Source organism: Gluconacetobacter tumulisoli (assembly GCF_014174155.1).
Classification (GTDB): Bacteria; Pseudomonadota; Alphaproteobacteria; order Acetobacterales; family Acetobacteraceae; genus Gluconacetobacter; species Gluconacetobacter tumulisoli.
Window position 1 is genome coordinate 284,575 of record NZ_JABEQM010000002.1, and the last position, 113,201, is coordinate 397,775.

General features: G+C 66.8%; 107 protein-coding genes and 4 pseudogenes (1 of these 111 running past the window's edge). 43 read left to right on the plus strand and 68 right to left on the minus strand.

Annotated features, from left to right (window positions below; all coding sequences use genetic code 11):
• The 3 genes from HLH28_RS03655 to araD all read right to left on the minus strand — a co-directional run.
• Positions 1-935: the 5' portion of a CoA-acylating methylmalonate-semialdehyde dehydrogenase gene (locus HLH28_RS03655; RefSeq protein WP_182954583.1), read on the minus strand. It extends 559 nt beyond the left edge of the window; the window shows 935 of its 1,494 coding nt (coding positions 1-935); it begins with the start codon at positions 933-935; its stop codon lies beyond the left edge, outside the window.
• Positions 936-985: 50 nt separating this feature from the next.
• Positions 986-1,810, minus strand: coding sequence for an HpcH/HpaI aldolase family protein (locus HLH28_RS03660; protein ID WP_182954585.1), 825 nt, complete (start codon positions 1,808-1,810; stop codon positions 986-988).
• A gap of 80 nt (positions 1,811-1,890) precedes the next feature.
• Complete coding sequence (gene araD / locus HLH28_RS03665) at positions 1,891-3,672, minus strand: L-arabinonate dehydratase (RefSeq protein ID WP_182954588.1); 1,782 nt, start codon at positions 3,670-3,672, stop codon at positions 1,891-1,893.
• A 132-nt stretch (positions 3,673-3,804) separates the two neighbouring features.
• On the opposite strand from araD, the gene HLH28_RS03670 reads away from it, so the two are divergent.
• From HLH28_RS03670 to HLH28_RS03690, 5 genes are all read left to right on the plus strand, one after another.
• Positions 3,805-4,713: a LysR family transcriptional regulator gene (locus tag HLH28_RS03670; RefSeq protein WP_182954590.1), complete on the plus strand. Its 909-nt coding sequence runs from the start codon at positions 3,805-3,807 to the stop codon at positions 4,711-4,713.
• A 154-nt stretch (positions 4,714-4,867) separates the two neighbouring features.
• Entirely contained in the window at positions 4,868-6,235 is a 1,368-nt protein-coding gene (locus HLH28_RS03675; RefSeq protein ID WP_182954594.1) for a D-galactonate transporter, read from the plus strand.
• Positions 6,236-6,431: 196 nt separating this feature from the next.
• A complete protein-coding gene (nhaA, locus tag HLH28_RS03680; RefSeq protein WP_182954597.1) occupies positions 6,432-7,640 on the plus strand; it encodes a Na+/H+ antiporter NhaA in 1,209 nt (402 codons plus the stop codon).
• Positions 7,641-7,753: 113 nt separating this feature from the next.
• Positions 7,754-8,023 carry an antitoxin gene (locus tag HLH28_RS03685; RefSeq protein WP_182954600.1) on the plus strand — a complete coding sequence of 90 codons (270 nt, stop codon included), beginning with the start codon at positions 7,754-7,756 and terminating at the stop codon, positions 8,021-8,023.
• Positions 8,020-8,430 (plus strand): PIN domain-containing protein, encoded by a 411-nt coding sequence (locus HLH28_RS03690; protein ID WP_182954604.1) that lies wholly within the window; start codon positions 8,020-8,022, stop codon positions 8,428-8,430. The genes HLH28_RS03685 and HLH28_RS03690 overlap by 4 nt, the downstream gene beginning before the upstream one ends.
• Positions 8,431-8,490: 60 nt before the next feature.
• On the opposite strand, the gene HLH28_RS03695 is transcribed toward HLH28_RS03690, so the two are convergent.
• Positions 8,491-9,248 (minus strand): IS5 family transposase gene (locus HLH28_RS03695; RefSeq protein ID WP_182954607.1). Its coding sequence is split into 2 segments (ribosomal slippage): positions 8,491-8,921 and positions 8,921-9,248, totalling 759 coding nucleotides; the frame shifts between segments, so codons are not numbered across the junction.
• A 267-nt stretch (positions 9,249-9,515) separates the two neighbouring features.
• Between HLH28_RS03695 and HLH28_RS03700 the strand changes: the two genes are divergently transcribed.
• The gene (locus tag HLH28_RS03700; RefSeq protein WP_220789913.1) at positions 9,516-10,310 is read left to right on the plus strand and encodes an aminoglycoside phosphotransferase family protein; all 795 of its coding nucleotides are present in this window, start codon (positions 9,516-9,518) and stop codon (positions 10,308-10,310) included.
• 196 nt (positions 10,311-10,506) lie between these two features.
• Here the strand turns inward: HLH28_RS03700 and HLH28_RS03705 are convergent, their stop codons facing one another.
• On the minus strand, positions 10,507-10,884 hold the full coding sequence (locus HLH28_RS03705) for a hypothetical protein (protein ID WP_182954611.1): 378 nt from the start codon (positions 10,882-10,884) through the stop codon (positions 10,507-10,509).
• A gap of 308 nt (positions 10,885-11,192) precedes the next feature.
• Between HLH28_RS03705 and HLH28_RS03710 the strand changes: the two genes are divergently transcribed.
• A complete protein-coding gene (locus HLH28_RS03710) occupies positions 11,193-11,747 on the plus strand; it encodes a GNAT family N-acetyltransferase (RefSeq protein WP_246395640.1) in 555 nt (184 codons plus the stop codon).
• 294 nt (positions 11,748-12,041) lie between these two features.
• Here the strand turns inward: HLH28_RS03710 and HLH28_RS03715 are convergent, their stop codons facing one another.
• Together HLH28_RS03715 and HLH28_RS03720 are read right to left on the minus strand one after the other, a co-directional pair.
• Positions 12,042-12,845 carry a metallophosphoesterase family protein gene (locus tag HLH28_RS03715; RefSeq protein ID WP_220789914.1) on the minus strand — a complete coding sequence of 268 codons (804 nt, stop codon included), beginning with the start codon at positions 12,843-12,845 and terminating at the stop codon, positions 12,042-12,044.
• Between the two features lie 107 nt (positions 12,846-12,952).
• The gene (locus tag HLH28_RS03720) at positions 12,953-13,783 is read right to left on the minus strand and encodes an oxidoreductase (RefSeq protein ID WP_182954614.1); all 831 of its coding nucleotides are present in this window, start codon (positions 13,781-13,783) and stop codon (positions 12,953-12,955) included.
• A 126-nt stretch (positions 13,784-13,909) separates the two neighbouring features.
• Here HLH28_RS03720 and HLH28_RS03725 point away from each other — a divergent pair, with 126 nt between their 5' ends.
• Positions 13,910-14,818: a LysR family transcriptional regulator gene (locus tag HLH28_RS03725; protein ID WP_182954616.1), complete on the plus strand. Its 909-nt coding sequence runs from the start codon at positions 13,910-13,912 to the stop codon at positions 14,816-14,818.
• Positions 14,819-15,399: 581 nt separating this feature from the next.
• Here HLH28_RS03725 and HLH28_RS03730 read toward each other — a convergent pair.
• The 27 genes from HLH28_RS03730 to HLH28_RS03855 all read right to left on the minus strand — a co-directional run bounded on the left by HLH28_RS03730 (position 15,400) and on the right by HLH28_RS03855 (position 38,713).
• Entirely contained in the window at positions 15,400-16,551 is a 1,152-nt protein-coding gene (locus HLH28_RS03730; RefSeq protein WP_182954618.1) for an aldo/keto reductase, read from the minus strand.
• 220 nt (positions 16,552-16,771) lie between these two features.
• Positions 16,772-17,494, minus strand: a complete 723-nt coding sequence (locus HLH28_RS03735; RefSeq protein ID WP_182954620.1) for a hypothetical protein — start codon at positions 17,492-17,494, stop codon at positions 16,772-16,774.
• Entirely contained in the window at positions 17,494-17,967 is a 474-nt protein-coding gene (locus HLH28_RS03740; RefSeq protein ID WP_182954623.1) for a GNAT family N-acetyltransferase, read from the minus strand. The genes HLH28_RS03735 and HLH28_RS03740 overlap by 1 nt, the downstream gene beginning before the upstream one ends.
• Entirely contained in the window at positions 17,964-18,308 is a 345-nt protein-coding gene (locus tag HLH28_RS03745) for a hypothetical protein (RefSeq protein WP_182954626.1), read from the minus strand. Before HLH28_RS03745 ends, HLH28_RS03740 begins: the two co-directional genes overlap by 4 nt.
• Before the next feature lie 125 nt (positions 18,309-18,433).
• The gene (locus tag HLH28_RS03750; protein ID WP_246395641.1) at positions 18,434-19,252 is read right to left on the minus strand and encodes a discoidin domain-containing protein; all 819 of its coding nucleotides are present in this window, start codon (positions 19,250-19,252) and stop codon (positions 18,434-18,436) included.
• A complete protein-coding gene (locus tag HLH28_RS03755; protein ID WP_182954632.1) occupies positions 19,249-19,707 on the minus strand; it encodes a hypothetical protein in 459 nt (152 codons plus the stop codon). The genes HLH28_RS03750 and HLH28_RS03755 overlap by 4 nt, the downstream gene beginning before the upstream one ends.
• A complete protein-coding gene (locus HLH28_RS03760; RefSeq protein ID WP_182954634.1) occupies positions 19,707-20,336 on the minus strand; it encodes a hypothetical protein in 630 nt (209 codons plus the stop codon). The genes HLH28_RS03755 and HLH28_RS03760 overlap by 1 nt, the downstream gene beginning before the upstream one ends.
• Entirely contained in the window at positions 20,336-22,033 is a 1,698-nt protein-coding gene (locus tag HLH28_RS17960) for a hypothetical protein (protein WP_246395672.1), read from the minus strand. The genes HLH28_RS03760 and HLH28_RS17960 overlap by 1 nt, the downstream gene beginning before the upstream one ends.
• Positions 21,997-23,991 (minus strand): hypothetical protein, encoded by a 1,995-nt coding sequence (locus tag HLH28_RS17965; RefSeq protein ID WP_246395642.1) that lies wholly within the window; start codon positions 23,989-23,991, stop codon positions 21,997-21,999. The genes HLH28_RS17960 and HLH28_RS17965 overlap by 37 nt, the downstream gene beginning before the upstream one ends.
• Before the next feature lie 6 nt (positions 23,992-23,997).
• Positions 23,998-24,972, minus strand: a complete 975-nt coding sequence (locus tag HLH28_RS03770) for a hypothetical protein (protein WP_182954638.1) — start codon at positions 24,970-24,972, stop codon at positions 23,998-24,000.
• Entirely contained in the window at positions 24,969-25,511 is a 543-nt protein-coding gene (locus HLH28_RS03775; protein WP_182954642.1) for a hypothetical protein, read from the minus strand. The genes HLH28_RS03770 and HLH28_RS03775 overlap by 4 nt, the downstream gene beginning before the upstream one ends.
• Positions 25,512-25,570: 59 nt before the next feature.
• Complete coding sequence (locus HLH28_RS03780; protein ID WP_246395643.1) at positions 25,571-25,981, minus strand: hypothetical protein; 411 nt, start codon at positions 25,979-25,981, stop codon at positions 25,571-25,573.
• A gap of 108 nt (positions 25,982-26,089) precedes the next feature.
• Positions 26,090-26,296 carry a hypothetical protein gene (locus HLH28_RS03785; protein ID WP_182954646.1) on the minus strand — a complete coding sequence of 69 codons (207 nt, stop codon included), beginning with the start codon at positions 26,294-26,296 and terminating at the stop codon, positions 26,090-26,092.
• A gap of 87 nt (positions 26,297-26,383) precedes the next feature.
• Positions 26,384-27,292 carry a phage major capsid protein gene (locus HLH28_RS03790; RefSeq protein ID WP_182954649.1) on the minus strand — a complete coding sequence of 303 codons (909 nt, stop codon included), beginning with the start codon at positions 27,290-27,292 and terminating at the stop codon, positions 26,384-26,386.
• 97 nt (positions 27,293-27,389) lie between these two features.
• A complete protein-coding gene (locus HLH28_RS03795) occupies positions 27,390-27,944 on the minus strand; it encodes a hypothetical protein (RefSeq protein WP_246395644.1) in 555 nt (184 codons plus the stop codon).
• Positions 27,945-28,335: 391 nt separating this feature from the next.
• Positions 28,336-28,839, minus strand: a complete 504-nt coding sequence (locus HLH28_RS03800; RefSeq protein WP_246395645.1) for a hypothetical protein — start codon at positions 28,837-28,839, stop codon at positions 28,336-28,338.
• Positions 28,836-29,819 carry a hypothetical protein gene (locus HLH28_RS03805; RefSeq protein WP_182954654.1) on the minus strand — a complete coding sequence of 328 codons (984 nt, stop codon included), beginning with the start codon at positions 29,817-29,819 and terminating at the stop codon, positions 28,836-28,838. The genes HLH28_RS03800 and HLH28_RS03805 overlap by 4 nt, the downstream gene beginning before the upstream one ends.
• Positions 29,819-30,283 carry a co-chaperone GroES gene (locus tag HLH28_RS03810; protein WP_246395646.1) on the minus strand — a complete coding sequence of 155 codons (465 nt, stop codon included), beginning with the start codon at positions 30,281-30,283 and terminating at the stop codon, positions 29,819-29,821. The genes HLH28_RS03805 and HLH28_RS03810 overlap by 1 nt, the downstream gene beginning before the upstream one ends.
• A complete protein-coding gene (locus HLH28_RS03815) occupies positions 30,283-30,465 on the minus strand; it encodes a hypothetical protein (protein ID WP_182954998.1) in 183 nt (60 codons plus the stop codon). Before HLH28_RS03815 ends, HLH28_RS03810 begins: the two co-directional genes overlap by 1 nt.
• Positions 30,434-32,608 carry a co-chaperone GroES gene (locus HLH28_RS03820; protein WP_246395647.1) on the minus strand — a complete coding sequence of 725 codons (2,175 nt, stop codon included), beginning with the start codon at positions 32,606-32,608 and terminating at the stop codon, positions 30,434-30,436. The genes HLH28_RS03815 and HLH28_RS03820 overlap by 32 nt, the downstream gene beginning before the upstream one ends.
• The gene (locus HLH28_RS03825) at positions 32,605-32,850 is read right to left on the minus strand and encodes a hypothetical protein (protein WP_182954658.1); all 246 of its coding nucleotides are present in this window, start codon (positions 32,848-32,850) and stop codon (positions 32,605-32,607) included. Before HLH28_RS03825 ends, HLH28_RS03820 begins: the two co-directional genes overlap by 4 nt.
• Entirely contained in the window at positions 32,850-34,331 is a 1,482-nt protein-coding gene (locus HLH28_RS03830; RefSeq protein ID WP_182954660.1) for a hypothetical protein, read from the minus strand. Before HLH28_RS03830 ends, HLH28_RS03825 begins: the two co-directional genes overlap by 1 nt.
• Positions 34,328-34,522 carry a hypothetical protein gene (locus HLH28_RS03835; RefSeq protein WP_182954663.1) on the minus strand — a complete coding sequence of 65 codons (195 nt, stop codon included), beginning with the start codon at positions 34,520-34,522 and terminating at the stop codon, positions 34,328-34,330. Before HLH28_RS03835 ends, HLH28_RS03830 begins: the two co-directional genes overlap by 4 nt.
• Entirely contained in the window at positions 34,519-34,776 is a 258-nt protein-coding gene (locus HLH28_RS03840; RefSeq protein ID WP_182954665.1) for a hypothetical protein, read from the minus strand. The genes HLH28_RS03835 and HLH28_RS03840 overlap by 4 nt, the downstream gene beginning before the upstream one ends.
• A gap of 45 nt (positions 34,777-34,821) precedes the next feature.
• Positions 34,822-35,364: a terminase small subunit gene (locus tag HLH28_RS03845; RefSeq protein ID WP_220789915.1), complete on the minus strand. Its 543-nt coding sequence runs from the start codon at positions 35,362-35,364 to the stop codon at positions 34,822-34,824.
• A gap of 366 nt (positions 35,365-35,730) precedes the next feature.
• Positions 35,731-38,295: a topoisomerase gene (locus HLH28_RS03850; protein ID WP_182954667.1), complete on the minus strand. Its 2,565-nt coding sequence runs from the start codon at positions 38,293-38,295 to the stop codon at positions 35,731-35,733.
• Between the two features lie 145 nt (positions 38,296-38,440).
• Entirely contained in the window at positions 38,441-38,713 is a 273-nt protein-coding gene (locus HLH28_RS03855) for a hypothetical protein (RefSeq protein ID WP_182954670.1), read from the minus strand.
• Positions 38,714-38,840: 127 nt separating this feature from the next.
• On the opposite strand from HLH28_RS03855, the gene HLH28_RS03860 reads away from it, so the two are divergent.
• The 5 genes from HLH28_RS03860 (at position 38,841) to HLH28_RS03880 (ending at position 42,160) form a co-directional block, all read left to right on the plus strand.
• Positions 38,841-39,563, plus strand: coding sequence for a S24 family peptidase (locus tag HLH28_RS03860; protein ID WP_182954672.1), 723 nt, complete (start codon positions 38,841-38,843; stop codon positions 39,561-39,563).
• Between the two features lie 65 nt (positions 39,564-39,628).
• Complete coding sequence (locus tag HLH28_RS03865; protein WP_182954675.1) at positions 39,629-39,799, plus strand: hypothetical protein; 171 nt, start codon at positions 39,629-39,631, stop codon at positions 39,797-39,799.
• Positions 39,800-40,325: 526 nt separating this feature from the next.
• Positions 40,326-40,538, plus strand: a complete 213-nt coding sequence (locus HLH28_RS03870) for a hypothetical protein (protein WP_182954679.1) — start codon at positions 40,326-40,328, stop codon at positions 40,536-40,538.
• Between the two features lie 104 nt (positions 40,539-40,642).
• Positions 40,643-40,957 carry a hypothetical protein gene (locus tag HLH28_RS03875; RefSeq protein WP_182954684.1) on the plus strand — a complete coding sequence of 105 codons (315 nt, stop codon included), beginning with the start codon at positions 40,643-40,645 and terminating at the stop codon, positions 40,955-40,957.
• Positions 40,958-41,053: 96 nt separating this feature from the next.
• Entirely contained in the window at positions 41,054-42,160 is a 1,107-nt protein-coding gene (locus HLH28_RS03880) for a glycosyltransferase domain-containing protein (protein WP_182954687.1), read from the plus strand.
• Between the two features lie 232 nt (positions 42,161-42,392).
• Here HLH28_RS03880 and HLH28_RS03885 read toward each other — a convergent pair whose 3' ends face one another.
• A complete protein-coding gene (locus HLH28_RS03885) occupies positions 42,393-43,526 on the minus strand; it encodes a glycosyltransferase family 2 protein (RefSeq protein WP_182954690.1) in 1,134 nt (377 codons plus the stop codon).
• Between the two features lie 95 nt (positions 43,527-43,621).
• A complete protein-coding gene (locus HLH28_RS03890) occupies positions 43,622-44,572 on the minus strand; it encodes a DUF4422 domain-containing protein (protein ID WP_182954693.1) in 951 nt (316 codons plus the stop codon).
• A 150-nt stretch (positions 44,573-44,722) separates the two neighbouring features.
• On the opposite strand from HLH28_RS03890, the gene HLH28_RS03895 reads away from it, so the two are divergent.
• Together HLH28_RS03895 and HLH28_RS03900 are read left to right on the plus strand one after the other, a co-directional pair.
• On the plus strand, positions 44,723-45,922 hold the full coding sequence (locus HLH28_RS03895) for a hypothetical protein (protein ID WP_182954696.1): 1,200 nt from the start codon (positions 44,723-44,725) through the stop codon (positions 45,920-45,922).
• Between the two features lie 64 nt (positions 45,923-45,986).
• The gene (locus tag HLH28_RS03900) at positions 45,987-47,387 is read left to right on the plus strand and encodes a hypothetical protein (RefSeq protein WP_182954700.1); all 1,401 of its coding nucleotides are present in this window, start codon (positions 45,987-45,989) and stop codon (positions 47,385-47,387) included.
• A gap of 22 nt (positions 47,388-47,409) precedes the next feature.
• On the opposite strand, the gene HLH28_RS03905 is transcribed toward HLH28_RS03900, so the two are convergent.
• The 5 genes from HLH28_RS03905 to HLH28_RS03925 all read right to left on the minus strand — a co-directional run bounded on the left by HLH28_RS03905 (position 47,410) and on the right by HLH28_RS03925 (position 54,109).
• On the minus strand, positions 47,410-48,819 hold the full coding sequence (locus HLH28_RS03905) for an APC family permease (RefSeq protein ID WP_220789916.1): 1,410 nt from the start codon (positions 48,817-48,819) through the stop codon (positions 47,410-47,412).
• A 63-nt stretch (positions 48,820-48,882) separates the two neighbouring features.
• Positions 48,883-51,399 (minus strand): TonB-dependent receptor, encoded by a 2,517-nt coding sequence (locus tag HLH28_RS03910; RefSeq protein ID WP_246395648.1) that lies wholly within the window; start codon positions 51,397-51,399, stop codon positions 48,883-48,885.
• Between the two features lie 212 nt (positions 51,400-51,611).
• A complete protein-coding gene (locus HLH28_RS03915) occupies positions 51,612-52,010 on the minus strand; it encodes a RidA family protein (RefSeq protein WP_182954703.1) in 399 nt (132 codons plus the stop codon).
• A gap of 66 nt (positions 52,011-52,076) precedes the next feature.
• Positions 52,077-53,351 (minus strand): alanine racemase, encoded by a 1,275-nt coding sequence (locus HLH28_RS03920; protein WP_182954706.1) that lies wholly within the window; start codon positions 53,349-53,351, stop codon positions 52,077-52,079.
• Positions 53,348-54,109: an SDR family NAD(P)-dependent oxidoreductase gene (locus HLH28_RS03925; protein WP_182954712.1), complete on the minus strand. Its 762-nt coding sequence runs from the start codon at positions 54,107-54,109 to the stop codon at positions 53,348-53,350. The genes HLH28_RS03920 and HLH28_RS03925 overlap by 4 nt, the downstream gene beginning before the upstream one ends.
• 247 nt (positions 54,110-54,356) lie before the next feature.
• Here HLH28_RS03925 and HLH28_RS03930 point away from each other — a divergent pair, with 247 nt between their 5' ends.
• Positions 54,357-55,103 carry an IclR family transcriptional regulator gene (locus HLH28_RS03930; RefSeq protein ID WP_182954715.1) on the plus strand — a complete coding sequence of 249 codons (747 nt, stop codon included), beginning with the start codon at positions 54,357-54,359 and terminating at the stop codon, positions 55,101-55,103.
• Between the two features lie 21 nt (positions 55,104-55,124).
• Here the strand turns inward: HLH28_RS03930 and HLH28_RS03935 are convergent, their stop codons facing one another.
• On the minus strand, positions 55,125-56,924 hold the full coding sequence (locus tag HLH28_RS03935; RefSeq protein WP_182954718.1) for a glycosyltransferase family 2 protein: 1,800 nt from the start codon (positions 56,922-56,924) through the stop codon (positions 55,125-55,127).
• A gap of 201 nt (positions 56,925-57,125) precedes the next feature.
• Between HLH28_RS03935 and HLH28_RS03940 the strand changes: the two genes are divergently transcribed.
• Entirely contained in the window at positions 57,126-58,031 is a 906-nt protein-coding gene (locus HLH28_RS03940) for a DMT family transporter (RefSeq protein WP_182954722.1), read from the plus strand.
• Positions 58,032-58,466: 435 nt separating this feature from the next.
• On the opposite strand, the gene HLH28_RS03945 is transcribed toward HLH28_RS03940, so the two are convergent.
• Both HLH28_RS03945 and HLH28_RS03950 read right to left on the minus strand, forming a co-directional pair.
• On the minus strand, positions 58,467-59,837 hold the full coding sequence (locus HLH28_RS03945) for an MATE family efflux transporter (RefSeq protein WP_182954724.1): 1,371 nt from the start codon (positions 59,835-59,837) through the stop codon (positions 58,467-58,469).
• Between the two features lie 106 nt (positions 59,838-59,943).
• Positions 59,944-60,279, minus strand: coding sequence for a GIY-YIG nuclease family protein (locus HLH28_RS03950; protein ID WP_182954727.1), 336 nt, complete (start codon positions 60,277-60,279; stop codon positions 59,944-59,946).
• A gap of 110 nt (positions 60,280-60,389) precedes the next feature.
• Here HLH28_RS03950 and HLH28_RS03955 point away from each other — a divergent pair, with 110 nt between their 5' ends.
• On the plus strand, positions 60,390-61,007 hold the full coding sequence (locus tag HLH28_RS03955) for a DUF2239 family protein (protein ID WP_182954730.1): 618 nt from the start codon (positions 60,390-60,392) through the stop codon (positions 61,005-61,007).
• Between the two features lie 678 nt (positions 61,008-61,685).
• Here the strand turns inward: HLH28_RS03955 and HLH28_RS03960 are convergent.
• On the minus strand, positions 61,686-63,899 hold the full coding sequence (locus HLH28_RS03960; protein WP_182954734.1) for a TonB-dependent siderophore receptor: 2,214 nt from the start codon (positions 63,897-63,899) through the stop codon (positions 61,686-61,688).
• 276 nt (positions 63,900-64,175) lie between these two features.
• Positions 64,176-64,955, minus strand: coding sequence for an AraC family transcriptional regulator (locus tag HLH28_RS03965; RefSeq protein ID WP_182954737.1), 780 nt, complete (start codon positions 64,953-64,955; stop codon positions 64,176-64,178).
• Positions 64,956-65,399: 444 nt separating this feature from the next.
• On the opposite strand from HLH28_RS03965, the gene HLH28_RS18220 reads away from it, so the two are divergent.
• The 10 genes and pseudogenes from HLH28_RS18220 to HLH28_RS04005 all read left to right on the plus strand — a co-directional run bounded on the left by HLH28_RS18220 (position 65,400) and on the right by HLH28_RS04005 (position 75,736).
• Positions 65,400-65,627 carry a transposase gene (locus HLH28_RS18220; RefSeq protein WP_275943705.1) on the plus strand — a complete coding sequence of 76 codons (228 nt, stop codon included), beginning with the start codon at positions 65,400-65,402 and terminating at the stop codon, positions 65,625-65,627.
• Positions 65,628-65,647: 20 nt separating this feature from the next.
• The gene (locus HLH28_RS03970; RefSeq protein WP_275943709.1) at positions 65,648-66,346 is read left to right on the plus strand and encodes an IS5 family transposase; all 699 of its coding nucleotides are present in this window, start codon (positions 65,648-65,650) and stop codon (positions 66,344-66,346) included.
• A 415-nt stretch (positions 66,347-66,761) separates the two neighbouring features.
• Positions 66,762-67,499, plus strand: a complete 738-nt coding sequence (locus HLH28_RS03975) for a hypothetical protein (RefSeq protein WP_182954740.1) — start codon at positions 66,762-66,764, stop codon at positions 67,497-67,499.
• Between the two features lie 110 nt (positions 67,500-67,609).
• Positions 67,610-67,858 carry a type II toxin-antitoxin system Phd/YefM family antitoxin gene (locus HLH28_RS03980; protein ID WP_182954744.1) on the plus strand — a complete coding sequence of 83 codons (249 nt, stop codon included), beginning with the start codon at positions 67,610-67,612 and terminating at the stop codon, positions 67,856-67,858.
• Positions 67,855-68,241, plus strand: a complete 387-nt coding sequence (locus tag HLH28_RS03985) for a PIN domain-containing protein (RefSeq protein ID WP_182954747.1) — start codon at positions 67,855-67,857, stop codon at positions 68,239-68,241. Before HLH28_RS03980 ends, HLH28_RS03985 begins: the two co-directional genes overlap by 4 nt.
• A 112-nt stretch (positions 68,242-68,353) precedes the next feature.
• Positions 68,354-68,630, plus strand: a pseudogene (locus HLH28_RS03990) (transposase); the annotation flags it as partial.
• Positions 68,631-68,750: 120 nt separating this feature from the next.
• The gene (locus HLH28_RS03995; protein ID WP_182954753.1) at positions 68,751-70,316 is read left to right on the plus strand and encodes a D-aminopeptidase; all 1,566 of its coding nucleotides are present in this window, start codon (positions 68,751-68,753) and stop codon (positions 70,314-70,316) included.
• A 206-nt stretch (positions 70,317-70,522) separates the two neighbouring features.
• A pseudogene (locus tag HLH28_RS17970) lies at positions 70,523-70,890 on the plus strand (hypothetical protein); the annotation flags it as partial.
• 424 nt (positions 70,891-71,314) lie between these two features.
• Positions 71,315-73,072: an alpha-glucosidase gene (locus HLH28_RS04000; protein ID WP_220789917.1), complete on the plus strand. Its 1,758-nt coding sequence runs from the start codon at positions 71,315-71,317 to the stop codon at positions 73,070-73,072.
• Positions 73,073-73,159: 87 nt separating this feature from the next.
• The gene (locus tag HLH28_RS04005) at positions 73,160-75,736 is read left to right on the plus strand and encodes a glycoside hydrolase family 31 protein (protein ID WP_220789918.1); all 2,577 of its coding nucleotides are present in this window, start codon (positions 73,160-73,162) and stop codon (positions 75,734-75,736) included.
• A gap of 6 nt (positions 75,737-75,742) precedes the next feature.
• Here the strand turns inward: HLH28_RS04005 and HLH28_RS17975 are convergent, their stop codons facing one another.
• Together HLH28_RS17975 and HLH28_RS18355 are read right to left on the minus strand one after the other, a co-directional pair.
• Complete coding sequence (locus HLH28_RS17975; protein WP_246395649.1) at positions 75,743-75,919, minus strand: hypothetical protein; 177 nt, start codon at positions 75,917-75,919, stop codon at positions 75,743-75,745.
• Between the two features lie 49 nt (positions 75,920-75,968).
• Positions 75,969-76,127: pseudogene (locus tag HLH28_RS18355) on the minus strand (hypothetical protein); the annotation flags it as partial.
• 59 nt (positions 76,128-76,186) lie between these two features.
• Here HLH28_RS18355 and HLH28_RS04015 point away from each other — a divergent pair.
• On the plus strand, positions 76,187-77,128 hold the full coding sequence (locus HLH28_RS04015) for an AEC family transporter (RefSeq protein WP_182954756.1): 942 nt from the start codon (positions 76,187-76,189) through the stop codon (positions 77,126-77,128).
• Between the two features lie 37 nt (positions 77,129-77,165).
• On the opposite strand, the gene HLH28_RS04020 is transcribed toward HLH28_RS04015, so the two are convergent.
• Positions 77,166-78,092 carry a LysR family transcriptional regulator gene (locus HLH28_RS04020; protein WP_182954759.1) on the minus strand — a complete coding sequence of 309 codons (927 nt, stop codon included), beginning with the start codon at positions 78,090-78,092 and terminating at the stop codon, positions 77,166-77,168.
• 100 nt (positions 78,093-78,192) lie between these two features.
• Here HLH28_RS04020 and HLH28_RS04025 point away from each other — a divergent pair, with 100 nt between their 5' ends.
• Entirely contained in the window at positions 78,193-78,954 is a 762-nt protein-coding gene (locus tag HLH28_RS04025) for an SDR family NAD(P)-dependent oxidoreductase (RefSeq protein WP_182954762.1), read from the plus strand.
• 38 nt (positions 78,955-78,992) lie between these two features.
• Here HLH28_RS04025 and HLH28_RS04030 read toward each other — a convergent pair whose 3' ends face one another.
• Positions 78,993-79,889: a LysR substrate-binding domain-containing protein gene (locus HLH28_RS04030; protein WP_182954765.1), complete on the minus strand. Its 897-nt coding sequence runs from the start codon at positions 79,887-79,889 to the stop codon at positions 78,993-78,995.
• Between the two features lie 99 nt (positions 79,890-79,988).
• Here HLH28_RS04030 and HLH28_RS04035 point away from each other — a divergent pair, with 99 nt between their 5' ends.
• Positions 79,989-81,179 carry an MFS transporter gene (locus tag HLH28_RS04035; RefSeq protein WP_182954769.1) on the plus strand — a complete coding sequence of 397 codons (1,191 nt, stop codon included), beginning with the start codon at positions 79,989-79,991 and terminating at the stop codon, positions 81,177-81,179.
• A 66-nt stretch (positions 81,180-81,245) separates the two neighbouring features.
• On the plus strand, positions 81,246-81,677 hold the full coding sequence (locus tag HLH28_RS04040) for a GFA family protein (RefSeq protein WP_182954772.1): 432 nt from the start codon (positions 81,246-81,248) through the stop codon (positions 81,675-81,677).
• Between the two features lie 49 nt (positions 81,678-81,726).
• On the opposite strand, the gene HLH28_RS04045 is transcribed toward HLH28_RS04040, so the two are convergent.
• Entirely contained in the window at positions 81,727-82,632 is a 906-nt protein-coding gene (locus tag HLH28_RS04045) for an AraC family transcriptional regulator (protein ID WP_182954775.1), read from the minus strand.
• Positions 82,633-82,731: 99 nt separating this feature from the next.
• Between HLH28_RS04045 and HLH28_RS04050 the strand changes: the two genes are divergently transcribed.
• On the plus strand, positions 82,732-83,481 hold the full coding sequence (locus HLH28_RS04050) for an SDR family oxidoreductase (RefSeq protein WP_182954777.1): 750 nt from the start codon (positions 82,732-82,734) through the stop codon (positions 83,479-83,481).
• Positions 83,482-83,721: 240 nt separating this feature from the next.
• Here the strand turns inward: HLH28_RS04050 and HLH28_RS04055 are convergent, their stop codons facing one another.
• Entirely contained in the window at positions 83,722-84,627 is a 906-nt protein-coding gene (locus HLH28_RS04055; RefSeq protein WP_182954779.1) for an AraC family transcriptional regulator, read from the minus strand.
• A gap of 95 nt (positions 84,628-84,722) precedes the next feature.
• Between HLH28_RS04055 and HLH28_RS04060 the strand changes: the two genes are divergently transcribed.
• Entirely contained in the window at positions 84,723-85,550 is an 828-nt protein-coding gene (locus HLH28_RS04060) for an oxidoreductase (protein ID WP_182954782.1), read from the plus strand.
• 160 nt (positions 85,551-85,710) lie between these two features.
• On the opposite strand, the gene HLH28_RS04065 is transcribed toward HLH28_RS04060, so the two are convergent.
• Positions 85,711-86,727, minus strand: a complete 1,017-nt coding sequence (locus tag HLH28_RS04065; protein ID WP_338029645.1) for a LysR family transcriptional regulator — start codon at positions 86,725-86,727, stop codon at positions 85,711-85,713.
• Positions 86,728-86,899: 172 nt separating this feature from the next.
• Between HLH28_RS04065 and HLH28_RS04070 the strand changes: the two genes are divergently transcribed.
• Positions 86,900-87,634 (plus strand): SDR family NAD(P)-dependent oxidoreductase, encoded by a 735-nt coding sequence (locus HLH28_RS04070; protein ID WP_182954784.1) that lies wholly within the window; start codon positions 86,900-86,902, stop codon positions 87,632-87,634.
• Between the two features lie 209 nt (positions 87,635-87,843).
• Positions 87,844-88,443, plus strand: a complete 600-nt coding sequence (locus HLH28_RS04075; RefSeq protein WP_182954786.1) for an NADPH-dependent F420 reductase — start codon at positions 87,844-87,846, stop codon at positions 88,441-88,443.
• 128 nt (positions 88,444-88,571) lie between these two features.
• Here HLH28_RS04075 and HLH28_RS04080 read toward each other — a convergent pair whose 3' ends face one another.
• Positions 88,572-89,408, minus strand: a complete 837-nt coding sequence (locus HLH28_RS04080; protein WP_182954789.1) for an alpha/beta fold hydrolase — start codon at positions 89,406-89,408, stop codon at positions 88,572-88,574.
• Positions 89,409-89,540: 132 nt separating this feature from the next.
• Positions 89,541-90,293 (minus strand): SDR family NAD(P)-dependent oxidoreductase, encoded by a 753-nt coding sequence (locus tag HLH28_RS04085; RefSeq protein WP_182954791.1) that lies wholly within the window; start codon positions 90,291-90,293, stop codon positions 89,541-89,543.
• A 113-nt stretch (positions 90,294-90,406) separates the two neighbouring features.
• Between HLH28_RS04085 and HLH28_RS04090 the strand changes: the two genes are divergently transcribed.
• A complete protein-coding gene (locus tag HLH28_RS04090; RefSeq protein WP_182954794.1) occupies positions 90,407-91,300 on the plus strand; it encodes a LysR substrate-binding domain-containing protein in 894 nt (297 codons plus the stop codon).
• A gap of 1,054 nt (positions 91,301-92,354) precedes the next feature.
• On the opposite strand, the gene HLH28_RS04095 is transcribed toward HLH28_RS04090, so the two are convergent.
• From HLH28_RS04095 to HLH28_RS04115, 5 genes are all read right to left on the minus strand, one after another.
• Positions 92,355-93,815 (minus strand): argonaute/piwi family protein, encoded by a 1,461-nt coding sequence (locus tag HLH28_RS04095; RefSeq protein ID WP_182954797.1) that lies wholly within the window; start codon positions 93,813-93,815, stop codon positions 92,355-92,357.
• Positions 93,812-95,146 (minus strand): DUF4365 domain-containing protein, encoded by a 1,335-nt coding sequence (locus tag HLH28_RS04100; RefSeq protein ID WP_182954799.1) that lies wholly within the window; start codon positions 95,144-95,146, stop codon positions 93,812-93,814. Before HLH28_RS04100 ends, HLH28_RS04095 begins: the two co-directional genes overlap by 4 nt.
• Before the next feature lie 68 nt (positions 95,147-95,214).
• Positions 95,215-95,583: a CcdB family protein gene (locus tag HLH28_RS04105; protein ID WP_246395650.1), complete on the minus strand. Its 369-nt coding sequence runs from the start codon at positions 95,581-95,583 to the stop codon at positions 95,215-95,217.
• Positions 95,583-95,732 carry a type II toxin-antitoxin system CcdA family antitoxin gene (locus HLH28_RS18360; protein ID WP_338029649.1) on the minus strand — a complete coding sequence of 50 codons (150 nt, stop codon included), beginning with the start codon at positions 95,730-95,732 and terminating at the stop codon, positions 95,583-95,585. Before HLH28_RS18360 ends, HLH28_RS04105 begins: the two co-directional genes overlap by 1 nt.
• A 349-nt stretch (positions 95,733-96,081) precedes the next feature.
• Positions 96,082-96,705 (minus strand): LysE family translocator, encoded by a 624-nt coding sequence (locus HLH28_RS04115; RefSeq protein WP_246395651.1) that lies wholly within the window; start codon positions 96,703-96,705, stop codon positions 96,082-96,084.
• Between the two features lie 82 nt (positions 96,706-96,787).
• On the opposite strand from HLH28_RS04115, the gene arfB reads away from it, so the two are divergent.
• Complete coding sequence (gene arfB, locus HLH28_RS04120; RefSeq protein WP_182954803.1) at positions 96,788-97,210, plus strand: alternative ribosome rescue aminoacyl-tRNA hydrolase ArfB; 423 nt, start codon at positions 96,788-96,790, stop codon at positions 97,208-97,210.
• A gap of 210 nt (positions 97,211-97,420) precedes the next feature.
• The gene (gene hflX / locus HLH28_RS04125) at positions 97,421-98,782 is read left to right on the plus strand and encodes a GTPase HflX (protein WP_408869813.1); all 1,362 of its coding nucleotides are present in this window, start codon (positions 97,421-97,423) and stop codon (positions 98,780-98,782) included.
• Positions 98,783-99,305: 523 nt separating this feature from the next.
• Here hflX and HLH28_RS04130 read toward each other — a convergent pair.
• Both HLH28_RS04130 and HLH28_RS04135 read right to left on the minus strand, forming a co-directional pair.
• Positions 99,306-99,530 carry a hypothetical protein gene (locus HLH28_RS04130; RefSeq protein WP_182954805.1) on the minus strand — a complete coding sequence of 75 codons (225 nt, stop codon included), beginning with the start codon at positions 99,528-99,530 and terminating at the stop codon, positions 99,306-99,308.
• Entirely contained in the window at positions 99,523-100,659 is a 1,137-nt protein-coding gene (locus HLH28_RS04135; protein WP_338029646.1) for a hypothetical protein, read from the minus strand. The genes HLH28_RS04130 and HLH28_RS04135 overlap by 8 nt, the downstream gene beginning before the upstream one ends.
• A gap of 594 nt (positions 100,660-101,253) precedes the next feature.
• Here HLH28_RS04135 and HLH28_RS04140 point away from each other — a divergent pair.
• On the plus strand, positions 101,254-102,600 hold the full coding sequence (locus tag HLH28_RS04140; RefSeq protein WP_182954807.1) for an amino acid permease: 1,347 nt from the start codon (positions 101,254-101,256) through the stop codon (positions 102,598-102,600).
• A 186-nt stretch (positions 102,601-102,786) separates the two neighbouring features.
• Here the strand turns inward: HLH28_RS04140 and HLH28_RS04145 are convergent, their stop codons facing one another.
• The 3 genes from HLH28_RS04145 to HLH28_RS04155 all read right to left on the minus strand — a co-directional run bounded on the left by HLH28_RS04145 (position 102,787) and on the right by HLH28_RS04155 (position 104,091).
• The gene (locus tag HLH28_RS04145) at positions 102,787-102,999 is read right to left on the minus strand and encodes a hypothetical protein (RefSeq protein ID WP_246395652.1); all 213 of its coding nucleotides are present in this window, start codon (positions 102,997-102,999) and stop codon (positions 102,787-102,789) included.
• A 178-nt stretch (positions 103,000-103,177) separates the two neighbouring features.
• Positions 103,178-103,366, minus strand: a complete 189-nt coding sequence (locus HLH28_RS04150) for a hypothetical protein (protein ID WP_182954809.1) — start codon at positions 103,364-103,366, stop codon at positions 103,178-103,180.
• Between the two features lie 53 nt (positions 103,367-103,419).
• Complete coding sequence (locus HLH28_RS04155) at positions 103,420-104,091, minus strand: hypothetical protein (RefSeq protein WP_182954811.1); 672 nt, start codon at positions 104,089-104,091, stop codon at positions 103,420-103,422.
• A gap of 295 nt (positions 104,092-104,386) precedes the next feature.
• On the opposite strand from HLH28_RS04155, the pseudogene HLH28_RS17980 reads away from it, so the two are divergent.
• Positions 104,387-104,811, plus strand: a pseudogene (locus tag HLH28_RS17980) (IS630 family transposase); the annotation flags it as partial.
• Between the two features lie 62 nt (positions 104,812-104,873).
• Here HLH28_RS17980 and HLH28_RS04160 read toward each other — a convergent pair.
• Complete coding sequence (locus HLH28_RS04160; RefSeq protein ID WP_182954814.1) at positions 104,874-105,644, minus strand: acyltransferase; 771 nt, start codon at positions 105,642-105,644, stop codon at positions 104,874-104,876.
• Positions 105,645-106,201: 557 nt separating this feature from the next.
• Here HLH28_RS04160 and HLH28_RS04165 point away from each other — a divergent pair.
• Positions 106,202-107,173, plus strand: a complete 972-nt coding sequence (locus HLH28_RS04165; RefSeq protein WP_182954817.1) for a hypothetical protein — start codon at positions 106,202-106,204, stop codon at positions 107,171-107,173.
• Positions 107,174-107,243: 70 nt separating this feature from the next.
• Here the strand turns inward: HLH28_RS04165 and HLH28_RS04170 are convergent, their stop codons facing one another.
• Both HLH28_RS04170 and HLH28_RS04175 read right to left on the minus strand, forming a co-directional pair.
• Positions 107,244-107,810, minus strand: coding sequence for a cytochrome b (locus HLH28_RS04170; RefSeq protein ID WP_182954820.1), 567 nt, complete (start codon positions 107,808-107,810; stop codon positions 107,244-107,246).
• A 496-nt stretch (positions 107,811-108,306) separates the two neighbouring features.
• Complete coding sequence (locus tag HLH28_RS04175) at positions 108,307-109,005, minus strand: GntR family transcriptional regulator (RefSeq protein WP_182954823.1); 699 nt, start codon at positions 109,003-109,005, stop codon at positions 108,307-108,309.
• 157 nt (positions 109,006-109,162) lie between these two features.
• Here HLH28_RS04175 and putA point away from each other — a divergent pair, with 157 nt between their 5' ends.
• The gene (gene putA, locus HLH28_RS04180; RefSeq protein WP_182954826.1) at positions 109,163-112,876 is read left to right on the plus strand and encodes a bifunctional proline dehydrogenase/L-glutamate gamma-semialdehyde dehydrogenase PutA; all 3,714 of its coding nucleotides are present in this window, start codon (positions 109,163-109,165) and stop codon (positions 112,874-112,876) included.
• Positions 112,877-113,201 lie beyond the last annotated feature (325 nt).

A 113,201-nucleotide genomic window follows, 5' to 3' on the forward strand; every position in this document is an offset into this window, starting at 1 on the left:
CTGCCGACCTTCAGCGATCGCGTGCGCTCGGCAATCAGCGAGACAAGGCGGTCCGCGACCGGGCCGACGGCGACCGCCACGGAAATCGCCATGCAGCGCTCGCCGGCCGAACCGTAGGCCGCACCAATCAGCGCGTCCACCGTCTTCTCGAGATCGCAATCCGGCATGACAATGGCGTGGTTCTTCGCGCCTCCCAGCGCCTGCACGCGCTTTCCGGCAGCAGTACCGGTCGCATAAACATGCTTCGCGATCGGGGTCGATCCGACGAAGCTGACCGCCTGGATCGCCGGATGTTCCAGGATGGCATTGACCATGTCCTTGTCACCATGGACAACCTGGAACACGCCGTCAGGCAGGCCGGCCTCCTTCAGGATGTCGGCCAGAAGGACCGACGCCGACGGATCTCGTTCGGACGGTTTAAGAATGAAGCAGTTGCCGGTCGCAATCGCCATCGGCGCCATCCACAGCGGCACCATGACGGGGAAATTGAACGGCGTGATGCCCGCGGTGATGCCCAATGGCTGGCGCATCGTCCAGGCGTCGATCCCCCGGCTGACCTGCTCGGTATATTCTCCCTTCAGGATTTCCGGTGCGGCGGTGGCGAATTCCACGACCTCCAGCCCGCGCGTGACCTCGCCCTTCGCATCCGAAAGCACCTTTCCATGCTCGGCGGTGATGATGGCGGCCAGATCGTCCCTGCGCGCCTCGATCAGGTCGCGGGCGCGAAACAGGATACGCGCACGGGTCAATGGCGGCGTCTCGGCCCAGGCGGGGAATGCCTTCCGTGCGGCCGCTATGGCAGCTTCCAGGTCTGCCTGGTCACCCAGAGGCACCTGCCTGGCGACCTCACCGCTCGCGGGATTGAAAACATCCGCCCGGCGGGTACCATGACCTTCCGTATGGCGACCGTCGATAACATGGGGAATAGTCATCATGTCTCTTTTCCAAAACGAATATCGATGTGACGATCCGGACGGGCGTGCGATCAGTAGCCTGAAACAGGAGCACTGCCCGTCATTGCGGGAGCACCGCCCACCAGCTTGCGGAACTCGGCAACGGAATGCTGTGCCCCCTGGGCGAGCAGGCGGACATCATTGGAAACCGTGACCAGGTCGGCACCCCAGGAAACGCCCTTCGCGGCATAGGCTGCGGTGCCGTTATGCAGCCCCAGTCGAATGCCGGCGCCGTGCGCGGCCGCGATCACGCGCTGGATCGCCTCGATCATCTCAGGTTCCTCGCGGTCGAACCCGGTCCGGTACCTGCGCCCGGTCAGGCCGAAGGTCAGGTCGGCCGGTCCGACATAGACGCCATCCAGTCCCGGCGTTCTGACGATCTCGTCGAGATTGGCCATGGCTTCCGCAGTCTCGACCATGGCAAGGCACACCACCTCGTCATCGGCAAAATCGGCATAATCGCTGCCAAGGGCGAAGTTCGCGCGCGTCGGCCCGAAGCTGCGATTGCCCTTCGGCGGGTACCGCACGCAGGAAACGAGCCGTTCCGCCTCCGCACGAGTGTTGATCATGGGGCAGATCACACCCCAGGCGCCGGCATCGAGGATTTTCATGATCGCGCCCGGATCCAGCCAGCTTGCCCGCGCCATCGTCGCAACGCCCGAGGCGCGCATCGCCTGAAGCATTGGAAGCATGCCATTGTAATCGACAGCACCGTGCTGAATGTCGATGGTCACGGAATCATAGCCGGCCGAGGCCATGATCTCGGCCGAAAACGGACTGTCCATGGAAAGCCAGCCATTCAGTACTGCGTGGCCTTCCGCCCAGATACGCCGTATGGGATTTCTGTGGGTCGTCATTGCCCTGTCTCCATCGGTGCGCGTCGCCGGGACCTGCCTGCTCCGGAATATCCCGGGGCCTGCCCCGAACGCATGCGGCCTCAGTAGATCGCCGGTTCGGACACCGGCGCGCCGAAATCTGCCTGCAGGAAATCAAAATCGCAGCCCTTGTCGGCCTGGACGATGTGATGCGCCGCCATCCAGCCATACCCCCGCTCATAGCGCGGCGGGGGCGCCTTCCAGTCGGCGCGGCGTCGCTCCAGCTCCGCCTCGGAAATCTCCATGGAAATCGAGCGCGCCTCCACATCCACCGAGATGACGTCTCCCGTCTTCAGCAGCGCCAGCGGGCCGCCGACATAGGCCTCCGGCGCCACATGGAGGATACACGCGCCGTAGCTGGTGCCGCTCATCCGCGCATCGGAAAGACGCAGCATGTCGCGCACACCCTGCCTGATGAGTTTTTTCGGGATGGGCAGCATCCCCCATTCCGGCATGCCCGGACCGCCCAACGGGCCCGCATTGCGCAGCACGAGGACATGGTTCTCGGTCACGTCCAGGTCCTCGTCCTCGATTGCCCTCTTCATCGACGGGTAATCGTCGAAGACCAGGGCCGGGCCGCTATGCCTGTGGAACTTCGGATCGCAGCAGGCCGGTTTCATCACGCAGCCATCCGGTGCGATATTACCGCGCAGGACGGTCAGCGCGCCGCCGGCTTCGCCGGTAAACACCGGCTTGTCGAGCGGGCGGATCACATCGTCATCATAAACCTTCGCGGCATTGATGTTCTCGCCAACGGTCCTGCCCGTCACCGTGAGGCAGGACAGGTCCAGGAAAGCCGAGATACGATTCATCAGCGCCGCAATGCCGCCCGCGTAATAGAAATCCTCCATCAGATAGGTCGTGCCCGTAGGACGCACGTTGGCGATCACCGGCACCTCGCGGCTGGCCCGGTCGAAATCGTCAAGGCCGATATCGATGCCCGCCCGACGCGCCATGGCGATGACGTGAATGATCGCGTTGGTCGAGCAGCCCATCGCCATCGCCACCGCGATCGCGTTCAGAAATGCCGCACGGGTCGCGATTTTCGATGGCTTCAGATCCTCACGCACCATCTCCACGATCCGGCGTCCGGACGTTTTCGCCATGCGGATATGATTGGAATCGACGGCCGGAATCGAACTGGCGCCCGGCAGCGACAGACCGATCGCCTCGGCAACGGCGGTCATCGTACTGGCCGTGCCCATGGTCATGCACGTGCCGGCGCTGCGGGCGATCCCCGCCTCGACGCCGAGCCAGTCTTCCCGGGTGATCTCGCCTGCCCTCAGCTTGTCCCAGTATTTCCACGAATCCGAACCCGAACCCAGCGTCTTCCCCTGCCAGTTGCCGCGCAGCATCGGGCCGGCAGGTACGTAGATCGCCGGGATATCCATGCTGGTCGCGCCGAGGAGCAGGCCGGGCGTGGTTTTGTCGCAGCCGCCCATCAGCACCGCACCGTCCGCCGGGTAGGAGCGGAGCAGTTCCTCGGATTCCATCGCCAGCATGTTGCGATACAACATCGTTGTGGGCTTCATGAAATTCTCGGAAAGCGAGATCGCCGGAAGCTCCATCGGAAAGCCGCCCGCTTCCAGCACGCCACGCTTCACGTCCTCGACCCGCTGTCGGAAATGCATGTGACACGGGTTGATGTCCGACCAGGTGTTGAGGATCGCGATGACGGGTTTCCCTTCCCAGTCCTTCGGATCGTAACCCATCTGCATCGCACGCGAACGATGCCCGAAACTGCGCAGGTCGGCCGGCCCGAACCAACGCTCGCTCCGCAGCCTGGGCCTGTCGGCTTCGCCTGCGGTCAGGCCTGGGGGGCGGGCTCCGGCGTCTTCAGTCATGCGTCATTCTCCCTGCCCCCACCGCGATGCCTGCTATGACCGCGTGACGGGGGTCTGCCGCCGCAGTTAGGACGCGACAGGTCCAGGGTGTCCAGATTAGATACGGCATGGATTGAGACAGGATTGATATCGATGATTCAGCTCACCCAGGTCCGGTGCTTCGTCACCGTCGCGGAGGAACTTCATTTCGGGCGGGCGGCCGCGCGCCTGAACATGACGCAGCCGCCGTTGAGCCGGCAGATCCAGCTTCTCGAACACGCGCTCGGTGTCGAACTGCTGGAGCGCACCAGTCGCGTGGTGCGCCTGACCCAGGCCGGCTCTGTCTTCCTGCCGGAAGGACGACGGCTCCTGCGCAGCGCCGAGGACGCGGTTCTCGCGGCGCGTCGGGCCGGGCGCGGCGCGCTGGGCCAGATCGCCATCGGTTTCACGCCAAGCTGCAGCTACGATTTTCTGCCGCGCCTGATTTCGGCCCTGCGCGCCGATTATCCCGACGTCGAGCCGATACTTGAAGAGATGGTCACCCGCGATCAGCTTTCCGCCCTTGCCTCGCATCGGCTCGACATCGGCTTCATGCGCCCGCATTTCGATGCGCCGGATATCGAGCGACGCAGGATCGTTACGGAACCCATGCTAGCCGCCATTCCCGAAGATCATCCCATGGCGGCGCTGGAGGTGGTGATGCCCGCAGATCTGGAGGGACAGGAACTCATCATGTATTCCGTTCTGGGCGGCGGATATTTTCACGATCTTGTGCACAGGCTTCTGGTCGGCTCGGGTATCCAGCCGAGACTTGTCCACCATATGACGCAGATCCACGCCCTGCTTTCCCTTGTGAAGACGGGAATGGGCATAGCGCTGATTCCCCGCTCGGCCTCCCGCCTCGGGATCAGCAACGTCGTTTATCGCAGTCTGGGATTCGGCACGGACATATCCGCCGAGCTTTTCATGGCGTATCGCGCCGAGGACCCGAGCCTGGTCCTGGGGAATGTCATGAACGTGATCACACGCCTTGTCGGGGAGAGCGAGCCGCCGCCGGCCTGAGCGATGCCAGCCTTGTATTGATCCATCCACTGATTGATTTTGACGTCCCCGCGCCCGAGGCGTTGTGTTTCGCGCATGATCGCGGGGTCCCGATGTCTCGCCACCCGGAGCCCGCACCGGCGTATCCCGGGCCCCGCATCGAGGGAGACACAGGGTGAATATAATAAAAGGGGCGCCAACGCACCCAGCCGCCGGATTCCCGTCAGATGCCGCACGCAGCCAGCGGCGAACCGTAGTCCGATATTTCGTTCTCGCATTTCTCTTCACCATAACCGCAATCAATTACGGTGATCGCGCGACGCTCGGGATCGCAAGGTCCAGCATCTCTCATGACCTTGGCCTGAACCCGGTTTCCATGGGGTATGTCTTCTCGGCGTTCGGCTGGGCCTATGTGCTGAATCAGGTACCCGGCGGCTGGCTGCTGGACCGTTACGGCTCCATTCGTGTCTATGGGGCCAGCCTCTTCGCATGGTCGCTGTGCACGCTGGCGATCGCCGGTGTCGGCCAGGTCCCGCACAGCCTGGTATTTCCGACGCTGTTCATCCTCTGGGCTGGACTTGGCCTGGTGGAAGCGCCGGCCTTTCCTGCCAACAGCCGCATCACGTCCAGCTGGTTCCCGACGGCCGAAAGAGGTCTGGCGACATCCATATTCAACTCGGCGCAGTATGTCGCCGTCGCTTTTTTCGCACCGTTGATGGGCTGGGTCACGCAGCGCCTCGGGTGGGAATATATTTTTGCCATGATGGGCCTTCTGGGCGTGCTGCTCGCCCTGCTCTGGCTTGCGACAATGCGCGCCCCTGCGAAGCATTCCGCCGTGAATGCCGCGGAACTGGCCTATATCCGCGAGGGAGGCGCGCTCGTCGATATCGACGACAGGAGCAGACGGACGAAACGGAGACTCAACGGCAGACAGATTCGGTTCATGCTGACCGACCGGACCCTTCTGGGCGTCTATGGCGGCCAGTATTGCATCAATGTCATTCTTTATTTCTTCCTGACATGGTTTCCCTCCTACCTGCACCAGGCACGGGGACTCTCGCTCACGGAAACCGGTTTCGCCGCGAGTGTGCCGGCGCTCTGCGGTCTGCTCGGCGCCATCATCGGCGGCGCCGTGTCCGACAGGCTGCTACGCTCCGGACGCTCGGAGAGCTTCGCACGAAAGACGCCCTTCGTTGTCGGGATGGCGCTGGCTTCCACTCTTTGTCTCTGCAATTTCGTCCAGTCTCCCCTGTTCATCATCGCGATCATGTCGCTGGCCTTCTTCGGCAAGGGTGTGGCCGCGATCGGCTGGGCGGTCATCTCCGACATCGCTCCGAAGGAAGTACCCGGTCTGGCCGCCGGCATTTTCAATGGGATCGGCAATATTGCCGGCATCGTGACGCCGATCGCAATCGGTTACATCGTATCGCTGACCGCGTCCTATGACGGCGCATTACTGTTCGTCGCCGCGCATTGTCTGGCGGCGATCCTGCTTTACCTCGTCGTCGCCGGAAAGATCCGGCGCCTCACCCTGCCAGCCTGAGATGACCGGAGAGCCTGTTCAGATCGCGCTGGCGGTCCTGCTCGCTGGAAGAGGCAGAACGTCGGCGGCAGCCTTCGTGCGAGACACCAAATCCGTCAACGGGACTTTCAGGAAGCGAACACCATGGAGACGCGATCACAAAGCGGCGCAAGGCGATCGGCTTGCATGAACGATCCGTCTCATCCAACAAGGAGGGATGACTGACGTCCCCGGCACCCCTGCGGCTCGCATTCGACGTTTCCTGCGCTCCCCTTCGGGCGGGGCATCCGTCCTCCTGCTTGCATCCCTCGCGGGCTTTGCCCTGGCAAATTCGCCATGGGCGTCGGGTTATACCGCCCTGGTAACGACCCCCGTGACACTTTCCGTCCTGGGGGCACGGGGGCCGGAAAACATTGATGCATGGGTCTCCGACGGACTCATGACCCTGTTCTTTCTGGTGATCATTCTCGAAATCAAGAAGGAAATTGTCTCCGGGCACCTCGCGTCGCCACGCCGCGTGGCCCTTCCGCTCATCGGGGCGCTGGGTGGAATGATCGTGCCCGCCCTGACGTATCTGCTGGTGACATGCGCGCATCCGGAAGCGACACGCGGCTGGGCCATTCCTGTTGCGACGGACGCTGCGTTCACGCTGCCGATCATTCTTGCTCTTGGAAGGCATGTCTCGCGCGGAGCCAGGGCCTGGCTGATGGCGCTTGCCATTTTCGACGATGTGCTGGGGATCGTGGTGATCGCCCTGTTCTACGGGGGCGCCCTGTACTGGCCGGCGATGGCAACGGCCGTGATCGTCACGGCAGCGTTGATCGGGGCGAACAGGACCGGGATCGGAACCCTCTGGAGTTACGGGATCGGTTGCGTTCTGCTGTGGGTAGCGCTTCTGGCTTCCGGCCTGCACCCGACCCTTGCCGGGGTTGCAACCGGCCTCTGCCTGCCCGCAACCACGTCCGGACGGCGTGCCGGACAGATTGCTCCCCTCGATCGTGCGGCGTCCGCACTGACGCCTTTCGTCACCTGGGTCGTTCTGCCGCTTTTCGGCTTCATGAACGTGGGCGTGTCACTGGCAGGCGTTCATTCGGACATGATGCTGAAGGCTGTTCCGTTAGGGATCATGCTGGGTCTGCTTGTCGGCAAACCTGTCGGTGTCTTCGGCGCGACACTGCTCTCGACCAGGCTGAAGATCGCAGCACTTCCGGCCGAAACACCAACAGGAATGCTGTTTGGTCTTTCGCTCCTGTGCGGCATTGGATTCACGATCAGCCTGTTCATCGCGAACCTGGCATTTTCCGGATCAGACCTCGTAACCCCCGCCAGGATGGGCATCTTCGCCGGTTCCGTCCTGTCCGCCCTGGCGGGGTGGCTCTGGCTGCGTTTCTCGCCTGGGCACGACCGGTTTCAAGATGTCCCATAGGAAGAAACACCACCCGGAGCCGACATCCGCTCTCCCACCAAAGCAGCCGTGAGATGCTGGTTGAAAGCCGCCGCCGCTCCGTGTATATGCAATGGATATACACGGAGCCTCACATGCCCTCCCGTAGCCAGATGAATGCCTCCCCCCCACGTGAGGCCAAACTCTTTCGGAACAACAAGAGCCAGGCGGTTCGCATTCCGGCCGACTTCGAACTTCCCGGTGAGCGGGTCCTGATTCACCGGGAGGGTTCACGGCTGATCATCGAACCTGTGCCTGGGAAGCGTTTGTCCGCCGTCCTCGCCGAACTGAAGCCCCTACCAGCCGAAGACGCCTTCCCCGATATCGACGGCACACTCCTGCCGACGCGGGAAATTGACCTGTGACGGCGCTCTTCATGCTGGACACCAATATCATCTCTGATCTGGCCCGGAATCCTCAGGGCAGGGCCGCTCGGCATATCGTGTCTGTCGGTGACGACGCGATTTGTGTCAGCGTCATCGCCGCCGCTGAACTTCGTTATGGCTGCGTGAAGAAGGGCTCGCCGAGACTGACGGCGCAGATCGAGGCAATCCTGCAGAGCACCACCGTGCTTGCCCTCGATCTCCCGGCCGACGCTGAATATGGCCGCATCCGGGCGGATCTCGAGGCGGCCGGAAAGCCGATCGGCCCGAACGATCTCTTGATTGCCGCACATGCTTGTGCCGTTGGCGCGGTACTCGTCACCGCCAACACCGGTGAGTTCGCGCGTGTGTGCGGCCTGAAGGTCGAAAACTGGCTCGCCACTGCGTAGCGAGTCCGGAAAAGGAGCAGGTCTTGAGCAAGAATGAAAATACCGTGTTAGGGCCCGGACTCATAACCAGTAGCTGACGGCCGCGACGAGGCAGATGGCGGCGTGGAAGTTAATGGCATTGCGATCGTAACGTGTCGCGATGCGGCGGAAGTCCTTGCGGCGGTTGAACATGCGCTCAATGGCATTTCGCGTCCGATAAAGGACCGGCGAAAAACAGTTCTTCCAGACCCGGTCGGCCCTGGGCGGGATGTTCGGCGCGGCGCCCTTGCCCTCGATCTGTCGACGCACCGCATTGATGTCGTAGCCCTTGTCGCCGTGGATCAGCCGGGCGTTCGAGACCTGCTCCAGCAGCGGAACCGCTGCCGTGCAATCCGCGACGTTGCCGCCGGTCAGCACGAAGGCGACCGGGCGGCAGGCGGCATCCGTCAGCGCGTGGATCCTGGTCGTGCGCCCGCCACGCGATCGGCCGATGGCCTGGTGTCGCTCCCCCTTTTTCCGCCGCAGGCGCAGCGACGGGCCTTCACGGCGGAACTGTCGATCAGAAGTTCGGCAGACGGTCCACCGCTCTGCGCCAGCGCCTCGAACAGGCGCGCCCAGGCGCCTTTCGCAGCCCAGCGCTGAAACCGATTGTAGAGCGTCTTGCGCGGGCCATACGCGGACGGCACATCCTTCCACCGCGCGCCGGACAGCATGATCTGAATGATGCCGCTGATCACGCGTCGATCATCCACGCGCGGCTTGCCACGCGTATCGGTGGGCAGATGCGGCGCAATCCGCGCAAACTGCCGGTCCGAAAACCAGAAAAGGTCAGCGTCCATCGCTCGTCTCCTTTCAGAAACAGCGAATCACACGCCGCTCGCAATGGGAATCCCCTTATGGGTCCGGGCCCTGAGAGCCGACATTCCGATTACCCGCCAAAGCTTCCGGTCTATCATGCGCAAATAGCAGGGCGGCGGAACACGCATTCTTCTCGGTCATCGCGGGCGCTTGAAGCATTCCCGATAGCGGACAGATGGCATGCGCTTTAATATCGCAAAATGCACCGTGCAATAAGCCATACCCCTCTCCATTCAGCAGCGAACGCCTTGCTGTCCCAATGGCATCTGATTGAAGATGGTCAGCCCATTTTGACGGCAAGTTCCCTGCTGATGCCTGTCACCCGTGATGGCTCTCCAGCCATGTTGAAAATTACCTCCGATCCTGATGAACTTCGCGGCAATCATCTCATGGTTCTATGGGATGGCCAGGGTGCCGCCGCAGTTATGGAACATGATCAAGGCGCTCTTCTGCTTGAAAGAGCGGTGAGCAATCGAACCCTCGCCGACTTCGTTTACGCTGATTTAGACGACGAAGCGACACGAAAACTCTGCGAGACAGCAAAGCTTCTGCATTCAGCCTCGCTATTACAACAAACGGATATGCGCTCCTTGGACAGATGGTTCGCCGATTTGCTCGAACTGCCCCCAAACAGCGCCGAATGGATAAAAGACTGCGCCCGTCAAGCCCGCGACTTGCTAAGCGACCCACGAGAGCCGATTACCCTGCATGGAGATCTCCATCACGGCAACATTCTGGACTTCGGAGCGCGAGGTTGGCGCGCGATCGATCCGAAAGGGCTTTACGGAGAACGAGCCGCCGATTTCGCAGCCTTGTTTCTAAACCCCGACCTTGCTGATCCACAGCGCCCCTACGCTGCTTCGCCGAAACGGTTCGAACACAGGGTCAGACAGGTAAGTTCACATGCGATGATTGAGCCTGCCAGACTCCTGCGTTGGATCCACGCTTGGAGCGGCTTGTCAGCGGTTTGGTTTATGGAAGAGGGAATTGTTCCGGAAACTCAGCAGGCCGTGGCGCATCTGGCAATTCAGGCGCTTGCTTAGTCAGGCGAGAAAAGAAAGCTTCCACCTCATCCTCGACGTATCGGCTTTGCTGTCGGTTCCCTGAAATCGGGTGATGCCAACAAGAAAATAACTGTAAATTCCGCAGATCAGCGACAAAATATAGGTTCCACTCATGAAAAAAAGGAACTTGTTTCCAGAAATGCACTAAAGTTCATGAGACAGATCAATCTCGCCATTAACATGTGCGGGCATGAGACCATGCATTTTCACTGATCTGATATTCCTCAAAAAGGGATTGATCGAGGCATTCGCTAAATGCTCGACTGGCGGTGGGTTCACTTTCACCAGCGTAAGCGACCTGCTCTTTCTGTCCCCCGCCAGAAACCGAGCCGATCTTGCCCCCGTGCTGCAGACCGAATGTAGCAGCATAATGCGTATCAAGGCCCACGCCTCCCGTTCCGCTGTCGAGGACGCCGCTGGCCGCATGTCCGTTGACCGTCATCGCAACATGCACCAGGTTGTCGTCCAAGGAAAAGGGCACGATCGTCTGTGCATTCGCAGGGACGCCCTCGACCGTCAAAAACGATATGATGATGCTGGCTATGTAACGCATTCCGTCAATCTTCCTGATGCTCGCCACCGTATCGGTAATCAAGGTATCATGTCTCAGGAATGCAGATTACCTCCCCTAAAATCTTCCTCATCCAACTCAGACTTGTCCACCCGTTACAGACCGTTCGGCCAGCGCGGGATTCGCTTGTACGTACTGCGCTCGATGGCAGATAGCCTCGCTTTCCGCCATTGGGTCCGCCCTACCTGAGTATACGGGCAGACAGGCCGGACGCACCTTCATAAGAGACGCGGTTTCAGGATGTGATAGCTTCGGGAAGCAGACATAATTTGTCTGCCGGAAACGAGGTCATGAGCGATATGAATGAAGTTTATCTTGAACCTCTTCGCCCTGAGGACGCACCTGATATGTTTTCCGGATTATCAGACGACCGCGCCTATCGCTTCATCCCTGATGATCCACCGGCAACTCTCGACGCTCTTCGTGACAGGTATGTTTTTCTGTCCTCGGGTGGCACGCAGGATGGTACCGAGGTCTGGCTGAACTGGGCCGTCAGACGGACTGCGGACCAGCAGCCTGTAGGGTATACGCAGGCCACATTGACGGGGGACAATGCGCTTGTCGCCTATCACGTCTTTCCGGCCTTCTGGCGCCAAGGCGTCGCGACCCGAGCCATGAAGCTGACCTTGGCGGATATCTTTCGCCGCCCTCAAATTAAAGTGGCTCATGCCTTTGTCGATACGAGAAACACGGCGTCTATTGCACTATTGAGGACCCTGTATTTCAATCTCGTCCGAACAGTACCAGACGCAGATTTCTTCAAAGGGGCCACAAGCCACGAATACGAATTTCGTCTTCAGCGTGAAGCTTGGCTTCAAAAATCAATACCTTCCAAAGCGGAATAGCATGTCAGTCCGTCTACGCCCCATGTCGGTTGCCCATCATGATGCAGCCTTTCCTGAAACCAGACGCGCTACATGATTTACCCGAAGCCCGCGACATGTTCGCACAATTCGAACCTATCGAACTGTACTGAAGGGGCAGGCGTCCTCTGACGGCAGGTTCATAGGTATTCTTGTCTCAAAGCGGACGATCCGCAAACCGCCAAAGCCGCCTGCCTGCAAGCACCGAGCAGACAGGCGGCAGACGCCGCATCGTCACGTCCCAGGTCGCACAAAAACCGCCCACTCCCAGCATCGTCAACGAGGCATTCTACCTGTACGCACCCCAAACGCGATTTCAGGCCGCCCGGCCTGCTCCGCTTGCCGCGCAGCCGCCTCGAAATCGTAGGGAATCGCCCGCAGGTCGACGCTCCACCCCAAAGGCGATGGGGCTACCAGAGCATATCGCGCATGTGGACATCCCGCCTCCATGACATGCGCGACCGGGCGATCGTCGTCATAGGCAGGCATCCCGACGCTGCCAGGATTAACGATAAGAACACCATCACTCATGACGACGCGCGGAATATGGGTATGCCCACACAACACGAGCTGCGCATCACCGGCCCCGACCAGGCGGCGACGGATAGCGTCAGGGCGATCGAGCCGCGCTTGCCCTGTCGAGACATCTTCCAGGAAATAATCCAGATCCCCTCCGGCAGGACTGCCATGACAGGCGAACACCCGCCCATCCAGCAACCTCGCTGTGCCGGGAAGCGACCCGAGCCATTTCCAATGGTCTTCCGACAGGCGCGGACGCGCATAGGCGTCGGAGGCACCCGTCCCACCTGTCAGCAGCTGGCGTTCATGATTGCCTGCCACCGTTACGGCCGAGAGCGACATTTGAAGATCCGCACTGCGGGCCGGGTCGAACGGCCCGGAAACCAGATCCCCCAGATTGACGATCAGGTCGGGATTTTCATGCGCAATATCACGCAGCACGGCGTCCAGAGCCAGACTGTTCCCATGGACATCGGCGATCACGGCAATCTTCATGCCGCCAGCATATTCGGCGACGTCGCGGCAGTCCATGCGGCCGGAAGAGTGCACCCCACCGACCACGGCACCCGCCTTCCTTGTCTTTCAGCCGAACATCGCTGTCGGCCAGCCTTCGCCCCCGGGTCCGACATCCGTAACCGCACATCGCGCCCCGCATGCCAAACATGGCGTCACCTGGCGAAATCCGTCGAAACACTGACGGAACGCCAGGCGCGCAGTTCCTCAAGGCGCGCTTCGTCGCATCGTTCGGCCCGCTGATAGGCATCCCGCCCCAGAACCAGCCGCAGCGGCGGCCGCTCCGCGTCGGCCAGCGCAAGCATCGCCTGCGCCGCGCGGGCGGGATCGCCGGGCTGATGACCGTCATAGGCACGCTGCATCGCCGCCGTCCGGCCGACGGTTTCGGCATAGGCCGGGTTGCCGTCTGCAATGCGGGTCGAGGCGCCGGCGAAATCGGTGCGAAACCCGCCGGGCTCGACGATCGTGACCTGCACGCCGAACGGCCGCATTTCATCCGCCAGGACTTCCGAAAACCCCTCGACCCCGAATTTCGCCGCCGAATAGGGTGCCCGACCCATCGCGCCCACCCGCCCCCCGATCGATGAAACCTGAATGAAGCGCCCCCGGCCCTGCGCCCGGAACACCGGTATGGCCGCCTTCGTCACGATGATCGTCCCGAACAGATTCACCTCTATCTGGGCACGAAAGTCCGAAAGGCCCGTGTCTTCGATCGGGGCGACATTGCCATAGCCCGCATTGTTGACGACGATATCCAGCGTCCCGAAGCGGGCCACGGCCATCGCGACCGCGCGATCGGCGGCATCCGGATCTGTGACGTCCAGCGCCGCCGTGATGACACGCTCATCGCCCGATGCGACGAATTCGGCCAGCGACGCCGGGTCGCGCGCGGTCGCCACCAGCCGGTCTCCCCGATCGACAACGGCCTGCGCCAGCGCCCGACCCAGACCGCGGGAACAACCGGTGATCAGCCATGTTTTCGCCATAGCGGAACCTCTCATGCGGACGCGTGAACCATATCCATGCCGCCGCCCTGCGGCATCGCGGCAGCCGGCATACCGGAGATAGGGCGATTGCCGCATGGCGATAAGCGCGATAATCTGCACCGATCCATGGCACTTTCCGCACCAATGGCCGGCGGCCGGCTGATCGAGCTCGAGGCCGCGTCGGCACTCGCCCGGTGCGGCAGCTTCCGGGCGGCCTCGGCATCGGTCGGTCTTTCGCCGACCGCCTTCAGCCGGACGATCGCCAATCTGGAAGAACGTCTCGGCGTTCAGCTCTTCGCCCGCACGACACGAAGCGTCCGGCCGACAGAGGTCGGCGCCCGGTTCCTGGCGCTGGCCGAGGAAGGATTGTGCGGCATCCGCTCAGCGGTGGCGGAGGCCACCGAACTGCATGGCCGGCCGTCAGGCGTCCTGCGCCTGACCTGCGCGACAGGGGCCGCGCGGCGCATTCTGGCGCCGGTCCTGCTGCCGTTTCTCCGCCGCTATCCCCGGATGGAACTCGAACTGGTCACGGATGCCCGGCTGGTCGATCTGGTGGCCGGCGGGTTCGACGCCGGCATACGCGCCGGCCACGCCGTCCCGCGCAGCATGGAGTCCACACCGATCGGCCCGCGCCTGCGCTATGTTCTTGTCGCATCTCCCGATTTCCTGGCCACGCATCCGGCCCCCGAAACCCCGCGCGACCTGCGTCACGTTCCATGCCTTCGGTTCCGGCGGCCCGATGGAGCGATCGAGCCATGGTCGTTCCGACGCGGACGGCAGAGGCTGTCCCTCGACGTCTCCGGACGATTGACCCTCGACGAACCAACCCTGCTGCGCGAGGCCGCCCTGGCGGGGGAAGGCATCGCCTACCTGGCCCGATGGAGCGTCGAGACCGATCTCACCGCCGGCCGGCTCGCCACCCTCCTGGATGATTGGATGCCCGAGGAACCCGGGCTTTGCCTGTACTACCCCCGCCACGCGCATCACCCGGCCGGACTCGACGCCCTGATCGCGATGGTCAAGGCGCAAACATGACAGACCGGTCCGGCTCCCCCGCCGCCGAGAGGACGAAGCCACCGCCGATCGTCAGATTCGACGCCGTATCAGAGACGACCAACCTGTAACACCGACCTGTAACACCGACCTGACGCTGACCTGCATGAGATCGCCGATGCCATCCCGCAGGAAGCCTTCCCCTCCTTCCACTCCAGCCCGAACATCTGAAAGTCCTGATGGGACTTCCCGTGCAACATCGTGATCCCTTCGATCACCTGTTGATAGCGCAGGCCCGGACCGAGCAGGCGATTTTTCTGTCGGAAGACAGCCAAATGGATCGTTATCCCATCAAGAGACTTCATTGCTCATAGTCTCGTCAAAGGCAGCGGACATAACAAACATGGCTGCCGACAGCTATTTTCTCGAAACGGCCCATCGCGGGCCTACACTGCCCGGGAAACGACCGGCCATCCCCGCCATAAGCTGAAATGACGAAGACGCCACCCCGGCAAGCCGGCATGGCATCGGCCTGCGCGCCGCCAGACATCCTCCAACCGACAGCCCTCCACGGCACGTCCCGCAGGGGACGTTCCGCAGGGGACGAAAGCGACCCGCCCCCCCTACACCCCAACCGGCGTCGGCGCATTCGCCGCGATCAGTTTTTCCTGTTTCAGCTCGCTCCAGAAGTCCGGCGGAATCGCGACCTCCATCGACCGGGCGTTGGCCTGCATCTGCGCCGCGTTGCGCGCGCCCGGCACGATGGCGGCGACCGTGGGATGCGCGGCGGCGAACTGCAGGGCGGCGGTGCGCAGGTCGATGCCATGCCGGGCCGCGATCGCGCTGATGCGGGCGCGCTTGCGCGGCATGCCCTCGGGGATGGTCCCGCGATAATCGTAGCGGTCGCGCCCGGCCAGATAGCCCGCGTTCAACGGCGCCCCCACGACGGCCCCGATCCCGCGCTGGGCCAGCGCCGGCAGCGTGTGGTTCAGCGCCTCGTCATGCCGCAGCAGCGAATATTGCGTCGCCAGCAGGAAAATGTCCGGATCGCCGACCTGGATCGCCTTCAGCGCCGGCTGCGGGGTGTTCACCCCGAACCCCCAGGCCTTGATGATCCCTTCCTCGCGCATGCGCGTCAGCGCCGGCATCGCGCCCTTGGCGGCAACGTCGAAATACTCCGTCCAGCGCTTGCCCATGTCGCCGTTATCGGGCGAGATGTCATGGATGTACACGATATCCAGGCGCGAAATGCCCAGGCGCTGCAGGCTGTCCTCGATGGATCGCCGCACGCCGTCCGCCGTGTAGTCGTACCGATAGGCAAAGGGCGACGGATCCTTCCACAGCTTCACCGCCGGCGGATGCGTGGTCGCCGTCAGCAGCCGCCCGACCTTGGTGGACAGGACGAATTCGTCGCGCGGGCGCGTATGCAGGAAATGGCCGAAACGGCGCTCGCTCAGGCCCAGCCCGTACCAGGGCGAAGTATCGAAATAACGGATGCCCGCATCCCACGCGGCCTCCAGCGCCGCCTCGGCATCCACGTCCGTGCCGGGGGCGAAGCCGTTGCCGATCGGCACCCCGCCGATGCCGATCCGCGTGGGCGGACGAAAACGCCGGCCCGGCTCGGGCGCGTTGGCCGGCATGGACGTGCCCGTCACGCGGCCCAGCGTGGGCATGACGTCGCCCGCATGGTCCGCGTCCTGGGCATGCGCCCGCCGCGCCAGCATCGCGGCGGCGCCCACGGCCGAAAGGGCAAGCATATTCCGTCTGGTCGGCATGATCGGTTCCCTGGCTGTGATAAGACAGATCGGTAACGAGCGCGCGGAGGCCCGGTTCGCGACGGCAGCCGGGCCAGGCCGCACCCCCGCATGCGCACGCGCCAGTCTGCCGCGCATGGACGCCATGATCCAGCCGCCGCAGGCCCGTCCCGCCCGCCGGTCACATCACGCCATCGTGCGTCCCATCCCCGCCCGCGCGCCCTGCCACGCCGTCAGGCCCTCATGCCGTCAGGCCCACGCCCACGCCGGCAAACGGGTTCTGGTAGCTGCTGTCCCCGCCCGCCCCGCCCAGCAGCGCGCCCAGGGCCCCCGACGATCCCCCGCCGGCCAGCAGCGCCAGCGCGTTCCCCAGCCCGCCCTGCACCGCGGCCGTCGCGCCCAGCGTGCCCTGCGCTGTCGCGTTCCCCGCCCCCGACAGGGCGCCCAGCACGTCGCCGGCCGCCTGGTTGCCCTGGCTGCCGATCGTCCCGGCCGCCGAACTGCCCAGGCCCGCCAGGCCCGACAGCGCGTTCATGTAGTTCCCGAACTGCGTCCCCGCGTAATTCTGCGCATATTGCTGCAGGGCATTCATCTGCCCGCCCGACAAGGCCAGCCCCCGCGCGGCGGCGGACTGGTCCAGCCCCTGTTCGCCCTGCTGCAACGGGAACTGGTAATAGGGCGTCCGGGTGAACTGGGTATAGGCGTCCAGCGCGCCCGACCCCTGGCCGGACGACCCGCCCGGCAGCCCCATCAGGCTGGCCAGGCTGTACAGCGCATTCGTCCCCGCCCCGACATAGGGCGACAGGTCCTGCACGGTCTGGTCGTAGACCCCCTGCTGGAACTGGTTCGCCGTATTGAATTCGGACGCCCGCTGACGGGCGGCGGTCGACGCCGCGTCCGATCCCATCAGGCCGCTCGCGGCCGCGCCCAGCGCGCCCAGTCCACCCGTGATTGCCGTGACCATCAGCCGATCCACTTCCCGAATTGACGTTCCATTTCCACCCAGCCCAGCCGCTGGAAGATCCGCCCGACATCCAGCGACCGGCCAGAGGGCGCGGCATGGATCTTCGTGCCGGTGATCAGCCGCCGCACCCCGCGCGCCGCCAGCGTGCGCTCCGCCTCGCGGAACAGCCTGATGCCCGCGGTCCATTTCCGGTCGGCGGGCCGGATGTAGTACAGATCGAAAAATGCGTGCGGCGTGCTGCGATGATGCAGATGCGGCCAGACCAGCGCGACCAGGTACCCCACCAGGATGCCGTCGTCGCGCATCGCCACGACATGCAGCGCGCCCGCCGCCTCCAGCGCCGCATAGGCCGGCAGGTCCATGTCCAGCGGCACGCGCGCCTGCTCCACCGCCACCTCGCGGAAATGCGCCGCCCACAGCGGCTGCATGTCCGGCAGCACCGCCGACCAGGGCTCGACCCGACAGGCGATCACGACGTGGTCACCTGCAACCCGCCGGCCGAAATCGTCAGCGCCGCCGCCGCCGTCGCCACGACCGCGATCGCATCCCCCGGGGCCAGCACCTTGCCGACCTCGTTCGGACTGTTCCAGCTCTGCCCGGGCAAAATGGTCTGGTTGAAGCTGGTGACGTTCGCGGGCCCCGCGCTGCCCCCCGACGGCACCAGGTAGATCGTCACCTGCACCGGCACGGCCACGACATTGCAGACGCCCAGGGCATCGATGCGCGTCACGACCCCGCCGGGCGAGGTATAGACCGCCGTCGTCGCCGCCGGGACGGGCTGCGCGGGAATAATGGAAACGGGCTGAACGGACATGGCACCTGCGATCGCATGCGCGTCCCCTGCGGGAACGACGGATGATGGGCGATGCCTGTGCCCCGGACCACCATGTTAGCCCGCGGACCGGGATCGGAACAAGCCGCGAAAACCTGCCGCCCGGCTCACAATGTGGTCGGCAGCGGAATGGTCTTCGTCTGCAGCGCCGACGTGAACGCCCCGATATTGAACGTGCCCAGCTTGCGGAACGTCACGTCGTCGTCGCTGAACCACAGGTCGAACAGCTGCGGGGTCTGGACATACCAGGTGGCATCGTTCCGCGACGTCACGGAAATCTGCGCCGCGCCCACCGGAACCCCGTAATCGAACACGACGAACGGCGGCGGAGAATAATTGTTCGATCCCCAGATCGTTCCATTATTCCCGTCATAGAGATCGGACGGCGGCGCGCCGGAATAACTGTCGGTCGATGTCGACGCGACGGGAATCTGGCTGGCGCCCCCCACCGTCGCGGCAAGATAGCACTCCGCCATCGACGGGGGCTGCGTGCGCGTGGTCGCGATCATGTTGCCGATCGCCCAATAGCGATGCGCGCCCACGGCGCCCCCGCCCCCTTCCGGCGGCGCGGCCCAGGTCCCGTCGGCCCGCAGGAAATGCGCCGTGCCCCCGCCGCTGGCCGGCACGGCGCCCGGCAGGCCGGCGGTGAACGGCTGCACCAGCGCCGTCAGCTGCGCCGGCGTCAGCGCCGCGGCCGGGGCGGTGGCCCCGCTGGCATTGCCCAGCACCGTGCCGTTCGCCAGCGCCGGCACGCCCCCCGTCGTGCCGCAGGAAAACACCCCCGTCGCGGACACGTAGTTCAGATGGTTGCCCCCGCTGTCGGGGCAGGACGGCAGCTCGCCATGCCCGACCGGCCCCACGACCTGCGCGCGGGCGGGCAGCGCCAGCGCCAGCGCGCCGGCCAGGATCAGCAGGATCGTCTTCATTCCGAATACCATTGCGTTGCGTTGTTCTGCCAGAAAACGGCCGCGCCACCGGCCACGATGGCGGCCGGCACGTCCGCCGCCAGCGCATCGATCGCCCCCCCCGAAGGCGGATAGACCAGCAGCGGCGCGGCCCCGCGATTCAGCACCTTCCGCCAGGCGCCCACGCCCCCCGCCGCCAGGACGGCGCCGCTGCCCGCCGCCACGGTGGTGAACAGGTTCACATCCGCCGCCAGCACCAGCGCGCTGCCCTGCGTGGTCCCCGTCGCCGCCAGCGACCCGGCGAAGCTCTGCCCCGGCGGCGCCCAGGCCTGCCACGCCCCGTCCCAGGCATAGACCTGCCCGACATCGGTCGCGTAATAGAACCCCAGGCATCCGGCCGGCAGGCCCGGCGCCACCGGACGGTTCGCAAGGACGCCATAGCCGAAATAATCGGTAATCAGCGTGCTGTTGCCCATCAGACCGGCACTCCAATCGTCTGGCCCGACGGGTCGGTGATCATCCCGACGGGCGAGACATCGCCATTGACCAGCGGCAGCACGCCGCCCGTGCCGCCGCCCCCGGCGACCCAGCCATCCACCGTGCCGGCGCCCGCCCGCTTGGACCACAGCGCCCCCGCCGCACCCCCGTCGCGTTGCAGGTAGACATCGCCGACCCACCCCCCGACCCGCCCCGACGGCGTCCCGAACCCGTCGATCACCCGCGCCCCGTGATGCAGCACCACGACGTCGGCCGGCCCCCGGGGCGGCGGCGGCAGGTCAGGCCGCGCCACCGGCGGCACCTGCGGCGGGGCGGCCAGCATCGCCAGCAGCCGCGCCCCGGCCACGGCATCGCGCAGTCCCGGGGTGGCGTCCGGCGGCGGCGGGAACGCGGCCGGCAGCGTGACCGACACCGGCCCGTCGGCGGGAATGGCCGCCACCGGCACGCCCAGCGCCCGCGCGATTACCTCGACATTGCGCGCCGTCGCCTGCGTGGCCCCGCCCAGGCGCGACAGGAACTGGTACGCCGCCAGGGTCAGCCCCCGGGTGCCGGCATCGACGAACGGACGGTCGCCGATCGGCAGGGTCTGGCGCGGAGACGCGGGCATCAGTCCATCCCCGCGTCGGTGTCCAGATAGAACCCGATCAGGTTGCGCCGCACCGGGTCGGTCACCTGCAGGCGCAGCACCCGCTGCCGCGCCTGGCCCATCTTCAGCCAGCGCAGCCGCGTCAGGTACGCCCCCTGCCGCCCCATCGACCGCCACAGCCGCCGCGCGCTCCAGGTCCGCGCCCCGTCGTCGGACCAGTCCAGCATGATCTTCGGATCGGCCCCCGGCGGCGTGTCGCCACCCCCCGCGATGGCCACGTCACGGCTGCTGCCCGGCGGGTTCGACGACGCGGGCAGGATCGTCCCCGCCAGCGCGAAGGCACCGCCGCCGCCATGGTTGGTCGCGAAATCCGCCACCCCCGCCCCCGGCGACACGGTCAGGAACACCGGCGGCGCCTGGCCCAGCGGCAGGGACCCGTCCGACCCCGCATATTGCGCGCCGACCGCCGCGCTGCGGAACAGCGCCCGGTTCGCCGCCACCGACAGGTCGAACGGCGCCGCCGGCAGCCCGACGAACAGGTCGGCCAGCTGCGCCGCCGCGACCCCCAGCGTGCCGAAGCGCGTGCAGTACTGCGCCCCCGCCGGCAGCGGATAGCTGCCGACGGCCGAGCCGTACATATTGCCGAAGACCAGGATCTCCCCACCCCACGGACAGGCCACGGCATTGCGGTCCGCCCATTGCGCCCCGGCGGGCGGCGTCCCGTACCCCGGCCAGTCGGCGGCCGCGTCATAGGCCGCCCCCGACACCGGCGCGCCCAGCTGCGTCGCCGTCCCGCCGGCATAGGCGAACACCCGCACCGTGTCCCACAGCCCGGCATTGCCCAGATTGTCCCGGCTGTCCGACCGCCCGACCTTCAGGAACGTCACCAGCCACAGGTCCGCCCCCGCGACGGGCGTCAGCGACGGCTGGCCGCCATAGACATCCGTCCCCCCCGGCCGCCCCGTGGAGATGTAGCTGTATTCGTCGGCAAACGGGACCTGCGCGGCCCCGTCCCCATCCACCCAGTTCGCATTGTCGATGCTGTACATCGGCAAGGTGCCGGCAAAGGACGTCGCGGCATTCCCCGCGAAATGCGCGCCCGCCAATGCGTCGTAGCTGACGGCCCCCATCGCGATCTTCACCATCGCGCCGCCGGGGCAGGCCGGCCCGATGACATTCAGCAGCTCGGTATTGGCATTGACGCCCGCGCTGGCGTTCGCCGCCATGTCGCCCCGGCTGAAATACAGGTAATGGTTCGTCCCGCCCTGGCCGTCCGGCAGGAAGAAGCCGACATTGCCGTTATAGCCATACTGGACCAGCAGATTGTTGCCCAGCGACGCCGGATAGCCATATTCGATGACCGGCACCTGGCACGCCGCCCAGCCCGCCAGATTGCCCAGCCCCGGATACAGCCCGCCGAACCCGCCCGATCGCGCCGCGCCCCCGATGATCTGCGCGATGCTGGGATAGACCAGGACGACTTTCGGCGGCCCCGGATAGGCGTTCTGGTAGGACAGGATCGGATCGTCGATCGTCTGGTTCCCCGCCAGGAAGCAGACATTGTCGCCATAGATCGGCCCCGGGCCGCCCACGTCGTTATAGACGAACCCCTGGAACTCCGGCGCGCCGCCCGCGCCGTCGACGGCATAGAGGGCGATCCCGCACCAGTACGCGCCGGCATTCATCCCCACGGCCAGGTACCGGCCCTGCAGCAGCACCGTGCAGCCTTCACGCTGAACGACGACATGGTCACCTGCGGCGCCACGCCCAGGACATCCGCCTGCACCGTGCCCGGCGCCAGCGTCCAGGCGACCGCCCCCGCCGGCGACACGGCGTTGATCGTGCCGCCGGACTGCGAAATCATGTTGCCGCACCGGTCCGGTTGCAGCGACACATTGCTCCACCCGGCGCCGGTCCCCGCCGTATGCCCGCCGAACGCCGGATCCGACACCACGCCCGCCGCCCCGGCCGTCCCGGTGGACGGCCCGATCCACCACGGCCGCGCCGCCGGATTGCCCACCGGCGCGCACGACGCCCAGTTCACCGACGCCGGCACCAGCGCCACCCCGTCCACATACAGCTGCAGCATCCGCGTCGCGGGCGACAGCGACATCTGCACGTTCGTCCACCCGTCCCACCCGGCACAGGCATAGGACGCCGCCACCACCGGGTTGCCCACGACATCCGCCGCCGTCACCACGATCCGCGCCGAGGCCGCCGGGTCGTTCACCAGCAGGATCGAAAATCCCGGCCCCCCGTCGCCCGGCCCCCCGTCGCTCGGCTCCCCGTCGCCCGGCCCCGCATTGCCGATCAGCACCCCGCCCACCGGCCCGCCCCCCGGCAGGCAGGTCCACAGATTCACCAGCAGGTTCGCGATCGAGGCCGGGGTCCCCGCAGGCGCGCCCGCCCGCGCCAGGGCGCCCGGCGTCACCATCAGCGCGCCGGCCGGCTGGTACGGCACCTGCATCGTGCGCGGCCCCGCCGGCAGCCCCACCCCGGTTTCCACGTCCAGCTCGAACCGCCGCATGAACACCCGCCGGCGCGCGTCATGGACCGGCGGCGCGGCCAGCAGCCCGCGCATCGTCGCCCCCAGCTCGGTATAGACCGCGCCGTTCAGCTGCCCGACGGTCCCGGTCAGGCAGTCGCCGACCAGGATGCGATCGTACGCCATGACGGCATTGTTGCCGCGCCAGCGCCCGATCGAACTGTCCGCACCACATCCCGTCCAGGATTCCCGCTCGTGCCACAGGCCGGTGGCGACGTCATAGACCCAGCTCGCCGGCGCGCCGGGAAACAGCAGGGTGACGAATTTATGCCCCCCGAACGTGTAGCTGAAGCACCGCGCATCGCGCATGCGCGGATAGGCCTGCCATGCCCCCTCGGTCGCATGGGTGGAAATCCGCATGGGCTGGAATCCGTTCAGCCGATAGAACATCCCGTCGTCGCCCAGGAAGAAGACGGTATTGTCCTCCTGGCAATGGGCATGCGGCCCGGCGATGCCGCGCTGGATGAACGCCCCGTCGAAGCGCTGGAACGGGAAAGCCGGCGGCGCATTGCCCGCGTCGTACCACACCTCGGTCCGCGCCGCCCCGAACAGCAGAAGCTGCTCATGCGTGTTCACGATCGCCAGCAGCGGGTCGGCCGTCGCCTCCTTGGACGCGAACATCGTCCCGTCGAACGGCACCACCCCCGCCTGCGGCGACAGGAAGAATTCCTGCGTCCCCGACCGGTTGAACACGAAATAGGTATCGAAATACACGACATTGTCGGCCGGATAAAAATTCGGATCGACGATCTGCCGCACGCCGCCGGCCGCCGAATAGAACCAGCCGGATTCCCCATCGACCCAGACCAGCTCGACGCCGTTGGTATCCATCGACACCGGCCCGGTCACGAAGCACGTCCCCAGCTCGACCGACGACCCGTCCGCATCGACCTGGTACAGCGCCTGGCCCGACACCACGTACAGCACCCCGCCCATCATGCACATGCCCTGGACCGGCCCCGCCCCGCATTGCGCGAACGCCACCATCCCCGGACAGCCCCAGGCCGCAACCGGGGATTTCGCATCCGTGGGCGCGCATTCGGCATAGAAATTGACGCAGCGCTGCGCATCCAGCGCCACGGACCGCGCCTGGTACGATTGCGCCGCGAAGGGCACCGCCTGCACCGCCATGGCCCGCTACCCCGACCGCCCGGCCGGGCCCGCGCCCGCGCCGAACAGCACCGACTGCGGCTCGCGGTCCCAGGCCTGCGCCAGCGCCAGCTTTTCCGCCGCCAGCGCCGCGATCATCGCAAAGCGCGGCGCCGGGCAGTCGTATTCCGGCGCCAGTTCCCGCGCCAGGTTGTAGCGCAGCACCGAAATCCACTCCTGCGGCAGGTCGGCGGTATCCGCCTGGCTGGTGAAATCCTGCAACGGACGCTGCGCGGTAAAGGCCAGCGCGCTCCGACTGTCCGACGGCGCCGGCCACACATGCACCACCCCCGCCCCCAGCTGCGGGTCGTAGAAGAACTGCGTCACCGTCCCCGGCGTCGTCTTGTTCGGCACGCTGGCGTAATCCAGCCGCGACATCGGCACGACCGGGATCTCGATCGCCTGCCCGCCGGGCGGCGCGAACTGGTACCGCCGCGCGCCGGGTACCCGCAGCGGCCGCACCAGCGGCGCGGCATACCCCACGCACATCGCCCCCGCGCCCGCCTGCGACGGCAGCGGCGCGGCCAGCGACAGGATTTCGCCCACGACCGCCACCACGGACGTCCAGAAAATCGTGCCCGCGTCCAGCCAGATGCCGATCCGGTCGCCCGCCCCCATCCCGTCCGCCGACGCCGGCACGATCTGCGCCGCGCCGGCCGCCGCCGTCACCGCCAGCGCGCCCCGCACCCAGCCGTCGCCGGTCGTCGCCGCATCGGGCGACCCCGGCCCCAGCCGATAGCGCACCTGCCCCGGCTGCAGGAACAGCATGCAATCCTCCTCCGCCCACACATGGATGCCCGAGGCCTGCCACGTCTTGACCATGCCGTTCAGCGCCTCCAGCGCCTCCTGGTACTCGCCCGCCCCCGGCGTCTCGCCCTGCGCGATGGCCGACAGCAGCCGCAGCGCGCCGTTGATGATGCTGGCGGTGCCGGGATTCCAGCTCGCCGTGCCGCTGGTCGTCATGCCGCCGATCCCCCCGATCCGGGCCCGTTCGATCCGGACGAGTTCGATCCGGGCCAGTTCAGCGCCGGCCCCGGCGCGCTGACATCCAGCACCATGTTCCGCGCGTCCTCGCCCGCCATCCCCGCCGGCGCCGGCAGCGGCGCGGCCAGCGCGATCGTCGTGCCGGCGCGCGATACCACCTGCGTCGTGAAATTCACGCCGCTGTCCAGCATGATCTGCACCCGGTCCCCCACCGCGATCCCGTCGGCGCAGGCAACGACGATCGCCGCCGCCCCCGCCGGCGCCGGCACGGCCACCCACGTGCCCACCATCATGAAACGGACGGCCTGGCGCGGCCGGGCGACATCGACCGTCTGGTCGTCGACCACCCCGCGCACGAAATCCTGCGGCTGCTGCGCTTCCCACCGCCGGCGGTCCACCAGCGCCTGCCCGGTCTGCCCGCCGGGAATGCGCCGCGCCCCCGACCGCCGGATCTTGAACCCCGACAGATCGTCCAGCACGTAATGATCGCCCGGACTGTAGAACCAGCGTTCCGTCACCCGCGTCCCCTCCTGCCCATCAGCCCCCGCCCGGCGCGCACCGTCACGCCCTCACACCGTCACGCCTGCGGCACGCCCTTGACCATCTCCAGCTCCAGGGTGAACGCGCTGCCCGCCGCCGCCCCGATGGTGGTCAGCAGGATCGATCCCGTGGCCCCCGGCGCCTTCGGGTTCGGGATGCCCTGCAACCGCCGGAAATCCAGATGGCCGAACCCCGACAGCGTCGCCAGGTCCACCGGATCCGTCGCCTCCCATTGCAGGCGCACGACCATCCCATGCACGTCATAGGCGATGCGCCGCACCTTCAGATGCACCCCCGGCGCCTGCCCCCCGACCGAAAAGGCGATGGACTGCGCATCCACGATCTTCACCGCCGCCAGCCCGCTCCCGTCGCTGACATCCGTCAGCTTGACGATCAGGTTGCGCGGCCCGTTCGCCATCACCTGCGACGTCACGCTCTCCGCCATCATGTTCCCCCTTCACCGCCCGGCCCGCGTCTTCGACGACCGAAGCGCGCACCCAGGCCCGCACGGAAAACGCGCGCCGGCTCCCCGCCGGCGCGCCCTCCGGAACGGCCCTCAGGCCCGCCGGCCGCCCTTGCGCCCGGCACGCGCCGCCGCCGTCACCTTGGCCGGCGCGTGATAATGGTGATGGTGATGGATCTGCACCCCACCCGCGCGCCCGCCCGTCGCCGCATCCGCAACCGGGGCGGCACGCCGCGCCGCCATCGCGCCGGCCCCCTTGGCGCCGGTCCGGTTCTTCTTCACGCTCATCGTCTGCTCCATCGTTTTTTTCAAATCCTCAGGGCTCCGCCCTGAAACCCGCCAAAGGCGGTCGCCTTTGGAAACCGGTCACGATCGGGGGGCCCGACCTCACACGCCCGGCGTGCCGTACAGCCCGCGCCAGTCCGCCCAGTAGCCCGAATACCGCTCGTAGCAGGCGGCCTTGGCGTTCCGCGTGTCGAAATCGTTGTCCTGGTCGAACGAGATCGGATCGCGCTCGAAATAGGTCAGCGAATTGGGCACGTTGGTCCGGATGAACCACGCCGTCTGGCTGGTGAAGTAATGGTTCAGCTTGATGCCTTCAGGGAACGCGTTCGTCGCGCGCAGCACGTTGACGGCATTGTTCGCCGTGTCGTTCTGCAGCACCGAATTGCAGATCCGGTTGGCCTCGAACCACAGCGCCGACGGCACGTTCAGCGTGCGCGGCAGGGCCGAGATCCGCATCCCCCGGTTGTTCTGGCACTGCATGATCTGCACCGTCAGGTCCTCGACCGCCGCCTCCGACAGATCGGCCGCCGTGGCCAGCAGGTTCGACTGCATGCCCGACAGCGTCGGATGCTGGCCGGACACCAGCGACACCCCGTCCCCCCCCGGCGCCGAGGCCGAGAACGCCATGTTATAGATCCCGGCCAGCACGTTTTCCTTGGTCTGGCGCATGGAAAACGCCAGCTGCGCCGCCCGCCGCTTGGACACGACCTCGTACAGATTGTCGCGCAGCTCCTCGTACGTGACGACATAGCCCAGGGCATACGCCACATGCGTGAAGCGGCTGACCGACCCCTGCGCCTCGACATCGTAATAGATCTGCTGGCCCTGCGGCTTGACCGGCGCCAGGCCGAAGCCGGTAATCTCGACCTCCTCCTCATACGCCTTGTCCGAAGTCTGCCTGTCGAACAGATCCAGATATTCGACGCGATGCTCGTCGTAGCTGCGTCCCCACCACGCCTTGATCCCGGGCCACAGCGCCTTGGGATGCGCGCCAGTCGTAATAACGGCCATTGAAATCGCTCCTCAGCCCGCGCGACGAAATCGCGCGTCCTGCTCGATGTTTTTCACGATCGCGATGCCTCCTGAACCACGCCGGAGGCCCGCCGCCTCAGATCCCGGTCGGGCTGGTGACGGCATGCAGGTTGATCCGCACCAGCCATTTCGCGTTCGCGCCGATCGCATTGTCGATCGACTGGTACGCCCGCAGGATCCGCACCTGCAGCGTCGCCGCGGTGCCCAGGCTGGCCGACTGCAGCTGCCAGCCGGAAAACCCGCTGACCGTCGACCCCGCCCCGGCCACCAGGTCGGCGTTCTTCGACACCGCACCGGCCGCCAGCGCCCCGCCGACCGAATCTTCCTGCACTGCGAACACAAGGTTCGGATCGTCGGCGACATAGACATACGCCGCCTGCCCCGCCGGCAGGTACGGCGCCTGGTTCTGCACCACCGGCAGAACCAGCTCGCCGGCGTTGTTGGCCACGCCCTGCATCGCCCCGGTGATGACGCCCGATCCCCCGGCGGTGGCGATGCCCACTCCCGGCACGCCGTTCGCATCGGCGACACCATCCAGCGCCACCAGCGGATCGCCGATGAACAGCGGCGTGGGATTGCTCGCGGGCACATAATAGACCTGCACGCCGCCATTGTACGGCGCACCGGACATGTAGGATAACGGCCGAAGGCCGCTCGCAATATTCGAATTCATCTGGCAGGACCCCTGCACGAGTGATGGAACGGCGCATGCGCCGCAAGGTCGATGCCTGTGCCTCAGGGCTCCGATGCGAAGGCCAGGGCGTTGCCCTTGACCCATCCCCTTGGAAACCCGGGACGTCACGAAACGAACGGGATGCAAGGGCCGAGGCCCCTGCCGGGTTCGGGCAGCGCCCGATTTTCCTTGTCCCATATAACTTGGTACCTACGGGGCTCCCCCCGAAACCCGCCAAAGGCAATCGCCTATGGATCGGGGTCCAGGGCCTCAGGCCCTGGCGGGTTCGGGCAAAGCCCGAATCCTGTTCATTGCCTGTACCGTACCTGCCCCCCCGATCCCGCCCGCCTCAGCGGCGTTCCTCGCGGATGGTGATCCCGACATCGCGCGGCACGTACTGGGCAGTGCGGTCGGCGCCGGTCGGCCCGCCGGGGACGCGGCCCTGCCTGATCTGGGCCAGCAGTTCCTGCTGCTGGGCCTCCTGCGCGGCCATGTCTTCCCGATACCATTCCATCGGTATTTCCATCAGGTACGCCGTCAGCGCCCCGCCGCCGCGTGCGACGCCGACGGTCATGCTGACGGGCCTGCCGCTGTCGTCGTCGACCTGGGTATAGCCCGCCTCCTGCGCGCGGGCGATGCGGCCGGGCTCGTCGTTGAACCAGTGCCGGTGGTATCCCTCCCTGTCGGGATAGGCCAGTTTCTGCTCGCGCGTGCCGAACGGCTTGCGCACGGCCGCCCCGCGCCGCCCCGCCGGCCCGGCACCGGGTCCCGCGTCCGGCATTCCGGCCGACGCCCCCGCCGCACGCGGCCGCGCGCCCTCGGCCGGCCCGCGCCGGCGCTGCTCGTCGCTCATCCTTCGTTCTCCCAGTAATAGGCCGCCCATTCCTCGCGGGTCAGCGGCTGCCCCTTGCCCGACAGGGCGCGGGCATAGCGGTCGAATTCCCGGCGCACCTCGGCCGGCAGCGCGTCGAACCCGCGCGGGTTGGCCGGCCGCACGGCCTCGGTGCGCGACGGGCTGACGGCGGCGGGTGCGGCGCGACGCGCGTTCTCGAACAGGGCGGGATGCAGCTGCCGCACCTTGCGCCGGGTGATCTCCAGCCGTTCCGACAGCGGCAGGCGCGGATGCTGCCGGTCCACCGCCGCGTGGATCGCGATCGCGTCCTGCCGCGCCTCCTCATGCGTGCCGAACCACGGATTCGCCTGCATGAAGGCCGAGATTTCCGGCGGCACCGCCCCCGCACCCGTCCCGGCGCCGCTTCCACCGCCCGCGCGCGCCGGGGATGGGGATGGGGCCGGCTCCGGCGCGGCCGCCGGCCGGGCGGGCGGCGCGCTCTCGCGCAGGTCCTGCAATTCCTGCTCCGCGACGGCGAAGGCCCGGGTGTCGCCGTCGGCCACCGCCCGCTGCCGGCGGGATTCGATCTCCTTCATCGCCCGGCCCAGGGCACGCTCGTCGGCCCGGCGCGCGCGCTCGGTCAAATCGACCAGCGCCTGCCGCGTCTCGCGCAGTTCCGCCTGCACCGCGCCATAGCGGCTGTCCAGCGTGCGGTAATTCTGTTGCAGCACCGGCAACAGCGTCATGCCCCGCTCCAGGAACTGCTCGGCGGGCCGCCAGTTGGCCGGATCGCCGCGAAACGCCTCGCGCGGCACCCAGCCCATGCGCCGCGCCTGCGCCTCGACATCCAGCGCCAGCGGCGCCGGGGGCACAGGACCGGGCGCGGCAGCCTCGGACGCGGCCTCCCCCGCCGCCCCGGCCCCGCCCTCCATCGCCGCGCCGCCCGCCACGGGCAGCTCGTCCACCGGCGCGGGCCGCGCATCGCCATGCATATCCGACATCAGACCGTTCCTTCCATCATCCCGTCATTTCCCGAATCTGCACCGGCACCGGCACCGGCATCAGCATCGACATCGGCACCGACGCCGATCGCCGCGATGCAGCGCTGCGACATCAGCCGGTACATCCGCCCGTCCTCGCCCTTCAGCAGCTGCCCGGCATAGCGCTCGAAATAGACCCGGTCGCCCGGACGCGGGATGCGCCCCTCCCACTGCCGCGTCCCGTCGTCGTTCCAGCGGAACGCCGCCGGTCCCACGGCGATGACGGTGCCGTGCTCGGCGGCCAGGGTCTGCCGCTCGACATACTCGGCCGGCAGCTGCACCGCCCCGCTGGTGATGTCGGCATGAATGTCCGCCAGCACCAGGATCTTGTCGTCCAGCGGCACGTACCCCGCCCGGTTCACCCCGTCCCAGTCCGAAACGACATATTCCTGCCGGTCGAGTTTCAGAATCCGTCCCTCACGCATCACACATCGTCCCCGCCGTAGAATGTCCGCAGCACGTCCCGGTCCAGCCCGGCGATCTCGCCGGCCAGCAGGCTCCGCCCCCGCGTCTCGTGTTCCTGCGCCAGCACCAGCGTGCCGGCGCGCCAGTGCCCCAGCATCCCCTGCTCCAGGCTATCGCGGTAATCCCCAAGGAACAGCAGCACCGCCCGCGTCACCGGATGGTGCCGCCATGCCTGGAAATCCCCCTCGGTCAGGTCCGCCAGCGCCGCCCGGCGCCGGTCGCGAACCTCCTGCCGGTCCGTCCCTTCCGGTGTCGGCCGATCCGTCATCTCCGAACTCCTCACGCCATGCCTCCAGGTCCGCCAACGCCCCGTCCACCGCCCCCCGGTCGTCCCCGCCCCCCGCATCGGCGCCCGCGCCGGCATCCGCATCGGCCTCCGCCTTGCGCGCCTGCGCCAGCCGCAGGATCGCCCCCGCCAGCGCCTCGATCTCCTGCACCCGCTGGCGGCCCGCGCTCGCCGCCCCCTCGCGCGCCTCGCGCCGGACGCGCAGCGCCAGGTCCTGCGCCCGGCTCACGGCGTCCAGGTCCGGCGCCGGCCGGTCGCGCAGCACGCGCCCCACCTCGCCGATCGCGGCAGCGTCGAAGGCACGGCGGCGGATCTCATGCCCGTCGCACCAGGGGTCGTCCTTGAACGCCAGCAGGAAGTTGGCCCGCGCCAGCTTCTGCATGTCGGTGACGATCTCCGGGTCCGATACCGGCTCCACCCCGCTGCCCTGCTCGTAGTCGGCGCGGGTGACGCGGAAATAATCCGCCCCGACCCGAAACCCCACCTCGTCGGGCAGGTAGATCCGGTTCAGCCGGTACAGCTTCCGGAACTCGGCCCCCAGGCTGCGATGCACGCGCTTGAAGATGGCGCTGAACACCTTCAGCCCCTGCTGGATCACCGCCAGCCCCAGCACCCCCGGCGTGTTGCCGCCCGGCATCGCGCCCGACAGGATGTCCTTCACCGACGCGATCTCCCGCCCCGCATCGACCAGGAAGGTCAGAAGCTGGAACAGCACCGGGTTCGGCCCCGGAAAGGCCAGCGGCACCAGGTTCTCGCGCAGCGCCGCCCCCGGCGCGTTCACCACCTTGTATTCGCCCACCTGGAACCGCACCGACCCCGCATTCAGCGACAGGCCCGACCCGATGAACCCGCCTCCCGCGTTCGCCAGGTGGGCGGCGTCGAACATCTGGTTCAGGCTGGTGTTCACCGCCTCGTTCAGCGGATGCAGCAGGGTGCCGAACCCGATGTCGTAGATCGCCGAGTCCGGCGACGGGATGAACGGAAACTTGGTGTAGTACGGCACCGGGTCGATCCGGCGGATGCGATGGTCGGCCGCGCCGAACATCACCCCCTCCATGTCGTACCCCGCCACGATGCGCGCCAGCCGCCCGGAATCGCGCGCGATCGTCACGATATAGGGCTCGGCATAACCGTCCTCGTCCAGGTCGATGCGCCGATGCTGCTCCAGGAACGTCACCGGCGCGTCGTCGTCGGGCGACGCATCGTGGTTGCACCCGTACTCGTCGTCCAGGAACAGGCCCGCGCGGATGCGCTCCTGCACCTCCCACGGGTACAGGTCGATCTCCTCGGTGATGCGCGGCGCGGTGGCGAACGATTTGGCGTTGTAGTCGATGCACAGCCGCAGCGGATCGACCGTCTCGCTGACATTGCGCTGCAACGCCGGGTCGAAATAGGTCTTGCGGAACATCACGCCGACGATGGACAGTTTCAGCAGCAGCTTGTCGGTCTGCTCCTCCCACTCCTCCATCTCGTCCAGCACCTGCCAGCTCATGTGCCGGCCGATCGCATCCGCCCGCGTCCGCAGCGCCCCCGGCGGCACCAGCCAGACCGGCGCGCCGTCCGGCCCCGCCAGCGGCCGGCCGGGGCACAGCGGGTCCATCGCCGGCACCCCGTCGTCGCGGCCCAGCACCGTGCCCCGCACCACGTCGCGGTCGCGCACGATCGCCGGATAGGCCCGCGCCGCGAACTGCACCGCCGCGATCGTCAGCAGCGGGAAGATGACGTTCGACGCCCCCGGCCAGGGATAGGTCTTGGGCTCGGCCACCTGCTGCGCCAGGTCCAGCCAGCGGCGGTATTTTTCCTTCCACGGGCCACGGCTGGCGTCGTCCATGTCGTATTCCCGCCGCACCCGCTGCGCGATGGCGGCACGCGTCTCCCCGTCCAGCTCCACGGCGATGTTCGGGCTCTCGATCCAGCGCCGCAGACGCCGGGCCTGTTCCATGTCCGGCCCCCCGGCCGCATCCCCGGCCAGGACGTCATCCACCTCCCCCGCGCTCATGCCCGCCCCCCGGCCGCGAACTCGCCGCAGACATGCTCGGGCACCACCGGCGGAAAGGTCGCGAAGGGCTGCGGCGCCAGCTGCCCCACGCGCGGCGCGGGCTGCGGCACCATCACCACCGTCACCTGCGGCGGATAGCGCCGGCAGACGACATCCGGCCCCTCCAGCCCGTGAAACCGGCACTGCCGGCAACTGCGCGCCGCCCCGGGCCGGGCGCCCGCCGGTATGATCAGTCCCGCCATCAATACCCCGTCACGCTCGATCGCGTCCGGTCGTCCGCCGGATGCGCGTTGAAATCCTTGTCCCCGTCCCCCGCGCCGGCCTCGGCAAAGCGCAGCGACGGGCCGAACAGCCGGGTCGCCACGTATTGCAGCGCGTCGGTGACGTGCGACCACCGGTTCTTCTCCGGCCGGTCGGCATGGCGCTCGCCGCCCACCTGCATGCGGCGGTAGCGGTAGCCGCCCATCAGCGCCCGCCGCAGCATCCTGCAGCGCGGATGCAGCAGAAATCCCGGCTGCGCCCCGTCCACCAGCGTCCGCAACGGCCTGCGCACGCTCTCCAGCCGGATCGCCAGCCCCTGCTGCCCCGGCTCGATCGCGATGCCCTTGGCATGCAGGATCTCGAAACACGTCCGCTCGTCGGTCTGCGCCCGTTGCGTGCCCGCCGGGTCGCCCACGTCGATGAAGACGCTGCGCGGGTAATGCCGCGCCGAATGCTGCATCACCTCGTCCGAAAACCGGTCGATGCCCATCGACGACGACACCAGCTCGTCCACCACGATCCACTGCCCCGACGGCAGCACCTGGCTCCACACGCACGCCGGCGTCAGCCCGAAATCCCACCCGCGATAGATCGGCAGGTCCGGCACCGTCCGGCATTCGGCGCAATGGAACCCGTCGGCATATTCCGCGAAGACCGGCCTGCCATCCATGACGAAGCCATAGTCCCCGTCGATATAGACCTTGACCCACTCGTCGCTTTTCCCGACCGCCAGCCTCTGGTAATAGGCCGGCGGCAGGTTCTCCAGGTTCTCGGCCCCGGCACTCAGCCCGCCCGGCTGGCGGAACAGCCGCGCAAAGCCGTCCGCCGTCATCCCCGGCAGGCCCGCGGCCAGCGCCGCGATGGCCGCGCTGTGGTCCTGCTCCTCGAAAAACCGGAACCAGTCCGATTCCGCATCCGGCGGGTTGGTGTCCATGATCAGGCCCGACCACGTCGCGCCCCCGTCGCGCCGCGCCGGATAGCGCCCCACGCGCCCCTGCACCGCCTCGACGATCGCCCACGGCACCTCGCGCGCCTCGTTGATCCACGCCCCCGTCAGCTCCAGCGACAGCAGGTTGCCCACCTGGTCGGGCCGGTCCAATGCCCGGAACAGGAATTCGATCTCGACCGGCGCGTCATCCCCCTCGTTCCGCATCCGGTCGATGACGTAGGAATGATCCGTCGGCTTCCACCGCCCGAACCGCGCCGGCGGAAACCACTGGTGCACCGTCCGGATCGTGGTATCCTCAAGCTGGCGGTAGGAATTTCGGATCACCGCCCACCGGCTGCGCCGCACCCCGTCCGGCCCCGGCGCCTGCCGCAGCCCGCGCAGGATGATCTCCCACACGCAACCCGAACTCTTGCCCGACCCGAACGGCCCCATCAGCCCGCGCACGAAGGCGTCCGACGCCATGAACGCCCGCACCGTCGGCACCGCATCCCGGTTGTACGACAGCGCCGTCATCGCCGCGCCTCGTCCTCCGCCACCCGTTCGGGCGCCACACACCCCGGCATCATCCCCGCCTCCGCCAGCGCATTTCCAAACCGCGCCACATCGAACGCCGGATGATCCCCCGAATCCGCCCGGCCGGGCACATACGCCCCGCCGGCCGCCACATCCGCCGCCGCCTGCGCCGGACGGCGGCCGCCGCTCATCGCGTCCGGCCGTCCCGCCGCCCGGCGCGATGCGGCCCATGGTCGGGCGCGGCCGGCGCCGGCATCCGCCCGCCGCCCCGCGACAGGGGCGGCGCGCACCCCCGCGCGCCATCGTCCAGCACCGCGCCGGTGCGCGCGCGGTCCGGGCTCTCCCGCCCGCCATTCACCCGCGCCAGGGGCTGGATGCCGAAATCCGCCGCCTCGTCGGGAACCCGCCCGGTCTCGGCCATCTGCTTGTGCTGGCGAATCGCCATGCTTCCATCCCCATTCTTGAAAACCGCATGCCGGATCTGGCGCGTTCAGCGCACCAATACGGTATAGGTCGCCGGCGGATCGACCGGCCGCCCGTCCTTGCCCAGATGCTGCCGCACGTCCTTCAGCATCCCCAGATGCCGCGCCAGCAGGTCCAGGCTGGTCGTCTTGGGCGACAGCTTCACCGTGAAATTCCCCGCCTTGTCCCACGACCACCCGACGATCGCCCGCCGCACGTCCTCCGGCAGGCCCGCGATATCCGCCGGTCCCTCCATCGGATGCGCCCCGATCACCCCCGCGTCATAGAACGCCAGGCACGACAGTTCCGAAATCACCCGGTCCTGGCTGGCCTCCGTCCGCGCCGCGCGCGCCGCCTGCCCCGCCGCGATCGCCGCCCGCACCTGGGGCAGCGCCATCAGCCTGGTGACCTGCCGCTCCGCGCTGTGCACGCTGTACCCCGTCCGGATCGCCGCCTGCCGGCCATTGAGGTCGACCAGATATTCCGCGACGAACCGCTGCTGGCTCGGCGTCAGGACCCCGTCCACCTTCCCCTGGTCCACCGCCGCACCCCCTCCGAACTCTCCCGTCAAGGACAGAATATCTCCCGAACATATCAATGGATATCCTTATTCCGTCCCGACGGGACGCGAACGGACGTCCCATGGTGGCTATGGTGGGTCCGGAGGGTCCCCCTCCCCCGGTACCGGAAAAACGTCACCGCCACTTCCCACGTACCGGCCCCGCCCGCCCCACCAGACCCACCGAACCCACCGATGGAGCGCCGCGTCACCCGGGTGTCTGCCTCAGGGCGCTGCCCTGAAACCCGCCAAAGGCCACCGGCCTCTGGAAACCATTTTGTTCATACTATCTTTTGCAAAGAGGACCGCGCGGCCTCCAACGATCGGGGTCCAGGGCCTCAGGCCCTGGCAGGTTCGGGCAGCGCCCGATCTTCTCACTCACGCCATCTCCACCGCCCATTTCTTCACCCCTCCATGCGCCACCCCGCATTCCGCGATGCGCCGCCCGTCGATCACCCGCCCCCGGCGCGCCAGGAACCACCGGCCCAGGCGCTTGGAATTGATCTTCCCCGCCGGCGTGCCGGCAATCCGCACCAGCGCGTCGCGCAGTTCGGGAAAGCGCAGTCCTGTCCGGTATCCGGCGGAATCCTGCGTTTCCAGCGCCGACAATTCGTCGATCTCGCGTACCGTGCGGCCGCAGGGCCGGCCCATGCCGGCGGCCTCGGCCAGCAGGCCCAGGATCTCGCGCAGCTCGCTGCGCTCGGGGTCGTCCTCGCGGGCGGCCTGCATGCTCCGGCACGGATCGGCCTGCCCCAGCCAGACCAGCGCGCTGCGCACCGTCCGGCTCCACACCTCGAACGAGGCCAGGGGCGGCAGATCCACCTGCTCCCCGCTCGCCAGCCACGCCCGCACGATGGTCAGGCACGCCGCGACATGGGTGCCGCGATCGGCCATGATGTCCTCCACCGGATTGCGGGCGAAGACGCGCAGCTCCGGCTGCTCCATCCCGGCCTCCAGCGTGGCCACCAGCGTGCGCCGCGTCATGTCGCCGCGCACCCGCAGGGCGTTGCCGGTGGCGAAGATCACCGCCCGGTTCTCGATCTCGGTGCTTTCCGACGTCCCCAGCGCGCGCAGCCGCACGATCGGCCGCTCGGTCGCCTGGCACAGCAGGTCTCCGCCCAGCTCCTCGTTCACATTGTCCAGCGACATGATCGGATAGCCGGCCAGCAGCAGGCCGGTCAGCCGCTTTTCCATCTCCGCCGTGTCCTCGCCCGCGCTGGTCACCGGGCAGACCCGCCCGGTGGCGATCGCGCTGGCGACGTCGACCAGGAAGCTCTTGCCCGATCCCGGCGTATTGGCGCGAAAGGCGAACAGCGGGCTGACCGGCATCATGCCCCGCACCACGGCGGTCAGGATCCCCGCCAGCGCCACCGACCGGTCGGTCTCGGCGGCGAAGGGAAATTCGGCCAGCAGCCCGCGCAGCCCCGCCAGCGCCCGCTCGGCGGCGGCGCGCGTGGGTTCCGGCAGGCGCAGGTCCAGCAACGGATCGTCGATATGATACAGCCGCGTCGCCCGGTCGTACCCCGGCGTCATCAGCACCGACCCGTCCGGCCGCAGGGTCGGCGTGGTGATCACCCCGGCGATGGCGGGAAACGACCATGTGCCCGCCCGGCTCAGGATCACCTGCGCCGCCGCCGGGGGCGGGTCGATCGGCTTCCACGCCTGACTGCGCCGGTCGAATTTCCGCCATTCCACCGCCTGGCACAGCAGGTCGGTCAACGCCGGCACCCCGATCTCCACCAGGCAGGCGGCATGGGTCATCCGCCCGTCGGCGGCCGCCACCTCCCGCCGGCCCGGCCGCGCCAGGATCGTCCCGCGCTGGTAGACCGGGGCGTTCGCCGCCATCAGCGCGCGCTCGCCCTCGGTCGCGACCAGGTCGATCTCCCCGCCCCGCACCGCGATCGGCTCCAGCCCCGCCGTCCGCCGGGCCGCCGCCGGGGCCCGGGCCGCCGCGCGCTTGACCGTGACCCCGCACAGCACCGGCCCCACCCGCGCGCGCAGCCACGCACCCGGGTCGTCCACCCGCAGGTCCGCCGCATCCTCGCCCGGCTCCATGTCGCGGACATCGACGACGCGCACGGTCTCGGCGACGGCGGCCAGGATCGCGGCGATCTCGGCCGCCGCCTTCTCGCCCGGCCCGTCATGATCGGGCCAGACGATGACATGCCGCCCCGCCAGCCCGGTCCAGTCCGCGCGCCCGACATTGCCGGTGCCGGCGGTCCAGGTGACGCAGGCCAGGCGCGGGAACAGGCGCTGCGCCGCGTCGGCCGCCTTCTCGCCCTCGCAGACCAGCACCGTCCGCGCCCCCGCCACCCGTTCCAGCCCGTACAGCGACCGGGGCGCGTCGGCATGGCGCATCTGCCACCCCACCCGCTCCACGCCCCGCTCGACCAGCCGCCCCCAGGTCAGCGGCATGATCCGCTTGCGCTCCTCCGCGCCGGCGTCGCGCCGCACGACATAGCGCAGCACCCGCCCCGCCGCGTCGCGATAGGCATAGGCATGGTCCCACCCCGACAGGTCCGGCGCGGGCGCATCGGCGGGCGGCACGCCGGGCGTCCACTCCGCCCCGGCGCTCCCGGCGGCCACCACCGCCACATTTCCAGCACCCCCCGCATCCCCCGCCGGCCTGCCGCCCCGCGCGGCCGGCCCGGCCGGCCCCGGCGTCACGGCCAGGTACGCCCCCAGGTCCCGGGCCGCCTGCACGCGGTCGTGGCTGGTATGCAGCGCCGCATACAGGCTGATCGGATCGCCGCCGCGCGGCCCGTCGGCGAAATCGGCCCAGCGCCCGGTCCGCAGGTTGATCGACAGCGACCGGCCGGGATCGTTGGCCAGGCTGCCCACCACCCATTCGTCCCCCCGCCGCCGCCCCGCCGGCAGCCAGCGCGCGACCAGCTCCGGCAGGCACGCCAGCGCCGCGTCATTGATCTGCTCGAAGGGAATCATGTCACGGTCCTCCCGGGCCCCGCCCGAACCCGCAAGGGGCCACATCCCCTCCGACCCCGATCTGTTTCAACGACTGGTTTCCAAGGGCGACCGCCTCTGGCGGGGCGCGGGGCGGCGCCCCGCAGACCGACGCACCGCCGCCGCCTCAACACTCGGCGCGGCAGGTCGGGCACAACCGCAGGAACCGCGACCGGACGCTGAACGCCGCCCCGCAATTCAGGCACGACCGATGGACCACCGGCGACAGGTCGCGGCGCGGCCCGGGCTGCGGCGCCCGCCGGCGATAGCTCAGCCGGTCGCGAAGGGTCTGGGCACGCATGCCCAGCGCCTCGGCGATCCGCACCACCTTCAGGCCGCGCGCCAGCATGGCGTCCACCTTGGGATCGATCGTCGGCCAATCGTATTTCGGGCGCGCCATCAGCCGGCGCGCCCGGCGGGGGAAATCGGGTCACAGGTCATGGCGCCGACCGTAATAGGCAATTTCCTGCCGATCAAGAGGAAAAAACCTATTAGAAATTTCCTATCGTTCCGCCGATACTCCGCCCATGACCGCCTTGACCCCTCCCCGCTACGCCCTGCTCAGGCTGATCGCCGGGGCGGCGACCACCCTGAAGGCCGAATCCCTCGCCCTGGGCCGCAACCACGCCTATCTCCAGCAATATCTGCACAAGGGCACCCCCCAGAAACTGCCCGAGGAGGTCCGCGACGCGCTGGCCCGCCGCTTCGGCGTCAGCCCCGACGTCTTCCGCGACGAAGCCGACCCGAACCATCAGCCGCTGGACGACGTCCCCCCGGCCCCGCCGCCCGTCGCGGCCGCCCCGCCCGTCGCCGACGGCCAGTTCCGCATCCCCGAATACAACGTGGCGCCCCAGGCCGGCGCCGGCGCCATCCCCACCAACGTCGCGGTCGAGGACGGCCCCCGGCCGGTCGACCACTGGTCCCTGCCCCGCCGCTTCCTGGGCGCCTTCACCGAAAGCCCGGAATCCCTGGTGGTCCTGCGCGTCGCCGGCGACAGCATGGAACCCGACTACCAGGCCGGCGAGCGCGTTCTGGTCGACACCGCCCACCGCACCCCGTCCCCGCCGGGGGTCTACGTGCTGTGGGACGGATTCGGGCTGGTGCTGAAACGCCTGGAAATCGTCTATGGCTCCGAGGACCCGGTGACGGTCCAGATCATGAGCATCAATCCCGGCTACCCGACCTATACCCGCACCCTGGACGAGGTCCATATCAATGGCCGTGTGGTCGGCAAATGGGTGTGGAAGTGACCCCCGCGCCCGACCACACAGTCGCCACGATCCTGCCTAGACTCGCTGTCGAAGGGAGAACTCCGATGAATCTGATCCGACCCGCCTGCGCCCTGCTGGCCATGCTCACCCTGGCCGGCTGCGTCTACGAACGCCCGCCCTATCGCGGCTGGCATCGCGGCTATTACGGCGGCCACCATGGCTGGTACGACGAACGCGGCGGATGGCGCGGCGACTACTACCACCACCGCTACTAAGCCCTGCCTGCAAATGCGCGCCGGTGGCGATCCGGCGCGCGTTTCCCGCGCTCCGATGCTCTCGGTCCTCACGGCCGCTCCGCTTCGATGCTCGTAAACCCACGCCGAACGCGGCCCAAGGCGCCGCTCTCGCGCACCAGCCCACATTTGCAGACACGCCCTGACCGGCCGCCGCCGGCAACGATCCGACCCGCGTTCGCCGGCTCCGACGCGGCCACCCACAAGGCCGCTCCGCGTCGGCGCCCGAAACCCCACGCCGGGCACGGCCCAGAACCGCCCCGTCGCCACCGCATATCTTCAACCCGCCTCCAGGCCCTCCCGAAACCGGGCTGCCGGCCATCCGACGCGCATTCCCGCGCACCACGACGCGCGGCCCCGCGCCGCCGCATCCCCGCACCCGCACACAGCGCCGGGCGCACGGCCGGCCGCATCGTCAGCCGCTCCCCGACAGCGTTTTCCACCCCGCCGCACCTTGCGCTCCCTCTCCGCCGACCCACCTCCGAGAGAAGCGATGGAGGCACACGCCATGTCCAGCAGCGGTTACCCCGGCACCGACTATCCCGGCATCGACCTGCCCAGCGGCGACCTGTCCGGCGGCGAGGCGGCCCACACCGGGCCGCGCCGCCCGATGCCCACTCCCACCCCCGGCCCGTTCAACCCCGACGACCCGCCGCCCGACGAGGTCCCGGTCGACGACCCGATCGAACCCGACGAGGAAGACGAAGGCCCGGTCATCTGACCCGCCCCGCCACCGCGCCTATCCGCTTCCTATTTTCCTATTGACGCAATAGGCATAAACCTATCATCCTGCCGCCCACCCAAAGAGGAGGGCAGGAGACAGGAATGCCGTACGACCCGTACGACCACGACCCCCACGACATCCGCCACGGCCATGACGACGAGGTCCTCGCGGCCGCCCGTCTCGTGGCCCTGCGCGCCCTGATCGACCAGGCGATGTCCGCCGCGCGGCGCATCCGCGGCGCCGAGGACGTGCGGGACGCCCTGGACGGCGCGCTGGTCAATCTGGACGACCTGCGCGTCCGCGAAGACGCCGCCTGCGACGCCCGCCGCCGCGCCGCCCACCCGCACGACGAACGCACCACCCGCGCCTGCACCCTCGCCGACCTCCGCCGCGACGAACGCGACCTGCCCCCCTGATCCCCGGCCGCCGTCGCGGCCGCGTGTGGGCATGAACGAAAAATCAACACTCCCCCCGCAGACAGGATGCGTCGCTGGAACGGAGCCCGGACACGCATGCTTCACGTCACCGTCGGCCATCCCAGGACGGCCGCCATGCTGGACCTCGAGGAAAGCGCCCGCCGCGCCGGCCTGGATTTCCACGCCCTGCGCCCGGAGGGCGAGCGCGAACGCATCATCTTCATCGACAAGTACCTGACCCTGGCGCGCGCCCTGGGCCAGCCCTCGGTCCGGCCGCATGACATCGTCCTGTTCACCGACGCCTACGACACCCTGGTCGTCGGCGCCGCGGGCGAAATCCGGCGCGCCTTCGCCGCCGGCGGCAGCGACATCGTCTTCAACGGCGAAACCACCTTCTGGCCGCCGGCCGACGGCCCGGACGACCCCGTCCAGGCCTATTTCGACGGCTACAGCCCCCAGCGCTGCCGCTACCTGAACAGCGGGTGCTACATCGGCTATGCCGGCGCGATCCGGACGATGCTGTCCCACTGCATCGCGCTGTCCCGCGACACCGCCGACCATGACGACCAGCGCCTGGCCGCGCGCTTCATGGCCCAGGCCGCGCCACGGCACGGCCTGCGGGTCACCGTCGATGCCGACAGCACGATCTTCGGCACGCTGGGCGGCTCGCTCGACCTGTACGACTACGCCGGCGGCGCGGTGCGCAACCGCGCGACCGGGGGCTGGCCGCCGGTCATCCACGCCAACGGCAACAAGGGGCCGATCGCCGCCCTGTCGGTCCTGAACATGATCCACCGCCTGGTGCCCGAGGGGCTCGACCTGCTGGCGATCCGCGCGCCCGGGGGCTTCCTGCATGACGGGCCGGACGGCGCGGCCCCGACGCTGCGCGCCCAGCCCGGCCCCGGCCTGTGCGTCGCCGTGCGGGCCGGCCCGTCATCGGCCTTCCTGCTGTCGCGCGACGGCACGTCCATCCGCAGCTTCCGCCCCGACCGCACGATCGCCACGGTGTCCTGGGCGCAGGGATGGGAAGTCCTGGCCCTGCGGCCCGACGGCATCCGCACCAGCCACGACACGCCGCTGACCGATTACGGCATGGGCACGGCCGGCGACACCCTGACCGCCTGCCCCCTGCCCCTGGCCGCCCTGGCCCACTGGACGCCCGACCAGGTGCGCGCCACCCTGACCGCCCTCGCCTCCCTCTGAGAGGTCCCCGCCAAGGGCGTTGCCCTTGACCCACCAAAGGGCGGTCGCCCTTTGAAAACCCGTTCGTTGTCAAACGGTTGGGGTGCAGGGCCTCAGGCCCTGCCGGGTCCAGGGCAGGGCCCTGGCCATACCTTGATCTCCAGGCGGCCTGGCATAAGAGCCTGCTCGGAAATGCGCGCCGCCGGCGATCCGACGCGCGTTTCCCGCCCGACCCGGCGGGCGGGCGCCCGCCCTACTGCCGCCGCACCATCCGCATCTCGTCGCGCAGGCGGCGGATCTGCGTGTCGTCCCGCCAGGGCGGGCGATAGGCGCATTCCCCGTGGATGCGGTGAAAGACCGCCGAATTGTCGTCCACCTCCTGCTGCGAGAAGTTGGAGACCGATTCCATGATCTCGATCCCGCCTTCCAGCAGGTAGAAGATCCGCGACGCGCCGTCTTCCTTGGTATGGCCGCCATAACCCATGCGGATCATGCGCGAGGTATGCTCGACATGCTCATGCCCGTACTGGCCGAATCGCGTATCGATATACCCGACATAGGACAGCGCCTCGCGGCTGAACCCGGAACATTGCGCCGTCAGCACGTCATTATGGAACGGGTCGTGCCAGGACCCGTTGCCGAACGACGCGCGCGGAAACCAGGGCGGCGCGAAATTCACATGGCCATAGCGGACGCAGGCCAGCATCCAGTCGATGTTCCAGCCATAGGCCGTCGGCTGGGCGTCATCCTCCAGCAGCAGGATGACGTCGCATTTCTCGATCTCGTGCAGGTGGAACAGCAGGCGGTTCTTGTTCCACGCGATGCCCGCGTTCGGCGCGTTCAGGACATGAATGCCGGGAATGCGCGCCAGCAGCGGCGCGGTATCGTCGGTCGAACCGTCGTTCGACACCAGGATGACGGGGTCGAACTGCGTCATGTCGCGCACCCGCCGCACCGTCTCCATCACCAGCCCGGCGCGGTTGTAGGTCGGAATCCCGATGCCCAGCCGCAGGTCGCGCAACGGCACGCACGCCAGCTCCCCCGCCGCCGTATCCGTCCCATCGGCCGCCTGCACCGGCAGCACCCGCGCCGGGCCGTCCCCCTCGAAGGACAGGACCATGATCCGGAGCATCGCCAGGGACAATTCCCCGGGAAAGGGAAAGGTGACATGAAAACGCACGGCCCCGTACCGCGCCTCCGACAGGGCCGCGACGTCGGCGCTGGGCTGGCGCCATTCGTCGGGCCGCGCGACATGCAGGGTCGCTCCCCCGCACAGGACCGCCAGCCGGTCGCAGCCGATGCAATCGAGAAACCAGCCGGAGATCGAGACCCGGTTGCCCGTGGTCCGGATATGGTCGATGGAATAGCGGTCGTCCGGAACGTTCATACAGGCTGATATCCATCCAGGCAGAGGCAGGTCGCGTCCATAAGGACGGCGCGACCGTCAACAAAGGGTTTAGACACGCGTCGGGCGACGATGCATCAGGACGGAATCAGGTACGGCACGAACAGGATCCGCAGCATCGGCGATTCCATGCGCTTCTGGAACAGATAGAGCGCGAAGATCCGCTCCGAAAAATAGCCCAGCGACCGGGGCGGGCAGGCGCGGTTCCGGGCGATGAACCCGATGACGTCCCACCAGAATCCCATATATTCGTCGAAGCAGGCACGGGTCATGACGAACATGCTGCGATAGCACGTCATGTCGTTGTCGAAATCGATCAGCATCCGGCGCGTCCGGAAATAGGCGGCATTGCGCACCGCCGCCTCCAGCAGCTTGAACGCGCCGTCGTCCATCTGGTCGCGTACCCGCAGCTTCTGCGGACGCAGCGCGATGATGTCGTATCCGCCGACGAAGGCCGCCAGGCCCTGCGCCTGCGCGTCCGTCATCGCCCGCCGGAACGCCAGGTACCGGTCGAAGGCGAACGGCCCGGTCAGGCATTCCGCGCCGGCATGGCGCATGAAATGCAGCCGCGCCATCGGCAGCGCCTCGTCCGCCGCCCCCATCTCGTCATAGGCCATGAAATCCAGGAAGATCAGGCGCCGATAATGCTCGAACCCGACATAATCGACATCCTCCAGCCGGCTCTTCCAGACATGGTAATGGGCCCGCATCTCGGAATGTTCGTTCAGCCCGGCGATATTGACGCCGCCCAGGTCGCCCAGGTACGACCCGTCCGCCGCATCGTGCTCCCCCAGCATCAGGTCCGAGAACATGCCCCGGTTCATATGCTGCCCGTCCACCTTGTGACAGATCCGGAAGATCCTGACCCGCGGCGCCACTGTCGCCTCTGTCGCCTCTGTCGCCACCATCGCCGCCGCCGTCGCCGCGTGCGCCAGGCGTGCCGCCCCGGCCCCGGTCCCGGTCCCGGTCCCGGCATCGGCCGGAACGTCCCGCGCCGGCCCGATCCGCCTACTCCACATGCCGGTCATCCCTCGCGTGCATCGTGCGGACATCCCTCCCATCGCGGTACGCGGCCGCGACGCCGCCCGTCCGCCATTCCTTAATTCCAGCAAGGTCTTAGGATTATCTTAACGGGATCCGTTTCACGATTCCCCTGTCGCAGCAGGACGAATCACGGATTGCACCAGATACACGCCCCCCGCGCGCCGCTCGTCCTCCTGGGCCTGGCGGTCGCCCTCCTGCCCGCCGCCGCACGGGCCGCCTCCGACGCCGCGCGGTGCGCCGGCCGGCCGGTCACCAGTTTCGTCGGCTCGGTCATCGGCGGGTACCAGCTGTCGCAGCCCTGGCGCTTCCCCAACCTGCTGGCCACCGGCAATATCGGCCTCTACCAGGTCGACGGCACGACCCGCCGGCTGCTGGACTGGCCCGACGGCAACCGGGCCTGGATCAGGCCCCCCGGCTATGACGGCCAGGCCGTCATGAAGGCGATGATCGCCCTGTGGCAGGGCCGGGCCGGCGGCGGCATGTTCGAAGGCGGGAATTCCCCGGCCCTGACCCCCAACGTGCCGCCCTCCCATTACCATGTCTCGGACGACAGCCAGTCCGGCGCCCAGTTCCGCTGGTTCGCCGACGGATGGCATCCGCAGGTCGCGATGCTGAATCTCAGCTACGCCGACACCGCCCCGCCCTTTGGCGGCAGCTATCATAACCCGTCGTCGGAATTCACCGACCGCGACGTCGCCGACACCGCCACCGCCCTGCGCGACGCGCGGATGACGACCGGCGCGGCGCTGGTGCTGCCTTACATCTCCAACGGGTCGCGCGGCCATCTCTCCGACAGTTCGGACACCGACCGCCACGGAAATCCGGGCCTGGGCACCCGGGTGCAGAGCGATTACGCCACCGATCCCTACTACGCCAATTCCCGACGCATCGCGCTGCTGGCCGGCGGATTCGGCATCGACACGCCGGCCAACATCTTTTCGACGGACGCCTATTACGGCCCGGGACACAGCGAGATGTTCCGCCGCCTGATCGCCAGCGAAATCCGCTGGGCCAACCGCCATCACCTGACGACCGCCGTGTTCATGACCATCTTCGACACGCAGCACGGCATGCGCGGCAACGGCCCCGACTTCCGGTTCCTGCGCGGCGTGCAGACCGAAGTCCGCTATCTGGAAAACGCCGACGCCCGCCCGACCTACTGGATCGTCGGGCAATATTCCAACGGCCCGGCCACCACCAACATGCCCGAAACCGACACCACGCCCGAAAGCATCACGCAGGTCGCGAACTGGGTGGCCCGCAACGCCCATACCACCCCGCCCCCCGTTCCGGCCGCCACATGCTCCCCCCCGCCCGCCGGCCCGAACGGCTGAACCAGCCCCGACCGCCCGAACACCCGAACTCTCGAACGCCGCACACCCCTCCGAGGCCCGCCCGATGCAAACCGGATATGTCATTGTCGCCCACACGGGGTCGCTGATCGCCGTGGATCCCGAAGGCATGTTCCATATCATCCCCGGCTTCCTGCACCAGGATGGCCGCCCCCTGCTGCGCTGCGACGCGGCGCTGCGCCCCTGCGTCGCGCGGGACGGCGCGCTGGTCCCGATCGACGGCCTGGCCTGCTCCGACCCCCAATGGACCGACGGCGCCGCGCGGATCGGCCTGCGCCGGGGCGACCGCTACGGATCGGTCCATCCCAACGGCACCGAAATCGAATTCGACCGCGACACGCAGCAGGGATGGGAATATTTCCTGCTGCTGCCCGAGGCCGACCTGCCGGCCATCGCCCGCTTCGCCGAACGCGCCTGGCTGGTCCCCGACGCGGGCCAGGTCGTCACGCCGGCCCGCGCGACCGCGCTGTGCGCGATCCACGCCGGAAAATCCGAGTATCGGATCGACGAGAACATCCAGGCCCTCCGCGCCCTTCCCCCCGACGCGACCGACGTCGTCCTGACCCGCAGGACGTACTGCATCGGGCGGTTCGTCGCCTATCGTCCCCTCGTCTATTACGCCTGCTTCGGCGCGGACGCGCAGTTCGCGCTGCTGCGGGCCAGCCTGGACGCGCTGCTCGCCGTCGGGCGGTACGACGGCGACCTGTGCATCATCACCGACCGCGACGACCTGCGCGACTGGATTCCCGAACGCTTCGCCGGAACGCTGCACATCCTGCGCAAGACCCCGACCCGGCACGAGGAATTCTGGCGGTCGCGCTACGAGATCGCGGACCTGGAGGGCATCGGCGCATACGGCCCGATCCTGTATGTCGACACCGACGTCTGCGCGGTCGCGGACATCTCGATCATCCTCCACCGCATAGCCCTCAGCGGAAAGATCTGCGTCGGGACCGAGGAATATCCGGCCAGCATCACCAATCCCCCGTCCCTGCTGACGGTCGCCGATTCGATGGGCGGCACACTGTTCCGCATGGACGGGCACGACCCGGGCTACCGGTTCGGCTTCAATTCCGGCATCATCGGCTTCGCATCGATGCGGATCGCGCGCGACCCGTTCCGCCGGGTGGCCGGGACGATGGACCGCCTGCTGCGGGCGGGAACATGGATCCCGTTCATGGACCAGGCGGTCGCCAACTACCTGTTCCACAAGCTGGGCATCGTCGATACCGAAACCCTGTCCGGCCATGTGCAGGCCGGCACGCCGACCCGCCTGTATTCGCATGTCCGCCCGGCCGACACCCAGGTCCTGGTCCATTTCTGGGCCACCCCGGGCAAGGACCGCGAAACGATCCTGCGCGCCATGACCGCCACCCGCCTGGCCGAACGCGCCGCCCGCGAGGCCGGCCGCATCCGCCAGCACGTGACGCTGCCGCCATCGCCCTAGCCCGATCCGTCATTCCCCCCCGTCATTCCGCCTCCGGGACGGCCATGTCCCCCAGGCCCGTCCGCCCCCGCGCGGCCAGCGTGCGCCATCCGCCATAGACCACGCCCCAGGCCAGCCAGCTTCCGCCGACGATCAGCGCGGTACGGTTCAGATGCGCCCAGACGAAGGCGCAGATCGCAAATCCCGCCAGCGGCGTCAGCACGAAGCCCGGCGACCGCCGCCGCTGCCGGATCGCATAGGCCGCGAACGCCGCCGCGTTCACGCCCATGAAGGCCACGAACGCCCCGAAATTCAGCGCCTGCGCCCCGATCTCGAACGCATCGCCGCCCAGCCGCCCGGCAAAGGCCTCCATCATCTCGGCGCCGGCCACCGTCACGGCGCCCACGGCCAGGATGTTGTTGCGCGGAATCCGATGCACCGGGTCCAGCGTGCCGAAGAACCGGCGCGGCAACGCCCCCGCCCGCCCCATGCTGTACAGCAGCCGCCCGGCGGCCAGCTGCGACCCCAGGCCCGAACCCACCGTCGCCACCAGCAGCGCCACGTTGATCATCTGGAACAGCGCCACCCCGCCCAGCCGGCCCGCCACCATCGCGAAGGCCGATTCCACGTTGCCCGCCGGAAAGGGCGCGCTGCCCCACACCAGCTGCGCCGCATAGACCTCCAGCCCCGACAGCAGTCCGGTCGTCAGGCAGACCAGCATGATCGCCCGCATGACGGCGCGCCGCGGGTCGCGCGCCTCCTCCGACAGGGTCGAAACCGCGTCGAAACCGATATAGGTCAGCACCGCCACCGACGCCCCCGCCAGGACGCGGTCGGGGCGAAAGCTGGCCGGGTCGTGGAACGGCCGCCAGAAGAACGCCGCGTCATGCCCCGCGCCGGCCACCCGGTGCCAGACGAAGGCCAGGAACACCACCACCACCAGCAGCAGCACGCCGCACATCGCCCCGCTCAGCCGCGCCGACGTCTGCACCCCCCGCAGGTTCAGCAGCGTGAACAGGCCGACGAACGCCGGCACCCAGGCGTAATAGGGCACGCCGGGCACGATATTCGTCATCGCCTTGGCGCAGAACGCCGTGCAGACCAGGGGATTGAGCAGATAATCCAGCAGCAGCGCCCAGCCCACCACGAAGCCCAGCGCCGGGTGGATCTCCTGCCGGACATAGACATAGGCCGACCCCGCGCTGGGATACAGCCGCGCCATGCGGCCGTAGCTGACGGCGGTGAACAGCATGGCCGCCATCGCGATCAGGATCGCGGTCACGACATGCCCGTGCGCGGTATTGCTGATGACCCCGTAGATCCCCATGGGCGCGGTCGGCTGCACGATCACCATGCCGATCAGCACCAGTTGCCACAGGCTCAGGCTGCGGTTCAGCATCGCCCCTCCCTCCCCTGCGCCGGACACCGTGCCCGACATGTGACGATCCGGCATGCTGTCTCCCCTCCCCTGCCCGCGATCCGCGCCGCACCCTGCGGCGCGCGACCGGACGATGCCTCAGAACGCGCTGGACATCGAAACGAACGCCGCGAACGGCGCCCCGGTCAGATAGATCGGCGCGCTCCCCGCCACGACGGCACCGTGCATGCCCACCATCGTATGCGCGTTCCCCGTCGTGCTGCCCGCGGCGGCCAGGTAATGGACGTCGCCGATATTGATCAGGTTCAGCTGGATCTGCGGATGCCTCGCCGGCCCGATCGAGCGGAAACGATAGCCCAGCGTCAGGTCCGACGTCGTATAGGACGGAATGCTCTCGTCATTCATGAAGGTCGTGTACTGGCTGTCCACATACCGCAGGTTGAAATTGCCGAAGACCGTGCCGTTGTCGTACTGCAGCCCGATCGCCCCGGTGAATTTCGGACTCCCGACCGAGATCTTGCCCTTGGTCGGCAGGATGTCCGCGCCGGCATCGAAATTGTTGTCCATCGTCGAATGCAGGTACTGCCCAGACAGGTACGGGCTGAAATGATGCCAGTACCCCAGCCCGAATTCCGCCTGCACGCCGCGCGACGTCTCGCCCCCGGCATTGATCGGCTCCGCCACCGGGCTGGTCGACCCGGGGATGTAGCCCGAGGACGAGATATTGTGGTTCGTCAGGTTCAGGTTGAACAGCGAGATCGAGAAATTATAGAATCCCGTGTGCCGGTATCCGATTTCCTCGCCGATCGAATATTCCGGCTTCAACGAACCCGCCTTGGCGATCTGCCCGGAATTGGGGTCGTAGTCCGGCGTATAGGCCTCGACCGACACGGGCGCGCGGAACGCCGTCGTGCCGTTGATGAACACCTGGTCGTGGCGGTCGATCTGGTAGCTGGCATAGAATTGCGGCAACGGCTCGAAATAGCTGCCGGTCGCCTTCCACGGGCTCGCCCCCGGCAGGTTGTTGGTGCCGCTCCGATACATCATCGCCGCCTTGAACCCGCCGCCGATCTGTAATTTGTCATGCAGAAGCTTGATATTGTCCGAAACGTACAATGCGTTGACCTGCTGCCAGAAATTCAGGTTGTCGCCGCTCAGGATCTGCCCGTTCGACAGCCGCACCGGGTTCAGCCCATAGCCCGTCACCGGGTTTCCCGCATAGTTCACCAGGTCGTACTGGTACCGCTCGGTATGCGCGGCATAGGAATACCACCAGCCGAACGTCAGCGTGTTGTTGCCATGGGTCCAGCGCAGGGTCGAATTCAGGCCGCTGTTCTTCTGGTTCCACGGATCGTTCAGCAGCGCGGTCAGATAGCCGTTGGTCGCATAAGGCTGCGTCAGCGCCCCGTACTGCGACCCGGGGGTGCCATACGTCGCCGCCCCGAAATAGCCGCCCGACACCGGAATGTTCTCGCCGCCCACCTGCGGGCCGTACTCGTGCACGTAATAGGGCGTCAGGTTCAGCTGCAGTTCCTTCGTCAGCGTAAACTGCATCGGCGCCACGATATTGACGACATTCGAATTGACTTGCGAAAACTTGTAGTAATTCACATCCCCCGGCGTATAGGTCGCATCCAGATTGTAATGATCGCCCATCTGACGCCACTGCTGCAGGGTCGGGTTCAACATCGCATTGATGCTCTGCCGGTTGAACCCCAGGATAAAGCGAATGCTGTTGCCCTGCCCCCATTCCTTCACGAACTTCGAATCCACATGATACCGGAACTGATCCCCCGGCCCCCGCCAGTTATTGGCCGAAGTATAGGAAAAGGACACAAACCCCCGCACCCCGCTATTGCCAATATCACCAGTCTCGAAACGCGCGAATTCCTTGTTGCCGCTATGGGTCCCCCCCATCACGTCCACATACCCGCCCATCCGGTGCGACGGATTGATCTCGAAGGTCGAAATCTGTCCTCCCACCGCATTCAGCAACGGCCCGTCCAGGTCCGGCGAACCCTGCGACACAGTCACCGAACCGATATTCTCGTTATCCACCAACGTCGGCGAAAACGTGACGTAACTCAGCGGATCCGCCTCCGGCGCGCCTTCGAACAGAAAACCGATCTGCGACTGCGTCAGGCCGCGCATCGTCATGGTGTCGTTGGGAAACATCCCCAGCGGATCAATCTTGGCCGATACCACGCCCGGCAGGCTGGCCACCAGATTGTCGATCGAGGTCGTGGGCGCCTGCTTGGCGATATAATCCCGCGTCATGCCGCTCTGCGAACGCGGGGCGCGTTCCACGGGCATAAGCCCGCCGCCAGGCGTGGTATTGGTCACGCCATTGCCGCCCGACATCCCACCGGTCACCGACACGGTTTCGGTCTGGCCGGAATCCGGCAGGATGGACATGCCCATCAGTGTGCCCGATGCCGCGGTACCCACCGTCCGCCCGCTACCCACTGCTGCCCCCGTGGGCGGTACGGACGGCGTGGACACCGCCGCGGGGGTAGCCGCCGCACGCACGGCCGCGGCCTGCCCGGCCGCACGCCGATGCGACGTCGACTGCGCCAGGGTCGGCCCGGGCAGGGCCAGCCCGACCGAGATCATGATACTGGTCGCCCGAAAATTATTCCTGAGAGTCATATTCATGTCAGATGCCTTCCGAAAACAACTTTCAAGACAACGGACTTCCCGATCATGCGGTTGGAGCGCATTTCACGTGGTTCAGAACGGTTTCCATATCTTCCCGACAGCCGGATTTACCGGATGTCGAAAATCGATGGCGTTTTTCTTCTTCTATTCAGCTCATTTACCCAGGCACGCGACCTGCGGCATCCGTGTGACATAACGGATCGCACGCGTCACGCCTTCCTGCGGTCCGCGCGAAATGCCACGCAATCGACCTCGACCTTGCAATCCAGCATCATGCTGGACCGAACGCAGGCGCGCGCCGGCGCCGCATCGCCGAATATCTCGCGGAACACCCGGTTGAACAGCCAGAAATCACGCGGGTCGTCCAGCCACACCCCCACCCGCACCACATCGTCCCAGCCATAGCCCGCCGTGGTCAGGATGCGGGCGATATTCGCGAAACATTGTTGGGATTCGGCGACGATTCCACCAGGAACGATCCCGCCATCTGCGGCACCCACTTGTCCGGACACGTGCAGCCACCCGTCGGCCTCCACCGCGTCGGAAAAGGGCAGCGACAGGCTGCCAGCCGGCACGGCGTCGGAGCGGTAACGAATCAGATCACTCATAAACGGTTCTCTCCGATACGACAGGGTTCGTGCCCCGTCGGACTGTGGGCGGATGCGCGGGGCGCTCTACCCGAACTCGGTCTGATAGGCGGCGGTGACCACGCCGTCCGCGTCGAGCGCGAACAGGATTCGCCACCGATCCAGGCAGGTGCATGGATGGGCAATGCCGAATTCCACGCAATCCCCCACCTGCAGACCGTCTGCTGCCGACCCGCACAGGAAGGCGTGCTGGTCGTTCAACTTCGTCACCATGGCATACGACGGATCGAAATCCGCCACCGGCCCGCCATCGCGATATGCCGCCAGCGGGCGCGGTAGCCCGGCGTCGTTTGATGCATCGCGCAACCCGAATCCGCAGATCGCCACACCCTCTTCCGGCCGGGACAGGACTTCTGCCCACAGCCGCAATGCCGGGCGCAGCGCGGCGAGATCGGGAAAGATCTGTCCCGGCAGTTGTGCCTTGCGTGCGGCCACCGCGTGCAAGGCCTGCTCGTACGGTCCGTGGTCCTGGAAGAATGCCGCGCCGCTGCGCAGGATCAGCGTTGCGTTGCCGTCTGCTGCGGCTATGGGGGCGAGTTGGGCCAGTACCTGGTCGTAGTAGACTGATCCGCCGGCTGTCAGCGTGAGGGGAATGTCTGGTTCGGCGCGGCGTATGCGGGTGAACATTTTTGCTGTCAGCGACAGAAGTGTCGTGATGCGTGATATTGTATCCGCCGGTCCGTCGCCGCTGATCGTTCCTTCGTAGGTGCCGACGCCGGCGAGGCGTAGCCATTGTCCCTCGGCCAGGATGGCGGCCATCACGGCGTCGCCCTGGGCCAGCGTGCGGGCGCCGGCCCGGGCGGCGCCCATCTCGACCAGTACCGGCAGATGCCGTCGTCCCGCCATGCGCGCCGCGGCGGCCAGGCTGCGAACGATGGCCGGGGAATCAGCGAAGAACAGGATCTGCGCGTCGGGATACGCGCGCAGCACCCGCGCCAGGTGGCGCGCCGCGGACGGGCCGCCGAGTTCGTTGGCGAAGATCAGCCGGTCGATGCCCGCGCGCAGCATGACCAGCGCCTGCCGCAGGTTGGCGACGGTCATGCCCCATGCGCCCCCGGCCATCAGCATCGCGGCCAGTTCCGGGATCATCGGCGTCTTGGCGTGGGGGGCGATCGCCACGCCGGCCTGGCGCGCGAAGGCCAGCATCGCGGCCGCGTTTCCGGCGAAGGCCGGCAGGTCCAGCGTCAGGACGGGCAGGGTCATGTCGCCGGACGCGGGCCGCCACCCCTGGGCGGGCACGTCCTGCAGCGCGAGGGTGCCGCTGCCCGGCGGGACCCCGCGCACGGTCTCGTCGAGCGTCATGGCTTGGCCTCGCACACGGTCTGGCCGCCGTCGACGACGATGGTCGTGCCGCTGACATAGGCCGCGTCGTCCGATGCCAGGAAGAGGCATGCCCCGGCGATGTCGTCGGGCGTGCCCAGCCGGCCCAGCGGCACCGACCGTTCCATGCCGGCAATGAAGTCCGCCGAGCGCGTGCGCTGCATGGCGTCCGTCAGGATGTTGCCCGGCTCGACCCCGTTGACGGTGATGCCGTAGGGCGCCAGTTCCATGCATGCCCCGCGGATCAGCCCGACGATGCCGGCCTTGCTGGCGCCGTAATGGCCGTGCCCGGCGCTGCTGACCCGCGGCCCCGTCACCGACGACATAAAGATGATGCGCCCGGCCTGCTGGCGCTTCATAATCGGCAGGCACGCCTTCAGCGACAGGAAGCAACCCTTGAGATTGACGGACAGGACCTGGTCCCATTCCTGCTCGGACGTGTCTTCCAGCAATGTCCATGGAAAGATGCCGGCATTCTGGACCAGGATGTCGACACGCCCGAAGCGTTCGACCGTTTCGCGAACCAGCCGTTCGGTCGCCTCGCGGCTGGACACGTCCGTCCGCACGACATGAACGGCCCCGGGCACGCCCAGCCGTGCGGCCAGCGCCTGGGCCGGGGCCTCGTCCCAGTCGCCGATCACCACCGACGCGCCTTCGCGCACGAAGCGCGTCACGATCGCCGCGCCAATTCCCTGCGCACCGCCGATCACGATCGCCGTCTTGCCTGCCAGTCGTCCCATCGCATCCTCACACGCCGCCCGGATACCGCCGCGCCCGTCGCGCGCCGGCTGCCCGGGCGGAGTAACGGCGCGCCACCAGGGCGGCGCGCCGCACTCCAACAAGGGGTTCCGTTGCCCTTGACAATTGTCCTATATACTGGACATATATCCCGTATATCGGACAACCGGATAGTAGGCATACCGTCCAATTCGCTGCAAGAACAAAATCGGGAAGAGAATGATGGGTGGTGGAAATGAAGGTGGGCGCATGCGTGGCGTCGACCGCGTGCTGCAATTGCTGGAGGTGCTGCATACGGCGCGCGAGCCGTTGCGCATCGGGGAGCTGGCGCGGCGGCTGAACGCCCCGCGATCGACCACCTACGACCTGGTCAACACGCTGCTCGCGGCCGGGATCCTGGAAACCTACGAGGAGGAATCACGCGTCTTCTTCGGCCGCACGCTGCATTTCTATGCGTCGGATTACATGAACGGCCATCGCCTCAGCCGCCTTGCCCGCAAGGAGGTGCAGGACCTGTGCGCCGGCACGGGGCAGACCAGCCAGTATTGCGCGCTGACCCGCGACAAGTTCACCGTGCTGCACATGGAAACCGGCAACGCGATGTTCAAGATCAGTTCCGATATCGGCATCGCCCTGCCCCTGCCGTGGACGGCGTCGGGCCGGCTGCTGGTCGACCACATGACCGCCGATGAAATCCTGGCTTTCGTACCCGAGGAGGATTTCATCCTGCCCAATGGCCACCGCATCGACCGCGCGACCTTCTGCGCGGAAGTCGCCGCCGCGCGGCGGGACGATTTTTTCTCGACCAAGGGGCTGGTCGACGATTTCGCCGAATGCCTGGCGGTTCCGGTGCGCGACGCCGCCGGCGTCGCGGTGGGGTGCATGTGCCTGATCACCGTCCGCGACCGCGATCCCGACGAACGCGGCCGCTATCTGGACCAGCTTCATGCCAGCGGCGAACGGCTGAGCCGCGCGCTGTCGATCAAGGCGGGGTGAGCCCCGGGCCCGGCGGGCGGATCAGGCGCCGTAGCGTTCCAGCAGTTCGTCCCAGCCCGCCCTGACATGGGGCGCGTAGGGCGCGTCCCGGACCACGTCGCGGCTTTGCCGGACCAGGTCGCGGATGCGGTCGCGGAACAGGGCGCGGGCATCGGCTTCGGCGGCGCGGATGTCGGGGATGGCGCGCAGGCGCGCCATCTCGGCCTCCAGCGCCGGAAGGAACGGCAGCAGCCGCGTTTCGGGCAACGCCTGGTCGGAATCGAAGAACCGGACGAAGGCGTCCAGGAAGCGCGCGGTGAACTGGCGCGTCGGCCGCGGGTCGCTGTTCCCGCCGCGGGGGCGGCTGCTTTTCCAGACGAATTCCTCGAACGATTTGTAAAAATGATGCGCGATCCAGGCGTTTTCCTCCGACAGCCTGCCGACGGCCACGCTGGGCGATGCCTCGGTATGCAGCAGGGCCCCTGACGCGTCGAGCGTGCGGAACGACCGCTGCGCCGCCCAGTGCGGGTTGTGGGCGTGCGCGAAGGGCGACAGGCGGGTCTGCGTCGCGGATTTCACCAGGGCGTTTTCCGGCGGTTCGCGCCGCTGGAACCGGGCCGTCATCGGGGCGTCGTCGTGATGCAGCAGGCCGCCGGGCGTCATCATCACCCATGAAAACGCCACCGCGTCGGCGCCCCGGGCCTCCTGCAGGTCCAGGAACGGGCCGATATGGGTATAGCGGTCGGGATCGAGCGCCAGCATTTCGTCCAGGTCGATCACCAGCGTCCATCTGTAATCGAGCATCTGCGGCACCGCCGACAGGGCGGCGGCGTAGGCCTTGCGCTGGATCCGCGTGGCGGACTGGGGGTTGGTGTCGATCCAGGTGATCAGGCCGTGGCGCGCCAGGGCCGCCAGCAGCGCGTCGGACCCGTCCACATTGTTGTTCGAGCAGATGAAGATATGGTCGAAGCCGATCATCCGGTGCCAGGCGACCCATTCCAGCAGGTAGATCGCCTCGTCCCGCGCCGTGGCCAGGACGCAGGCGCGCCGGCGCGGCGCGACCAGCCGCCGCGCCTGGCCCAGCAGGGCGAAGCCCAGCGGCGGGGGCCCATGTTCGCCGTAGTCGGCGCGGCCGAGGAAATCGGTGTCGCCATCCAGCCGCCGGTGCGCCAGCGGGCGGCGGTGGGCGCGCCACGACACGAGGTCGGGCAGGACGGCGCGGATCCAGTAATCGTCGGGCACGGCCCGGCGCAGGCGCGCCAGCATCGCGGGTTCGTTCAGGACGATGCCGGCGAAGCGTTCCATTTCGTCGCGCGGCAGCAGGCGCAGGAACGCCACCAGGGCCCTGGCCTGCACGCCGGCCGCCGCCGCGCGGCACCAGCCCCGCAGCGCCATCGCGCCCATCCCGCCGGACACGACCGCGTGGATCGCCGCCGCCAGCGCGGCGTCCGGCCCGGCCGTGCCGGCGGGGGGCGGTTCGATCGCGAACTGTTCCCACCCGCCGAGGCGCGGCCGGTCGCAGCGTGCCGGCGCGTTCTGGTCGGGCGGCAGGGCGCAGACATAATGTTCCCACATCGGATGGCGCAGCCCGACCCGGCCCTGCCCCGCCGGCACCAGGCGGTAGGACAGCAGCGCGCGCGGCAGGGCGTCGTCCGCGTCGCAGGCCAGGGCGGGCGCCGCGCCCGCCGCCATCAGGAACCCCAGGTCCGGCCGTGCCGGATGGCGGACCAGCAGCACCGGCACCATGCCGGGCGCGGTATGAAGCCGCCCGGTCGCGGGATCGGCGGCAAGCAGGCCCCCATGCGCGTCCTTGAGCACATGGACCAGAAGAGTATCGACCATCGGGCATCCCGGGACGTGACAGATGCGGCCCAATGGGGGGGATCTTTATGAAGGTTCGGTTAGAGCCCGCGTGGAAATCGGGCCGGCCGGCGATGCGGGGCGCGTTTCCTGCGCCGCGCGAGGGGCAGTCGCGTTCCGGGCAGGCTGGTGGACGGGGCGGCGATCTGCTACCGGACTGGTTCCATTCGTTGCGGGGTCGCCATGGTTCGCGTTTCGGATCGTGATCGTGAGCGTGATCGTCGGCATGGCGTCGCCCTTGTCGCCCTGTCCGCCGTGCTGTGGAGCACGGCCGGGCTGTTCGTCCGGATGGCGGCCCTCGATTCCTGGACCATCGTGGCGTGGCGTTCGCTGTTCACCGTCCTGACGCTCGGCGCGATCGCGGTGGTCCGGCACCGCGTCACGCCGGCGCGGCGGGTGATCCGCCTGGGCTGGACCGAGCTGACGGCCATCGCGCTGTCGGTCGTTTCGTCGATCAGCTATATCGTCGCGCTGGATATCACGACGGTGGCGAACGTCATGACGGTCTATGCCGCGCTGCCGTTCATCGCGACCGGGATCGCCTTCCTGTGGCTGCACGAGCGTGTCACGAAGCGGTTCCTGGTCGCCGGGGCGGTGGCCCTGGGGGGCATCGTCCTGATGGCCGGGGCGGCGGCGACCGCGCGCGACCTGCTGGGCATCGGGGCGGCGGTCGTCATGACCGCGGGCTTCGCGACGCAGCTGGTCCATGCCAAGCGCCATCCGGCGATGGACACCACCGTCATGAGCGCGCTGGCCGCCGCCGGGTGCCTGCTGGTCGCCGCCCCCCTGGCGCAGCCCACCCTGCCGACGCCGGCGCAGCTTGTGGCCTGCGCGCTGTTCGGGATCGTGACGACCGGGCTGGCCTATGTCCTGGTGCTGGCCGGCGGGCGACTGATCTCGTCCGGCGAGGCCGGGTTCATTTCCATGCTCGACGTGGTGCTGGGGCCGCTGTGGGTCTGGATCTTCTACGCCGAGCGGCCCGGCGGCACGGTCCTGGCCGGGGGTGGCATCGTCCTGGCCTCGGTCGCCTGGTATCTTGCCACCCATCGCGGCCCCGAAATCGACGTCGACGCCGCGCAGATCGTGTGACGGCCGGGGGGATGGGGCGATCGGGTGCCGCGCGTGGCGGCGAGCCGATGGGGCCGCGTTCCGCCGTGATCGATCCGGCTGGCGGGGTCGGCGGATCCGCGCAGGTGGCCGCAGGCGTTCCTCGATCGGAATGCCGTGGATGGGGTGAGCGGCTGATTCGTCGTCAGGGTGAAGGCGGGCGTCGGGTTTGGGCGGGCCGTACAGGATCGGGGGCGGCCCCTTCAGGATGTCGATGCGGTTCGGCAGACGGGGAGCGATCTGCCGGGGCACATGGCAGGCGGCGTTGCATGGGCGCGGATTGTTCGGGAACGCGTCCGCCGGCGGCGCGCCTGGAAGTCCTGGATTTCGGCCGGATCGAGCCGGGTCGTCCAGCCCGGACGCCGCATTCCCGAGGCGCGGGATTGTGGCGCGGCGCCCCGGCGGGGTGGATGACGCCTATCCGATGGATTCCGTGACGTGCCCCCGGCCGGATACCGGCGTGCCAAGGTGCCGCCGGAAGGCGCGGCGGAGCAGCAGCAGGCTGACCGATGCCTGGAGCACGACCGAAGCGTTCGAGAGCCGCCATATGTCGTGGAGCGTCGCCTGTGGCCAGTGCGCGAGCAGGATCACGGGCAGAACGAAGGTGACGAGGCGGCTGGCGGTGCCGGCCAGTGCCGGGCCCGTGTTGCCGAAGCCCTGAAACATGGCCGAGCAGCTGAAGACCAGTCCCATCGCGACGAAATTCCAGGACACGACGCGGAGATAGTCTGATGCGACGGCGGCGACCGTCGGATTGCCGGTGAAGACCCGGACCAGCAGGTCCGGATGCAGCCGGCACAGGAACGTCAGTGCCAGCATGATCCCGCTGCCGGTCAGGGCCGTGGCGCGGAAGGTTGCGCGAACGCGATCGGCGCGGCCCGCGCCGTGGTTCTGCGCGGCGATGGGGGCCGCGGCAAAGGCGACCGCCATCGCGGGCAGGAAGATCGACTGCATGACGCGCGAACCGATGCCGAACCCGGCCTGGGCGTCCGAGCCGTAGCGGCGCAGCGCCCAGTAGACCACGCCCGAGATCACGAACATCAGCAGGAATTCGCCCGAAGCCGGCAGGCCGGTCGCCGCGATCCGCCGCCATGTCGCAAGCCGTGGCGCCGCCGCGCGGAGTTGCAATGTCGTGTCGAGCCTGCCGAACAGCACGACCTGCGCGACCGTGCCGATGGCGGCCGCGCCCGAGCTTGCGAACCCGGCGCCCGCGACGCCGAAGGGATGGCCGGTGCCCCATCCGGCGACCAGGACGGGGGCGAGCGCGGCGTTGAGCAGCACCGTCGCCGACTGGATCGCCATCGGCGCGCCGACGATGCCCGCCGCCCGCAACGCCGCGCCCAGCGCGGCGCCTGGAAACATGAGCGCCAGGGACGGCAGGAGGGCGAAGAGATACGCGCGAGCCGCCATCGCCGTGCGGTCGTCGGCCGACAGCACCGTCATGAGCGATCCGCCGGCCGGATAGCCGGCCAGCAGCGTCGCGGCGCCCGCGACCATCGCCATGCCGATGGCCTGTTCGAACACGGTTTGCGCCCCCGCCGCATCCCTGGCGCCGATCGCGCGGGCGATCAGGGACAGAGCGCCGACCGAGACCGCCTGGCTGAGGGCCATGACGAAGAGCATCACGCTGCCGGCCGCGGCCACGCCCGCGACCGCCGGCCCGCCGAGCCGGGCCACGAAGTAGAGATCGACGAGCAGGTACAGGGTCTGCACGATCAGCCCGAAGCCGATGAAGCCCGCCATTCCGGCGAGCAGGCGCGGGATGGAGCCCTGGGTCAGGTCGCGCATCGGGGCGGCCTTTTGCCGGGCGTGCCGTCCGTGCGCGTGTGGCGGTGATGGCGCATCAAGGTCACCTGAGTTGGGTGGAGGTCGCCCGGGCCGGGCCGTTTCGGCATCAGATGCGGATGGCCTGCAGTTTTCCGGCCCATCGGGTGAGGAGGTCTTTCAGCATGGCGTCCCGGACGTAGCCGGTCTCCTCGCCCTGGAGCCGTTCGACGACCTCGAACGTGAAGGCGGTGCTGCCGTGGGCGGTCCATGCGTCCTGGAGCGAACGGTGGGGGTTGCTGCCCTGGCGGAGGGTGAACCACAGCCGGTTTTGGATCGTCGAGAGGTCGGGCGCGCCGCCCAGCCATATCTGACCGGATGTCGCGCACCGCACGGCGTAGACGCCCGCTGCCGGTTTTCGCTCCTTGTAGGCCGAGACGGCAGCCTTCCGCCTTTCCCGTTCCATGCGTCGTGTGCCCCATCGGTTGGTGGGGCATTGGTATCGGAACGGGGCGCGCGATGCAATATCACCCGGGTATATTGACAATGGTCCGTATAATGCCGGATAAAAATAGGATGTCGGATTATCTCTCCATCCCCTGCACCGCGTTCGCCGGCACCCGGCGGATCGCCAGCGGCGCGCTGGTCGACGTGGCGCTTGCGATCAAGGCGGCGGCGGCGCGCGAGCCGGTTCTGACCTTCGATGATGCGACGGGCGCGGTGATCGATTTCGATCTTCGTGGCACCACGGCCGAGATCGTCACGCGATTGACGCGGCAGGGCGAGCGCGAGGCATCGGCGGCGCGGCCCCGGATTCGTCCGGAGGGCGATGCGCCGGCGCGGCCCCGGGGGCGGCCCAGGCTGGGCGTGGTTGCGCGCGAGGTCACGCTGCTGCCGCGCCATTGGGAGTGGCTGGGGATGCAGGCGGGGGGCGCGTCGCAGGCATTGCGGCGCCTGGTCGATGAGGCGCGTCGTTCCGACAATGGGCAGACGCAGGTCAAAATGGCGCGTGAACGCGCCTATCGTTTCCTGTCGGGGCTGGCGGGCGATCTGCCCGGTTTCGAAGAGGCGGCGCGTGCCCTGTTCGCAGGAGATGGCGATGCCTTTGCCGCCCGTATGGCGGCGTGGCCGCCCGATGTGAGGGACCATGCGTTGCGGCTGGCATGCGCTGATCCGGCGATGGGTAAGGGGTGATGGTTGGGTGTTGGTGCAGGCAGTTGCAGTTTCTGAAAACCCGGTCAAGTCAGTGGCTTGGTAGGGTTCTGTTCGGAAAAACCGAGGCTCTCTCCCGAATAACTGTTTTATTCCAGAGTTATGGGAAGAAGGCTCAAACCGAGGGTATCATACCTCGCAATCTCTTGCGATTATCCGCATTGACGTGCGGCACCTGCAGACAGGCCGCTTTGGGGGAAACCAGAATGTCGGCTCAGTGGTGATAAAGAGAGACAGCGGTCAGATTGTAGGCCTCGATCTTCAGTTAGAGCAGACTTGGAAATATCTGAGGCTGATTAAACGGGGGTTTGTCAGAGCTATGGCTAGGGAGGCTGTTCTATTCCAGGACGCGTTCGAAACGTGATGAGACAGACGACGGCTGACAACAAGACGACCGGTTGAGAGCGGTCGGTATACGCCTTTCTCCGATCCTGCCGCCTCAAGGCAGCAGGGCGGAAAAAAGCCATCACAGGTGCATCGCCTCAACCCAGTCTGCCAGCGATCCGTCAGGCCATTCTTGCTCGCATCCTCCGACCACCATGCCGACAGTGCCCTCACTGCGGCAGGACGTTCAGCCCGCCCTCAGCACAGAAAATGCCAAAGTAGTGCTAATCGGGTCTTTCCGATCTCTGCGTCCTATTGAGGATGGGAACGAAAAAACTACCAACTATATCCTAAGCTGAATTGAGCGTTGCGTCGCTCTCCATAATAGCAATATTCACCATCGGTGCCGTAGGCGAAACAGTTGGCGATATAGTTCTTGTCGAAGAGGTTGCGGACATTCGCCGACATCTTCCACCCATGGAGCGAAGGGGACGCATTTGACAGATCATAGGTCACGGACGCATCGAAGAGGGCGTATTGCGGAAGCCACACGCTGCCATAAGTTGCTTCACCACCATAGGCTTTCGCGGAATAGCGCATGCCGCCGCCGAAGCCGAAACCTTTGAGGCGCCCCGAGGGCATCGTGTAGAAGGCGAACAGGGAGGCATTTCCCTTGCCGGACTGGATAAGCGGCTTTCCGGTTGAATCGTCATGCACTTTCTGGACGCTGACTGCCGCCGTGATCATGAGATTCTTGTAGGGTTCCGCATGGGCTTCGAACTCGAACCCATCCGAATGGACCAGTCCACTCTGGACGCTGTATCCGGTATTGGCGACGGAAACGAGCACATTGCTTTGCTCGATATGGAAGCCCGCTGCGGTGAGGAGAATGGATGTGCCCGGAAGCTGATATTTCAGTCCGCCCTCAAGCTGCTTGCCTATGGAAGGGTTTGCCTGCCGCAGTGTGGACCCGCCATCATTGGAGACCAGGCCCGATTGCGGCTGAAAAGAGGTCGAATAGCTGATGTAGGGAGAAAGTCCGAAATCGAAGTGATAGAGGCCGGAGGCGCGCCATGTGATCTGGCTCGAATTCTGGCGGGTATCCGTGTCGGAGAAGCGTTCGATCTGACGGGAACTATACCAGTCATTGCGGATGCTGCCGGTAAGTATCAAGCGGTGCCAGCGGATTTCGTCCTGGCCGTAGGCGCCGATCTGATGGGAGTGCGTTACATAATTCAGATAAGGCGTCAGGCCGGGGATCTGCATGTGATAGTCGGGGTGCAGGACGTCCAGGTCGGGGGCGTCGCCGTAGGATTCGGTGTCGTTCGCCCGCTGCTGCATGTAGTCGAACCCGAACATCATCATATGGCGCAACGGTCCGGTGCGCACATGGCCCTTGAACTGGCTGTCGAAGGCCAGGTTGTAGGTATGCTCATGGGTTCCATATGCGGAGCGAGAGAGCATCTCGCCGCTGGTGCCGTCGTCGCTGTCATAATAACCGTTATCATAGACGCTACGGTAGGTGGTCATGATGTCGTCGTACCGTCCGCGCGTGCTGAAGCTCCAGTCGTTGTTGAAACGGTGGTTGAAAATGTAGGTGATCGCACCCTGTCGGCGGTTGAATTTTTCGGAAGGTACGTCGCCATCATAGAAATTTCTCGGAAGATAGCCATATGACGCCGGCTTGAGCGAACCGACCAACGGCACGCCGCCATAGGAGCCGCTCTCTGGATCGTACTGGTAGTTGCCCAGCAGGGTCAGGGTGCTGGGTCCATCTCCCCCGAACGTGAAGGACGGGCTTATGCTGAAGCGTCTGCTCCCCGTCTTGCTGAGCTGGGTATGCTGCCCATTCGCCGTTCCATAGATCCGGTAGCGGACGAGGCCGTCATCTGTTGCGAACCCGCCGACATCGGCATCGACGCGATAGAGATCGAACATGCCGCCGGTCGTGGTCACGCCGCCATAGGACCGCTGGTCGGTCGGCAGTTTGCTGGACAACGCGACGAGCCCGCCTGGGCTAGACTGGCCATAAAGCGCGGAGGCCGGACCCTTGAGGATTTCGACGCGATCAAGGCGAAACGTATCGGTCTGGGCGACTGCGAATCCTGTAGGGCTGTCCTGAAATTTCAATCCGTCGAGGAAGGTGGGGACTGTGAAACCGCGCAGGTCGAAGAGGTCGTAGCGTGTTCCTTCGCCGCCGCGTGTATCAGCGGTGATGCCTGCGGCGTAACGCACCGCCTGATTGAGCGTCAGTACGCCGCGCACGTCCATCTCGTCACGGGTGACGACGGTGACCGACTGTGCCGTCTCGACAAGAGGCATATTCGTCTTGGTGGCGGAAGAGGCCACCGTTGACGCCACGTGGCCATGCACCTCGATCTGCTCGGCACGCACGGCGGGTGTTGCTGGCTTGCCGGTGGCCGTTCGGTCTGTGGCAGCCGTTCCAGTATGCCGGAGCTTGTCGGCTTTTTTCTCCTGCCCGGCAGCGAGGGCCGTGTCGCTCAGGATGAGCGAGAAAAGAATCGTGTAGATAATCCTGTTGCGCTGCATGCCCGACTCATCTCGCGACCGCCACTTATTCCCCAAAGGGGCGCCGGTCCGCATTGTTATTAAGAATAAGACTTAGTTGCGTTCCTAGCCACATTCAGAAGTCGCATCAACCGACGAGCTTGCCGTTGGCCCGAACACCAGCAAATTTTGCCTGATCGCCAACGCCCGATCGCTGAGATAGGGCTTCTGGGCACGCTGTCGGCGGGCGGGGCAGTTATTGCCCAATAAGAAGGGGGGCTATGGGCCGGAAAGAGGCGCCGCGTGAGGCGCTCCTGGCTACGGCAGTGGCGCTGGCGATGAACCGAATCGTAGAGTGCTGGGGGCGACCCCGAACGTTCGATGGAACATCGTGCTGAAGCTGCCCGCGTTGTGGTAGCCAAGATCGAACGCGACTTCCGCGATCGACTGGCCCGCCGCGATCCGGGATGCCGCCTCGATGACCCGTACTCGGCGACGCCACGCCGCAAAGCCCATCCCCATTTCCAGTTGAAAGAGGCGGGTAAAGGTGCGCCGCGCCATGCCGGATTCCCGCGCCCAATGATCGATGTCGCGGCAATCTCCCGGCTGGGCGGCAATTGCCTCGCACACGCGGCGTAGACGGGGGTCCGATGGAAAATGCAGGCGATCCGCGATCCGCGGCGCGCGCCGGATTTCATCGACCAGAAGCCGGGCGATGGTCGACATGCGGTCGTCCATGACGAAATCGAATCTCATGGCGATGATCTCGTCCACCAGACCCCGCATGAGGATGGAGGCATCGAACATCTTGCATGGAAGGTCGGTGCCGGCGACGCAGGAATCAATATAGATGACCTGGAACATCAGATCGGTGCGGCAGGTCGCCTGATGGACCGTGTCGGCGGGAAGCCACAGGCCCTGGCCGGGACCGAGCACGAAGCTCCTGCCTTGCGTGTTGACCGTCACGGTTCCGGCCTGAAACACCGCCAATTGCGCCCGGTCATGTGCGTGGTACTCGTCCACGAAGCCGCCGACGTAGCAATCCGCGAAACCGACGACGGGAGGCGGGTGGAGCGGAAGGTCGGCAGTGCGTTTCATGACGCTACGATCCCGTCCATTTTTTCGTAGAGAGTGCCCGACAGGCGGCAAATGTCCCGTGTTCCGTTGCAATTCGCTTGGGTGGACGATCGGCCGTCGCAGCCGCTTCCCCAGGGCGGGGTCGGCAATCAAGCACACGAATATGTGCTGCGTCCATCTTTCTGTGCTTGATGGACTCGATCATGGCTGGGATCATGTTTCGGCAGGTAGTGGAGCGCCGTTACCCGATGAGGAGGAGCTCTATCGAGCAGGTGCCGAACCGGGGAGGTGAGACATCGACCGCCTTGGCCGCTTGGCGAAAGCAAAGACTCGGACGTCAGGCGATCGAGCAACGGGCTGCGCACATCGCCGCCAGCCGGAGCTTATGGGACCTGTGCGCGGGTAGTGTACGGCGGGCGAGATTGATGATTCGCTGGCGTTCGATTTGGGACGTTGGAGACTGTGATGGCGCATCGGTCGATCGGTCAGGATTGTCTTGGATTCTCCCGCCCGGACCGGCCCACGTCATCGCTGGACGCGATCGTGGCGTTGATCGACTGGAAGCCGATCGGCGAGATGCTGTCGCCGCTGTATCCTGCGACGAAGGGCGAACCCGCATGGCCGCCCCCCTCGATGTTTCGGGCGATGCTCCTGGCGGTCTGGTATGACCTGTCCGACGTCAAGCTGGCCTAGGCGCTGGACGATCCGAGGCCCTGGACGATCGAGCGTCCTTTCGCCGGTTCTGCGGTTTTTCTCTTCGCGAACCGACACCGGAGCGCACGGCCTTCGTGCGGTTCCGGCGCTTATTGGTGTCCCGATCCCTCGACAAATCCTTGTTCGAAACCATCACGGCCCAACTGAAAGCCCGGGCGATCCGGATCAAGACCGGCACGATCGTCGATGCGACAGTCATCGCGTCGCACACGGAACACGACAGCGAAGCGCGCTGGGTCAAACACAAGGGCAAAAAGGCCGTTCATGGTTTCAAAGCCCATGTGGGCGCCGACGCAGCAACCGCCCTGGTGGAGAAGATCTCCATCACGCCGGCCAACATCAATGATGGTCGGGCCGGTCCCGATGCTTTGCCGGACAATCCGGGCGAGGTGTTTGCCGATAGCGCCTATCGGGGAGCGTATTTCCGTGAAGCCGTGCGCGCCAGGGGTGGCAGCATCCGGGTGGCGGCGACGGGGATGTGGGGGCGCGACAAAAAGGAGACGCTTGCGCGCCTGAAGGCATGGAACCATGGGGGCCATCGTGTCCGCAGACGGATCGAGAAGATTTTTGGCACATGGAAACGAAGCTATGGCCTGCACCGCATGCGATGGCGCGGCCTCGCCAAGGCCGCCGTCCAGATCCACCTCACGGCCATCGCCTACAATTTCAGACGCACACTCACTATCGTCGCCGGGTAGTCGGGGAATAAACGTAACGTGGGCATCTCCGGTGCCCTTTGTATTATCAGACCCCAAAATAAAGGAGCGGCAGCCCTGAAAAGACTACTGCCCGCAGGCAATCCACTACCCGCGCACAGATCTCATTACGCACCATGACGCAGTGGTTCCCAACAGATTCTCCTTATCATCAGTGATGATTACGCGGGAGGATAGCTGAATGACCATCTTCAGAAGACGAAATTTCCATCATTTTCGGTCGCACCTGGGGCAACGCTCCGTACGATGACGCCAGCAGCGGCCCGTCCGCTCACCTCATACGAATTCAATTGCCAGTAGTGGGAAAAAGAACCATCACGGTTCATAGAAAATCCGCGCCATCAAATTACGCAACTAAACATCTATCTTACAGATACAAAACCTTATGTGAGACAAAATGTTAAAAGAAGATCGCCATGATGTTGTTTTTCCGGGTTGGGATTCCGGAGATCCAGGCACGCCGGAGCACCGATCCATTTGGCTCTATGGCATAGAGCCGGGTGGAACTGATGAAATATGTGAATTTATCAACGCTCCAATATCAGAGCCATCCTCTCCCGATGAGGAAAATTATTCAGTAAAGTATCAATGGGATATTCGAAGGTGGCAGTTTAATAAGAAGGCCCATTTTCTTCTTTCTGTTATCGAAGGTCTGCCTGTGACTTCTGCATTGATGGAGGATACCAGGCGCTATGCTGACACGCACAAGATATTTGAACGCGACTGTATTGGATATTTCAAGGGGAACCTTTTCCCACAGAAGAACATCAGCGTAGGGCATTGGAGTCCGGAGGCAAAAGCCAGAACAGGGTTTGATACCAAGGAGGAGTTTTATGACTTCTTCAGGAACTATTTCGACAATCTACATAATATCATTTTAAAGCATTCACCTCGTCTTTTTATTGGAACGGGACTTAGCCATGCGAATGACTTCTCCAAAGTCGTCTGTGGTGAGGCTGTAGACTTTGAAGAGCATACATTCACTGTGAATGGCTATTGTAAAAGGCTGCTTCTCAAGGACGGAGAAACACCCCTGGCAGTGATTCCTCATCTTACCGGCGGCCGTCATGGTCTCAACAGCTATGATTCGATCATCCAGGCCGGCACGATCATTCGTGAGCGTTTTAGGCTGTGAGCGGCCGCCGCAGCCTGGATCAAGTGCTAACAGAGCCCAACCAGTTTCATTGATCTTCCGTTTTGTGACTAAGTCATATAGACTAAGTTTGGGACAAGGGGGATGTCAGGATGCGGACCGTGAATATTCATGAGGCGAAGACCCACCTCTCCCGGCTGATCGACGAGGCGATGAAGGGTGGGGAGGGATTTGTCATTGCCAAGGCGGGACGTCCGATGGTGCGGGTCGTGCCCATGACGGCGTCTGAGCCGCGACAGACGCGTCGCCTCGGGTTCCTGACGGGGTACGTCAGGGTTCCGGATGATTTCGACCGGATGGGCGGGGAGACCGTGGGGGAGCTGTTCGAGGGCGAGGCGTGAAGCTGCTTCTCGACACGCATCTACTGCTCTGGGCCGCCGGCATGCCGGAAAAGCTGTCTGCGGATGCCTTGGTCCTGATGGAGGATCCCCGGAATACGCTGCTGTTCAGTGTTGCCAGCCTGTGGGAGATCACGATCAAGGCGGGTCTGGGGCGGGAGGATTTTCAGGTCGATCCGCATCTGTTGCGGAGGGGGCTGGTCGAGAACGAATATGAGGAGCTGCCGATCACCGGCCGGCATGCGCTGGCTGTGGGGCGACTGCCCGATCTGCACCGGGATCCCTTCGACCGTATGCTGGTCGCCCAGGCCACGGTCGAAGGGATCCTTCTTCTGACCCATGATCCGGCCGTCCAGGCTTATCCGGGGCCGATCCGCGCCGTCTGACCAAAGGCGCGGAGGAAGGCGCGACGCATGCCCTCGGGGTCATGGAAGCCGGTTGGGGCGGCGATCGCCTCGATGGGCGTGGCGGAATGCTCGACCCGTTTGCGCGCCGGTGGTGTGCCATCTGCTGCGCCATTCGCTGGATTTCGTCGCCCGGAAAGACCGGAAATCCGTAGCTACGGCATTGAAGGATGTCTACCGGGCGGTGGACGCCGAGGCGGGCCGTCCGGGCCAGGGGGCATTTCCCCGATGACGACGCGGCCCTCAAGCCCCTCTTCCCGGCCTTGAACCGGGCCGAGAAAGAATGGATCATGCCGCCGAGGGAATGGTCCGTGGCAAAGGCCCGGTTCGCCATTCTCTTCGGTGACCGCTTCGCGCGCGCCACCGTCTGATCAACAACGTGAACAACGCCTCGCACACGCAATTCCTGACAGTCCTCCTTTGGAATGTGAAACAGGCGGGCGGTCACGCCACGAGGCCCCCGTCGCACCGATCGTGAAAGGACGTTTCCCTTGACTTCGCCCGACCTTGCCCGCGCCGTCGCGTTCCTCTTCAGCCTGCCCGACCGCTATCGCGGACCCGGCGGCGTCGCCGGCATCGTTCATGAGGGAAGGGTCGTGGCGCGTCATGCCTGGGGATTTGCGGACCTCACGCGCCATGACCGCATGCGCTACACCACACCGTTGCCCATCTGTTCGATTAGCAAGCAGTTCACCTGCGCCACATTGCTGTCGGTCATGAAAGATCCGGCCCGCTTCGACGACAGGCTGCGCGGCGCCCTGCCCAATCTGCAAGGCCCGCTGCCGACCACGGCCCAGATGTGCCACAATCAGTCCGGCCTGCGTGACTACTGGGCGCTGACGGTGCTGCATGGTGCGACCCCCGACGGGGTTTTCCGTCGGTCCGACGCCGCCATCATGTTCGAGCGGATGCACAGGACCCATTTCCGGCCGGGAACCAGCTATTCCTACAGCAACGGCAATTTCCGCATCCTTTCCGACCTGCTGGAAGCCGAGACCGGGCGCTCGCTCGAAGAACTCTACCGTCAGCACATCTTCGAGCAGGCAGGCATGGAGACCGTCACCCTGACGGCCGATACGGCCTTTCCCGCCGGCGGGGTCACGGGCTATGAAGGGAGGAGCGATGTCGGTTTCTTCCCCGCCACCAACAGGATTTTCTGGACAGGCGATGCCGGCCTTTCCGCCTCTCTGGACGACATGCTGGCCTGGGAATCCTTCATCGACGCCACCCGTGACGATCCGGACGGGCTCTACCGCCGCATCTCCGCCCCGCAATGTTTCAGCGATGGCACGCCAGCCCGATACGGCTTCGGGCTGAAACACCAGCAGATCGGCGGTCTTGCGATCACGGGGCACGGCGGGGCCCTCCGTGGGTTCCGGAGCCAGCGTCTGTACGCCGCGGACGCCCGGCTGTCCGTGGTTGTCCTGTTCAATCACGAGACATCGGCCGATGGCGCCGCCAGAGGCGTCATGGCCGCCGCACTCGAAGCCGAGACGCCCCCGCCCCCGTCGCCAGCCGCCGGGCAGGATTGGACAGGCACCTGGCTCGATGCCGAAACCGGCCTCGTTCTCGGCGTCGATCCCGGTCCAGGCAGCCGGATCACGGTTCATTACGGCGTCGGTCCCGACCTCCTCACATTGCAGGACGATGGTTCGGCATCTTCCGATACCATGACCCTGCGTCGCGCCGGAGACGGGGTGGTGGACATCCATCGTCCGGGCGAAAACTATCACGGACGGGGCCGCCGCATCACCGGCACGGCACGGCCTGACATCGCAGGTCGTTACATATGCGAGGAGTTGCAGGCCTGCTTCGAGATCGAGCAGACGGGAGACGGGTTCTATGCGGCCGCCAGCGGCTTCCTTGGCACAGGCCCCATGCAGCCGCTCTATCCTCTGGGCGACGACCTCTGGACCATGCCCTGCCAGCGCAGCATGGATGCGCCGGCTCCGGGAGGGTGGACCCTTCGCGTGGCGCGGACCACCAGCGGCGCCGTCTCGGGATTTGAGCTAGGATGCTGGCTGGCCCGCCATGTCATCTACCGCCGCGTGACCTGATCCACGCGGCCATTTACTGCCGGCCTGGACGGCGGGCCGGCGCGTCGCCCCGATCGTCGGCGATCAGGGCCGGCGCCAGATCCATGCCGGCGCCGATCGCCGCCGAGGTCCGGAGGGGGGCCATCCTGAATAGGGGGCCATCGTGACTATGGATGGCATCGGGTTCGACCCGCGTTGCAGGAAACGGGTGCGCGAGCGCCTCGGCGCGCTGCCAGTGGGGGTGGCGTGCCGCCGACCGGCCCATGCTGATGGACCGGGCCCCCTGTCCGGGTGTCGGTCCCGGGATCATCCATCGCGGAGACGGGGCGAAGGGTTTCGGGGGGCTGCCTGGCCGCCGGGGTGTCGGCCGATGAGTTGTCGGTCGCCGGGTAGTCGGTCGCTGGGTAGTCGGTCGCCGGGTAGTCGCCGCTGGGTTGTCGGGCGAACATTCGGTTGGATGACGCGCCGGCGTCGCCGGGTGCGCGATTACGCGCGCCGCATCGACATGCCGCAGGCCATGATCCCCGTTGCCGGGGGCAGCAATCCGATGCGTGGAGATGCTTGTCCCCGATTTTCCAGGCAGGTTCTGGGATAAGGATCCATAATTTATTCATATGGCGTCAAAGCAATGTCGCATTTGACATGCGCTGCGATTTGGCAAGATGTATCGGTATCGATATATCATGTGTGTTGTATGCGAGGCTGGGCTGAGAGCTTGTCTGGACATGCGCGCTGGTGCGCGAGAGCGATCGTTTGAGGCCGCGCCCGTCGTGTGTTTCCGCGTATCGGAGCGGAGCGGCCTTGGTGGCCGCCCGCCGCGACGCACAGGAAACGCGCGTCGGATCGCCGCCAGCGCGCATGTCCGCACAGGCCCTGAATGCTGACGGGACCGCCGGGAGATAGGCCATGACTTCCGCGTCGCAGGGACCGGGCGCGAATCCTTCCCCCGAACGTCCCGGGACTTTTGCCCCGTCGATCTGGCGATATTTGATCTGCCCATGCCATCAGGAACGAGAGATATGCGAATGCTGAAGCGGAGAAGCCTGCTGGGCGGTGCAGTGGCTGGAGCCGGCACGGTCATGATCGGCCGGCCTGCGGCAGCGCGCGGGGATCAATCCGCCGCACGCCGCACATGGTGGAAAGAAGCCGTCATTTACGAGGTCTATCCGCGTTCGTTCAAAGATTCCAACAATGACGGGATAGGCGATCTTCCCGGTATTATCGACAAGCTGTCCTACATTCGGGATCTGGGCGCCGATACGATCTGGCTGGCGCCGATCTTCGCGTCCCCCAATCGCGATAACGGCTATGATATCAGCGATTACAAGGCGATCATGCCTGAATTCGGGACCATGAGCGATTTTGACAGGCTGATGGAGAAGGCATCGTCCCTCGGACTTCGCATCATCCTGGACCTTGTCGTCAATCATACCAGCGACCAGCACCCGTGGTTCCAAAAAAGCCGGGCATCCAAGGATGGTCCGTATCGCGATTATTACATCTGGCGCGAACCCAAAGGCGGACTGCCGCCCAACAACTGGCCCTCCCCCTGGGGAGGGAGTGCCTGGACCTTCGACGCGGCGTCGGACAGCAGCTATCTTCATCTGTTTTCGCCGTATCAGCCGGATCTGAACTGGGATAACCCCGCCGTTCGCGACGAAGTGTTTTCCATCATGAAATTCTGGCTGGACAAGGGCGTTGCCGGTTTCAGGATGGACGCCATTACCATGATTTCCAAAATGCCGTCCTTCCGGGACATGACCGTGGAAGAGTTGAAGGCCCCGGAATATGTGTATGCCGCGGGTCCGCACCTGCATGCCTACCTGCGCGAAATGAACGACCGCGTCCTGTCCCATTACGATGTCATGACCGTCGGCGAAGCATATGGCATGCATGCGCAGGACATCCCGCTGTTCACGGACAGCGGCCGTCGGGAGCTTGATATGGTCTTCGCGTTCGATATCGTCCATGTCGATCGGCAGGGCTGGCGTAAAATCGCCTGGCCACTGTCCAAGTTGAAGGACATCTACGCCGCGGCAGGGCGGCCGCAGTCGCCGGATTCATGGAATACGGTCTTTCTCGACAACCACGACCAGCCCCGCGCCGTTTCGCGTTTTGGCAACGATACCGCATTTTTCCGCGAAGCCTCGGCCAAGGCGATTGCGACCATGCTTCTGACGCAGTGTGGAACACCCTTCATCTACCAGGGTGAAGAACTGGGCATGACGAATCTTCCCTTCGAGGGACTTGAGGATTTCGAGGACGTGCAGGTTCCGACCGCGTGGGAGACGCTGGTGAAGCGCCAGGGGGTCGACCCGGAAGCGTTCTTCGAAAGCCTGAAGGGGCTGGGACGAGACAACGCACGCAGTCCGATGCAGTGGGATGCGTCGAAAAATGCGGGATTCACGACGGCGGACAAGCCCTGGTACCGTGTCAATCCAAATCATATTCAAATCAACGCGCGGGAATGCTTGAACAATCCCGATTCGGTATATTATTATTTCCGCGACCTCATTGCGCTTCGGCGCAAGCATCCGGCGCTGGTCCATGGTTCCTATCAGGATCTGGATCCTGATCACAGTGCCGTCTTTTTCTACTGCCGCGAGTCCGGAAAGAGCAGGCTGTTCATCCTGATCAACATGTCGGATCGCGGCTTTACGTATGACTCGCCCCATCTCGCCCAGGCATCGCTTCTGATTTCCAATATGGCCCATCGTGGGGGGACACGAGGCGTGACGTGGCTGGCCCCCTGGGAGGCGCGGGTCTATACAGCGTAACATCGCGAACGCGATCAGGCGGACGCCGGTGACGCATGGCAAGGCCGCGGACTCGTTTCGAGTGCAATGAAAGGTATCGTCTCGCACATGGCTCTTTCCATGATGGGCTGCGGATCCCGCATCGGCGCGCTTCTCGCATCGGCCCTGGGTCTTTCTCCCTGCGTGGCCTATGCGTCGGCGCCCGAGACGGCGACGGCCGCCGCGTCGGCGTTTCATGTCCTGTCCACGGGGATCGAGTGGCAGCATGGTCCGGTCGTCATGCGCATCACGGTGCTGCGCGACGACGTGGTGCGGGTGCGCATCGGCCGGAACGGCGCCCTGCCCGAGGATGCGTCCTGGGCGGCGTTGCCCGCGGCCCGCCGGGCGTCGGTGGCGGTCACCGGCTTTTCGACCGCCGACGCGGCAGGCTTCTCCACCGGGGCGATGAAGGTCTCGGTCGCGCGCAGGGATGGCGGGGTGACGGTAACCGACCGCACCGGCCGGGTGCTGCTCTCCGACCTGGACGGCGCGGTGCTGCCGGACCGGCGCGGCGCCGGATTCACCATCACCAAGGCCATCCCCGACGACGCGCATTACTTCGGACTCGGCGACAAGTTCGGCCCGCTGGACCGGCTGGGGCGCAGCTTCGTCATGTGGAACACCGACAGCTATGGCTACCAGGAAGGGCAGGACCCGCTCTACAAGGACATTCCGTTCTTCATCGGCTATACCAAGGGCGGCTATTACGGGGTGTTCCTGGACAATAGCTGGCGCACCAGCTTCGATTTCGGCAAGGCGCGGCGCGGGGAACTGACGATCGGCGCCGACGGCGGCCCGGTCGATTACTACGTCCTGGCCGGCCCCGACCCCGGGGACGTGGAACGCGCCTATGCCTGGCTGACCGGCACGCCCGCCATGCAGCCGCTCTGGGCCCTGGGCTTCCAGCAGTCGCGCTGGGGCTATCCGACCGAAAGGGATGTCCGATCGGTCGTCGCGCGCTATCGGCACGATCGCATTCCCCTGGACGCGATCTGGCTCGATATCGACTACCAGCAGCATTTTCGCCCTTTCACGGTCGATCCCGGGACCTTCCCGACCTTCGGCAGGATGGTGGCGGATTTCACCGCCCAGCGCGTGCATACGGTGGCGATCACCGACCTGCACATCGCCGACCTGCCGAACGCGGGCTATGCCCCCTATGACAGCGGCATGGCGCAGGACCGGTTCGTGAAGACGGGCGCCGGCCAGCCTTACGTCGCCCCGGTCTGGCCGGGCCCGACCCTGTTCCCCGACTTCACCCAGGCCGCCACCCGCGCCTGGTGGGGTACGCTCTACCGGCAGTTCTACCTTGAGGACGGCATTGCCGGCTTCTGGAACGACATGGACGAGCCGGCGATCTTCGAGACGCCGACCAAGACCATGCCGCTGGACAACCGGCACCGGATCGACGAACCGGGCTTCGCGTCGCGCGTCGCCTTCCATCGCGAGATCCACAATCTCTACGGCATGCAGAACCACCGCGCGACGTACGAGGGCCTGCTGGCGCTGAAGCCGGACGAGCGGCCCTTCGTGATGACGCGCGCCACCTATGCCGGCGGCCAGCGCTATGGCGTGACCTGGACCGGCGACAACAGTTCGACCTGGAACCATCTGCGCCTGACCATCCCGATGCTGGAGAGCCTGGGCCTGGGCGGGTTCACCTTCTCGGGCGCCGATATCGGCGGCTTCGCGGGCTCGGCCTCGGCCGACCTGCTGACCAGATGGATCGAGGTGGCGACGTTCACCCCGATCGCCCGCGACCATAGCGACGAGCAGAGCCTGCCGCAGGAACCCTGGATCGGCGGCAGGCGGCACGAGGACATCCGCCGCCGCTTCATCGAGGCGCGCTACCGGCTGCTGCCGTATCTGTACACCGTGGCGGAAGAGGCGGCGCGCACCGGCCTGCCGATGATGCGCCCGCTGTTCCTGGAATTTCCCGAGGGCCTGCTGGACGGCACGCCGCTCGACCTCGCCACCGGCAGCCAGTTCATGCTGGGACGCGCGCTGATGGTCGCGGCGCCGCCCACCCCGGAATCGCCGGGCCCCTATTCCGTCATCCTGCCGGCGGGCGGGTGGTACGAGTACTGGACCGGCCGGCCGGTCGGCGGCCTCAGGCCGCTCAGCCTGTGGGGGGCCGGCGGGTTGTTCATCACCCTGAAGGATACCGGCCCCGCCGCGCCGCACATGGTCAGCATCACGCCGCGCCTCGACCAGTTGCCCGTCTATGTCCGGGCGGGTTCGATCATTCCGCGCCAGCCGCTGGTGCAGAGCACGGGCGAAACGCCGCGGGGACCGTTGGAGATCGACGTCTATCCGGGTGCGAACTGCCAGGGCAGCGTCTATGCGGACGACGGCCACAGCTTCGCCTTCCGCCAGGGCGTCTACAGCCGTGTCGCCCTGTCATGCACCGTGGAGGCCGACCATGGCGTGGCGGTGACAATCGGCAGGCCGGAAGGCAGTTTTCAGCCCTGGTGGCGCAGCTATCGCGTCGTCGTCCACGGGTTCGACCATGCGCCGCACGGCATCGGCGGCAATGGCGGCAATGGCACCCGCCCGATCCCCGTCGCTTATGATGGCGCGGCCGGAAGCGCGCAATTCACCGTTTCCGCCGACGGAGCGGCCAACACATACCGCCTCCGTCCCTGAAGGGCCTTATGCTGCCGGGCGGCGCTTGACGGCCGGCCGCCGCGAAGCACGGAAAACGCGCGTCGGATCGCCGCCGGCGCGCATGTCCACGCAGGCGCTCACGTCCCGGCAGGCGTCCCCGAACCGCGCAAGCAGATTGCGGCGGTCCGTCATGAAATGCTCTGCGGCGGGGGTCAGCGCCACGTTGCGCGTTTCGGTCAGACAGCTTCACATCCAGCGTGCGCTCGATCGTGGCGATCCGCCGGCTGAACGGCGGCTGGCTCGTGTTCATCCGCTCGGCCGTTCGGCCGCCCGGCCGAAATGAAGCGTCCCGGCGAGGGTCATGACATGGTGCATGTGCCGCGTGTCCATCCGATACCCTGCAAGTATTGATCATGCACCGTCCGGGCATTGGATTATATCGATAGCCTGCGGTAGCGTCCCGCGTTTGCCGACCTCCCGAGACATTCGATGTTGAACAATCTTCTGATCGTCCTGCCGATCTTCGCCCTTATCCTGACGGGATGGATCGCACGCAAGTCGGGCGCGCTGGGGCCCAATGCCACGCGGGAGGTCAACCGGCTGGTGGTCTATCTGGCACTGCCGGCGGTGCTGTTCGACATCGTGGCGAACGCAAGAACGACCGATATCTGGGAACCCGGGTTCATCCTGGCGTTCACGACCGGCTGCTTCGTCGTATTCGGCGGGACGCTGTGGTGGCGGGTGTCGACGGGGCACCATCTGGCCGACGCGGCCATCGACGGGCTGAACGCGAGCTATGCCAACACGGGGTTCGTCGGTTTTCCCCTTGTCCTGTCGCTGGTCGGCGAGACCGGCATGGCGCCGACGCTGATCGCAACGATCGTGACGGTCTGCGTGCTTTTCGTCGTCGCGATCGTCCTGATCGAGGCCGGATTGCAAACCGAGGCGCGGCGTCGCGACATCGTGGCGAAAATCGTCTTCTCCCTTGTCAGGAACCCGTTGCTGATTGCGCCGGTACTCGGCGGCCTGGTCATGATATCCGGCGGTCACCTGCCGGGCCCGGTTCATGTCTTCCTGAAGCTTCTGGGGGGTGCCGCCTCGCCGTGCGCCCTGATTGCGCTCGGGCTGTTCCTGGCCGGGACCTCCGCCAGCGCCGCGTCGCCGCGCGCGTCGACGGCCGGCATTCTGGTCGGCCTGAAGCTGGTCGCCCAGCCTCTGGTGACGTGGATCGTCGCCGCGCCGGTGCTGAATCTGCCCTCGGCGATGACGCATGTTGCCGTTCTTCTCGCGGCGCTTCCGACGGGAACGGGATCGTTCATGCTGGCGGAATTCTACGACCGGGAGGCGGCCCTGACCGGACGTGTCGTCCTGGCATCCACCGTGCTGTCGATTGCGACGATCTCGCTCTATCTCGCATTCGCGCACGCGTAGGGGTGACGCGGTCATGGCGGTCGGACGCCTTCCATGCCTACGATCGCCCGGTGCGGCGCGCGTGCCGCGTCCCGGGGTGAAGTGCCGGGCCAATGACGTCCACCAGCCAGTCCACGAAGACGCGCACACGCGGCGAGAGCTGCCTGTTGCTCGGATAAAGCACCGAGAGCGGCGTCGGCATCGGTGGAAAACCGGGCAGGATTTCGACCAGCGTGCCGTTCGCAAGGTCGTCCGCGAAGCCGTGACGCGGCGCCTGCGCGAGGCCGAAGCCGAGCCTGGCCGCGGCTGCACCCGTATCGGCGCCCCCGACCAGCAGGCGCGCCGGCAGGAGCATCTCGATCACCTCGTCTCCGCGCGTGAATTCCAGCGGGAGCGGCTGGCCGGTGCGCGACGACACGAAGCCGATCATCTGATGGCCCCCGAGTTCGTCGGGAGAGGCGGGCGTTCCGTGCCTGGCCAGGTACTCCGGGCTGGCGACGGTCACTTCCTCCATCACGCCGAGGTGGCGGGCGATCATGTCGCTCTCGGGGAGCGTTCCGGCCCGTACGACGCAATCCACGCCTTCGCGCACCAGATCGACGAACCGTTCGCCCTCGCCGAGGTGAACGGTCAGCGCAGGATGCCGGGCAAGGAAGTCCGGCAGTGCCGGCAGCACGATCATGCGCGCCAGGCGCCCGACGACATCGGCGCGCAACAGGCCTGCCACGGCGCCGCTCGCGCCACGGTCCGCGTCCTCGATATCGGCGAGGATCGCGACACACCGGCGATAATAGGCCGTCCCCTCGACGGTCGGGCGGACGTGGCGGGTCGAGCGGTGAAGCAGCCGCGTGCCGAGCCTGTGCTCCAGCGCCTTGATCGCGGCGGTTGCGACGGGGCGGGAGACGCCGCAGTCGGCTGCCGCGGCGCTGAAGCTGCCGCGATCGACAATGCGAACGAAGAGATCGAGTGTCGCGAGCCTGTCCATGGGATTATTCCATCGCGCAAAACAATGCTGACGGAAAGAGCGGTCTTATCGAACGGGCGGGGTTGTGGCCAGGATCGGCCCCTCACCAGAGGAGATCCCCATGCCTGTCGCGAACACCATCGCCATCGTCACCGGCGGAAGCCGTGGACTGGGCCGCGCAACCGTCGAGGCGCTGGCGCGCCGTGGCGTTTCATCGATCCTCACGTACCATACCAACAGATCCGCGGCCGACGAGGTGGTCGACAATGTCGGACGGAGCGGAGCCCGCGCGGTGGCGCTGCCACTCGACACCGGGGACACGCACGCCTTTCCCGCCTTCGCCGATGAGGTCCGGCGCGTGCTGGGCGACTGGGGCGCCGAGCGTTTCGATTACCTGGTCAACATGGCCGGCACGTCACATGCCGGGCTGTTCGGCGAGGTGACGGAGGAGGATTTCGACGCCGCCTATCGCATGCATGCCAAAGGTCCGTTCTTCCTGACGCAGACGCTGCTGCCGCTGATCGCGGATGGGGGCCGGATCGTGAACATCTCCTCCGGGCTGACGCGCTTCGCCTATCCCGGCCGGATTGCCTATGCGGCCATGAAAGGGGCGGTGGAGGTCATGACGCATTACATGGCCAAGGAACTCGGTCCGCGCCGCATCGCCGTCAACACGGTGGCGCCGGGCGCTATCCAGACCGATTTCTCGGGAGGCCTGGTGCGGGACAATCCGGACGTCGCCCGCCATATCGCGGAGGTCACCGCGCTGGGGCGTCCCGGGCTTCCGGACGATATCGGCCCGATGATCGCCGCGCTGCTGTCCGAGGATAATCGCTGGGTGAACGCGCAGCGGATCGAAGTTTCCGGCGGGCAGGCCATCTGAAGGCTGGCCGCCCCTGGACGTCTTTGGCACGCTGGCCGTCATCGTCCAGTCGTCCCTTCCGCGGCCAGCCACGCAACGAACCGGGCGGAGGGCGTGTCGCCGTCGATGCCGGTGGGGATCAGGGCCACGTAGCCGGTGCGGGCCACCCGGATCTGCGGGAGGGGTGTCACGAGGCGACCTGTCGCGATGTCGATATCGAGCATCGGGAGTGGACCGATACCCACGCCGAGCCCGTCCAGCACGGCCTGCCGGGTCATGAAGAAATGGTCGAACACGGTGCGGGAACGGCCGACCAGATGCGGCAGGCCTGCTGCCTGCAGCCAGTCGGTCCAGTCCCCCGGCCGCGTCTCGCTGGCCAGGAACGCATGGCCCTCAAGATCGGCGGGATGCAGGATCGGCCGCCGTGCGAACAGCGTCGGGCTCATGATCAGCGTATCGACGTCGTCCAGCACGGGCGTGGCGCGATGATGCGGCCATGCGCCGGCCCCCGCCACGCCGCGTCGGATGGCGACGTCGAAGCCGCCGCGAAGTTCCTCGTGCACCGTCGAGACGGTCGTCACGACCACCTCCACCGACGGATATGCGCTGTAAAAAAGCGCCAGCCTCGGGATCAGCCAGCGCATGGCAAAGCTGACCGGCGCATTGACGCGCAGGATCCGTCGCGCACCGGGCCGTCCGCACGCCTCGGCGGCCGCCGCTATCCGTTCGAAGGCACCGCCGACCTCGGCCGCGAAAATGCGCGCCATCGGCGTTGCGACCATGCGCCGTCCGGATCGGCTGAACAGCCGCTGGCCCAGCCAGTTCTCCAGCAAGGCGATCTGACGGCTGACCGCGCCATGCGTCAGGCCGAGTTCCGATGCGGCCCGGGCATAAGTGCCCGTCCGGGCCGCGACCTCGAAGACACGCAAGGCATTGAGAGGAGGCAGGCGACGCATGGAATCCGTGAGAAAAACTGACGGTTATGGTGATTTTATTCCCACTATTTTCTGAAAAGTCACGTGTTTAAGGTTGTCCGCGGGAGGAGCGGGCGCACCATGCGGACAAGCGTCGTCATGAAATCCGGGCGCCAGGCCGCGCGCCCCCGGGAACAGCGCCGGGGGCTGCTGGCGGCGTGCCTCGCCCACGCGCTGCACGATGGCTATACGGACGGGCTCTATGCCTTCCTGCCGGTCTGGCAATCGCAGTTCGGCCTTTCCTATGCCGGGCTTGCGATCGTGCGTGCGCTTTATTTCGGCACGATGGGCGGGCTGCAGATGCCTGCGGACCACCTGCTGAACGGCAGGTCACCCCGCGTCGCGCTGGTCCTGTCCACGCTGATCGCCGCAAGCGGTTTCGCGGTCATGGCGGTTCCGATGGGGTTTGCCGGTTTGTGCTGCGGCCTCGTGCTCGCAGGCGTCGGGTCGAGCATCCAGCATCCCCGGGCGTCGTTGCTGGTCACCGAAAGCTATGGCACGGCGGCACGGCGTCCGCTGGGGCTCTATAATTTCTCGGGCGATCTGGGCAAGGCGATCCTGCCGGCCTTCATCGCCCTTCTGCTGCCGGTCTTCGCCTGGCGGCCGGTTGCGGGTCTGCTGGCGCTGCTGGGTCTGGTGCTGGCCCTTGTGCTGACAGGGCTCATGACCCGGGAGGCGGCAGCCGGTCCCCTGGCGCCGCGACAGCAGCAGTCCCGGAGCGGCGGGTCGGGCTTCGCCTGGCTGCTGGCAATCGGCGCTTTCGATACCGCGACGCGGATGGGCTATCTGCTGTTCCTTCCGTTTCTTGTCCATGGTCGCGGTGGCTCGTCGGCGACGGTCGGGATCGCCCTGGCGCTGCTTTTTGCCGGAGGCGCGCTGGGAAAGGCGACATGCGGGTGGCTGGCCGATCGCCTCGGTGTCGTCGGGAGCGTCGTGGCGACGGAGACGCTGACGTCGTTCCTGATCGTCGTCACGCTGTTCACCCCCCTGAGGGGAACGCTGCTGCTTCTTCCCCTGCTGGGGATCGTCCTGAACGGCACGTCATCCGTCCTCTATGGAACGGTGCCCGAACTCGCGCCGGGCGGGGATACCGGTCGGGCCTTCGCGGTGTTCTACACCGGGGTGATCGGTGCGGGCGGGCTGGCGCCCATCGCCTATGGCGCCATTGCCGATCATACCAGCCGGACCACGGGCCATCTGGCGGCGGCCGCGACGGCGCTGCTGATCGTGCCCATGGTGCTTCGGCTGGGGTCCTCGCTGAAAAAAGCGTGATCCGGCGGGAAACTGACAGCACCGGGCGATTGCGGCGCGCAGCATTGCAGTCGGGAGACAGTCATCATGACAGGCGATACGAACAACAGGACAGGCGGCTGCCACTGTGGCGCGGTGCGTTTCGCGGTGACGCTCAGCGACGGCTTCACATCAATCCGGCGTTGCACCTGCTCGTACTGCCGGATGCGTGGCGCGGTCGTCGCCATGGCGGCAGCGGGCGGGATCAGGATCCTGCAGGGTGAGGACATGCTGACGCGTTACCGCTTCAACACGGGAACGGCACAGCATTTCTTCTGTTCCCGGTGCGGCATCCACACACACCACCAGCGGCGTTCCGACCCGAGCCTGCATGCCGTGAACGTGGCCTGCCTGGACGGGATCGGCCCGTTCGATTTTCCCGATGTTCCGGTGATGGACGGGATCAATCATCCGAACGACACCGGCCACCCGGCGCGGCAGGCCGGTGTCCTGCGCTTTGAGCGCGCGGCAGGATGCTGAATCTTCTCGAGTCCAAAGGACGGCCACGCCTCTCGATGTTCGCTTGCTGCTATCTGGTGCTCATGGCCTTGGCGTATCGCATTGGCGACATTCCGACATGGCGGGCAAAGGCGGTACTGAAGGTGCTTCCCGAGCCATAGCCGACTTGCGCGGCGACATGCTCGATCGCCAGTTCGCGCGTGCGCAGCAGGCGCCTGGCAAGCGCCATGCGCCATGCCAGCAGATATTCCATCGGCGGATGGCCGACGACGCGCGTGAAGCGCGCGAAGAACGCCGAGCGCGACATTCCGGCTTCGGCGGCGAGGCCGGCAACGGTCCAGCCGCGCGCCGGCCGCGCGTGCATGGCCCGCAGGGCAGCGACCAGACGATCGTCCGCCAGCCCCCGGGAGAGGCTCGGTATCGACATGACGTCGGCCCCGCACCGCAATGCCTCGATGAGCAGTACCTCGAGAAGGCGTTCCAGGACCACCTCCCGTCCCGGTCGGGAATGGCGCGTCTCATCGGCCACCAGCTGAAGCAGAAGCGCGAGTCGCGGCTCGCCGCTGGCGACGATCATCGCCGGCAGCAGGGAGACGAGCAGCGCGGCATCGGGCGAGGCGAAGCTGCAGAGTCCGACCTGCATTCTGAGATTTACGGTTCCGTCCGGCGGTCCGACCCGAAAACGCCCCTCGCCGACCTCTGCCGGCATCATTGCGATACCATGCGGTGGCGCGTCGATGCTTTCGACGACGTGATCGCTGGTCGACGGGGACAGCACGAAATCTCCCTTTCGCACGATGATTGGGGGCCGGCCGGACGACACCACCCGGCATTCGCCCTCCAGGACCGCGAAAAAGACGGGCTTGCCCTCGATGTTGCGGCGGATGCGCCATCGTCCGGCATATTCGACGAGCTTGGAGTAACTGGCCGAGGGCTGGAGCAGGGTCACGATCTCGGCAAGCGGATCAACGGTCATGACAGGACTATCGCCAATGAATTCGAGACGGGGAAGCATAGATGGTCTCTGGGTTCACGGCCATATCCAGATGACCACAAACACTCTCGGAGCATGACCATGCCGACTGTTCTGATCACCGGTTGTTCCTCGGGCTTCGGTCTCGAGACCGCGAAGCTGTTCCTCGAGAAGGGTTGGAACGTCGTCGCCACGATGCGCCAGCCCAAGGCCGATCTTCTGCCCGATTCAGACAATCTCACCGTCCTGCCGCTCGACGTCACCGATCCGGACGGCGTCCGCGAGGCGTTCGGGCAAGCGGGTCATATCGACGTGCTGGTCAACAACGCAGGATTCGGCGCAGCCGTGCCGGTCGAACTGATCGAGCCGGATACGGCGCGCCTGCTGTTGGAGACCAACACGCTGGGCACGCTGGCGACGATGCAGGCGATCCTGCCCGGGTTCCGCGAACGCCGCAGCGGTACCATTATCAACGTCACGTCGAGTGCGACGCTCAAGCCGCTACCGCTCATCGGCGTCTACCGGGCCAGCAAGGCGGCCGTGAACGCGCTCACCGAGAGCCTCGCGGTCGAGATGGAGCCATTCGGCGTGCGTGTGCACATCGTCCTTCCCGGACGCTCGCCCGAGACAAGCTTCGGCAGCAATGCCATGCCGCATCTGCGTGGGCTGGATAACGCCGACTACAAGCCGATGATCGAAGGCATGATCGCAAGCTTTCGCGAGGAGAGCGGTCCGGTCACCCATGCAACCGATGTGGCGGCGGCGATCTGGCGGGCAGCCACCGATCCGAACGCCCCGCTCAGGATCGCCGCCGGCGAAGACGCGGTGCAGTGGATGGCCGAGGCCGGATGACTGCAACCTGGCAAGCGACTACTCTCCGCCACCGGGAGTGGTCGCTTACGCAACGACGTCGGCATGAGTTGGATCAGTCGCGGGCGGCCATGTCCGGACACTGGCGACCTCGATCTGCTTGTCCGTAATGTGGGTGGGGCGTGCTGGATGTGATTTTTGTCCGCTCACATGCGGGTTTCGGGAAATCCGGTAGATGTGCGGGACAGAGGCGGCTGCGGGCGGGAGGTTTTCGCTGCGCGCCTACGCCAATTCCCCCAGATGTTCCCGCATCCATCCGGCCTCCTGACTGGCGTTGCGGCGGAAATGGCGCTTGAAGTCCCGGCTGAACTGGGCGGCGCTGGCATAGCCGACTGCGGCGGCAATAACGGCAATCGAGCCCTTGCGCCGTGCGATCATCAGCCTGGCTTCGTGCAGGCGCAGGGCCTTGATGTACTGGATCGGCGTGTTCCCGGTCAGGGACTTGAAGCCGGCGTGATAGGAAGGAACGCTCATACCGGCCGTTGCAGCGAGTTCCGGCACCGACAGTCCCTGATTGTAGCGTTCACGGATCAGGGTCAGGCTCTGCACGATCCTGTCTGCCTTGTCATTGCGACGCAGCGCCGCCGTCAGCGCGCCACCCTGAGGCCCTACCAGTACGTGGTAATGCAGTTCACGCAGCAGCCCCGGGCCGAGAATGGCGAGTTCCCGCGGGGTGCAGAGGGCATGAAGCAGACGCCCGAGCACATCGGGAATGGGAGGCGTCATCGGACTTGAGACAAGGCTTCTCGCCGGCGTCCTGTCGTCATGACTGACCTGTCCATCCAGTGTGGTCACGATTTCAGCGGCAAGATGCAGGTCAAAATCGAAATAGATGGCGAGCAGGGGCTGGTCGGGACTGGCCTGCGAGGCCATTCGAAAGGGCACGGGGAGCGAAACGGCAAGGTAATGGTCGGCATCGTAGCGGTAGACCTCGCCATTGAGAAAGCCCTGCTTGGACCCTTGCAGTACGAAGACCGCACCTGGTCGGTAGAGGACGGGCACGTCCTCGAGAATGGTCTCGGACCGCAGGATGCGGATATTCGGCAAGGGCGTGACGTTGTAGCCATGCCGCGGTGCGAGTTCGGCGGCCAGCGCGAGGAGCAGAGAGGGTGTAGGTCGAGGATTCATAGGATCGAGCAAGAAATCCAGAGAAACTGCGATAGAATGCACGCCGATGTGATACTATCAGTCAAGGCATGAATGCAATCGAGCGGAGCGGAGCCATGCCGGAGCAGATCTTTTTTATCACGGGCGCCAACTCCGGCTTGGGGTTTGCCATCGCCAAAGCCGCCCTTGAAGCGGGTCACCGGGTGATCGGTGCGGTGCGGTCGCACACCGCAAGGGCGTCGTTGCTGGAGCGGCTGCCGGATGTCCGCGCGGTCCTTTGTGACGTCACCGCGTTCGACCGCGTTCCCGCCATCGTCGCACAGGCGGAGGAAGACCACGGCCCGGTCGACGTGCTTATCAACAATGCGGGCTATGGGCATGAAGGCGTGCTCGAGGAATCGCCCCTTGAGGAAATGCGCCGCCAGTTCGACGTCAATGTCTTCGGTGCGGTTGCGGTCGCCAAGGCGTTTCTGCCGCGTTTTCGCGAACGTCGCAGGGGCTTCGTCGTGAACGTGACATCGATGGGCGGCCTGATCACGATGCCAGGCATAGCGTACTACTGCGGCAGCAAATTCGCACTGCAGGGGATTTCGGAGGTCATGCGCGCGGAAATGGCGCCCTTCGGCGTTCATGTCACGGCGCTGTGTCCCGGGTCGTTTCGCACGGACTGGGCCGGGCGTTCGATGGTCAGGACCGAGCGCTCGATCGCGGACTACGACGCTCTGTTCGATCCGATCCGGGCCGCGCGGCACGAGAAGGACGGCAGGCAGCTGGGAGATCCCGCGAAGCTCGCATCTGCCGTGCTTGCGCTTGTTGCGTCGGATGCCCCGCCACCGCAACTGCTTCTGGGCAGCGACGCCCTGCGTCTGGTTCGTGAGCGTATGACTCGGCTGGACAGCGAAATTGCCGATTGGGAGGAATTGAGCCGATCGACGGATGGCTGAGAGCCTGTGTGGTGAGTTGAAGAATTGATAAACCGATGTTGCTCATTATATTTCTGTGAAGGAGGGGCGACGGCCGTGGTGCAGGGCCTGAAGCAGGTCGAGCAGGCGGCTGGCGCGGGACAGGGTGGCTTCCTTTCGGAGGAGGGAGCGCGATCGCGCGTCAATCGCGCGATAGGGACAGCCCCTTGAGAAGGGGCGCGTGTGTGGCGAGCCTGCGGGATACGAATTCGGTGAAGAGCCGCACGCGCTTCGTCCTGCGCGTCTCCCCCTGCGTGAGAAGCCAGAGCGTTCCATGCCCGTGCAGGCCGGTGCCCGGCACCCTGGCCAGCAGGGGGTCGGCATCGCCGACGAAGCACGGCAGTTTCGTCATCCCGATCCCTTGCCGCGTTGCGGCGATCTGCGCCTCGGCGTCCGGGGTCCTGAACGGGGTCCCTGTGGTGCGAACCTCTGCCTCGCGAGCCCAGCCCGGGAGTCCGTCAGTGTTTATGACGATCCAGCGGACAGGATCGGCCACACCGGCACGGCACGCGGCCAGGCGATCGCGCGACATATAGATGGCGCTGGACAATTCGGGGCCTGGCAGGCCGTGAAGATTGGGCGGCAGCGTTTCCCGGTCCAGCACGATGCGGATCGCGACGTCGGCCTCCCGGTTCGTCAGATTCGCGACCGCGCCGGTCGGGAGGATCTCCATCTCGATGTCCGGATACATGCGGGCAAAATCAGCAAGATCCGGCATGAGCAGATGTGTCGCGAGGAACGGCGGCAGCGTCACGCGCAAAAGCCCGCGCACGCTCTGGTCGCGACCGAAAACGCGTGTCTCCAGCTGGTGCGACGACGTTTCCATCTGGTTCGCGAACTCGAGAACCTCCTCGCCCGCTGCCGTCAGGCGATAGCCCGCAGGCCGCTTTTCGAACAGCTGCGTGCCGAGCTGCTCTTCAAGCTGGGCGATGCGCCGCAGCACGGTCGAATGGTTTACCCCCAGATGCCCGGCGGCCGACCGCACCGAGCCGCCGCGCGCGACGGCCAGGAAGTAGCGAACATCGTTCCAATCGATCATGGTGCTCTCCGGCACCGCACGGTGCGCCTTCCAAAGCCCGTATCCGATGCCATCGAACGTCTTCTCCGGCATCGGGCAGCATGGGTGGTGATCGTAGCCCATGCCGACAGGAACGGCCACATTTCGAACCTCCGGCGGCAATCGTTACGACTGGCATCAATCGTCCATCCGGATCGATTTCGCACCACCGATGTGCGCGATTTCGCACTCAACGCCTGACTCCGGCGGACCCATGTTGGGACTCTCGGGGATATCCCCGAACGATCGGAAACGGAGCCTGGAGGGAAAGATCATGGGAAAGCTCGAGGGTAAGGTAGCCGTCATCACGGGTGGATCGAGCGGCATGGCGCTGGCCAGCGCCAGGCGGTTCGTTGAGGAAGGCGCCTATGTGTTCATCACGGGCCGGAGGCAGGAGGCGCTGGACGAGGCCGTCAGGCTGATCGGCCGGAACGTGACCGGCGTACGCGGCGACGCGGCCGATCTCGACGACCTCGACCGCCTGTTCGATACCGTCAAGCGGGAAAAGGGCAGGATCGACGTCCTGTATGCGAGCGCCGGCACGGGCGAAGCCGCCCCGCTGGGCGAGATTACCGAGCAGCATTTCGATGCGACCTTCAACCTGAATGCGCGCGGCACGCTGTTTACGGTCCAGAAGGCGTTGCCGCTGTTCAACGATGGCGGATCGATCTTCATGACCGGGTCGGTGGCCTCGATCAAAGGGTTCCCTGGTTACAGCGTGTATGCGGCGAGCAAGGCGACGCTGCATGCGTTCGCACGCGGGTGGCTCAACGAGCTGAAGGGCCGGAACATCCGGGTGAACGTGCTGCACCCGGGACCGATCGCCACGCCGATGCAGGACCAGGTCCTGACCGAAGAAGCGAAGCGGATGTTCGAATCCCTGATCCCGCGGGGAAAGATGGGTCGTCCCGAGGAAATCGCGGCGGCCGCGCTGTTTCTTGCTTCGGACGAGTCCAGCTTCGTGAACGGGGTGGAGCTGTCTGTCGACGGCGGGTTCTCGGCCATCTGAAACCGCGCCGGAGCGCGGGAAGCGGCTGACCGGCGGGGATGCGCGTGTCCATGGTGGAACGATTTCCGCGCTGAACGCCCGGCCCGGCCGCGCGGACGTCGTTCACGGGGGGACGTCTGCGCGACGGTCGCCACAGGGCGGAATGGATAGCCCTGCGCCGCTGAAGGCCGGGGGGATCAATATCAACTGGAATCAATTGGAGAAGCACAATGCGCTACGCGATTGTAGGATTTGGCAGGATAGGCCAGGCCCTCGCCCACGCCTTCGCCCGCAGGAACATCGACGTGACAGTCGCGAGCCGCCGGCCGCCCGAGGCGCTGGCGCCGCAGGCGCGGGCGATCGGCCCCACGGTCGTCGCCGGGTCGCTGCGGGAGGCGCTCGAGGCCGACATCATCATCCTGGCCGTTCCGTTCGAACAGCACCGGGAGGTTGCGAAGGCCCTGCCGAACTGGACAGGCAAGACGGTCATCGACGCGATGAACTCGTTGGCTCCCGTTGAGGAGATGGATGGCCTCCTGTCCTCCGCGTACGCTGCGAAGGCGTTCGCCGGTGCCAATTACGTGAAAGCGTTCAATCACCTGATTGCCGCCACCCTGGCGACCGATCCGGTCGTCGAGGGCGGGCACCGGGTCGTCTTTCTGTCGAGCGACGACGAGGATGCGACCGCGCCCGTCGCGGCGTTGGCCAAGCAACTCGGGTTCGCACCCGTCACGCTGGGAAAACTCGACGAGGGTGGCGCGCTGGTGCACGCACGCGGCCGCATCTGGGGACCGCTCATCTTCCAGGATGTGTTCAAGAAGGCGCAGTAATCGACCTGCGGCCGTCTGATACCGGCATGGCCTTCGGCGTTGTATTTCCGACGACCGGGAGGGGACGGCTAAAGCTCCCGGCATCTGCGCACAGAGAACCGGGAGCGCTGCGCGCTGTCCGGCGCGCCCTAGCTTTGGACAAACTCCAGCAGATCCGCGTTGAGCACGTCCGCGTTGATGGTGAGCATGCCGTGCGAGAAGCCCGGGTAGGTCCTGAGGCGGGCGTTCGGCAGGAGCTTGATGGACTTCCGCGCGGAGGCGGCGATCGGCACGATCTGATCGTCCTCGCCGTGCAGGACGAGCGTCGGCACCGTTATCGCCTTGAGATCCCCTGCCTGGTCGGTTTCGGAGAACGCCCCGATCCCCTCGTAATGTGCCTTGGCGCTGCCCATCATGCCCTGGCGCCACCAGTTCCGAATCACGCCCTGATGCGCATTCGCCCCTGCGCGGTTGAAGCCGTAGAATGGGCCCGATGGCACGTCGAGGAAGAACTGGGCGCGATTGGCGGCGAGCGCGGCGCGGAAGCCGTCGAAGACATCGATCGGCAGGCCTTCGGGGTTTGCGTCCGTCCTGAGCATCAGCGGTGGCACGGCGCTGACCAGCACGGCCCTGGCGGTACGTCCGGACGGCTGGCCGTGCCGCGCCACGTAGCGCGCGACCTCCCCGCCGCCGGTGGAATGGCCGATATGAACGGCCCCCCGCAGGTCCAGCGCTTCGACGACGGCAAAGGCGTCGGCCGCGTAGTGGTCCATGTCGTGGCCGCCGGACACCTGCGCCGAACGTCCATGGCCGCGCCGGTCGTGGGCGATCACGCGAAAGCCCTTGTTCACGAAGAAGAGCATCTGCGCGTCCCAGTCGTCGGCCGAGAGCGGCCAGCCGTGATGGAACATGATGGGACGGGCATCCTTCGGACCCCAGTCCTTGTAGAAGATGTCGACATCGTCCCTGGTCGTGACGAAGGGCATGATCGCCTCCCGGTATCCTGTCTGATTGCCTTATAAGGGTGCCGGCATCGTCTCTCGACGGTGCCGACAGGCAGTCACGTCGTTGTGTCCGACGGGCCCCGGCGCGCGCCGGGGCGCCTGGTCGCCCGGGGTTCAGATCTGCTTCTGGCCGCCGTCCACATAAAGCTCGATGCCGTTGATGAAGCTCGCCTCGCTGGAGGCCAGGAACAGGACCGTGCGTGCGATTTCCTCGGGCTGGCCCACGCGTCCCGCGGGGATCAGCCCGGCGAGGTAGCTTTTGGTGCCCTCGGCCTGCTCTCCGCCGCCAAAGAGCTGGTTGAGCCCCGCCGTGTCGGTCACGCCCGGGCTGACCGCATTGACCCGGATGTGCCGGTCCTTGAGGTCGAGCATCCAGTTCCGCGCAAAGCTGCGCACGGCGGCCTTGGTCGCGGAGTAGATGCTGAGCGCCGGCGTTCCGGCTGCGCTGACGTTGGACGCGTTCAGCACGATCGAGGCGCCATCGCGCAGCAGGGGGAGTGCCTTCTGCACGGTGAAGAGCACGCCCTTGACGTTGCTGTCGAAGGTCGACTGGTAGTGTTCCTCTGTGATGGCACCCAGGGGGGCGAATTCGCCGCCGCCCGCATTGGCGAACACGACATCGATCTGGCCGTGCCGCTTCTGGACGGCGTCATACAGACGGTCGATGTCCTCCAGCCTGCCCATGTCGCCGCGCACGCCGGTGACCTTGCCGCCGATGCCGGCCACCGCCGCATCAAGCGCGTCCTGCCGACGCCCGGTGATGAAGACGAACGCCCCCTCGTCAGCGAAGGCTTTGGCCGTGGCGAGGCCGATGCCGCTGGTGCCGCCGGTCACGATCACCACCTTGCCGTCAAATCCGTAGGTCATAGTCCTGTTCCCTGTCTGCGACGCGCCGTTCGCGTCGGTGAGACAGGCATGCACCTGGAACGATGGTTGGTGTAGAGAGCGATATCGGCACACAGCGTTCAGAAGGAAGAACGATGGTACGGCGTGATCTCAACGACCATGCGTATTTCGTCGCGGTCGTCGCGCATGGCGGCTTTTCGGCGGCGGCGCGCGTGCTGCGCGAACCCAAGTCGAAGCTCAGCCGCCGGATCACCGACCTGGAAACCCGTCTTGGCGCGCGACTGATCGAGCGATCCAGCCGGCGCTTCCGGGTGACGGAGCTGGGCCGTGCATTCTATGAGCGCTGCCGCGCCATGCTGGACGAGGCCGAGGCGGCCGAGGCGATCGTCAGCGCCGCCCAAGCCGAACCGGCGGGTGTGATCCGCTTCAGCTGTCCAACCGGCATGGTGACGGTGATCGGCGAGCTGATCACGAGTTTTCTTGCCCGTCATCCCAAGGTGCGGCTGCAACTTGTTGCCGTGGATCGCCCCGTCGACCTGATCGAGGAGCGGATCGACGTGGCATTGCGGGTGCGCCTGGCGCTGACGTCGGACGCGGCGTTGACGATGCGCACATTGGGGCGTTCAAAGCGTATCCTGGTGGCGCATCCCCGCGTGGCAGCGGGCATCCAGGCGTTGGCGGACCTGGCCAAGGCATCGCTTCTGACCACAAGCGACGAGGCGAATGACTGCCTCTGGCCACTGGTGAACGCGCACGGCGAGACGCATGAGATCCGCCAGGCGCCGCGCTTCGGCTCGCACGATATGGTCGCGGTGCGGGCGGCGGCTACCGCGGGGCTGGGGGTTGCGTGGCTTCCGGACCATCTTTGCCGTCCGTGCCTTTCCGACGGGCGTCTTGTGCAGGTCCTGCCCGAGTGGAGCGGGGCCGAGGGGATCGTGCATCTTGTTTTCACGACGCGGCGTGGCCTGCCGTCGGCCGTGCGCGCGTTTATCGACCATCTCGCGGTCGGGTTTCCGAAGCGCCTCTGACCGGTGTGGTTCAGTAGCATGGCAAACCGGAGTCGGACCGCCGATGCGAGCCGTTTGGCCGCGGGAGCGGACCTATTGCGCGCGCAGGCCTAGCCAGTACTTCGCGGGTCTGGCGGTCGGCAGTGGCGAGGCCTTCGCTGAGGGGCTCGAGCAGTTCCTCCCGCACATGTCACTTCTGGAGGGACGGGGTCACACGCATTCGACCGAGACCTCGGAAGCTTCCGAGAGGTTTGCATGCGAAACACTTGTCCTGCCTGGGAAGCTGTTCGGTCCGGGAACGACGAGCGAGCTGTAGGGTATTCCGAAAATCCTTCACCGGCTCGTCGCTTCGATGCCGGCTATCGGACGTGATCGGCGCCCGCATTGGCTTGACCAGAAAGCCACGCGGTATGGGTGAGGCGAACACGACTGGATTACCGTCGAAACTGGCAGTCAGGTGATCTCGTCGTGCCGGACACTCCGTCCGCTCATAAATGCCGGGCGCGCATAGGCCATCGGGATGATCGACGCAATGCTCCGGCCTGCCCTCACTCCAACCGCGATTGGGCTCACCAAACGTCACCGCGCCGTTACGAACCAACGCCAAACCGTCACCGTCTTGGGGGCGGGCTGGTGTTCGATGCCTTCAATCCTGACGCATGCGCCGCGTGTACCGCAACGGAGCATCTGTGGGCGCGATACTGGAGCACTGGATGTCCGGAACAAAAATGGGAGAGGAAGGTCCGCTCCCGCCTTCATCACAGACATCTAAGTGGTTATGATCATTGCCCGAAAACCGACATTGTTTGGCGAGCCGCATAGACTGCGGTGGGACATTCCTGCCGATCGGCACCGCAACAGAAAACGTCCGGTTACGCCGATACCGACTATTCGTAGATCCGCTTAAGCTCTGGCTGGCTACAAGCTCGGGGCTTGCGGCCGGTACGGAATGAAATGTTGTAGGGTCGTATTCCGATCCAAGTAAGTGACCCCGGCTTTGGCGTGATTCCCTACTCAAAATGATTCCGCAGATCTTTGTCAGGTTATTTCGCGACGCGGATCGCCTCACGGCCGGTCAGATGTATTTGCGATAGTCAGTGCTCTCGACCTGACCTTCCTTCATGTATTTCAGTATCTCGCCGACCATGCGCGCAGCCCGGATGGGTATCGGGAGCCGCTGATTCATCTGGGTCGAGTTCCAGTTGATCTTGGTGAGGGAGAATACTTCTTCGGCCAACTGAGTGACGGTGCTGTCGCAGCTCGAATGGGGGCAGAGCAGCAGCGGACGCGGATCATACATGCCGGGATAGGTGCCGTAATAGGGCATGCTGCCGTTGGTGTAGAGCAGGCCGTTCCCGCCGAGGTCGACGAAGGTGCCGCGTAGGACGGGATAGTTCCCATCGCGCATGAGCTTCACCGAGTACGACTCCTGGACCCAGACCAGGTCGCGCATCTCGGTGCCGGCGGCATTAAGCGCCTCGAGGATGCCCTCGGCCTCCTCATCCTTGAAGCGTGAGGTCTTCAGCACGATCACGCGCGCAGGAAGCGTCTTGTGGTGCGTCTTATAGGCGGCGAGCACGTTCTCGATGATCTCGCGCGCGTCGTCGCTCGTCATGTAGGGATGGCGGCCGCGGCTCTCGGTATGGGCGCGCTTGCCCTTCAGCACGAAGCCGCGGCCGCGCTCGTCGAACATCTGGGCGGCGCTGGTGAAGAGCTGCTGCCCACCGGCCTCGCGGTAGAAGCTGATGCCGATGTAGCAGGCGGTGAACTCGCCCTCCTTCGGCATGCGCCGCCACGGGATGCGGCCGCTCCCCTTGTAGTAGAGCGTGGTCAGCAGGTTCCAGCTGCGGCCTGCAACGTCCTGGATCTTCCGGGCGCTGCTCTCCTTGATCTTCTGAGGGATCGACACCTTGTCGTCGACCGTGTCCTCCCAGACGATCTGGATCGGGAAGGCGAGATGCATCGCGCGCGCCTTCAGCATGCCCCGGAAGTTCGGCGCGTCCGAACCGCTGCTGTCGTCCTTCTCGGTCGTGCCGCGGGAGTCCACCTTCGCGTTCCACACCCGCTCGAGGAGGCGCACCGGCAGCGCGACGATCGCCACGTCGGGGCGGTTGCCGCCATCGGCGAGGGCTTCGAGTTCGGCGACGATATCGTCCACCGCCATCTCGACGGCCTTCTGGTGGTCGGGCTCTTTCGCGATCCTGTCGAGCTTGCTCTGCGACAGCGCCGCCGTGGCCCCGTCCTCGATCTCGAAGCGGCAGCGATACGGGCTCTGGTTGCCAAGGCCCGGGAACGCCGGATGCATGTTGGGGTGCTTCTCGGACTTGCCGTCGACACCGCTCGCGGCTGTCTCCAGGAATTTCCGTGTGTCCTCAATCGTCTTAGCGCTGCCGATCACACCGACCTTGATGACATCGCCGACGAAGGGCTGGAGGGGCCCCGCCTCGAAGAGCCCAAGGCGCGGATCCGGATGGTGATGATGGTCGCCGAACTCCAGTTCGGGTTCCTTGAAGATTCGAGTGTCGAAGGAACTCATGCGAACAGCCCCTCCTGCTGATCGGATGCCTCTGCCTTCTTTTTTCCGGCACCCCAGCCGTCCTCGGGGACTCGCGTCTCAAGCTGGACCGTGGGCGGCTCGCCGAACCGGAGCCGGAGTTCGATCGCCACCTCGGTGCCGAACAGTCCGCCAGCCGCCCGCTCGGCGTCCCGGTCGGCCTGTGTCAGGAAACGGTGCCACATGATGACCTGTCCTCGCAGTGCCGCGCTCTTGTCGAGGCGCTTCTTGCCGGCCAGCAGCGCGCCCGGATACGGATGCGGTGTGAAGCCGTTGGTCGTGAAGTAGTAGGTGGGCGAGACAATCAGATACCACCTGTCCCCCAGACGCTCGAAGCGTGGCGAGAAGGCATGGTGCCGGACGAACGAGACCTTGCCCTCTTCCTTGTCGCTTATGGCGACCATGACCACGTCGGCATTGGTCTTCTTCTTGGCGGATTCGTAGGCGAAGTTGCGCGGGACGTTCTTCTCCAAGGCGCGGAAGTAGAGGATCTTCCGATCCTTGCTCCAGTTTAGGTCGTCACGCGTCTGGTGCCGAAGGGCCTGACGCAGCAGGTGCATGAAGCGGTTCTGCTCGTCGACGTCGTCGTGGAAGGCGAGATCAACGGTTTCGATGGCGTCGACCTGGTCGAGATCCACGATCTGGCTGCAGGCCGAGGTGCGCGGATCATGGAATGACCAGAACGTCCCACCTGCGATGGACCAGTCGAAGCGGGGCGGCTCCTGACCAGCCAACAGGATTGCGGTGGCTCGCCGTCCGTCATACGGAGTGGACGCGACATAGATCTCGTTCGGGAGGTCGATCGGCAGGATGTTGACCAATGCCTCCTCGCCGCCGCCGAGAGCGGGGACGTAGTAGCCGAACCCGGCCTTCGACACGGTCAGACCTGCGAGCCGGTTGACGCTGGTGTTGTCGAGCATGTCGGTAGCCTTGTCGATCTGTAGTCGACGCTCCGCCTGATCGCTGTCCCGCGACACCTCCTTCCAGTAGAAGCTGTTGTCCGACTTCCGATAGAAGACGACAATTACCGGCAGGTTCGAGCCCTTCCAGTAATCCAGATCCTGTCGGCGGAGCAGATAGGCGAACCCATCGTCGGTTTCGGAGGCGTAGCGGCCATCCTCCTTGGCCTTCACCTGGACCGCGATCATCCGGGCCATCGGCTGACCCTTTTCCATGACCTCGGCGATCCCGTCGATGCCGGCCTCCAGCCTTGAGCGCCCGTCGAACTGGAAGCCCATCGATAGAAAGCGACCGCGGACGGCGTTCTCGCCGATCTCGCCAAGTATCTGATTGGAGGTGAGGTGCTTGGGCATGGCGGTAGATTAGAACAATATGTGAACCCGCAACAGGGGAGTGATGGGCATCAGACTAGGCCGAGCGATCAGCGTTGCAATGGCCGGTTTTGGCGGGAGCGGACCTCCCCGCAGCCCCATCGGAAAGGCGTGAGTTGGTCGGTAGCCGTCATGAACATGAGCGCAAGGAATGGCTGTTTTCGGTTATCGCTTGCCGATATCGGCCTGCGGAGTTCCGAAACCGGAATGCTGGCCGGTGCCTGCGTCAGCAGGACGTGCGGTACATCCTCTATCTCAAGAACCGGATTCAGTTCGCCGATCGGCGGTGGCGCGTCAGGGGCCGGGATGAGGGGAACGACCATACGGGTCGCCAGTCGGGACAGGCGTTCCGCCTGCACATCGACCACATACCCCGCACGACGCTCGTCCGGCATCGGATAGACGTGGAGGCTCGCCATCAGAAGGCACGATACGCGGCAAGCGGCAGGCCGTGCGTCTCGACATGCTCGTTCCAGGACGGGATCGCGTCGCCATTTTCGGCGAGCCAGCGTTCGCGTCTGCGGGCGGCGAGTGCCGCGACAAGGCCCTGTTCGCACGCCTGGGAGATGTTTGAGGCCCAGGGCGCGCGCCTGGGTCAGCAGGTGGACCGGACGTGTGACATTGGTGGCACGCCGGGCGTCGATCGGAGGCGGCCTGAAACGGCTGCTGCCTGGGGGATAGACCATGCGCATTACAAGCGGGCGCCGTATGCTCTTGCTGTGTCGTACCGAGATCGGCGCGCATGGCGGTCTTCATGTCATGATCGGCGTGTCATGATTGGTTTGCCGGCGTCCCGCGCGCCGTGACGGGCGGCGCGTCGGGCCGCCCTCGCCCGGCAGCCCGCATGGGCATGCGGGACGCCGGCGCGAAGCATCGACATGCGGCCGGAGGGCTGGGCGGGCGCGGCCGTGCCGTGCCTACCGCCGGCTGTCGAGCGCCATGCGGACGGCCAGGCCGCCCAGCACGCCGGCCATCAGCCAGCGCTGCACCGCCGCCCAGCGCGGGCGGGTGGTCAGGAACGATGCGATCGACCCGGCCGCGAACGCGATCGCGCAGTTCACCGCGACGCTGACGACGATCTGCGTGGTGCCCAGGGTCAGCGACTGCGCCAGGACGCCGCCATGGCCCGGCCGGACGAATTGCGGCAGCAGCGACAGGTACATGACCGCGATCTTGGGGTTCAGCAGGTTGGTGACGAACCCCATTGCGAACAGGCGCCCCGGCCCGTCGACGGGCAGGTCGCGCACCTGGAACGGCGACCGTCCGCCCGGCCGGATCGCCTGCCACGCCAGGTAGAGCAGGTAGGCCGCCCCGCCCAGGCGCAGCGCGTCATACGCGTGGGGCACCGCCAGCAGCAGCGCGGTGATGCCGAACGCGGCGCACAGCATGTAGACGACGAAGCCCAGCGCCACCCCGCCCAGCGAGACCAGCCCGGCCCGCCAGCCCTGGCAGATGGACCGCGAGACCAGGTAGATCATGTTCGGCCCCGGCGTCAGCGCCATGCCCAGCGCCACCAGCGCGAAGGCGACCAGATTGGTCATGCCCGGCATGCTTTCCCCCTTTTCCGTTTCGAGACCCCACCGATAGCACGCGCGGCGGCGCGAAACATGCTATGGCGCGCGCATGGCAATCCCGATCCTTCCCGGACTGTCCCTGGCCGAGTCCGAGCTGGAGGTCAGCTACATCCTGGCCTCCGGCCCCGGCGGGCAGAACGTCAACAAGGTGGCGACGGCGGCGCAATTGCGATTCGACGCCGCGCGGTCGCCGTCGCTGCCCGAACGGGTGCGCGTGCGCCTGCTGGAGGTCGCGGGCAGCCGCGCCACGCGCGACGGCGTCATCGTCATCACCGCCCGGCGCTTTCGCACGCAGCAGCGCAACCGCGAGGACGCGGTCGCGCGTCTGGCGGACCTGATCCGCGAGGCCGCGCATCGCCCGGCCTTCCGCGTCGCCACCCGCCCCGGCCGCGCCGCCCGCCAGCGCCGGCTGGACGGCAAGGCCCATCGCGCCGGCATCAAGCGCGGCCGCAGCGTTCGGCACGACGACTAGGGCGATCGTCTTCGTTCTTTTTTGGAAAAAAGAACCAAAAAACTTTTGAACGTTCAGGGGCCATGTGCCGGGTGCGCTCGAGACGCCCTTAACGGATCAAAGTCTTTTTGCTTCTTTTCTTCAGAAAAAGAAGGCGTCCTTCCGTTCGGGGCGGGGCCCGGCGGAGGGCCCATGCGCACGCCGTCGCGCGTTCGTGCTATGATCCCGGCCATGGAAACGAAGCAACCTGTGCCGCGAGCCATCCTCGTCGGTATTCAACTCGACGGTGTTGACGATGTCGCCCATGAGGCGAGCCTGAAGGAGCTTGGCCGGCTGGTCGAGACCCTGGGATACGAGGTCGCGGGGTCGGTGTCCCAGAAGCGCGGCGGGATCGGCGGGCTGACGGTGCTGGGCAGCGGCAAGTTGGCTGAGCTGGCGGCGATCACCGGCGGGACCGGGGTCGTGGGGGGCTGGACGGCGCCGCAGAAATCGAAGGCCCGCCAGCGCTTCGAGGCCGCCGGGGCGGCATCGGCGGAGGACCCCGTTCCCGCGCCGCAGGCGGAGGGGGAACGGCGGCCGGAGTTCGTCATCGTCGATCATGAGATCTCGCCCAGCCAGGCGCGCAACCTGGAGAACGCCACGGGGGCGCAGGTTCTGGACCGGACGGGCGTGATCGTGGAGATCTTCCACCGCCATGCCCGCAGCCGCGAGGCCAGGTTGCAGGTGGAGATGGCCCGCCTGAAATACGTGGCGCCCCGGTTGCGGGAATCCGCGTCGGGCAGCGAGCGCAAGCGCGGCGTGGGCGCGGGTGAAAGCGACCTCGACCTGGATCGCCGCACCGTTCGCGATCGCCTGGCCGAGCTGAAGGAGCAGCTGGCGCAGGTGCAGCGCGACAGCGCGCAGCGTCGGACCGCGCGCCGCGACCAGTTGCGCGTTGCGCTGGTGGGGTACACGAACGCCGGGAAATCGTCGCTGATGCGCGCATTGACGGGCAGCGAAGTGCTGGTCGCGGACCAGCTGTTCGCCACGCTGGATACGACGGTGCGCGCGCTGAAGCCGGACGCGAAGCCGCGCGTGCTGATTTCGGACACGGTGGGGTTCATCAAGCAGCTGCCGCATGATCTGGTCGCGTCGTTCAAATCCACGCTGGACGAGGCGCTGGAGGCGTCGTTGCTGCTGTTCGTGGTCGATGCGTCCGATCCGACCTATGACGCGCAGCTGGAGGTCAGCCGCACGGTGCTGCACGAGATCGGCGCCGATGCCGTTCCCGCGCGCCTTGTCCTCAATAAAATCGACCGGGTGGATGCGGAGACGCGCGCGGCCCTGCTGGAACGGCATCCGGATGCCATCCTGCTGTCCGCGAAATCGCCGGACGACGTGGCCGCGCTGCGCGAGACGATCATCGCATTCTTCGAGGCGTCCATGGTGGATGGCGAGCTGGTGCTGCCCTATGCCAAACAGGGGCTGCTGGGCGATATCTACGAAAACACCCGGGTGCTTTCCGAAGATTTCGACCCGGCGGGCCGGATTTTGAAAGTGCGCGGCCTGCCGGGCGCCCTGGCGCGCCTGCAACGCGCCGTCGCCGGGGGGTAAGCGCCCCTTGCGGGCGGCGGGGGAGATGCCTGTCGCCTGCAAGCCCTCGTCGGGTCACCGCCAGCGCAGATCGGTCAGAGCGTGCTTGCAAATGGGGGCTGGTGAGCGAGAGCGGCCCCTGGGCCGCGCCCGGCGTGGGTTTGCGAGCACCGAAGCGGAGCGGCCTTATCGGCCGTGAGCATCGGAGCGCAGGAAACGCGCGTCGGATCGCCGCCAGCGCAGATCGGTCAGAGCGTGTTTGCAAATGGGGGCTGGTGAGCGAGAGCGGCCCCTTGGGGGCCGCGCCCGGCGTGGGTTTGCGAGCACCGAAGCGGAGCGCAGGAAACGCGCGTCGGATCGCCGTCAGCGCAGATCGGTCAGAGCGTGTTTGCAAATGGGGGCTGGTGAGCGAGAGCGGCCCCTTGGGGGCCGCGCCCGGCGTGGGTTTGCGAGCACCGAAGCGGAGCGGCCTTATCGGCCGTGAGCATCGGAGCGCAGGAAACGCGCGTCGGATCGCCGCCAGCGCGCATTTGCAAGCACGCTCTCAGGGCCAGCCGGGGCGGATGGCGGACCCGGTGGTCCCGTTCACGATGCCGCCGGGCACCAGGTAGAGGCGGCGGTAGGCATCGTTCACATGCGGATGTTCGGCCCGCCAGGCGGCGGCGAGGTCGAGCAGGCCGCACAGCAGCCCGAAGACCGCCAGGCCCAGCAGCCGGCGCCGCCGGCCCGCGCCCGGCATGCCGGGGCCCTGGCCCCGCGCGTCAGCCAAGGAACCGTTTCCCGTGCAGCCAGCTGTTGGCGAACACGACATCCAGCCCCAGGCACAGCAGCACGAGCCAGGGCCGCCAGCGCGGCGGCAGCCGGCAGGCCAGGAGCGCGACCAGCATGTCGGCGAACGGGTTGGCCAGGACGATGCGGTGGATGGACATCAGGCTGGTGCTGCTGGCCAGCAGGAACGTGACCAGCAGGATGGTGCTTTCCATCGCCCAGCGGATGCGGAATCCCCAGCAGATCAGCGCGATTTCCAGGACGGCGGCGATGGCGAGGTCCAGCGTCTTGCGGTGGGTGAATCCCTTGTAGAGCCACACCACCGGCGTCAGGAAGCGGTGCCCCCACGCCGCCTGCACATGGCCGAAGGCCAGGCCGTCGCCCACCAGCCCGTCCAGGAAGAAGATGAACAGGGCCAGCCCGGCCGCGCCGGCCAGGACGAGGACCGTGCCCTCGACCCACCGGGTCAGGCGGTCCGGCGGCGTTCGTCCCGCCGGGCCGGCCATTTGGGGGGCGAACATGTGGAACAGGGCGATGACGGCGACGCAGAACAGGCCCGTCGGGCGCGTCAGGCACAGGCCGGCGGCCAGCAGGGCCGCCGCCATCGTCCATCCGCGCGCCATCGCCATGGCGGTGGACAGCAGCAGCACGCCGTACAGGCCCTCGGTATACGGCAGCCTGTACCAGAACCCGGTCGGCAGGATCACGAACAGGGCGACGCGGAACAGCCCGTCGGCGTCGCCCGCCTTCTGCCGCATGTAGGCGGCGGCCAGCAGGGCGAGCAGGGGGAACAGCGCGACGTTGATCGCAAGCCCCGCGCCATCGGCCCCCAGGCCGGTCGCCGCCATCACCGCGCGGACCAGCAGCGGATAGAGCGGAAAGAACGCCCAGGACGCCTGGCCGAAATCCGCCGGATTGGTCATCGGATGAGGAGAATAGCCGTGGGTGGCGATGCGTTCGTACCAGGCGCAATCCCAATGGCACACCGCATGGGGCAGTCCCCCCAGCGGCCAGGCCTGCACGGCCAGGAGCACCAGCAGCAGCAGGTTCAGCAGCACGACGCAGCCCGCCGTCCGGGTCCGGCTGCCGGGCAGCGGGGGGGAGATCCGATCGAGGGTGTAATCGGTCACGAACTGTACTCGGTCACACGAGGTTCCTTATCGTGGGACGCCCCCTGCCGCGCCATCATCCGCCGATCCCAATGAGAGCCTGTGTGGACATGCGCGCCGGCGGCGATCCGACGCGCGTTTCCTGTGCTTCGCGGCGGGCGGCGATCAAGGCCGCTCCGCTCCGACACGCGGACACACATGACGGGCGCGGCCCTGGACGGCCGCTCTCGCGGCCGGCGCGCATGTCCAGACAGGCCCTGAGAGGCAAGTGGCGGGAGGGTATCATTCATTCAGCCAACCGGGAGCCTCTTTTAATGTAAAGAAATATAACGTGAATAGGTGTAATATAAAATATTGGACATATGCCGGAGAATATCTGTTTTTGGTGATCAATACTTGTTTTTCGCAAAGGAAGTGGATCGTTTCTCCATCTTTCTCCGTTCCCGGGCGGCGTGGCTTTCGGACGCGCGGGACCGGTGGGCGTTTCCCGTCCTGCGGCGCGCGGAAACCGGGGGCCGGCGGGGCGTGCCTGGCCGCTTGGTGGGAGGGGCGCGCCGTGTCTATGCTCCGCGCGGGCGCGACGATGCGGGCCCGGCGAGCGAAGGGAGCGGAAACTTGGGTCTGAAGCAGCGCCATATCCTGTTCATGGCATTGGGCGGGTCGGTCGGGGCGGGGTTGTTCCTGGGTTCGGGCGGGGCGATCCGGCAGGCGGGGTCGTCCGTCCTGGCGGCCTATGTGCTGTGCGGCCTTATCGTGTTCCTCATCGGCCGGGCGGCGGCGGAACTGGCGCTGAGCGATCCGGCGGGGCGGACGCTGAACGCGTTCGTCGGGCGCTACCTGGGCCCGCGCATGGAATTCCTGACCGGCTGGAGCTACTGGCTGATCTGGACGCTGGTGTGCATTTCGGAAATCACCGCCGCCGGGATCTTCGTGCGCTACTGGGTGCCCGGCGTGCCGCAATGGGCGGTCGCCGCCGTGCTGGGCGGGGTGCTGCTGGCCGTGGGGTCGCGCGCCGTCGCGACCTTCGGCGAAATGGAATTCTGGCTGGCCATCGTGAAGATCTGGGCCATCGTGGCGCTGATCCTGTGCGGGCTGGTCACGATCATCGGCCATGTCGGGCCGGCGGGGCCCGCCGCGTCGTTCGCCCATATCTGGGCGCCCGGGGTGATTCTGCCGCACGGGGCGGCGGGGTTCGCCGCCATCCTGCCGATGGCGCTGTTCGCCTTCGGCGGCACCGAGGTCGTGGCCCTGGCGGCGGCGGAGACCGATAACGCCGTCCGCGTGCTGCCGCGCGCGGTCAACGGCATCGTCGGGCGCATCGTGGTGTTCTATGTCGGCAGCCTGGCGGTCATCATGGCGATCGTGCCGTGGGGGCAGGCCGATGCCACGCACAGCCCCTTCGTGCTGGCGTTCCAGCACATGGGCCTGCCGGCCGCCGCCGCCGGCATCAACGCCGTCATGGCGCTGGCGGCGCTGTCGTCCTGCAATACCGGGCTGTATGCCACCAGCCGGACCCTGGCCTCGCTGGCCGAAAGCGGCATGGCGTCGGCCCGGCTGCGCGACCGGGCGGCGAACGGCGTGCCCGCCCTGGCGTTCGGGGCGTCGTTCCTGACCGTCCTGGCGGGGGTGGTGCTGAATTATTTCCTGCCCGACCGGCTGTTCGGCTACGCGATCCAGGGCGTGTCCTTCCTGCTGATCTTCGTCTGGGTCACGATCATGGCGGCCCATCTGTCCTACCGGCGCGGTGCGGTCGCGGGGGCCGGCGGCCGGCGGGTCGCGGCGCTGCCGTGGGCGCCGGCCAGCAACGGGGTGGCGATCGCCTTCCTGCTGGGCATCGGGGTGGATATCGTCCTGGGCGGGCACCTGTACGTGCCCTTCGTGCTGGATGTCGCGTGGCTGGGCGGGCTGCTGCTGGCACAGGGGTGGCTGGCCGCGCGCCCGGTGCCGGGGGCGACGGTCTAGCCGTCACGAGAGACGCGTTGGGGGGATCGTGTTCGTTCTTTTTTGGAAAAAAGAACCAAAAAACTTTTGAACGTTCGGGGCCATGTGCCGGGGGCATTCGAGGGTCCCCGAACGGATCAAGGTCTTTTTGCTTCCTTTTCTTCAGATAAAGAAGAAATCCCCTGCCCGCTTGAGCATCGCGGGCGTTCAGTAGCCATGCCCTTCGAAGCCGTAGCTGCCGCGGGCGTAGCCGACGTTGCCGTAGCCGTCGCCCCGGAATGTGCGTGTGCCGCGATCGCCGTAGTCCGGCCCGCATGCCGCCAGCAGCAGCAGCCCCGCCAGCGGCAGCAGCATCAGTGCCCGCCGGCCCCTGCGTGCCGTGACCGGTGTCATCGCCGCCCTGCCCGTGCCCATCGCCATGCCCCCGCGCCGTCCGGACCCGGGGTACCCCCGGGCGTGGCAGGGTGCAAGAGCAGCGTGCGGCCGGAACGGCGGGTTCTGGCGCACGGGTTGCCGGTCCGGCCCGCGCGCCGGGACCGTCCCGGGCGGCGTTCCCCCTGCCGCCGCGCGCTGCGGGCTCCCCCTTCCTTCCCGCCGCCTAGCGCCTGTTCAGCGTTTCGATCCCGTCCTGGACGGCCAGGACGTCCAGCAGGTCCTGGGACGTGATTTCCAGTTCGCGGAACAGGCGTTCGACGCGTCGCGTGACGGCATCGCGCGTTGCATGGGCCGGCGCGACGATCGGTCGCGCGAGCTGGCGCCGGAGGTCCCTGAAAACGAAGAAGCGCATGAGAACGTCCTCGACCGTCGGTTGATCCGATCAAACGGGGCCGGACCCGATCGCTACAAGGCGGTGCCCAGGCTTTCGGGATGCGGCCACAGGACATGGGTCATGCCCATGTCCAGTTCGTGCCAGCGCGCCATGGCGCCCAGGCAGCCGGCGCCGACGATATGGGCGCGCCGCGTGTGGTCGTCCTCCGGCGTGTCCGGTTCGTCGGCCGGTCCGCGCCGGTCGCCGGGGTTCGGTTCCCGCACCCGGCGCAGCCGCGTCACGTCCCGGCAGGGCGGACGGGGGGCCTCGCGCCGTCGGGGAAGCCAGTGCCCGGCGACGGCCAGGCAGGTGCCCAGCAGCGTGACCGCCGCGGCAAAGCGCGACTGGACGTAGCGATGGGGAAAGACGGGCCGCAGGGCGCTGCGCACGCCGGCCTCATCCCCGTTCTGGGCGGCGGCGATGGCTTCCAGGAACTGTCCTTCGGTCGGGCTGACGGCCTGCAGGCCCGTCAGCCCGACGTCCAGGCCGCCGGTGCCCAGGTCGGCCATCCGGGCGACCCCCTCGCGGAAGGCGCGCTCCACGCCCTCGAACTCTCGCCGGAAGCCCGGCACGTACAGCCCGCGCGCCTCGGCGGAGCCATGCGGACAGGCGGGTTGCCGCCGGCCGACGAGACGGCGGATCGTCCAGACCGTCAGCCTCTCGCTGCAGGAAAGATCGTTGAGGAAAAGCGCTGCGGGGGTCATGGGGCACTCCTGACCGGCGATTCCACCGTTCTGTTGCTGTCGCCGCACCGTAATTGCGATCGACTCTTATTTGCAACACGAAAATGATCACCTCGCCGTTATCAGCCCCGTTCTCGCCCGGGGGTGCCCGTTGGCCGGGCTGTGCCTTGGCCGATGCCGGCCCGTCCCACGCGTAAGATACTGCAAACGGGGCGAATGGTTTCCCGGGTGCCTTGCCTTCCGTGCCGTTTTTCATCCGTCCTCGCAGGATGTGACTCCGGATCGGGGTCCACGACGAAGCGGGTTTCAGAGTTGGATGGATCTGCGCGACCGGAGTGTGGCAACCATGGAGACAGACGGCCCGTCCTGCCGCGAGGCAGCGAAGCGTTACGGTGTAGCCCCCCGCATCGTGGTCCGGTGGATGCGGCGTTTCGGGGCGCGCCGGTCACCGAGCGTGCCGGGCGCGGCGTCCGGGTCGATTGCCGCTCTGCCCGGGCGTGCGTTCACGACGAGGGCGCGGCTTAAAAAAACGCTCGTCGCAGTCGCGACCGGATCGTCCTGACGTCGCCCGGCGCCTGGCACAATGGCGGACATACCAGCGCCCTGTCGAACCCGGCCGCCTGGTGTGCATCGGTGGTCGTGCGCGAGGTGCCGCCGGTTCGCGCGCGGCGAACGGCTCCGGGCCGAAATGCCTTGGGGTCGTGGACCACCATGACCTTTATTGCCGTCCTGCGGGTCGATCTTGCAGTCGAATGGAAAGAGACGTGTCAGGAACGGAAAATATCTTAATTGAGCCGATTCCGTCATGTATCATGCATCTTCGTATTTTTTGTGAATTCTTCCGGTATGTCGTCCATTCTGTGCGTTCTGGACCATACAATGCCTTCGCGGATTTTCTTCGCCGGTACGCCGCCATAGATGCAGTTGGATTCCACATGTCCGGTCGCAAGCGCCATTTGCCCGATGATGCTGCCTGTCTCTATGACGCATCCTTTGGAGACCCGAGCGCCATTTCCGATCCAGACATGCGCGTGTATGATCACGTCAGCCGGCAGGGACAGCCGCTCTCCAGTCGCCGCGTCGAAAACGCCGTGCCCGTCGGATGTCCTGATCATGATGTTCGACGACAACATGCAGTCGTTTCCGAGCAGGACCGCCCTGTCGTCCGCTTCACATAAAATGATTGCCTGCTCTACCGTGCTTCCCGAGCCTATGCCGACCGTATTGTTTTTTCCGTTCAGATGAAGATTCAGCTGCTTTAATCTGCAATCGTTCGAAATATGGATGATATGGCCCGATCCCCGCACCCTTATGTTGCAGTTGATGAGTTTCACCCCTGCCCCGATTATGAGTACGGCGTCATGAGCCAATATCTCTATTTTGGTCTTGTCATTGATATCAACGCCTTCCGATACAAGAATTTCGGAGTTTCGTCCGCTTATCGTTATATTCTGCGTCTTGTTTATGGAATTCAATTTCTCTTTGTTTTCTTGCGTCGTCAGATATAGGTTTTTTTCTTTTATGATGCTGTCGAGTCTGGCTAATTGTATTGAATATTTTTTTAATTCTGTCATGACGACGTCCCCGATATTCGGATATTACCCTTAACTCCACGAAGTTTGAGTGTCTATCCACAAACAGACTGAATCGGTTGTGATTCCGTCGTTCGGGGACGCTTCGCGGGAGGCATGGATATGGACGACGGAGAATTGCGGTCGATGTGACCGCAGTGGGCGGCGCTGCCGGCTGAGCCGCCGCCCCGCAGCATGGTGAACGGCTATTTCCTGCGCTGGCAGCATGATCGCATTCGATCGACCGCCGCAGGGTAGCCAGGGCCGGAAACGGATGGACCAAATGCATGCGCGTTCCTGAGCCGGGCGGCACGGATCCGCAAGGGGGCCGATGATCGCGAGGGAATCCGGTCCGCGCCCGGCCGATGTTTTTCTCTTTTTCTTCTATTGCAATTGAGAGTCGGTCGCAATATGAGGGAGGAACCCACGGGGCGCCGACAGATATCCGACCGTCGATTTCCCAACATTGTTCCGTGGAACCTTCAGGCGGCATGGGCGGCGTCTTTCCGGCGCCTCCGATGCCGCCGCCTTCTTTTCGATCCTCCGGGAGGGCGCCGACGATGACTGAGACAATCGGCTGCGACGTCAACTGGCACCTTGCGCATTCGCAGCCCGCGCATCTGCTTGACTATTTCGATCCCGCCCGGGGATTTGCCGGGCAGATCAATCCCCTCGTCAGCCGGTTCCGCGACATCCAGGCGCTGTGCGACGCCGGGGACGGCGACGAGCCCCTGATGCAGCTGCGCAACGCGCTGGCCTTCCACCTGGTGAAAATGTCCCGCTGGTGGGGCTTCGATTTCTGTCCGCGCGGCCTGACGGGCGTGCGCAATCCGCTGTTCCTGAGCTATGTGAAGGCACATGCCGCCCGCGTGGTCGAGGACGAATCGTTCTTCGACCTGTTCACCATGCAGCATCACATGCATGCCAACGATGCCGGCCATATCCTGGTTCTCGGCCGGGACGACCGGACCGTGCCCGCCCTGCTCTACGGGCTGGATGGCCAGAAGGGGTTTCGCTTCACGTCGCGGGCGAATGGCGCGGACATCGCATGGTACCGCCACAGCTATCCGGATTTCGCCAGCGCGTGGCTGGCCGCGCGGACGATCCGCTGCCCGGGCGAACGGCTCTGCGACACGTTGCCCGAGCGCCTGGCCGCCGAGCGCGAGCATGCCTGGGCGCGGTCCTGGCACCAGCGCTATTTTCATCGTGCCGGCACCCGGCCGGTGGTCCAGCTCTATACCGAAGCCTATGCGCAGCTTTCGGTCTGCCAGTCGGCGTTCGGCCGGGCGGAATTCGAGACCATCGTGAACGACCTGGCCTTCAAGATCGTGAGAACCGCGTTCGAGCGCGCCATGACCATCGCCGACATGATCGAGGAAGGCGGGACCATGGACATGAACCTGCGCGTCGCCAATGGCGTCAAGCAGCGCGCCCGCACCTTCATCGCCGCCTGCGTCGATCCCTGCCGGCGGCCCGAGATGGATACGCTGCTGGACCGGACGATCGCCTATCGGCCCCGGCGCTGTTCATGACGGTGGCGGGGGCGCGTGCGGAGCGTCCTTCAGGGTTTTTTTGAAAAAGGATTCCTGCCGGTCGCCGGCCCTACCCCCACATGCGGCGGAGGAGGCCATCGCGCAGCACCCGCGCGTGATAGAGCGCGGCCAGGCCGTGCCCCACGGCCAGCACGACGATGGCCCACGCCAGCCAGTTATGGATCTGGCCCAGCATATGGTGCGTCGCGTGGTCGAACGGGCCGAAGGGCGAATTGATGGGGATGCCGAACGCCACTACCGGCCGGCCGCCCGACCAGCGCGCCATGTAGCCCAGCGCGAGTTCCACCCCGATCATCACGTAGAGCAGCCCGTGCACCGCATGCGCCGCCCGGTCGGCCATCGTGCCCGCCGAGGCGAAGCGGATGGCCCGCCCGCCCGTGACCCGCCATGCCACCCGCGTCACGAACACCGCCGCCAGCAGCACGCCCAGGGACAGGTGCAGCGACACCAGCGGCGCGCGATCGGCGCGCGGCAGGCGGATCCAGATCTCGCCCAGCGCGAATTGCGCCAGGATCAGCAGCGCGGTCGCCCAATGCAGCCAGCGTGTCTCGCGGCTGTAGCGGACGGGGGAGGCGACCTGCCGCCCGTCACTGTCGATCACGCCCGCGCCGTCCATGCCCCGCCCCTTCGTTCTGCCGCCCTCGCCGATACGCCAGCGGACCGAACGAATGCAAGAGCTGCACGCGGTGGGAACAACTGTCGGACCTGTATCGCGGCCGTCGGCAATAGGGCGGACATCATATCGCCGAGGTTTCAGTCCTCGCCTCCATGCGGGAGGCGACACGCCATTGCCCGCACGACTTTCGCGCTGCAGGAGTTTCAATCCACGCCCCCGCACGGGAGGCGACCCCATGGGTAATATCGCACTGATCCGTCAGGCAAAACAGGCCCGGTTGCGCGAACCTGCCGTGTGTGCCGTCCGGAAGGCGGGGTGGGGCGGGTTGGGGGAGGCGCGGTCCGTGGGTTATATTCGTTTCGGGCGGTGTGCGAACCTGCCGGGAACATGGGGGCCGCTTGGGGTTCGCGCGTTGCATCGGCAGCGGGTTGTTTCGGACGTGGCCGCCCGGGGCGGGCTGCGGGGTCGGATCCGCGCCTGGCTTGCGGGCGGTCCCTTATCCGCCCGCGCGGTGGCGGTGCAGGACATCGACCGAAATCGTGGCGGCGTCCAGGATGTGCTGGCGGGTCAGGCGGGCGACGGCGTCGGGGTCGCGGCGGCGGCAGGCCGCCAGCAGGGCCAGGTGTTCGGCGTCCGTCACGTGCTTGCGTCCGGCGATTTCCAGATGGCCGCGAATATAGCGGTCGACCCGGCGATGCAGGCCCTCGATCATCTCCAGCAGGCGGGGGCGGCCGGCGGCCGCGTAGATCGCGCCGTGGAAGGCCCAGTTCAGCGGCCCCGACCGGGCCATGCCGTCCGGGGCGTCGCTGGTGCCGGCGACGAAGGCGTCGTACGCGTCCTCGATCCGCGCCAGGTCCAGGCGGGTCATGCGCGCCACCGCCTGGGCGGCGGCCCGTTCCTCCAGCAGGGCGCGGATTTCGGAAAACTCGATGATGTCGGCCTCGGACAGGCCCGTGACCATCGCGCCGCGATTGGGCTGGAAGGCGACCAGGCCCTCGGCCTCCAGCTGCTTCAGGGCCTCGCGCACCGGGATGGTGCTGACGCCGAAACCGCTGGCCAGTTCGGATTGCGGCAGGGCCTGCCCCTCGGCCAGGAGCCCGTCCAGGATCGCGTCGCGCAGCGCGTTGCCCACGGATTCGGACGCGATGCCGCGCGGTTCGTCGCCCGCGCGGGTGTAGATGCTCGCCGGCAGCATGGCTGTCCCCTTCGATCCGCGTCGATGCGGATCATATACACTCTTGAGAATCATATATGATCTGATAGGGGGATGAGTCCAGAGGCCGTCGCCGTCCGCAAGGGCGCGTCGCGGCCGCCCAGCACCCCGTTCCACCCTGGCCAGCGGACCCGAGACCATGACCCCCTCCCCCACCCTGCCGCCGACCGCCGCGCCCGGCGCGGTACCCACCTCGGCCCTGGCGGGCGCGCTGCCGGCGCGCGACGGCCAGCGCGCGCGGATCGCCGCCGCCCTGCGCCGGGCGGAGCCTGCCTGCATCGCGGCCCTGATCGACGACGCCACCCTGTCGCCGGCGCAGGAGGCCCAGGCCGACGCCACCGCCCGCCGGCTGACGCAGGCGCTGCGCAGCGGCCGGCGCCCGGGCGGGGTCGAGGCGCTGGTGCAGGAATTTTCCCTGTCGTCGCGCGAGGGGGTGGCGCTGATGTGCCTGGCGGAGGCGCTGCTGCGCATTCCCGACATGGCGACGCGCGATGCGCTGATCCGCGACCGGATCGGCACCGGCGACTGGCTGGCGCATGTGGGCCGGGGGCGGCCCCTGTTCGTCAATGCCGCCGCCTGGGGGCTGGTCGTCACCGGCCGGCTGGTCGGGCCGGAGCGCCAGCACGGGCTGGCCGGGGCGCTGATGCGGCTGGTCGCGCGCGGGGGCGAGCCGCTGATCCGCCGGGGGGTGGACGTCGCCATGCGGATGATGGGCGAGCAGTTCGTGTGCGGCGAGACGATCGACGCGGCGCTGGAGACCAGCCGGGCGCGCCATGACAAGGGGTTCCGCTATTCCTTCGACATGCTGGGCGAGGCCGCGCTGACCGAGGCCGACGCCGTGCGCTATTTCCGCGACTACGAGACCGCGATCCATGCCATCGGCCGGGCGGCGCAGGGCGGGCGCGACGTCTATGACCGCAACGGCCTGTCGATCAAGCTGTCGGCGATCCATCCGCGCTATGCCCGCGCGCAGCGCGAGCGGGTGATGGAGGAGCTGCTGCCGCTGCTGGTCCGGCTGGCGCGGCTGGCGCGGCGGTACGACATCGGCCTGAACATCGACGCCGAGGAAAGCGAGCGGCTGGACCTGTCGCTGGACCTGCTGGAGGGGCTGTGCCTGCATCCCGACCTGGCGGGGTGGAACGGCATCGGCTTCGTCGTGCAGGCCTACGGCAAGCGGGCGCCCGCCGTGCTGGACTGGATCATCGGGCTGGGGCGGCGCAGCGGCCACCGCGTCATGGTGCGTCTGGTCAAGGGCGCCTATTGGGACAGCGAGATCAAGAAGGCGCAGGTCGAGGGGATGGCGGACTTCCCGGTCTTCACCCGCAAATGCCACACCGACATCAGCTACGTCGCCTGCGCGCGCAAGCTGCTGGCGGCGCCGGATGCGGTGTTCCCGCAGTTCGCCACCCACAATGCCCGGACCCTGGCCAGCATCCATGCGCTGGCCGGCGCGGAGTTCACGCACGGGCAGTATGAATTCCAGTGCCTGCACGGCATGGGCGAGGGGCTGTACGACGCGGTGGTCGGGCCGCGCAACATGGACCGGCCCTGCCGGATCTACGCGCCCGTGGGCTCGCACGAGACGCTGCTGGCCTATCTGGTGCGGCGCCTGCTGGAAAACGGGGCCAATTCGTCCTTCGTCAACCAGATCGGCGACGAATCCGTGCCCGTCGAGACGCTGGTCGCCGACCCGGTGCGCACCGCCCGCGCGCTGGCCGCCGCCGAGGGCGTGGCGGTAGGTGCGCCGCATCCCGCCATTGCGCTGCCCGGCGCGCTGTTCGGGCGCGAGCGGTCCAATTCGGCGGGGCTGGATCTGGCGGACGAGCCCAGCCTGCACGCCCTGGCGCAAGGCATGGAGGACGGCCCCCGCACCTGGGAGGCCGCGCCGATGCTGGGTGACGGCGTGCCGTCGGACGCACCGATGCGCGACGTGCCCAACCCCGCGCGGCCGGACGACCGGCCCGGCACGGCGCGCTTCGCCACGCCGGACGACGCCGCGCGCGCCGTGGGACTGGCGGAAGGCGCCCTGGCCGACTGGTCCGCGCGGCCGCCCGCCGAGCGTGCCGCCTGCCTGGACCGCGCGGCCGGCGCGCTGGAGGAGCGGCAGGCGGAACTGATCGGGCTGATCGTGCGCGAGGCCGGGAAATCCTATCCCAACGCGGTGGCCGAGATCCGCGAGGCGGTGGATTTCCTGCGCTATTACGCCGCGACCATCCGCCGCGATTTCGACAATGCCACGCATGTTCCGCTGGGCCCGGTGGTGTGCATCAGCCCGTGGAACTTCCCGCTGGCGATCTTCCTGGGGCAGGTGTCGGCGGCCCTGGCGGCGGGCAATGTGGTGCTGGCCAAGCCCGCCGAGGAAACGCCGCTGATCGCCGCCTGCGCGGTGCGCATCCTGCACGCGGCCGGGGTGCCGCCGGGCGCGCTGCAGTTCCTGCCCGGCGCGGGCGACGTGGGCGCGGCGCTGGTGGCGGACCCGCGCATCGGCGCGGTCATGTTCACCGGGTCGACCGAGGTCGCGCGCCTGATCGCGCGGCAGCTGGCCGGGCGCGTCGGCGCGGGCGGGCAGCCGGTGCCGCTGGTGGCGGAAACCGGCGGGCAGAACGCGATGATCGTCGATTCGTCGGCGCTGGCGGAACAGGTGGTGGCGGATGTCATCGCCTCGGCCTTCGACAGCGCGGGGCAGCGCTGTTCGGCCCTGCGCATCCTGTGCGTGCAGGACGATTGCGCGGAGCATGTGCTGGCGATGTTGCGCGGCGCGATGGCCGAACTGCGGGTCGGCGACCCGGCGCAGCTGCGCACCGATATCGGCCCGGTCATCACGTCCGAGGCCCGCGACGGCATCGCCGCCCATATCGCGCGGATGCGCGCGAACGGCGCCCGGGTGTGGGCGCCCGCCACGCCGCACGCGGTGCCCGGCGGCCATTTCCTGCCGCCCACGCTGATCGAGATCGACAGCATCGCCGAGATCGGGCGCGAGGTGTTCGGCCCGGTGCTGCATGTCCTGCGCTGGCGGCGGGCGGAGCTGGACGCGCTGATCGCGGCGATCGACGCCACCGGATACGGCCTGACCTTCGGCCTGCACACCCGCATCGCCGAAACGGTGGACCATGTGACCAGCCGGATCGCGGCCGGCAACCTGTATGTCAACCGCAACACCATCGGCGCGGTGGTGGGCGTGCAGCCCTTCGGCGGGCGGGGCCTGTCGGGCACCGGGCCGAAGGCCGGGGGGCCGCTGACGCTGCGGCGGCTGCTGTCGGCCTGCCCGGCCTTCGTGCCGCCCCCTTCGGCCGGCACGGACGGCGCGCGCGCCGGCGCGTTGCCCGAGGCCGCGCGGGAATGGCAGGCCTGGTCGGCGGGCGGCAATCTGCCGGACGGCGTGACCGGACCGGCCCTGCACGGGCTGTCGGTCGCGATGCCCGGGCCGGTCGGCGAGACCAATATCTGGTCGCTGGCCCCGCGCGGCACGGTGCTGTGCCTGGCGCGGACCGAGGCCGGGGCGCGGCGGGCCACCGGCATGGCGCTGGCGGCGGGCAATGGCGTGGCGCTGCTGGCCGAGGACGCGGCGACGGGCTGGATCGCCGACCTGTCCCCGGCCTTGCGGTCGCGGGTCCGCCGTATCGCCGGCGTGGACAAGGTGGCGGCGATGGGCCCGGCGGTGGTGCTGGCCGAACCCGGCGCGCCCGAACTGGATGCCGTGCTGGCGGCGCTGGGCGCGGGGGACGGGCCGGTGGTGCCGGTGCATCTGCTGACCGCGACGGGGCCGCTGCCGGAATGGCTGCTGGAGGAACGGCTGGTCAGCACCAACACCACCGCCGCCGGCGGGAATGCGTCGCTGATGGCGATCGGCTAGTCCCTTTCCTTTCCCCCCGGAATCCGGTGTGGACTCCGGAAGGATGCTGCCTCAATGAACCGCTCTCCGCGCGGATCGCCGTCATGCGGGGCGACCTGATCCGCGCGGACCGGCATGTGCCGTCCGGCTGCATGCTGCCGCCCGGGATGCGGTGCATGCCCGGGTGGGCAGATGCCGCGCCGTGCTGCGTGGAGCTGGCGAGGCGTCCGGCCGGGGCGTACGGGCCGGGGACTCCGCCGGACAGAGGGGAGCCGGGGGCGGGAATGTGATATCGCTCGGGACGTGGTTCCGGCCGTGCTATGCTGGGGTCCGGTCCATCCATGAC

What these genes read in the sequence shown, in the direction of transcription:
- HLH28_RS03660 (WP_182954585.1), bottom strand. Translation starts at nt 1,810, where the DNA reads ATGACGACCCACAGAAATCCCATACGGCGTATCTGGGCGGAAGGCCAC.
- araD (WP_182954588.1), bottom strand. Translation starts at nt 3,672, where the DNA reads ATGACTGAAGACGCCGGAGCCCGCCCCCCAGGCCTGACCGCAGGCGAA.
- HLH28_RS03670 (WP_182954590.1), top strand. Translation starts at nt 3,805, where the DNA reads ATGATTCAGCTCACCCAGGTCCGGTGCTTCGTCACCGTCGCGGAGGAA.
- nhaA (WP_182954597.1), top strand. Translation starts at nt 6,432, where the DNA reads ATGACTGACGTCCCCGGCACCCCTGCGGCTCGCATTCGACGTTTCCTG.
- HLH28_RS03685 (WP_182954600.1), top strand. Translation starts at nt 7,754, where the DNA reads ATGCCCTCCCGTAGCCAGATGAATGCCTCCCCCCCACGTGAGGCCAAA.
- HLH28_RS03705 (WP_182954611.1), bottom strand. Translation starts at nt 10,884, where the DNA reads ATGCGTTACATAGCCAGCATCATCATATCGTTTTTGACGGTCGAGGGC.
- HLH28_RS03710 (WP_246395640.1), top strand. Translation starts at nt 11,193, where the DNA reads ATGAGCGATATGAATGAAGTTTATCTTGAACCTCTTCGCCCTGAGGAC.
- HLH28_RS03720 (WP_182954614.1), bottom strand. Translation starts at nt 13,783, where the DNA reads ATGGCGAAAACATGGCTGATCACCGGTTGTTCCCGCGGTCTGGGTCGG.
- HLH28_RS03725 (WP_182954616.1), top strand. Translation starts at nt 13,910, where the DNA reads ATGGCACTTTCCGCACCAATGGCCGGCGGCCGGCTGATCGAGCTCGAG.
- HLH28_RS03730 (WP_182954618.1), bottom strand. Translation starts at nt 16,551, where the DNA reads ATGCCGACCAGACGGAATATGCTTGCCCTTTCGGCCGTGGGCGCCGCC.
- HLH28_RS03735 (WP_182954620.1), bottom strand. Translation starts at nt 17,494, where the DNA reads ATGGTCACGGCAATCACGGGTGGACTGGGCGCGCTGGGCGCGGCCGCG.
- HLH28_RS03745 (WP_182954626.1), bottom strand. Translation starts at nt 18,308, where the DNA reads ATGTCCGTTCAGCCCGTTTCCATTATTCCCGCGCAGCCCGTCCCGGCG.
- HLH28_RS03750 (WP_246395641.1), bottom strand. Translation starts at nt 19,252, where the DNA reads ATGAAGACGATCCTGCTGATCCTGGCCGGCGCGCTGGCGCTGGCGCTG.
- HLH28_RS03755 (WP_182954632.1), bottom strand. Translation starts at nt 19,707, where the DNA reads ATGGGCAACAGCACGCTGATTACCGATTATTTCGGCTATGGCGTCCTT.
- HLH28_RS03760 (WP_182954634.1), bottom strand. Translation starts at nt 20,336, where the DNA reads ATGCCCGCGTCTCCGCGCCAGACCCTGCCGATCGGCGACCGTCCGTTC.
- HLH28_RS17965 (WP_246395642.1), bottom strand. Translation starts at nt 23,991, where the DNA reads ATGGCGGTGCAGGCGGTGCCCTTCGCGGCGCAATCGTACCAGGCGCGG.
- HLH28_RS03770 (WP_182954638.1), bottom strand. Translation starts at nt 24,972, where the DNA reads ATGACGACCAGCGGCACGGCGAGCTGGAATCCCGGCACCGCCAGCATC.
- HLH28_RS03780 (WP_246395643.1), bottom strand. Translation starts at nt 25,981, where the DNA reads ATGATGGCGGAGAGCGTGACGTCGCAGGTGATGGCGAACGGGCCGCGC.
- HLH28_RS03785 (WP_182954646.1), bottom strand. Translation starts at nt 26,296, where the DNA reads ATGGAGCAGACGATGAGCGTGAAGAAGAACCGGACCGGCGCCAAGGGG.
- HLH28_RS03790 (WP_182954649.1), bottom strand. Translation starts at nt 27,292, where the DNA reads ATGGCCGTTATTACGACTGGCGCGCATCCCAAGGCGCTGTGGCCCGGG.
- HLH28_RS03795 (WP_246395644.1), bottom strand. Translation starts at nt 27,944, where the DNA reads ATGTCCGGTGCGCCGTACAATGGCGGCGTGCAGGTCTATTATGTGCCC.
- HLH28_RS03800 (WP_246395645.1), bottom strand. Translation starts at nt 28,839, where the DNA reads ATGAGCGACGAGCAGCGCCGGCGCGGGCCGGCCGAGGGCGCGCGGCCG.
- HLH28_RS03805 (WP_182954654.1), bottom strand. Translation starts at nt 29,819, where the DNA reads ATGTCGGATATGCATGGCGATGCGCGGCCCGCGCCGGTGGACGAGCTG.
- HLH28_RS03810 (WP_246395646.1), bottom strand. Translation starts at nt 30,283, where the DNA reads ATGCGTGAGGGACGGATTCTGAAACTCGACCGGCAGGAATATGTCGTT.
- HLH28_RS03820 (WP_246395647.1), bottom strand. Translation starts at nt 32,608, where the DNA reads ATGAGCGCGGGGGAGGTGGATGACGTCCTGGCCGGGGATGCGGCCGGG.
- HLH28_RS03825 (WP_182954658.1), bottom strand. Translation starts at nt 32,850, where the DNA reads ATGGCGGGACTGATCATACCGGCGGGCGCCCGGCCCGGGGCGGCGCGC.
- HLH28_RS03830 (WP_182954660.1), bottom strand. Translation starts at nt 34,331, where the DNA reads ATGACGGCGCTGTCGTACAACCGGGATGCGGTGCCGACGGTGCGGGCG.
- HLH28_RS03835 (WP_182954663.1), bottom strand. Translation starts at nt 34,522, where the DNA reads ATGAGCGGCGGCCGCCGTCCGGCGCAGGCGGCGGCGGATGTGGCGGCC.
- HLH28_RS03840 (WP_182954665.1), bottom strand. Translation starts at nt 34,776, where the DNA reads ATGGCGATTCGCCAGCACAAGCAGATGGCCGAGACCGGGCGGGTTCCC.
- HLH28_RS03850 (WP_182954667.1), bottom strand. Translation starts at nt 38,295, where the DNA reads ATGATTCCCTTCGAGCAGATCAATGACGCGGCGCTGGCGTGCCTGCCG.
- HLH28_RS03855 (WP_182954670.1), bottom strand. Translation starts at nt 38,713, where the DNA reads ATGGCGCGCCCGAAATACGATTGGCCGACGATCGATCCCAAGGTGGAC.
- HLH28_RS03860 (WP_182954672.1), top strand. Translation starts at nt 38,841, where the DNA reads ATGACCGCCTTGACCCCTCCCCGCTACGCCCTGCTCAGGCTGATCGCC.
- HLH28_RS03865 (WP_182954675.1), top strand. Translation starts at nt 39,629, where the DNA reads ATGAATCTGATCCGACCCGCCTGCGCCCTGCTGGCCATGCTCACCCTG.
- HLH28_RS03870 (WP_182954679.1), top strand. Translation starts at nt 40,326, where the DNA reads ATGTCCAGCAGCGGTTACCCCGGCACCGACTATCCCGGCATCGACCTG.
- HLH28_RS03875 (WP_182954684.1), top strand. Translation starts at nt 40,643, where the DNA reads ATGCCGTACGACCCGTACGACCACGACCCCCACGACATCCGCCACGGC.
- HLH28_RS03880 (WP_182954687.1), top strand. Translation starts at nt 41,054, where the DNA reads ATGCTTCACGTCACCGTCGGCCATCCCAGGACGGCCGCCATGCTGGAC.
- HLH28_RS03885 (WP_182954690.1), bottom strand. Translation starts at nt 43,526, where the DNA reads ATGAACGTTCCGGACGACCGCTATTCCATCGACCATATCCGGACCACG.
- HLH28_RS03890 (WP_182954693.1), bottom strand. Translation starts at nt 44,572, where the DNA reads ATGACCGGCATGTGGAGTAGGCGGATCGGGCCGGCGCGGGACGTTCCG.
- HLH28_RS03900 (WP_182954700.1), top strand. Translation starts at nt 45,987, where the DNA reads ATGCAAACCGGATATGTCATTGTCGCCCACACGGGGTCGCTGATCGCC.
- HLH28_RS03905 (WP_220789916.1), bottom strand. Translation starts at nt 48,819, where the DNA reads ATGCCGGATCGTCACATGTCGGGCACGGTGTCCGGCGCAGGGGAGGGA.
- HLH28_RS03910 (WP_246395648.1), bottom strand. Translation starts at nt 51,399, where the DNA reads ATGAATATGACTCTCAGGAATAATTTTCGGGCGACCAGTATCATGATC.
- HLH28_RS03915 (WP_182954703.1), bottom strand. Translation starts at nt 52,010, where the DNA reads ATGAGTGATCTGATTCGTTACCGCTCCGACGCCGTGCCGGCTGGCAGC.
- HLH28_RS03920 (WP_182954706.1), bottom strand. Translation starts at nt 53,351, where the DNA reads ATGACGCTCGACGAGACCGTGCGCGGGGTCCCGCCGGGCAGCGGCACC.
- HLH28_RS03925 (WP_182954712.1), bottom strand. Translation starts at nt 54,109, where the DNA reads ATGGGACGACTGGCAGGCAAGACGGCGATCGTGATCGGCGGTGCGCAG.
- HLH28_RS03930 (WP_182954715.1), top strand. Translation starts at nt 54,357, where the DNA reads ATGCGTGGCGTCGACCGCGTGCTGCAATTGCTGGAGGTGCTGCATACG.
- HLH28_RS03935 (WP_182954718.1), bottom strand. Translation starts at nt 56,924, where the DNA reads ATGGTCGATACTCTTCTGGTCCATGTGCTCAAGGACGCGCATGGGGGC.
- HLH28_RS03940 (WP_182954722.1), top strand. Translation starts at nt 57,126, where the DNA reads ATGGTTCGCGTTTCGGATCGTGATCGTGAGCGTGATCGTCGGCATGGC.
- HLH28_RS03945 (WP_182954724.1), bottom strand. Translation starts at nt 59,837, where the DNA reads ATGCGCGACCTGACCCAGGGCTCCATCCCGCGCCTGCTCGCCGGAATG.
- HLH28_RS03950 (WP_182954727.1), bottom strand. Translation starts at nt 60,279, where the DNA reads ATGGAACGGGAAAGGCGGAAGGCTGCCGTCTCGGCCTACAAGGAGCGA.
- HLH28_RS03955 (WP_182954730.1), top strand. Translation starts at nt 60,390, where the DNA reads ATGTCGGATTATCTCTCCATCCCCTGCACCGCGTTCGCCGGCACCCGG.
- HLH28_RS03960 (WP_182954734.1), bottom strand. Translation starts at nt 63,899, where the DNA reads ATGCAGCGCAACAGGATTATCTACACGATTCTTTTCTCGCTCATCCTG.
- HLH28_RS03965 (WP_182954737.1), bottom strand. Translation starts at nt 64,955, where the DNA reads ATGAAACGCACTGCCGACCTTCCGCTCCACCCGCCTCCCGTCGTCGGT.
- HLH28_RS18220 (WP_275943705.1), top strand. Translation starts at nt 65,400, where the DNA reads ATGGCGCATCGGTCGATCGGTCAGGATTGTCTTGGATTCTCCCGCCCG.
- HLH28_RS03975 (WP_182954740.1), top strand. Translation starts at nt 66,762, where the DNA reads ATGTTAAAAGAAGATCGCCATGATGTTGTTTTTCCGGGTTGGGATTCC.
- HLH28_RS03980 (WP_182954744.1), top strand. Translation starts at nt 67,610, where the DNA reads ATGCGGACCGTGAATATTCATGAGGCGAAGACCCACCTCTCCCGGCTG.
- HLH28_RS04000 (WP_220789917.1), top strand. Translation starts at nt 71,315, where the DNA reads ATGCGAATGCTGAAGCGGAGAAGCCTGCTGGGCGGTGCAGTGGCTGGA.
- HLH28_RS04005 (WP_220789918.1), top strand. Translation starts at nt 73,160, where the DNA reads ATGGCTCTTTCCATGATGGGCTGCGGATCCCGCATCGGCGCGCTTCTC.
- HLH28_RS04015 (WP_182954756.1), top strand. Translation starts at nt 76,187, where the DNA reads ATGTTGAACAATCTTCTGATCGTCCTGCCGATCTTCGCCCTTATCCTG.
- HLH28_RS04020 (WP_182954759.1), bottom strand. Translation starts at nt 78,092, where the DNA reads ATGGACAGGCTCGCGACACTCGATCTCTTCGTTCGCATTGTCGATCGC.
- HLH28_RS04025 (WP_182954762.1), top strand. Translation starts at nt 78,193, where the DNA reads ATGCCTGTCGCGAACACCATCGCCATCGTCACCGGCGGAAGCCGTGGA.
- HLH28_RS04030 (WP_182954765.1), bottom strand. Translation starts at nt 79,889, where the DNA reads ATGCGTCGCCTGCCTCCTCTCAATGCCTTGCGTGTCTTCGAGGTCGCG.
- HLH28_RS04035 (WP_182954769.1), top strand. Translation starts at nt 79,989, where the DNA reads ATGCGGACAAGCGTCGTCATGAAATCCGGGCGCCAGGCCGCGCGCCCC.
- HLH28_RS04040 (WP_182954772.1), top strand. Translation starts at nt 81,246, where the DNA reads ATGACAGGCGATACGAACAACAGGACAGGCGGCTGCCACTGTGGCGCG.
- HLH28_RS04045 (WP_182954775.1), bottom strand. Translation starts at nt 82,632, where the DNA reads ATGACCGTTGATCCGCTTGCCGAGATCGTGACCCTGCTCCAGCCCTCG.
- HLH28_RS04050 (WP_182954777.1), top strand. Translation starts at nt 82,732, where the DNA reads ATGCCGACTGTTCTGATCACCGGTTGTTCCTCGGGCTTCGGTCTCGAG.
- HLH28_RS04055 (WP_182954779.1), bottom strand. Translation starts at nt 84,627, where the DNA reads ATGAATCCTCGACCTACACCCTCTCTGCTCCTCGCGCTGGCCGCCGAA.
- HLH28_RS04060 (WP_182954782.1), top strand. Translation starts at nt 84,723, where the DNA reads ATGCCGGAGCAGATCTTTTTTATCACGGGCGCCAACTCCGGCTTGGGG.
- HLH28_RS04070 (WP_182954784.1), top strand. Translation starts at nt 86,900, where the DNA reads ATGGGAAAGCTCGAGGGTAAGGTAGCCGTCATCACGGGTGGATCGAGC.
- HLH28_RS04075 (WP_182954786.1), top strand. Translation starts at nt 87,844, where the DNA reads ATGCGCTACGCGATTGTAGGATTTGGCAGGATAGGCCAGGCCCTCGCC.
- HLH28_RS04080 (WP_182954789.1), bottom strand. Translation starts at nt 89,408, where the DNA reads ATGCCCTTCGTCACGACCAGGGACGATGTCGACATCTTCTACAAGGAC.
- HLH28_RS04085 (WP_182954791.1), bottom strand. Translation starts at nt 90,293, where the DNA reads ATGACCTACGGATTTGACGGCAAGGTGGTGATCGTGACCGGCGGCACC.
- HLH28_RS04090 (WP_182954794.1), top strand. Translation starts at nt 90,407, where the DNA reads ATGGTACGGCGTGATCTCAACGACCATGCGTATTTCGTCGCGGTCGTC.
- HLH28_RS04095 (WP_182954797.1), bottom strand. Translation starts at nt 93,815, where the DNA reads ATGAGTTCCTTCGACACTCGAATCTTCAAGGAACCCGAACTGGAGTTC.
- HLH28_RS04100 (WP_182954799.1), bottom strand. Translation starts at nt 95,146, where the DNA reads ATGCCCAAGCACCTCACCTCCAATCAGATACTTGGCGAGATCGGCGAG.
- HLH28_RS04105 (WP_246395650.1), bottom strand. Translation starts at nt 95,583, where the DNA reads ATGGCGAGCCTCCACGTCTATCCGATGCCGGACGAGCGTCGTGCGGGG.
- HLH28_RS04115 (WP_246395651.1), bottom strand. Translation starts at nt 96,705, where the DNA reads ATGACCAATCTGGTCGCCTTCGCGCTGGTGGCGCTGGGCATGGCGCTG.
- arfB (WP_182954803.1), top strand. Translation starts at nt 96,788, where the DNA reads ATGGCAATCCCGATCCTTCCCGGACTGTCCCTGGCCGAGTCCGAGCTG.
- hflX (WP_408869813.1), top strand. Translation starts at nt 97,421, where the DNA reads ATGGAAACGAAGCAACCTGTGCCGCGAGCCATCCTCGTCGGTATTCAA.
- HLH28_RS04145 (WP_246395652.1), bottom strand. Translation starts at nt 102,999, where the DNA reads ATGGCGATGGGCACGGGCAGGGCGGCGATGACACCGGTCACGGCACGC.
- HLH28_RS04150 (WP_182954809.1), bottom strand. Translation starts at nt 103,366, where the DNA reads ATGCGCTTCTTCGTTTTCAGGGACCTCCGGCGCCAGCTCGCGCGACCG.
- HLH28_RS04155 (WP_182954811.1), bottom strand. Translation starts at nt 104,091, where the DNA reads ATGACCCCCGCAGCGCTTTTCCTCAACGATCTTTCCTGCAGCGAGAGG.
- HLH28_RS04160 (WP_182954814.1), bottom strand. Translation starts at nt 105,644, where the DNA reads ATGACAGAATTAAAAAAATATTCAATACAATTAGCCAGACTCGACAGC.
- HLH28_RS04165 (WP_182954817.1), top strand. Translation starts at nt 106,202, where the DNA reads ATGACTGAGACAATCGGCTGCGACGTCAACTGGCACCTTGCGCATTCG.
- HLH28_RS04170 (WP_182954820.1), bottom strand. Translation starts at nt 107,810, where the DNA reads ATGGACGGCGCGGGCGTGATCGACAGTGACGGGCGGCAGGTCGCCTCC.
- HLH28_RS04175 (WP_182954823.1), bottom strand. Translation starts at nt 109,005, where the DNA reads ATGCTGCCGGCGAGCATCTACACCCGCGCGGGCGACGAACCGCGCGGC.
- putA (WP_182954826.1), top strand. Translation starts at nt 109,163, where the DNA reads ATGACCCCCTCCCCCACCCTGCCGCCGACCGCCGCGCCCGGCGCGGTA.